The organism is Vibrio neptunius (assembly GCF_000967495.1).
Taxonomy (GTDB): Bacteria; Pseudomonadota; Gammaproteobacteria; order Enterobacterales; family Vibrionaceae; genus Vibrio; species Vibrio neptunius.
The window spans coordinates 1-109,004 of sequence record NZ_JXXU01000056.1 but is presented as its reverse complement, the minus strand read 5'-3'; the positions used below and the strand labels follow the sequence as shown (position 1 = coordinate 109,004).

Genomic DNA, 109,004 nt, shown 5'->3' with positions numbered 1-109,004 from the left:
TATTGATTACAATTTAACCAATTGAAAAAGGTTAATAAAACTAGTGGTTTAGGCGATCTAACAAGAAGATTGGTGAAATGGAAGGTGATTTGGGGTTGAGAAATAGGCGAAAAGCCGATTTTGACCTGCTTTATGATTTTTTCTCTTATCGCTAGCCAGAAAGGGGAGGGATTATAACGTCTTATTTCCTGTTTATTCAATCAGTTATAACAAAAATGACGACTGCTATTAGCGATTGAGATTTGAATGCTATATTTTTACTGTTGATATGGTGGAGTTATTCTATATTTCTGGATAATAATTAGAGTCCTTGCAAATCGGTGCCTGTTCTTCATTTATGTTGACTCTATAATCTTGCTAAGTCCATGATAATGAATATTATGGCAACAGGGTAATAGACCAGGGGTTAAGATAGTGGTAACGTTAATCAGAACACTTTTGATGATGAGCCTGGCGAAGAGACTTATTACCCTACGTAAAGAGAAGGGACTAACCCAACAGCAGATGGCCGATGTGCTGGGCGTACATGTAAACAGCCTGAAGAAGTATGAAGCAGGTCAGGCCCAGCCTTCGCTGGAAGCGATTAAGAAGATAGCGGTCGGACTGCATGTCAGTACCGACTTCTTGCTATTTGAGGAACATGAGCGTGGCCCTGGTGACGATCTTGCCTTACAGCTAGAAGCGATCAGTCAGATGTCAGATGCCTGAAGGTGAGCAGATGGTGATACGGGAAGTGCTGGAGAGTTTGATCATCAAGTACCAATCCAGACGCTGGGATTCAGGAAGGCAACAAGGAGTAATTAAAGGATGAAAGTTTTCTTGGATGATGAACGTACCCCTCCAAAAGGCTGGATCCTTGTTCGGTGGCCTGAAGAAGCTATTAATTACTTAAAGCAAGGCAATGTTGAATGCATTAGCCTTGATCATGATCTTGGGAATGATTCCGTCGGAACCGGTTATGATGTAGTACTTTGGATAGAAAAACAGGTGGCTGAAAATGGATTCAAGCCACCTAAAATAAAAGTTCATTCAGCTAATGTTTCAGCCAAGATTAAAATGACTGCTGGCATCAAAAATATCTACAAATTATCTCAGAAGGCTAATTCCAATAATCCTTAGCATACTCTGACAGAACTTGCTCAATACCTCTTTCTAATAGATCGGTTTCACACCTTATATAGTCTCCATTCATAGGCTTACCTTCAACTATTATCGTATAGACATTAGACTTTCTTTCGCCATCTGACCTGAAGAAGAATGAAACTCCATCCTGCTGCAACTTTTCTATCAAGGGTATTGCATATCCCCAAAAAGTATTCGACTCTGGAGATTGAGACAGCAAATGTTGCTCGAACAATTCAGAAACTGAAGCCATACTAGTTCCCTCCTAATGCTTTGGCTATATCATCAACATTTCTCAAATTACCTTGCCCAACTTGGTCTATGACACCTCTTAAAGTTTTAGAGTCAACTCCTAGATTGAATGATTCCACCAATGCTTGAGCTGTTCTCTTATTACCATTTTGGAACAAGTGGCCCCCGGCAATATCTCTAATAACTGAAGCAGCCTGATTTATACCACCTTCACGATAGGATGCGTTTGCAAGTACTGTTGATACATCTTTCCCTGGAATAGTAAGCCCATTACTAAACTGCTTATTTAGTGCTGTAATTTGGTCTACATCTAGTTGATCAAAGATATCAACATTTCTTAATCCACTCTTTGTAACACCACTCAGCGCTGCATCTGTCGCTTTAGTCGCATCATGGACTTTCGAGCTCGCAGTAAGTAAATCAACGGCTTCATCGGAATGTCTTGCTACCGTAACCGCTACTTTAGTCGTTTTAACCGCTGCTTTTGCAACGGGGCCCAAAAATATACTCGCTGCGGCTAGATTACGATCAAGAGGCTCTAACTCGATGCCACCAAATATCGTCTCACCAGTACTAAACTCATACGCGGCTTTAAGGTTACTCACAACGGGCACAAAGTCCATTGTCAGCTCTAGTGCTTCGATTAAAGTAAAGTCGGTGTCAAGAATACCCCCCAACGCATTTTGAGTATAATCGATGTAAGAGCCGATAAAACCGTGGGCAAAGTTTGCGGCAAATTCTCCACCGTAAATCTCACTGGTAATCATACCTCCCACGACGCCAGAAACAAAGCTCTGAGCAAGAGCATTGAAGCCTTGCATGTACTCGTTAATATAGCCGTTGGAAGTAGTCTGCAAGAAGGAGACTAGGAAGGCATCTGAAAAATCCCGATCATAAATTAGATGGTCGGCGCCAGCCATACCAACGCTTTTCAGGATGTCGTTGACCGAATTGGCTAGCGGTGAAGCATTGCCAAGCAAATCAGTCATAAATTGGGTTTCCATTATGCCATGAGCTATACCAGCGGCTAGGCCTCCAGTTATGGCCCCATGCAAAATGGACTTCTCAATCCCTTTAAGATCTCCTTTATTACTGATTACATGACTGCTCGCGGCAACGGTTGCCCCTGTCGCGGCCCCCGCCAGCGTTGTGGCCATTATGCCCTGACCAAACTGTGCGATCATAAATTCGCCGTAAAACTTCATCGCCGCGGGCCCAACGACCCAGGCCGCGACCGCCATGGCGAGTACCATTTCGGGGTTTTCTTTGATTATCTGACCAACAATCTTCACCCCATGACGCACATCGGTTTCCCAGCGTCCGACTTCATGACGAGCCCGCCTCTCGAAGCGCTTAGCTTCATGACGGATTTGGCTTTCTATGCGTTTAGCTTCATTGCGAACTCGGCTTTCGGCACGCTTAACTTCGTTGCGAACTCGGCTTTCAGCACGTTTCGCTTCGTTACGAATTCGACTTTCAGCGCGTTTGGCTTCTGCTCTAATTTGATTGGCAACTCGACTCGCTTCTTCCTTAATCTTGTTCCAACCTCGCTTGACTGCTTTACGGATTTTTTTGAACAAATAGCCGCTTGGGTCAATATTATTGACGGGATTGTTTAAGTTAAAGCTATAGCGATTGTAGTTCGCGATTGACTCTTTGCCTTTGATAAAGGCATCGGCTTGAATAAATCTTGCCAAATAAGGGTCGTACACTCTGCCTTTCATATGAATCAGGTCAAACCCTGCGACACCGACATGGCCAAACATAGAGCTATAAGTCGGTGAGATGGCAAAGGCATCATCCATCTCAGGCATGAGTACATTGTGCGTAGAACCGAATGGGTCTGTAAATGTCTGCGAGGTAACTGTGCCTTCAGCATTAGTTACCATAATTTGCTGGCCTAAACGATCAGTATGAGAATAGGCAACAGAACATGAAGATTCACTACAGGTTAATGAAAAGCCATTGCCCCCGTAGGTTTCATATTGTTGGTTGTCAGAGCTTTGGCGGTAGGTATAGGTGCCCGTTGAGAAGGACTTTTCTGTTACCCACTCAAGGCTTGCTACATCAAAACGTTTATCAGTACGGACAATCTGCTGACCATCGGGGCCATAGGTAAACCGAGTTTCATCCCGATCAACGACGGTATTGTCTTGGTTGTCTTTGGCTCGACCGACATAGACTAAACGGTTACTTTCATAGCGGAACTGTCTGAGACCATCCGACAGCATGTTACCGTTGCTGTCATAGGTAAAGTTGCGAGTTTCACCGTTTTCTTCTTCAAGGCGAGTTAGCTTAAACGGGTCGGAGGATTCATAGAAATAATCGCCCACCCCAGTTTTATAAGTGATGTTGCCATACGTATCGTATTTGAACTCAGCACTGGCTGAGATGAAGCCATCAGCCTCGATCTCCTGACAAACACCATTAACACAGAACTGCTTAATAGTATGCGCTTTTAGGCGATTTTGCTCATCGTAGCTGTATTCATCTTCAAATGAGGTTTCACTTCGGTTCCGATAGTAAAAATGGCGCTTACGGCTAGCCAGAAGGTCATCGGAGTTATAGCGATAATCAAAACGGTAGACTAACACGCCGCTACGTGTTGCCGACTGTTCTAATAGTTGTCCTGATACGCGATCAAAACGGTAAAACTCTTCTAGGCCATTACCGAAACGTACATGTGTTACGCGTTGCTGAGCATCTTTAGCTAAGATCTCTTTGTAAAGTTCACCGCTTTGGGCGTTGGTCCACTTATAGGGTGAGCCGTTGTTGTAACCAATTTCAAGTGCAAACTCATTGCCTAGACGAGACGGTGTCGTCTCTTTGATCACCTGACCATTACTATCGTATTCATAGTGAGTGGTCTGTGTATAACCGTCTTCTAGGGTAATGTCTTTACGTTTAAGCCAACCATTAGGCCACTCAAAGGTGTTAACTTCTTCGTAAATGGCATCTTGACCAGCACAGGTTTGTTGCTTGCCTGTTACTTTAACAACACGGCTTGGTTCTGCGAGTGGAAGTTCGGTTGGAAACTCGTAACACACGGTTGACTCAGGCGTCGACATACGTGTCATACGGTTAAAGCTATCGTAGCTAAACTCAGTGCGATCGCCATTGGCATCCAGCTGCCATGCAATTTGGCCACTTAAGTTGTAGTGATACTCCCAGCTTCCTCGAGAAGGATCGATGGTTTTGATCCTTTGGCCACGCGAATCATAAATGTAAACAATTTTTGTCGCTGAGTTATTGTTTAGCTCCGATGACGTTAGCTTGCCCATTGCGTTGTAGGTAAAACGAATGGAATTACCGAGATGGTCGTCTACTTGGTACAAAAGCCCTGAGATATCATGATAGCGGCGGGTGACATTGCCCCACTTATCATAAGACTCTGTGATGTTGTCCAATAGATCCGAGTGGTTTTCGCTCTGGCCATTAACGGCGTATTCAATGCTTTGAGATTGCGTATCACCTTTGACCGAGTACGTGACGGCTTCATCACCTTCAAAGTGTGGTAATAGTAATTGCTTTGAGTAATCGTCGTCTTTGAGCTCTGCTGAGATAATGAATCTTTCGTCCATACCCTTGAGGATCTGGTACAGACCTCGACTTGTTTCACAAGTCATTGCCTCAGGCATCGGGCTGTAAATAACAGACATCGTATCGCTAGGACATACAGCTACCCACTCATTTAAGTGAGCTGGTACGGCGTCGATGGTGTAAAACTCGGTTTTTTTGGTGATGCCACGGGCAGTTTTAGCGACTACACGGTTTTTATCGTCGTAATGTGTTTCTTCGTAACGTATGCCGTTAATCGACGATGTTTCTACTCGCCCGGTTTCAGTTGTACGGTACTGATAATCAATACACTGGCCGTTTTCACAACGTTGCGTTAGGTTGTCACCTGTATATTGGTTGGTTTCACGTAGAATGACTTGCCCATTGACTTTTCTTATGCGCGCCGTCACACGGCTTTTATCATCCTGAGTAACCGCGTCACTAATTTCATACTGCCCCTGACGCGTGATTTGTTCAACCAGCTTATCTCCCTGATAAACATACTCGAACTCTTTGACCAGTTGATCGCTGACACCATTTTCGTAGGCAGGGCTTAGGATGCTGCGACGCTCAACCTTGCCAACCGCGTAGTCATCTTGATATCGATATTCGACCTGATCTTCAATTTGCTCACCGTTATTGTTGTCAACAACATTGATGCGTTTTTCCAAACGGTCTTTAGCATCATAATAATTCTCGGTAGTCGTTGTTTGGCTTATGGAGCCATCCATCGCATACACAGATTCGACAACTTTAGCTTTCTGAGCCTGACCATTAGACGCAATTCGCCATTCAATCGCCGTGTTAGATAACAAATATTCGGTGCCATCTAAGGTTCCATGTCGAGCTATTCTACTCGCGAGACCTGCGTACTCACCATGGGTAATGTAAGTTGTGACCTGACGGGTGTTATTGTTAGCATCAGGGACATTTTCTTCACTCAGAGATACGGGTTGGCTTGCACTGTTTAAGGCATAGGAGTACGTAGATTGTGTTGTACCAACAGCGGAAGCAGTCGACGTATCCGTACTCACAATAGCCATAACTCCACCCAGGTTTTGGTAGTTATGTTTTATTGATTGAGTTGAATCTCGCCACCCTGTCAAATGAGGGAATGAATTTAGACTTGCTTTTCGGCCATAGTCTAACTTAACAACAGGTAAACATGTCGGTTCTGCGGCTGTTTTTAGACGTTCACATTGGCCGATAGCGGTAAGGTAATCCGCTTGATAAGGCTGTGTTATCCAACCCGAACCATTAGGATTTTTTACCCCTGAGTTGTGGTCTACCCAGCGTTGTGTTTTTAAATAGTAAGAAACTACTTTATCAGGGTGATCAATGGTAATAGTGGTGAGATCACTTCCATTAGTGACTGATACATTTGCATCAGACTGAAGTGATGCCATACCTTCAACTGTGTAAGCATTTTCAACAAAGGAGAGACGAGCACTACTTTGTGAGTAGGGTATTTGTAAAGAGAGAGCAGCTTGACCTTCATCAGTGATATACGATTCAATGTCTATCGCTTTATCACTTTGCACAAAGGAGGCATACGGATAAATAAGCTGTCCGCCAATAAGTCCAGAAGATACACCGTGCCATGTTTGCGATACAGATGGTGAAGACTTGTAGTTGTTAATACCAAATTTGTATGTGCCAATGTTGAGAGATATCGAGGAAGCACTGCTGGAGTAACTATACGCACTGTTACTTAGTCTATTACTTTGGCTCCACTTCAAGAAATCATTGTATCTAGGTGTATTGGCGCTAGTGAAACGCTCTCCTTTCCATTGGTTGTTTTCTTTCCAAACATGCAGATAGCTCGTCCTTTGATGTTCCGGAGTTTCTGGCCCGATCGCAATAGGAATGGCTACTTCTGCGTGTATAAACACGATTGGTTTATCTGAAGGCTCTACCACTTTCGCATAGAACTGATAGTTGTCATGACTGACATTTTTCATGTATACATCCATACTTACCGCTTGTGCGGTGGATGCAGCCATGGCCAACAAGACAAATATAAATTTAATTATTCTCATATTGTTTTTTCAATATATCCGTTAATTTGCCACTACATTCATTTTTAAAACATCTCTCTTATTGCCTGATTCACCTCCTTCTGAGACAAGTGATTTCGTAAAAGATGCATGCTTTTAAGAATCAAAAAAGGGCAAATCATATCACGATAAAATACAATAATCACAGTGAATGCCTGGTGCTGTGATGATTACTGATGGCTCTGTGAGGACGAATGTGGCGGTGTAGTTTGTTGCTCCTAAGCTTCAACAGCAAAATACGATTGTGGGCTGAAAATAAAGCATAATCCGCAATGGCTTTCTTAGCTTATTGAACCGGCCAAACAAGTGTCGCCAACGTCGAAGTGCTGCTCGTTCTTGAGTGGCTGCTTGGTAACGAGGAAAAGGTTTCTCAGACAACATCACTGCCACCATAGTCGCATCATGGACCTTTCACTAGCCGTGAGCAGAACACCACCTTCCACGCCGGTTTTCTTGCCTATCTATCACTGGTATTAATGTGTTTGGCTCAACATAAAATTAAAGGAAATAATCAATAACCGCAAAGAAAATAATGACATTGAGTTGAGAGGTTTTGATGATGTTATTTTTCTATAAATGGCTTATTTGAGAAAATAATTTCTCCAAAATTGATTATTGATAGGTTTAAAGGCAAAAAAATTCTCTGGTGAACTCCGTATACTGTGCTACGTCATTGATGCTCTACAAGCCGATGATTTACCACAATGATTTAATGAGTAGTAATCACCATGAATTCGAAGTCTCTTACTTTTGTGCTTTTTGTTTCTGTTTGCTTAATATGGGGAACCACTTGGTTTGCTATGGAAGTGGCGTTGCATTCTATTCCGCCGATATTTGCTACCGCATTGCGTTTTTTACTTGCGGCTCCGCTTTTGGCTTTGCTGGCGAAAGTCTTTGGGCAACCATTACGCTTTCCGAAAGGGAAAGGGCAGTGGGTGATCATTGTCGCGCTGATGTACTTTGCCATTCCCTTCACTTTAATGATTTATGGTGAGCAATACATTTCTTCCGGTCTGGCTTCGATCATCTTTGCCAACATGCCTGTGGCTGTGATGTTAATGTCTGGGTTGTTCCTTGGGTTACGACTTGCCAAACATCAGGTATGTGGCCTTATCACGGCAGTGATAAGCCTATGTCTCATATTAGGTAATGAAATGCAGATGGGCGGTTCCGACTACCTGATCGGCACGGCAGCTCTGGGGTTGGCTGTGGCGATTCACGCGGTGATGTATGTGCTTGTGCAAAAACATTGCAAGGACATACAGGTGCTAACCTATAACGCGTTACCCTGTTTGGTGGCATCTATACTGTTATTTTGGGTTTCGTCTATCGGAGAGCGAGTCGATGTTGCCTCATTTACCTGGGACTCGCTCTCTGCGGTGGTTTACCTCGGTTTCGTCGCCAGTGTTGGCGGTATTGTGGCGTACTTTAAGCTCGGACAGGTATCGACCCCGTTTCAGGCGTCAATCTGCTTTCTGATTTTCCCAGTGGTTGCGCTGTTTATTTCCGCGTTTATCAATGGTGAGATGCTGTCTCACCAGTCATTGGCTCTGATGCTGCCTTTGCTGTGTGGCATTTTGTTGACGAAAGCGCCTAAAACCTGGTTTAAGGTGCGTTTTGCTCGCAAAGAGCGTCATCTGAACCTTTAGTCAACCTAAGGTTTGGCTGCGCAATCAATAAAGATGCACGGCATAGGTCGTGCGTCTTTTCAAATCTGAAGTCCCATCCTAGCTGTCGACACAAGCGTTTAACTAACATCAGGCCGAGCCCAAACCCCGAGTTGTCTGGGCCGTTATCATGATTGCTAGAGTTCTCTTTGTTAATGATCTGAATATTTCCTTGTCGCTGAATAATCGTGATCACACCTTCATGGGTGTGCTGGACGGCATTGCGCAATAGGTTGGCCACTATCATCTTAATGGCCGCGTAGGGCAGGCTTGTTTGATAACTGTCGGTGTGGATTTGCACCTCAATGTTTTTGGCTTGGATGAGATAGCTGAGATTTTCTACTTCGGAGTGCAATAGTGATGAGAATGCAACAGATTGAGTGGTAAGCTGAGAGCGTTCTGCCTTGTTCAGCCATAATAATGTGTCGCAGAGTTCAGCCATGCAGAGGCTGGCGTCTTTGATGCGTTGTTTTGCACTGTAGCTTTTTGCTTGCCATTTGTTTTCGACCTTATCCATCAGCTCTACGCTGCTAAGAATCACGGCAATAGGAGTGCGTAGTTCATGGCTGGCGTAGCGGACAAACTCCTGTTCACGTTGGAGTGAGGCTTGGTTTTTACGCAGGCTATCGAGAATAATCATGGCAAGCGTATTTAATTCCTTATATTGGAAGTTTGGTGGTGTACTGCTCATATTGTTGGCATTAAGTTGTCGCGCCCACTGATAAAGGTCTTGGATCGGCTTAGCGGCTGAGTACATAAATATAAACAACATCAACAGGAACAAGCTTAATGCGAATATCCCGAAAAGAATCGCCTGAATTTCGGGAGTTTCGAACCAGTTTGCGTCGGGGACATTGGGCGGCTCTTTGAAATGATGAGCAACATAGTGCAACTTGCCATCAGGCTTGGTTATGGGCATCAGATACAGGGACTCAGTAGGCCTAGAGAATGGGTTGCTGCGATCGGACTTATGATGAAGTTGGTTTGGAGCCAGTTTCTCACGATTGAAGTGACGGCGAATTTCAATCGGCAAGTGATGCCATGTTGTCGCCTTGACGAAACGTGGATTTGACTCAGTATTTTCCTCTCCGCTTTGATAAGCGATATCAAGTAGAGCTCCTTTTATCATATTGTCGTGACTATTAAAAAAGTGCAGCAACCATAGCGTAGACATCAGGGTCACGAGAATCAAAGCGGCGGTAAGAAGCATGGCGATCATATAGTGTTTTAAGCTCGATATTTTAAATTTCATTGGTGGTCACTATCGCTGTCCTGCAACTTAAATCCATGCTTGCTTACCGATACTACGCAGACGTTGCTCTGATGTTGAATCAATGCTTTACGTAGATAATGGATGTGGACTTTAAGGGCGTTACTGTTCGGCAATCGATCTTCCCAGATGGCGAGATTCAGAGATTGACGCGAAATCGGGTGCGGATAAGCGCGCATCAGTTGTTCCAAGATAATCAGGCTGGTCGGCAGCAGTTTGACAGGCTGGTTGTCGATATAGGTCTGATTTTCTTGGGCATCAAATAGGATGTTCCCTGCTTTGAATCGGGTCAGTTGACCACTTTTTCTGTTTGCTAGGGCTTTTGTTCTTGCAACCAATTCTGCCATGGCAAAGGGTTTGACAAGGTAGTCGTCAGTTCCAACCTTGAAACCTTTCAGTTTGTCTTCGAGTTGGCTTCGGGCGGTTAACATGATGACCGGAACCGCGACCCCTTGCGAGCGAAGTTGTTCACATACGCTAAAGCCATCAAGCCGAGGAAGGTTGATGTCCAGTATAATGACTTGATAGTGGTTTTTTTCGATCAGATTGAGTGCCGTGTCGCCAGTACTGGCGTAATCACATGCGATGTTTTCAAGTTCAAGAAAATCAATGATGTTGCCTGCCAAGCCAGCATCGTCTTCAACCAGTATTGTGTTAATCATGCTTGTCCAAATGTAAGAATAATAAATGGGTGAAAGCCAAGCCCTTTATTGGCTTGGCTGTAATTACCTCGATTGAGATATTGCTTTATTTTTGTGTTGAGACATCGACTTGCAGTGACGTGCCTTGATTGAGCCCATCGCCAGCTGCAAGAATGAAATACCAGCCGGGCATGGGTGAATCTATCCTCAGGTACTCATTGCTGTCGGGGCGTCGAGATGAAAATTCAAACTGGTTTGTACTTGGCCAATAAGGGCTAACGTACAAATCGGTGTTGCCTGAACCGTGCCTAGTTCTGACTTCCAGAGTGCTGTTAGGCTCAGTGATCTTGATAAAATAGGAATTTTCGCCTTGTGCCGTGCAGATAGGAGTACCGCTCTGCAATTCGCCAAATGACACAGGAGCAGAGTGCAAACATTGGTCTGAGATAGCTTTTGGATGCTCACCAGGCTCTTTGTCGGCAGGGCGTTCTCCCACAGCGATAGAAACGCCTTGATACCCTTGTTGTGAGATTGCGCTCACATAGTGACGTCCTTGATTCAGTGTGATGTTCAACACTTGTTCTGTGCCTTCACCGACCGATTCCGCTAGCGCATTTTGTTGAGATGCCCAAGTCGTAGGGTGGTAGTAGAGCTTGAGATCGCCTTGACCGTCTCGGCTGCTCAGATAGACGGTGGTGTTATCACTCTGTACATTAAAGTAAAAATGCTCCACTGAGCCAGAAATACACTCGCCCTGATCTTTGGTCAGCTTTTCACCAGAATGTAGGGTGTCACCTTCCGAGCACTTAGAGGGCAGATAAAGGGGAACCCCTTGATAGTTAATAGCGTGCAGTTGAAGCCCGTCAGGATCGGATTCTTCTGGCTGCGGTAGCCAGGCTTGCAAACACTCCGCGCTTTTCACACAAGGGTCGGTGAGGGCTTTCATAAAGTTAACCAGATCGGCTTTCGATTGATCTGATAGGTTGAGTTTTTGCAACACTGGGGCGCCATCGGCAATTTCGTCATCAATGATCTTGGCGGCTTTATCTGTGTTGTCTCTGGTATCTGGAAACAAGCTGTTGCAGTGGTCGACATCTTTAAACTGAGGTTGTTCGCACCAGCCCATCTCGTCAATGTATTGGTCAAGTATCTGATGGTAATCATCATAATGTTCAATGACTTGTTCGAGAGTGTCGTAGCTTCCTGCGTGTCCGAATGGCCCTGTTACTTCAATGTTTAACAGCGTGCCTGATCGAAAGCTATAGATGTCTGCATCACTTGCATTTCGATGGGCTCGACCTAAGTCATTGGTTTCCATACCCGGCTCTCCGGTTCCGGGGCCAATTTGTGGAAAGGCGAGGCGGTGATAGTTTGAATCCTTGGTTTGACTGAAGGTGTCTGTGTTGTGGCAGCCAATACATTGTGTGGGCAGAAAGTCTGGTTCGTTTCCGCCGTCAGATGGAGGGGGTGGCATGTAGAGATACAGGTATGCGCCACGCTTTTGGGATGCCGTCAGTGCCGCTGAATCGCCTTTTACGTATCGGTTCCAGGCGTTGTCGGTAAAGTTCATCGACTCTTGATAAGCAGAGAGCGCACGGGTGATGTTAGCAAAAGTTACCAGATTCTCCGGTGACTTGTCGTCACCATAAACGGCTGCGAATTTTTCCAACCACTGGTTTTGAAATAACTCGCCTTTAGCGTCGCCATAATTGCCGATCCTAGCAGCTAGATGGGCTCTCACGGCCTCATTGGATGCATCCTGCATAAAGTCAAAACCACGCATCTCAGATGCGGTAACAGGTGGAAAGCGAGCTTGAGCAGACAATAGAGTGTCGCCTGAATTCGGGTCCGCTTCACCAAATGCAACGTCAGGGGTACTGATCCCTTTGCTTGGGTCTAGCCAGTCAACAAATTCAACACGAGCATCACGAAATAAACTGCGTTTGTACAATCCTGAATTGAAAATTGTTGGTGTGTTTCGTGCTACATAGAACTGGCCCGTGGTCGTTTTTCTGCCCGGGCCGAGTACATCTTCATTTTCAGCCAGTGTACCCACTGAGAGTGATAATCCGTCACCTCCACCAAGGTAGGGGTGATGACAACTGGCGCAAGCCACGTCTTTATTGCCGCTCAGTGCTTTGGAGAAAAACAACAGTTTGCCTAGTTTGACTTCTTTTGAATCGACACTGGGTATTTCAAAGCCCTTATTTGGCTCTCCGGTCAGGCTATGTTGTTCTATCAGTTTACGAAGTTCCGTGTCCAGATCATCCGGGATAGGGATGGCCATGGTTGGGGATGTTAACCCCAAGATCAGGGCCAGTAGACAAGCATGTTTTCTCATTGGTCTCTTCCTCGTGTGCAGTATTGGCCGAATGCTAGGAATGCGAGGGTTAAAAAGCGGTTAAAATGGCCAAACTCGACCATATTTTTATTAAGTGAGCGTATTAAATGGGATGCATATCAAGATTAAGGGGTCTAATGTTGCCACAGGCATAGAGTAAATTTGCGCGGTTTAGTGCTCGAAATCTCAATCAGTAAAAGGTATAACGTGGTTGCTATTTCTCGGTGTCTTATCAGCCGTAGTCGCGGCTATTTTCATCCATAAGGAAGTTTTTATGTTGATCGTTTATCGTCTGCTGAAACTGGCGGTTATCTGCGCCGTGTTTTTCACTATTTATGATTTGATTGAATTGGGCGAAGTGACTTGGCCGATGCGCTTTTTTGGTTTTTGAGCGATCCACACCAAGGATGGTCTCTAATCATGAATTTGTTATGGAACAAAACTGACCCCATGGAGCGAAATATTGAGCGATAAAACAACCATCGTCATTATTGAAGACGAACTAGCCATTGCGGAGAATTTAATTCATGTTCTCGAAATGGATGGTTATCAGCCTATGTGGTTTTCAACGGCGGGTGAAGGACTGGCGTATATTGAAAGCAATGAGCCTGCGCTACTGGTGCTTGATGTTGGCTTACCTGATGGAAATGGTTTTGAGCTGTGTAAAACCATTCGCGAGTTTTCTGATGTGCCGATTATCTTCCTGACGGCAAGAAATGATGAAATCGATCGTGTTGTCGGGCTGGAAATTGGCGCCGATGACTATGTCACTAAACCTTTTAGCCCAAGGGAAATGCTGGCGCGAATCAAACTTCGTATCAAATCTCGCCCAGTCATCACTCAACCTGTTCCTCCACAATCGTTGGATGATGATCTCAAGGCAGACAACTTTGATTATCGCGTTGCTGGTGAGCCGCTGGGCTTAACCGCGGTTGAGTTTAAGATCTTGAGCAAACTTATCGCAGTATCCTGCCGTGTATTAAATCGTGAACAGTTAATGGTTGCGGCTGACATGGCTCCCCATGCGTCTTACGAGCGAAATATTGATTCCCACATCAAAGCGATACGCAACAAGCTGAAACCCTTCGCTATGGCTGAGCGTATATGCACCAAGCGTGGTTTTGGTTATTACTACGACAAAACGGGTGAGTAATCATGCCATGGCCTAAGATCCCACTCGGATTAAGACTGTTCTTTTTATATTTCGTTCTTGTCGGTATGACAGCTTACACAGTGAGTTCCACTGTGATTCAGGAGCTGAAACCGACCGTGCGCCAAACCACCGAAGAAACGCTGGTGGATATGGCGAATCTCTTGGCTGTGCTGGCAGAAGAAGACGTAGCAAATGGCGAGATCTCACACAGTCGATTTTCGAGGCTTCTTGCCGCGTATGGTTTAAGAGAACCTGAAGCGCGTATCTGGGAAATAGGTAAAAAAGCGATCAACCATCGTATTTACATCACGGACAAGAGTGGCATTGTGATTGCAGACTCATGGCAACAAGATGTCGGGGAAGATTACTCGCAATGGAACGATGTGTATCTGACATTGCGTGGCCAATACGGTGCGCGAAGCACGGCCGAAGACCCTAATGATCCTCTATCAACGGTGATGCACGTTGCCGCTCCCATTTATCACAAGGGCGAAATCATTGGCAGCGTGACGGTGGCAAAGTCCAATCGTTCCGTTCAGCCGTTTATTGACCTCTCGAAGCGCAATGTGTTGTTCTGGATGGTTTGGATGAGTGGCTTGGTATTGCTGGCAGGGGCTTTATTTGCTTGGCGCATCCACTCAGCATTGAACAAGTTGGAAAACTACGCAGTAAAATTGGGGCAGGGTGAGAAAGTTACTAAGCCGACATTTCGCGTGTTCTATGAATACGGTACCTTGAGTGATGCGTTAGAACACATGCGCAATCAACTCGATGGCAAGCAGTATGTTGAAGAGTATGTGCAAACATTGACTCACGAACTCAAAAGCCCCTTATCGGCGATTAAAGGCGCCAGTGAAATATTGCAAATGCCTTTACCTGCGGAAAAAGTAACACGATTTGCAACGAACATTGAGCGCGAAAGTGACCGCATGCAGTCTTTAGTCGATAAGCTATTGGAGTTGGCTAGATTAGAGAAACGACCACATTTAGATAAGCAAGAACCGATCAATATCAACACTATGTTGGACGAAATCGTCGCGGCTTCTTATGTTCGGCTCAATGCCAAAGGCGTGACATGTGAAGTGATGACAAGCTGTGACGTTGTGCTGGTCGGTGACGGTTTTATGCTTCAGCAAGCCTTGTTTAATCTTATGGACAATGCCCTTGATTTTGTTGATGGCAATGGCTCGATTGTTTGGCACTACGTTCAGTCAGATGAACAGCTTGCTGTGTCGATCTTCAATACTGGGCCTGCGATTCCTGATTACGCGATGCCTCGCCTCACGGAACGTTTCTATTCGCTTGCACGCCAAAATGGTGTGAAAAGTACCGGACTGGGGCTAAATTTTGTTGAGCAAGTTGTCAAACTGCATAAAGGTTCATTATTGATTGAGAATGTTAATCAAGGCGTCAAAGTGACCTTACACTTTCCTTCTCCATAAAAACTCCATATAGACTCCATCTATTCTCCAACTGGCGGTTTTATCGTTAAACCATCAGCTAAGGAGAAGAAAAATGAAGAAAATCTTTAATAACCCACTCGGCATGAAGTTTGGCTTTGTGCTGTTTTTGTTTGTTTTGCTGCAAATTCCGATTTCTATGGTCAGTGGCCTAGTTTCTGAACGATCGTATCGTCAGCAAGAAGTGAGAGAAGAGATTGCACGTAGCAGCAGTGGCGAACAACGTATTACCGGCCCGTTTATCGCGATTGATTACACGGAAACGGTTCGTCATGAAGACAAAACTTATCAGGTTGAGCGTCAGGCTTACATTTTACCAACCACTTTTGATATGTCTGCTCATTTGGAAAGCTTTGAAAAATATCGTGGTATCTACAAAGCTCGCCTATATAAAGCGCAAAGTGCGCTCAAGGGATCATTTGATCTGTCGGCGTTGAATGAATTTAAACAAGTTCAAATCGAAAATATTTCCATGGTGGTTGGTGTCAAAGACAGCCGTGGACTGGTGAAACTGGAGCAGATGAAGCTGGGAGGAGAGGCGCTTGATATTGTGCCGGGGACAGATATCAAGCGACTGTCGCAAGGTTTTCATACTCCTCTGACACTGGATCGTTTAGACCCTTCTCAACCCCTCGACTTCGAGCTTAATTTCTTGCTGCAGGGAATGGGCAAGCTTCAGGTCACGCCTATCGGAACGACCTCGACCGTTGAACTTTCTTCTGAGTGGCCGCATCCAAGCTTCATCGGGGATTTCCTACCGATATCATCTTCAGTATCTGAATCTGGATTCAGCGCGCAGTGGTCAAGCAACAATTTTTCATCCAATGTTTCACAACTGTTTAAAAATTGCATGGACGAAGAGTCGTCATGTTATGAGTTGGAGCAGCGTCAAATGGGGGTTGAACTGATTGATCCGGTTGATCATTACCTCAAATCGCATCGTGCCATTAACTATTCATTGCTTGTCATTACGCTTGTGTTTGCCAGTTTCTTTTTGCTCGAATTGTTTCAGGCTCGCCCTGTCCACCCTGTTCAATACGGCTTTGTTGGTCTTGCTTTGGCGCTGTTCTATCTATTACTTATCTCACTCAGTGAGCATACGGGTTTTAACTGGGCTTATGTCATCTCTGTCTTGGCTTCGACCTGTCTTTTGAGTGTCTACGTCGGCGGTATGTTAGACAACACCAAGCAGGGTACAGTATTTGGAGCGAGTCTATTGTGTCTATACGGGTTACTCTTCGGGTTACTTGAGGCAGAAAGTTACGCGCTCCTGATGGGGACACTATTGTGTTTTGTGATTCTTAGCGTCGTTATGGTGATCACCAGAAATGTCGACTGGTATCAACGTAGTCACAAATCAGTGGAGGCAGCGAGCGATGAACACTCAAGCAGCACAGAGGCATAAAACTCAATCCAACGAAATTAGTCAGGGCTGCAATCATACTGCTTCTAGACGTATTGGTGTCCGTTTTTCGACGTACTATGCTGGGAAGAGTTTGATGATGCTTGTGCTCCTGATTGTTATTGCGGGTTATGTTCGCGATAGTTTTATCAGGCCGACCTTTGGTGATGTATTAGTTGTGGTGTGGCTTTACCACACCATAGCGTCCGTGATTCGAATGGATCCTAAGGTATTGGCATTACTGGTGGTCGCAGTGGCTTTCTTGGTTGAGGTTGGTCAGTACTTTCAGATGGCACAATGGTTGGGTATCGAGCCTTCTTCTCCATTACACGTTGCTCTGGGGGCGACGTTTGATTGGAAGGATCTGTTTGCCTACGCAATCGGCGGTGTTGGTTGTGTGGTGTTAGAGAGCAGAACGTCGCGTAGAGATAGCGATCTAGTGTCTAAAGCGGAACGGGAGAAATTGAATGAGTGATCCTAAGCCTCGCCGGATCGTCAAAAAGCGAGTCCGGCGCTGCTTGCTTGAAAAGGTACTTATCTGGTCTCATCAGCAAGCACATCGTAGCGTCAAGCGACAATGACTACCTTGTCAATCCATCTAAGCTTGATAAATCTCGAGAGGTAGTCCGTCTGGGTCTTGGAAAAAAGTAAAGGTTTTACCTGTGAATTCATCAATGCGCACGGGTTCAACGTCAACTCCTTTGCTTTCCAGATACTGTTTGACTTCTGCCACGCTACCGACTTCAAAAGCGAGATGGCGAAGGCCTTGTGCTTCTGGGAAACTCGGCCTTTCTGGCGCGTCGGGAAAGCTGAACAACTCAAGTTGCGAGCCATCTGGCAGGGCCAGATCGAGTTTGTAAGAATGTCTCGCTTGGCGATAGTTTTCCGCTAGGATGTCGAACCCCATTATTTGGGTATAAAATTGCTTAGAAACTGAGTAGTTAGAGCAAATGATCGCCACGTGATGAATTTTATTAAACATAGAAGTTCTCGTTAATGGCTGGCGAGTTTATCGCCTAACACTTGGCTAATGTAGTCGATAAAAACACGCAGACGAGCGGGCATGTATTTGGTTTGCGGGTACTGCATGGCGACGACACCATGGTAATTACTTTTGATCGTCCAATCATGAAGTACAGGTACGACCTGTTGTTTTTCGATGGCTTCGGCGATCACAAAATCATGAAAGATACCTATACCGAGCGCATTTTTCACACCAGTGAGACGCATCTGTGAATGATTGACTGCATAGCGGCCGGATACCGTCATCGAATGGAATTCGTCGTCTTTGAAAAAGTCCCAGATGTTGTCTCGCTCTGTTTCAGCCAAATACAGGCAGTCATGATGTTGTAAATCGGTAGGGTGGGATGGCATCCCACGTTGGTCGATGTAATCTGGGCTTGCACACAAGACCAAGTTAGTTTTTCCGATCTCTTTAAGCACCAAGTTTTCATCGGGTCTATCGGTGAGCTTGAAGGCGACATCGATCCCGTCTCTGAGTAGATCGATCTCGCCATCAGCCACACGCAACTTGAGCTGAATGTCTGGGTATTGTTTTAAAAAAGGCACCACAAAAGGCTGTAAAACAGAGTTGAGAAAGGCCTCTGGCGCCGCAATGGTAAGAGAGCCTGTGGCTTGTTTGTGATCAGTGGTGGATAGCTCCCAAGCTTGTTGGGCGGCGTTGACCATCACTATCGCTTGGTCATAAACCTGCTGCCCAGTAGGCGTGATGACGAGTTTTCGAGTCGTGCGCTCAAACAGCTTGGCGGACAAGGCTGACTCAAGCCGTGTGATCAATTTGCTCAGGGCCGAAGGCGTTACATCGAGCTTTTTAGCTGCGGCCGTAAAGCTGCCTTCATCAACGATCAAAATGAAGGATGCAAGATCTGGGAGCAAAGCAATAAGTTTTGAATTAACCAAATTGAAACCGTGATGTGTCTTTAAATTGAGAATTAAATCGGTTGTTAATGAATTGTTGAGTCGATAAGGTGGCTAAATAGTAAACAGCAGAGGTACTCAAAATGCAAGAACCAGGCTTTCTTCTTGACTTGGGCTCAATGATGCAAGATATCTTGCTGGCTGCGCTCGCTGTCGTATTGCTCACCATTGTCTCCTTAGTGTTAGAAAAGTAACACGCACACCCTTGTATGTCACCAAAACAGGCGTATAGGTTAAACTAACCGACGCCTATTTTGTATTTCTCTCCTGTCGTCATTTCATTTTTACTACCAACCGCACCCTAGACAAACTTAGCCAATGCGCCGATGAATAGGGAATATGTCGTCACACAACGCATAGTTCGTGATATCCATCATAAAAATTGTTTATTTGTGCCTGGAATTCACTAATGTTTTTCCATCTGGTGGGATAATGAAAATAGCGTGCATGAATTACACTTAGGGCAACTTTTGACGCCTTCGAATTTGAAAACGAAGGTGATGAATAAGCAATGTGCTTAACATAATAACTAGGAAGGAATTTGAAATGTCTTCTGCATTCTACCAACAGATCAAACAACAGATTGAAGAAGTAAAGGCTGAAGGTCTTTACAAGTCAGAGCGCGTTATCACTTCTCAGCAGCAAGCGGCTGTAAAAATCTCTACAGGCGAAGAAGTGCTTAACTTCTGTGCAAACAACTACCTTGGCCTAGCTAACCACCCTGAGCTAATTGAAGCGGGTAAAGCAGGCATGGATAAGCACGGGTTTGGTATGGCGTCTGTTCGTTTCATTTGTGGTACTCAAGACATCCACAAAGAGCTGGAGCAAAAGCTTTCTACTTTCCTTGGTAAAGAAGACACAATCCTGTACACCTCTTGTTTTGACGCTAATGCAGGCCTGTTCGAAACGATTCTGGGTAAAGAAGACGCGATCATCTCTGATGCCCTTAACCACGCTTCAATCATCGATGGTGTTCGTTTGTGTAAAGCAATGCGCTTCCGTTACTCAAACAACAACATGGAAGAGCTTGAGCAGCAGCTTATCGCGGCTAAAGAAGCGGGCGCTCGTAACATCCTTATCGTGACAGACGGCGTATTCTCAATGGACGGCGTAGTCGCTAACCTGCCAGCTATCTGTGACCTTGCTGATAAGTACGGCGCACTGACAATGGTGGATGACTCTCACGCGGTGGGTTTCATGGGTAAAACAGGCGCAGGTACTCACGAGTACCACGATGTGGTTGAGCGTATCGACATCATCACAGGCACGCTAGGTAAAGCCATGGGCGGCGCATCAGGCGGTTATACTTCAGGTAAAGCAGAAGTGATTGACTGGCTACGTCAGCGTTCTCGTCCATATCTGTTCTCAAATTCGGTAGCACCAGCCATCGTTAATGCTTCAATCCGAGTTCTCGATCTCCTAGAGCAAAGTGGTGACCTACGTGACCGTCTATGGGAAAACGCAGCGCATTTCCGCACGCGTATGGAAGCTGCTGGTTTCACTATGGGTGGTGCTGACCACGCGATCATTCCAATCATGCTTGGCGATGCTAAAGTGGCGGCTGAGTTTGCAGAACGCGCACTAGAAAAAGGTATTTACGTGATTGGCTTCTCTTTCCCAGTCGTACCAAAAGGTCAAGCACGTATTCGTACACAAATGTCTGCGGCACACTCGCGCGAGCAACTTGATCGCGCCATCGATGCCTTCATCGAAGTGGGTCGTGACATGGAGATCATTAAGTAATGAAAATTAAAGCGCTATCTAAGCTAAAGCCTGAAGAAGGCATCTGGATGACTGAGGTTGAAAAACCGACAGTTGGTCATAACGACATTCTGATCAAAATTAAGAAAACCGCGATTTGTGGTACAGATGTTCATATCTACAACTGGGACGAGTGGTCTCAGAACACGATTCCTGTTCCTATGGTCGTTGGTCATGAATACGTGGGTGAAGTGGTGGCTATTGGCCAGGAAGTTCGTGGATTCGAAATCGGTGACCGCGTCTCAGGTGAAGGCCACATTACTTGTGGTCACTGTCGTAACTGTCGTGGCGGCCGCACTCACCTATGTCGTAATACTATTGGTGTGGGTGTAAACCGTGAAGGGGCATTCGCTGAATACCTAGTGATTCCAGCATTCAATGCATTTAAAATCCCTGAAGGCATCTCAGACGATCTAGCATCAATCTTTGACCCGTTCGGCAATGCTGTACACACGGCACTATCTTTCGATCTTGTCGGTGAAGATGTGCTGATCACAGGTGCTGGCCCAATCGGTATCATGGCTGCAGCAGTGGCTAAGCACGTCGGTGCTCGTCACGTGGTGATTACAGACGTGAACGAATACCGTCTTGAGCTTGCACGTAAAATGGGTGTGACCCGTGCAGTTAACGTTGCGGAACAGAAGCTTGAAGACGTAATGGAAGAGCTGGGCATGACGGAAGGCTTTGATGTGGGCCTTGAAATGTCGGGTGTTCAGGCGGCATTCAGCACCATGCTGAAGACAATGAACCACGGCGGCCGAATTGCACTGCTAGGTATTCCGCCATCAGATATGGGCATCGACTGGAACCAAGTGATCTTCAAAGGTCTGGTGATCAAAGGTATTTACGGCCGTGAGATGTTCGAAACTTGGTACAAGATGGCATCGCTGATTCAGTCGGGCTTAGACTTGACGCCAATCATCACTCACCACTTTAAGGTTGATGACTTCCAGAAAGGCTTTGATGCGATGCGTAGCGGCCAATCAGGTAAAGTGATTCTCGACTGGGAATAATCGAAGCGAGATGCTGAATAATCAAAGGCGACAGGGAAACTGTCGCCTTTTTTGTTATTTGAGTCATCGATGTGCATTGTAGGTTGGCCATTTTCTTGAAAAGAGAGAGTGTGGCCATAGCTAAATATGATCTTCAAACTGATCATTCTAAGTGGTCATAAAACGTTCGCGGTCTCGCTTTTCTTTATTAGCTTGTTCTAAATTGAAGTCTTTGGTCATGTGTCATTCCTGTTTGGTACATTCTACTTAAATGACACAGATTTCTAACACTGGGAATCTAGTAATTCTCACAGTTTTGAAGTATTGCCTTGGAGCTATAAAGATCTACCTCCACCCCGCCAGCCTTAGACCATGAGTACATATTTCTGGTTTCGTCGAAAAAACCAAACCATTCAATTACGTAATCTCTTTCATTTAATTTGTCAATTCTAAACATAGGCATTGTCTTACTTATATTATCCCAGTTAATATTTACGCCAGCAATGCCTATACTGTCAGTATCTTCGAAAAAAAAATTGCTCCCGCCACGGTCCCCGTCAACCCTTTTGGCTATCACGTATATTTGGTTAGTGTTAACCTCAACTCTAACTAGTGATTCTCCAATATAGGTAACAGAAAAAAAATTAACATTTGCGGCGTTATCTATATCACAAGTCGCACTTAATTTTATTTCCTTAACGGAAGTGTGAGCTGTAAAAGAAAAAAACATCAATAATAGAAAAAACTTATTCATAATAAAAACCTATCGATATCACCAATTTTAATTTTTAAATCACTGATTCCAAGCTGCTCTTCTTTTAAGAATTTATCAAACAATTGCATTACTTCTAGTGAAATTGACAAAAAAGTAACTTTCACTTTTTTGTATCCGGTTCCAAAATTCGCAGGTAATCAAAGTTTTCCTACTACTCATGGATTTGGTCATCGACTTATGATAGTGGCCGATCTTCCGTTGGTGACGATAATAAGGAAATAACATGAAAAACACATTGATTGCCGCAAGTTTGATGATTGCGATGGCGGGAACGGCTCAGGCCGCTGAATGGGGTTACAAAGGGGATAAAGGACCTGAACATTGGGGAGACGTTGCCAAAGAGTGTGCCACTGGCAAAAACCAAAGCCCGATTGATATCAAGGATGTGGTTGATGCGGAGCTGATGCCACTCAACATTGAGTATCAGGGTATGGTGACTGGGCTGACGAATAACGGGCATACACTCCAAGCGGTTGTTGAGGGGAATAACGCCGTAACAGTAGATGGAGTTGAGTTTAATCTGGCGCAGTTCCATTTCCATACTCCTTCAGAAAACCACATTCGTGGTCAACACTTTCCCTTGGAAGCGCATTTTGTTAATGCGGATAAAGATGGCAACCTAGCGGTTGTTGCTGTGATGTATAACGCAGCACCGGGGGAAAATAACCAGATCACACAGTTGACGGCGACCATGCCTGAACCCGGTCAAACCGTGAGGTTACAAACGCCGTTTGCAGTAAAAGATATGTTGCCCGCAACGGGGGAGTACTACCGCTTTAATGGCTCTCTGACGACGCCACCTTGTTCTGAAGGCGTACGCTGGTTTGTGCTTAAATCTGCGCAAACTTTAACCACAGAACAGGCAAAACAAATGCAGATGGTGATGGGTAACAACAACCGCCCAATTCAGAAACAGAATGCTCGTGTCGTTCTCACTAACGATTAAATAATCAGGCCGGGTCAGCCCGGCCTTTTTAGTGGTTGTGGAATAACACTGATTGGCCTCAGTTTGGCTTTTGCTTCCCTTTCACACTCAGTATCCTAGTGGCGATTCTCGCAATGTTGTGAGGTTGGGTTATCGCAGTTCTACCGAGTTCGAATTAGCGACTTTGGTTATTGGCCGCGTATTGACGCAGTAAGTCGGTTAAAGTTGTGACCCACTCTAATGCGTTGGTTGGGGCTTGTTTAAGCAGCACTTCCACATGCTGACAATGGACTTCAAGTGGTATTGCCTGTTCAAGGTGAAACGAAACCGAATAAAAATGCCAAAGCAATAAGCGTTGCATGCGTAGCGTGTTTTGCTGTTGATTGTCTGATTCGCTGAAAAGGGCTGGCAGTTCACTAAGAGCGATCGCACTCATCCTCAACATGGCATCAAACTGTGCCTCTTGCAGTTTGTCTTCGGATTCCGTCTCATCGGCATCGAACGTAAACAACTCAGTCATCGATTCTTCTGGGATCAGGCGGTGGATCATTCGCAGACTGAGTTCTTCGAGCTCTTCTCTTGGGGTAGCTTGCAGGGATGAGAGGGTGTAATCGCGTTGCATGGTGATCTCTGGCATCGGTTAAAGAGGCGCTTATTCTATACTGCTAGTGGTATAAATCTAGTTCAAAATAACAGAGTACTTGTTGTGCGCTGCGACGCCAGACCTTTTTGTCCTGCCGATAAACAAAATAGCCCCACCAAAGGTGGGGCAGTGTATTGTTGTGTTTGCGTTGTTAGCTGCTGACGTTGTTAGAGAATCTGTTTTTGTCACTAGTACGTTAGTTGACACTTTTATAAACCTAGATGGCAAATAATAAGTTGCCAAACTTTTTCAGTCATTGAATGGGGTGATAGGTCCAAAAGTGTGATCTTTGTTCATGGTTTTATAGCAAGTAAGTGCATATTTTGTGTTTTTCTACTCCGATTTCATCTGCTCAATTGGGTTCGTTGCCGATTAAGCTGTTTATTGAGTGAACATTTGAACGTTTGCGTTAAAATATGTGATGAATATCTCACTGCGTGCGTTATACTCTCCGCCCGGTTAAGAGTACTGCTCTGCCAATACAAGCCGTCACATGGAATGGTGAATGACCCCACGGACCGGACCAGCTATTTACCAATGCTTGTAGAGGTTATCTTTAATGAATGTCCTATTCGGATTAATCGGTGTTGCGGCACTGTTATTATGTGCTGTGTTGCTGTCAGAGAGTCGTAAAGCGATCAACTGGAAAACAGTCTCTCGCGCCTTGTTACTTCAAGTCGGTTTTGCCGCTTTGGTCTTGTACTTCCCTTGGGGACAAACCGCACTCACCAGTTTAAGTAATGGTGTTTCTAGCCTGTTAGGTTTTGCTGATGAAGGTATCGGATTCTTGTTTGGTGATTTAGCCAATACTGGGTTTATCTTTGCGGTTCGTGTTCTGCCTATCATCATTTTCTTTAGTGCACTAATTTCGGCACTTTATTACCTTGGCATTATGCAAAAGGTGATTGAGTTTATCGGTGGTGGTATCCAAAAGTTCCTCGGGACGAGTAAAGCCGAGTCTCTGGTTGCTACCGGTAATATCTTCCTATCTCAAGGTGAGTCTCCACTTCTTGTTCGACCTTTCCTTTCGCGCATGACTCGCTCTGAATTGTTTGCTGTGATGGCGGGGGGCATGGCCTCTGTGGCTGGCAGTGTACTGGGGGGTTATGCTGGATTAGGCGTTGAGCTCAAGTACTTAATTGCCGCAAGCTTTATGGCTGCGCCGGGCAGTTTGATGATGGCTAAGATCATTGTTCCTGAGCGTGAAACGCCAATTGATCAATCAGATATTGCAATGGACAAAGCGCAAGACAGTAATGTGATTGATGCTTTAGCAAGTGGTGCAATGAACGGCATGAAGGTTGCCGTTGCTGTCGGTACCATGTTGATTGCATTCGTCAGCGTGATTGCCATGGTCAACACGGGTCTTGAAAGTTTGGGCGACGTGGCGGGCTTTAGCGGATTGACGCTGCAAACGCTGTTCGGCTACCTGTTCTCTCCTTTGGCATGGGTGATTGGTGTGCCGGCCAATGAAATGCTGATGGCGGGCTCTTACATTGGCCAGAAAATTGTTATGAATGAGTTTGTGGCTTTCATCGATTTTGTCGAGCACAAAGCCCTGCTTTCTGAACATACCCAAGTGATCGTCACATTTGCACTGTGTGGCTTTGCAAACATAGGTTCGATTGCTATTCAGCTTGGCTCTATCGGTGTGATTGCGCCAGAGCGCCGCTCAGAAGTGGCTAATCTTGGTATCAAAGCTGTGCTTGCTGGTACGTTGGCGAATCTTATGAGTGCTTGTTTGGCGGGTATTTTCATCCTGCTTTAATGCTGCCTTAAGTCGATAATTAAAAGCCCGAATAGCAAACTATTCGGGCTTTTTCGTCGTAATAAACAAAAATACTTAAGGATGCGTTTATGAGCAATGGAAGATCGTCAATGTCAATCATGTTTAAGCTGGGTTATTTGGGGCTAGTGCCTTTCGCGCTGAGCCTCATCTGTATTGTCACAGGTGCGAGGCTCTTCGGGCTTACAGGCGAAGAAATGTTTATTTCGTACAGTGTGGTGATCTTGAGTTTTTTGTCGGGAGTACTGTGGGGCAATGGCATCGATCACTCGGTAGATAAAATCAGCCGTAATGCACTTTTACTCAGTAACTTGTTTGCTGTGATGACATGGGGTGTCTTGCTACTGTCACGCCAGAACGTCGCTTTAGCGCTTGTCTTGTTGGGCTTTGGTTATTTTCTGGTTTGGTTTTCAGAGCGAGCAGTAAGAATAGCGGAAAAAGAGCGCAAACCCGTAGGATATAAGATCCTCAGAGCAAGGCTGACCACCAGTGTCATCGTTATGCACTGTATTGCTCTCATCGCTTAAAAACTGATTTACAGCAAAACCTCTTTGTTGATAAGGCGTAGGATGAACGCCAGCATGCTAACAATCATAATACAAAGAGATACCGCTATGAATGAACTGGTTCAACGTTTTCTGCGCTACGTGACCTTTAACACGCAGTCCAACCCTTCCAACCCCGCCTGCCCAAGTAGTGAAGGGCAGGTCACTTTGGCCCAATTCCTCCAACAAGAACTGTTGGAACTTGGTTTGAGTGATGTGTTACTTGATGATAACGGCTATTTGATGGCGAAGCTGCCCAGCAATGTTGACTACGATGTGCCAGCCATTGGCTTTGTCGCTCATATGGACACCGCGCCTGATGCGTCAGGAAAAAATGTCAAACCTCAGATTGTTGAAGATTATCAGGGTGGCGATATCGCCTTGGGTAAAGGTGATGAAGTGCTGTCGCCAATTCAATACCCTGAGCTGCGTAGGCTATTGGGGCACAACCTGATTACCTCTGATGGCACCACACTTCTCGGTGCGGACAACAAAGCCGGTATTGCAGAAATTATTTCCGCTGTTGCTGAGTTGAAAGCGAATCCAGACATTCCCCACGGCGATATCTGCATCGGTTTTACACCAGATGAAGAAATTGGTCGTGGTGCGGACCGGTTTGATGTGGAGAAGTTTGGAGCACAATGGGCCTATACCATTGATGGAGGTCCGGTGGGTGAACTGGAGTACGAAAACTTTAATGCAGCCAGTGCTGATGTGATTTGCTACGGAGTCAACGTCCACCCAGGAAGCGCAAAAAATAAAATGGTGAATGCCATGAACATTGCCGCCCAGTTCCAATTGATGATGCCCGCTGATGAAACCCCTGAATCGACCGAAGGATATCAAGGCTTCTATCATTTGAAGTCCGCAGAAATGGCAGTGGCACGCTGTGAGCTAGGTTATATCATTCGTGATTTTGAGCGTGACGGGCTAGAGCAACGCAAAGCCTTGATGCAGAGTAAAGTGAAGGAGCTTAACTCGACATTAAGCAAAGGACGTGTAGAGCTGAAATTATCAGACAGCTATTTCAACATGAAACAAATGGTCGAGCCTCATCCGCATATTATTGAACTCGCCAAGCAAGCGATGATTGCTTGCGATGTCGAGCCTAAAATTAAGCCCATTCGTGGTGGCACCGATGGTGCTAGGTTGTCCTTTATGGGTTTACCTTGTCCGAATATCTTCACAGGAGGCTATAATTTTCATGGTATTCATGAATTTATTAGCATTGAAGGTATGGAGCAGGCTGTACAGGTTATTGTGAGCTTGTGTGAGAAAACAGCACTTCACTACAGATAAAATTTCGATATGTCCCTGTTATCTCATTGATTATCGTGTACATTGACTATGTATGCTTGATAAACAGAGGTTTCGGGGATGAAAAGGATTTTTTTACTGTTTACACACCTTATATGTGGGGCAATCGGTTTTGCTGTCGGTATTTATGCCTTACCCATTCTTATCCAGCCAGATTCTCCCTCAATGAGCTCAGTGGAGGCTGTGACCAACAAGGCGGTTTATACTGCAACCTTCCAGCGCGACCGAAAAGACAGTGATTTTCTTCATTGGGGAGAGGGCTCAGTTTCTATTAGTCATGACCAAATTGCTTTTGTCGGTGAGCTTGCCCCTGGTCCGGACTATAAACTTTACCTATCACCTCAGTTTATTGAAACTGAAGCCAACTTCAACCAGAAAAAGCATACCATGGTGAGAGTGGGAGAGGTGAAGACGTTTGATCGTTTTGCCCTTAGCTTGCCAAAAGACGTTGATGTGGCCCAATACAATACCGTGATTGTTTGGTGTGAAACCTTTGGTGAGTTTATTACGTCTGCACGTTTCAAATAGCTTGTCAACGCTACCCAGTCTGCATTAATAGAAATGTAAACTAGATTATTATCAATAATTATGGGAAGTTAATCTCATTCAAAACGGAATTTTTATAGGGGCTTTGGCCCCTTTCTCTATAATAACAATAGGAGCTGAGAATGGAGAAAGTACAAGCCGTAATCGATTTTCTTCTGACTCAAAAATTTATTTTTACCGCGCTTATTATCCTTCTGATAGCGATAATACGCCGTATTGTTTTATCCAAAATTCGTGGTGACGTTGCGTTTGTGTCTGAAGAACAGCGTAACTGGATGTCGCGCACTAAGAATGGTGCATTCGCCATTACCGTTGTGCTGCTTTTCATGCTGTGGAAATCGGAAGTTAATGAATTTGCGCTGTCGGTTACGGCGATTGCCGTTGCTATCGTTGTGGCATCGAAAGAGATCATTCTTTGTTTTACAGGCTCTATCCAGAGAGCGAGCTCACGGTCATTTCGCATTGGCGACTGGATTGAGGTTGGCAAGATTTGTGGCGAGGTGATTGAGCACAATATGATGGCCACTGTGATTCAAGAAATAGATCTTCATCATGGTCAGTACCACTACACAGGGAAAACGGCGACATTACCAAACAGTATGTTTTTCACCTACCCAGTGAAAAACCTCAATTTTATGAAGCGCTACGTCTATCATAACTTTTCTATTATCGTTGGCGAGTTTGTCAACTTATTCCCTTTGGTTCCATTAATGATCGAAAAGATTGAGGGGCATTGCCACTATTTTAGTGATGTTGCCACTCGATACAACACAATGATCGAAAAGCATGCGGGGGTCGATTTGCCCGGTGCGGAACCTCATATCCATATTTCCAGTAGCTCGACAGGCGAGCAGGTCGTGCATTTTATGATTTTCTGCCCAACTGATAAAGCGACGCACTTGGAACAGGAAATCAGGAAAGATTTTATGGAGCTGTACGAACAACACTTCCAGTGTGATAAAGAAGCAAAAGAGAGCTGAGGCTCTCTTTTTTGTTGCCATAATAAGCAAATCTGTATTCCATTCGACAGCGGGATCTTCAAGCACTAGCTTTAAAGTAACAAGGTGAAGATGAAAACAGAAACCATGGATGAACAGGTGCCAATTCCTTGTGTAAGAAATTGCTGTCTCGATGATGATGATATCTGTGTTGGGTGTTTTCGTACGCTCGATGAGATATTGCAGTGGCGTTCCTGCACGGATGAGGAAAAGCAGGCCATATTGATACGCTGTGAGCAACGTAAAAAGGAAAGGGGATAATAGTACCCGCCATGTCTGGCGGGCGAGAAGTAGCTAGGCGTGTCGTGCGCTTAGTTTGTATTTCTGTTTCATTCGTAGAGCGATATTAACTAAAAGAATCAGCACAGGCACTTCAATTAATGGGCCAATCACACCAGCAAAAGCTTGGTCTGAATTAAGACCAAATACCGCGATCGATACCGCAATCGCCAACTCAAAGTTGTTGCCTGTCGCGGTGAAGGCAATCGAGGCATTTTTATCATATTCGATGCCCATTTTCTTACCAATAATGAAGCTAACAAAGAACATCACAACAAAATAGATGGCCAGTGGAATAGCGACACGCACCACATCCATTGGTAGCTCTAGAATCATCTCCCCTTTTAAGCTGAACATCAGCACAATCGTCGCGAGCAGGGCTATCAAGGTGATAGGCGAGATACGAGGAATAAACTCTTGGTTGTACCATTGTTCGCCTTTAGCCGCGACTAACCACTTACGGCTTAAAAAACCGGCTAGAAATGGAATGCCAAGGTAAATCATTACGCTTTGTGCAATATCCAGCATGGAAATATCCACTTCGAAACCCTGATAGCCAAATACCGGCGGAAGCACAGAGATAAACAGCCAAGCCATGAAGCTATAGGTCACGATCTGGAAAGCGCTGTTCAGTGCAACCAGAGCGGCACCATATTCTTTGTTACCACCACCAATATCATTCCAGACTAAAACCATGGCAATACAACGCGCTAAACCAATCAAAATGATGCCAACCATATAGCCTGGGTGATCAGCCAGAAATGTCAGTGCCAGAATGAACATCAGTACAGGGCCAACAACCCAGTTCATCACCAATGACAGCGCAATGGCCTTTTTATCCTGACGTACTTTGCCCAAGAGACTGTAATTTACTTTTGCTAAGGGTGGATACATCATCAGTATCAAGCCGATGGCTAGGGGAACATTAGTACTGCCAACAGACATGGCTTGATTCCATTCTGCAACCTGAGGCAATAGAGCTCCTATGGTGACTCCAACGGCCATGGCAACAAAGATCCACACGGTAAGGTAGCGGTCGAGGAAGCTCATGTTGTTTGCGGCATTATTTACTGCAGTTTCAGTTTTCATTGTGTGTCTCTCTTTCGTTTATCGTCGAAAGGCGATTGATGAAGGTGTAAAAATCTGGGTAGTAGCGTGACATACTCAGATGTCAGTTCAGTTAAAGATGGTATTAAATGCGTGGCTAAATTCGGAAATGGCTTCCCGGTTAACCTTGTAACAAACCTTAGGTGGGTTGGGTTCCGCGATGATGAACTCAGCCTGCTTTAGAATACGCAAGTGCTCAGACACTGTTGATTGAGCGAGACCTAACTGGGACACCAAATCACTGTTGAGACAACCGCCAAGGTTATCCAATGTCACCAAAATCTTAAGGATCCTGACTCGGGCTGGGTGTGAAAGTGCTTTTGCCTTCAACGCAAAGGCCGTTTCTACTGCGATTTCAGCGTCTGTCGTCGAGAATGCTTGCTGGTTTGCAAGGTTGCATTGGTTTACCATGAGGTGTCTATTAATAGTTAATCGTCGAATTGCGATTAACTATACGCTTGCCATGTTCAACCCGCAACCCAAAAGTGTTGTGAAGAGAAAAATAAAGCGAGTTAATCGGAATAACCGTTGTGAGGGGGGAGCCTTATCGGCTGGCGCAAGCAAAACAAGCGTTACGTAGCTTGCTTAAAGCGAACAGCGGCAAGAGCTGGCATAATAATCGAAGCCTGAGCTATCAGGCTTCTTGTGCTTGGTCTTCTTCTAGGTGAACTCGGATTGGATGGTCGTCAATGATTGACTGGAGCTCTCTTAGCCTCTTTACTAAACGGTTGTCGAGAAGCGTTCCGGCTTTTAACAAGCAGCCGCCATTGTTGGCGAAAATATCACCGACCAGAGTCATACCCGCTTGTAGATCATATAAACTCTGTACCGTGGTAAATTTGCCGACTTCTGACACAGGCCCGTCAGGTGTGTCTGATTGGTTGTTACTGTTGAGTTCAGTGTCGATATCACTGTATAAATGTTGCTGGTATAATTCGGTGTGGCCAGTGATGGCTTGTTCTATCTGCTCTCGCGCATCTTTTACAGTGATAGGCTTGGGGAGAAACGCGTCAATCTCAAAGCGCATACAGGTGGAGATAGTCTCTGTATCTGACAGGGCTGTCACCGCAATAATACTGGTTTCCTGTGTCGCTTTGGTTTGCCCCATGCGCACGGACTTAATCAGCTCTAAACCGTTAATGTGCGGCATATTGATGTCTGTAATGATCAGGTCAATATGGTTATGTTCGATTTTTTCTATGGCACTGCGACCGTCCGGTGCACTCAGAATGTTTTCGTAACCACTTTTGAACAACATGCCGATCAATGCCTTGCGGGATAAGTTGTTGTCCTCTACAACCAGAATCGTAAATTTGCTGAGTTCAAATGTTGACATAAATTGCTCCTTCACAACGAGGTTAAGTTGACAATCGTGCTGCTTAACACAAGGGTAGCAAATATCGAACCAACTATTGGATTTGGCGGGTTTCTCAATAATTGTTGTTAATAATCAATATCATACATTGTTTTTTTGCCTAGTTACCTTGGTTGCGGCGTTGTCATCTTGTTCTCAAGATTAGGAATATTTGTCCGTTCTCATTTTGATTCTCAATTTTAGAAAACCATATCATACCGCTATTTGCGTCTTGTCTTCTCGTACAACAATGCTATTTGTATCAATGATCTTACTCAGCTCACATAAGCGCAAAATGAGTTTTTTGTTGAGTTTGGTGCCTGCGCGGAGTAGGCAGCCTCCAGAGACCGCGTTGATATCGTAGACCAGTGTCATGCCTTCTTTGATCTCCGAAAGTTGCGTTAGTTCACGCACGCAACTATTGATCGAACGAATACGTTTTGTCATCTGCTGCGTATTGTCCTGAGGTGACAAATTGATACGGGTATCAACATCCTGATAGAAGTGCTGTTGGTACAAACGTTTTGGCTCAGTGATCGCGCTCTGGATTTTTTCTTTTGCCGATTTGATGCTAATGGGCTTCACAAGAAAAGCATCCACTTCCAATGTCATACAAGCCGAAATCGTCGCTGTATCTGAAAGTGTCGTCACGGCGATGATCCGTGTGTCACAGGCGACTTGGGCTTGATTGGTTCTAATCGCTTTGAGCAGCTCGAGTCCATTGAGATTAGGCATGTTGATGTCAGTGATGATCAAATCAATCTTATTTTCAGCACACTTGGTCATGGCTTCCTTGCCATCTTTGGCACATAGCAAATTTTCGTAGCCTCCTCTCACTAGCATTCCGACCAGTGCTTGGCGAGAAAACTTGTGATCTTCAACGACGAGCACCGTAAAGTCGGTCGGGTCATAGTTACTCATAAATCACTTCCGTATCTTCGATAATTGAATGTTCAATCAGGTAACTCTCTATGCCGCTCAGCTCGGTTTTAGCCATTTGTAACGTACTAGATAGCTCCCGCCAGTTTTGTAGATGTGCTGTATTCTGTAGAATCTCAAATTTATCTGCGAGTTTATTGGCCCCGGCAGAGCGAGCGGCTCCTTTTGCAGCATGGGCAATTTGTTGAAGTTCTGCATGACTCTGTTTGACTAATGCGTGCTCAATGTTGCCAATGTCTTCGTTGACAGATTCCCAATATCCAGCAAGTAAAGGAGCTACAATCGACCATTCTCTTGTGCCCAAAATCTGTTCTAGAGTCGACATGCAGATCGGTTCTTGTCGAGAGTTGACGCTCGGTACTTCAACGTCGTTGGGCTCTAACATTGCTTCTGTTGCTGCCTTCTCTTTTATGGGAATAGGAGAGAGCTGCATCCACTTTTCAATCGATTGATCAAGAGTTTTGAGTTCGACTGGCTTGGTTAAATAATCATCCATCCCTGAAGCGAAACACTGTTCAGAGGCTTCAACCATTGCATTGGCGGTAATGGCTACGATCGGCGTATGTCCCATATTTGGCGACTGCCGCTCTATGCTTCGGATTTGACTTGCCAGTTCATACCCATCCATTACTGGCATGTGACAATCGGTTAAAATCAAATCAAATCGACCATGTTTCCATTTATGAAGCGCTTCTTGTCCATGGACCGCCAATTCACATTGATAACCCAAGTGATGTAACTGCCGCTGAATGACGTCACGGTTGGTGGGTTGATCATCGACCACGAGGATGAGTCCATTTTTGTTTTGACGAATGTGTTGTTCAGATTCGTTTACGATAGACTTGATGTTTTTTTCATCACTAATCAGTTCTCTCATGACGCCTATGGCTGTGGTTAGTTCACTTGGCTTGAAAGGGTTACAAGGCATTACGTAGTAGTTGTGTTTCGCGAGGCCAGGCTTAACACTCGGGTCGCGAGAGAGAAAGATAAATTTTTGCTCTTCAAGCAGTGCTGACTCAAGCAGCGAGAGCGGTTTTTCCTCATAATAGTGATACAAGTCAGGCCCAACAATAATCAAGTCAATGGTTGCACCGGCTTTGTTGGCGTAATCCAGTACTGCAATCGCCCTTTGCATATTGGCGACACAGTTGGTTTTGCAGCGGAAGTTAGCAAGGTTGATGTCGCAGAAAGTGGCAATGTTTTGGTCATTGGTGACAAACAGAATCCTAGAGCCGTTCACGTAGTTTGGTGTCAGGTCTTGCGGGGCTTCTTCCACTTCAATAAAAGGAAGTTCAATCGAGAAGCGGCTGCCCACACCAAATCGACTGTCAACTTGAATATCTCCTCCCATCATTTCGAGAAGTGAGCGAGTAATCGAGAGACCTAAACCTGTCCCGCCATAGAGTCTTGTGGTACTGGTATCAGCTTGGCTGAAGGCTTTGAACAGCTTATCAATTTGTTCTTCCGTCATACCAATGCCATTGTCTTCAATCATGATCTCGACATAAGGTGCGATGTCGTGTTGGTTCAGTGTGGCAGAGACCCATATTTTACCTTTCATCTCATCGGTGCTGTCCGTAAATTTGACGGCGTTGCCAACGAGGTTAAGGAGCACTTGGCTTAGCCTGACACTGTCACTCATTATCACTTTAGGTAGACTGGCATCGTAAGTTAAATAGAGTTCAATACCTTTATTGTTGGCTTGCAGGCAGAGCACATCCAAGGTTCTTTCTATTAGCTTTTGTAGTTCGACTGGGACACTTTCCAGCGACATTTGACCGGCTTCAATTTTTGAAAAGTCTAAGATGTCGTTGATAATGTGCAGAAGGGTTAACGCCGAGTCTTTGATAGTGGTGACCATGCTTCTCTGCTCACCATTGAGCTCTGATTCACTAAGCAGGCTTAACATGCCGACGACGCCATTCATTGGTGTGCGTATCTCATGACTCATGTTGGCCAAGAACATGGATTTGGCTTCACTGGCCGCTAAGGCGATCTCACTTTCATGCCTCAAGTTTGCCTGCGCCGTCTTTTCTTTGGTTACGTCAATGTTGACACCGCCCATGCCAATAGGCGTTGTGCCGTCTTGGTCAAAGAGAACGTCTGCTGCCGCTTTTATCCAACGTATGCCCTGATCAGGCAGTTGTATCCTGAATTCAGCGTTGAACTGAGTGAGGTTTTCTCGCGCTTTGTTAAGGGATTCCTCAGCAGTAAATATATCCTCGTCCAACACTCTTTCTTGCCACATGGCGTAGTTATTGTCGCAGTTATTTGGGTCGACCCCATAAATCTGATACATACGTTCATCCCAAGAGAGCTCGTTGGTTTTGAAATCCCAACTCCAGATACCGATCCCACCGGCTTGAGTCGCTAGGTTCAGGCTTCTTACCACCTCTTCCAGTTCGCTTTGGCTTCTTCTTAACTCATTCTGAGCGATTCGCTCTTGGCTGATGTCGCGCAAGGTCAAGACAATGTAATTTTTTGCCTTCATTGTGATGTATTTAACATAGCCAAGCATGCTTAACACATCGTTGGTCCGGCTGACTTTAATCACTTCGTCCAGTGCGACTTCTTGATACATTTCGACGCTTGAGAGTTTTTCCTCAATCTTGCTCTCGGTAAACTCGTATAGGAGTGATGTCAGCTTCAACCCAAGTAAGTCAGCTTTGCTGTGCTCAAAAAGTGTCCGTGCCGAGTCATTCACGTCGAGTACTTTCAGCTCATCATCGAGAAGCAGCATATTGTCGACCGCTTGCTCAAACATTACCCCCATTTGCAATTCTTGCTCATTGAGCCGCTGGTTCTGGTTAGAGACTAACTGTTGGAGCTTTTGGTTGGATGCCTTTAGTTCCTGGCGAACCTGCCTCATTTGGTTGATGTCGGCCTGAGTGAGGATCAGGTAATGGTTGCCTCCTCCTTGTTTCTTCATCGGTTCTAAATTGACGCGTAGCCAGCCTTTTTGTGCCTCTTGATGTATACAAAGTTCACTGGTGTGAGAAGTGGCCTCATGAACGGCACTATGGAGTTCAGCAATATGATCATCATTAAGATAGTGTGAGAAGAATTCAATGATGTTACGGCCGATCACTTGATTTGAAAGAAGACCGTAGTACTTGAGAAAGGCCGGATTAGCATAAAAAATCGCATTTGATCCAGATTGACCATCGAAGATCACCATACCGTCAGACAATAAGTCTAAGACGCTGGTTTTGATGCTGTCGTCTTGATGAGGTTCGGTTTTCTTTGACTGTTTGTCAGAAAGTAGTGATGCAAATGGGTTTTTCATAGGCGCCAACCTTGATGTTTTTCGTGCTACGGCCTCTCCATTATTGTCTGGAGATGTTTATTATGAAATCACATACATAATAATAGAACTAACTGGCGCTTTTGGTAGGGTTATAGATAAAAACACCCTGTTGGGAAGGCGTTTTCATTGGCAAACAGTAGTTTGCTTAACTGGCTATGTTCAGGTTAAGCCTTAGGTCGAGTGGAAGTTTAGCCAGTTTGCTCTTCAAAATACGTCGAGTCTGTTCGAGATCAGCCACCGCCACCTGTTTTTCCATGGAGTGGACATCTAGGTTAACTCTAAGCTCTCGGCCTACCTTAGTGACAGCGGCTAACCTAATTTTCTGTTTCACTTGTTTATCTAACGCTATGACCTCTTTATCAACGACATCGCAGATCTCATCGCTCGGTGGCATCATTAGTAACTCTCTAATGGCTTCTTTAAGCATATCGAAAGGGACTTTTATAAAGTAAAACGACATTAGAATCATCATCATAGGATCGGCGTAGACAGAGTATTCGACCAGAGGTGATAAGGCGATACCCCATGCCACAATAAAGCCGAGTGTGACTGCAACGCTCAGTAGTGTGTCCATCTGCCATTGTTTGGCTTCCGCTTCAATCAAGCCAGAAGAGTGACGTTTTGATTTGCGAGCGATGTGCCACCACGCGTAGCCGCAGCCTAGTACATTGACCACACCAAATAAAGTGGCGATTGAAGCATCCACTTCACGACCACCGTTGAAGACAGCAATAAGGGCAGAGTAGAGTGAGTAACTGACTACCGCGAGAATAACACTGCCCTTGACGGCAATAACAACCGGCTCAAGCACGGCTTTGCCGAATGGAAAGTGGCTTCTTGAAGGGCTTTGAATGTATTTGGAAGCTGCGAGCGACAATAAAGTTAGCAGCAGACTGACAGATGAATAAACGCCATCAAAGACAATAACCAGTGAACCAACAAGCACCCCGAGTACCAATCCCCCCACTGCAAAGCCTGAAGCTAATAGGGCTGAGAAGATCAGAATCCGTTTTTCATTTGAGCTTGTCCTGTCACACATAGAGTATTCTCTTCGCAATTGATATCTTTATTCTTTGCGTACTCAGCCTATTTGACAAACTTGATCTGTACTTAAAATAACCAGAGATAGTGGTATTACACACTTTGTCTTTAGAATTCAGGGTGTTAACGTTGATTTTTAGTGTCACAAAAACTGACACTGACTGTCGTATTGTTAAGATAAGCGCAGCGCAATGCCGCTATTGTCACAGGTAATGAAAGCCAAACTATCAAAAATCAAACAAATATTCGTTTAATTTATCCGCCAACCATGACATGCCGGGGTGCTCTGCCATGCCTGCTGCGGTAAACATACAGTAGTCTTCTTGCGTTAAACCATAGGTATGCTTAATGACAGCCAGTTCTTGTTTACGCAAATGGTGACGGATAAGAGGTTCTGGTAATACCCCCCAAGCATCTTCGGTGAGAATGGTACTGAGCATATAGTCAAAACTAGAGAAACCAATATGGCGCAATGAGAAAGGCTGCAATTCGGGATTGTCTTTTTCGTTGAGGTAAACCATGACCGCTTGCATTGCATTACGCAGTTCGTTGTCCGAAACACGTCGAAGCTGACTGAGGCGATGATCGGCTTTACATACCGACATCAGTCGGATCTTGCCCAACGGGTGGTAACTTATATGGGGGTCATCGATACGTTCGTAATCGACACCAAAAGCAAAATCGACTTGTTGAGTGACCACTAGGTTTGCCAGATCACCACTAGATGCAAGGACAATATTAAACGAGGTTGCAGGAAATTTATTGTTGAGCTGGTGGGAAAGGCTCTGCCACATATCATCTGGCAACGAATCATCGCGTGCGATCCAGACTTCAGCGTTGAACTCACCGGACACTTGAGCACAGGTCTGACGAATTCGCGAAACGGTAACCAACATATTCTGGCAGTCTTTATAGATGGCTTTGCCTGCTTCTGACAGAGAAACATGGTTGCCCGTGCGGACAAAAAGCTCAATGTTTAGGTCCTTTTCCAGTGCTTTTATCGACATGCTTAATTTTGTTCGGTTGCATTCGAGTTGTCTAGCAGCTTCGGACACTGACCCAGTGTCAGCAATAGTACAGAAGGCTTCAATCTGCGATAGGTTCATCTGGGCAATTCGCGTATTTGGTGCTTATATAGGCTAATGTTATAAGAATACATTACGCTTGTCTGTTTTATGACGCCAAAAGCTATGAATTTCATGCAGTTTTGATACTCTTGTTTAACGCCAAATGAATGAGGTAATAGGGAGATCATGATGGCTACTATTTGGGATGATTATGCAGCAGAGTGGGAAAACGAGCCTTTAGCAGTATTGTATGCACAGAAAGCGTTTGACTCTCTTCAGGAAATTATCGATGTCCAAGGGAAACGAATTCTTGATTTTGGTTGTGGTACCGGACTACTGAGCCAAAAACTGTCTCCTCTCGCCAAAGATATCGTAGCGTTAGATAGTTCAGAGGCGATGATTGAGCAGCTAGATAAGAAAGAACTTGATAATGTAGAGCCAGTCGTTGACCTCCTAACAAGAGGGTTGGTGGCCATGCACCCGGCGTTCCGAAGTCAATTCGACTTAGTGGTTGCGTCTTCAGTTTGTAGCTTTTTGCCAAACTATTCTGACGTCGTTGATATCGTCTATAGCCTGCTCAATAAAGGCAACTATTTTGTTCATTGGGACTGGTTATCGGAGAAAGATGAAGAAGGTGGAATGACCCCCACTCATGTATTGCAAGTGCTAAGTAGTGTCGGTTTTGATGAGGTCGAAGTAACAACACCATTCAGTTTCGATACCCCGAACGGAAAATTGACAGTATTGATGGCCATCGCCAAGAAGTAACCTTGATTTCTCAGATCGTAAAAGCCCGAACTTAATGGTTCGGGCTTTTTGCTTTAGGAAACGGCTTGAGTGGCATACTGAGCGATTTCGTCAAGAACCTGAGGGTTGGCTATAGCGCCTTTGTTCTGCACTGTTTTGCCATGCAATACTTGTTTCACCGCTAACTCAACGAGCTTACCAGATTTTGTTTTTGGTACCTCGCTGATGGGGTAAATTTCTGCGGGAACATGACGCGGAGAGCACTGAGTTTTCAGCTGTTGCTTGATGGTTGCCATTAATTCTTCACTGAGTGTTACATCGTGCGCGAGTTGGACAAACAGTACCACTTTTTCATCGCCATTGAGCAGCCGACCAACGGCAATAGAATCTTCAACCTCAGAGAGTTGATTCACTTGTTGATAAATCTCTGCAGTTCCGATTCTTACACCTCCAGGGTTGAGTGTTGCATCACTCCTTCCGTAAAAAATGACACCGCTAGTGCTCGTCATCTCGACATCATCTCCATGATGCCAAGTGTTCTCATATTTTCCCCAATAGGCATTGTGATAGCGTTCACCATTGTCATGCCAAAAGCCTACAGGTTGATTGGGGAAGCTGTTGAGGCACACAAGCTCACCACGCTGATTCACCACCGGTTGGCCTTTTTCGTTGAATACACGAACATCTAGCCCTAATCCTGGTGCCTGACACTCTCCACGATAGACAGGAGAGATAGGGTTCCCTATCACAAAGCACCCACAGATGTCGGTTCCACCAGAAATAGAAGCAAGATGAATATCAGCTTTGATTCGGCTGTAGACGTAGTCAAATTGTTGAGGGTACAACACGGAACCCGTTGAACAGAGCGTCTTTAAGCTATCAAGGCGATAGTAATGACTTGGGTTGAACTCTGCTTTTTGCAGTGCTTCCAAGTATTTGGCCGACGTACCAAACAAGCTGACGTCTGCCTCTTCAGCCAACTCCCATAACACGCTTGGCATCGGATACATTGGGCTACCATCAAAAATGACTAAGGTTGCTCCGCTAGCGAGTGCTGAGACATGCCAGTTCCACATCATCCAGCCACAGGTAGTATAATAAAATACCCGATCACGAGGTTGGACATCACAGTGAAGCTGATGCTCTTTTAAGTGATTAAGTATGGTACCACCCACCGAATGCACAATGCATTTTGGCTTGCCTGTTGTTCCTGAAGAGTAGAGAACGAACAGAGGATCATTGAATCCGACCCGCTGATATCTCAGCCCGCGAGGGATGTAACTGGCGAGAATGGATTCCCAGTCTGAACATTGTTCATTGCCGAACGAACTCTCTTGTCCAATTTGTAAATAATCAATGTGACAGACGTTTTGGATGCTAGATATAGCGCTAACAATCTGGTTGTTTTTTTCATCCATTTTGAACGTTTTGCCATTGAAACTGTAGCCATTGCAGCAAAACAAAATCTTAGGCTGTACTTGACCAAAACGTTCTTTGACGCTTTCTACGCCAAAGTCTGGTGAGGTGGATGTCCATATCGCACCTAGGCTGGTTGTAGCCAGCATTGCGACGACGGTTTCAGGCATGTGAGGAAGATAACCTGCAACGACATCACCTTTTTCAACTCCGTTTTGTTTTAACCACTGTTGTAGGATGGAGACTTGGTCACACAGTTGTTGCCAAGTCAATTTTCGGCTTTGCCCTCTCTCGTTTTTAAACCAGATAGCCACACCTTCTGGATCCTGAAAGGCATAAGAGAGCAGATTTTCAGCGTAGTTTAACTGCGATTGAGGAAACCATATGGTGTCACGGCTCGGTGAGAATTTGCCCCAACGTGCAATGCCCTCACCATGAATGCAGTCACCTTTGTAACCAATCACATCGCAAAATTGCCATATCGAAAGCCAAAAATGCTTTTTGTTATCAACAGACCACTGGTGCAGGTCGTGGTAGTTTTCGATGGCTTCGCCCTGCATGTTGATATGCTGGATAAACTTATTCAAATTGGATGCGGAGGTTCTTTCTCCGCTAGGTTCCCATAGGGGGACCAGCTCAACTGACTCTTGAGTGGACATCACTTCCTCGTCTTACACATTTTCCCTAACTATGGCTAAGTTTTGTTGCAAAAACAGTCAATGTCAAACAATCAGCCAAGAAACATATTGCTGAAAAATAAGCAAAAAAAAGTAAAATGTAAAATTTATGTTACATCCGTTTGAGCGGGGAAGTACCCTGGTGAATTGTCACCGATTTCATGAGGCGATAGGCTTAAATGTAAAGGAGTTGTTAAAAGGAAAGGTGATGACTCAGTACGTATCTAAACCTATTAATAAACAAGGATTTGTCGACTGGAGTCGCGAGGAAGATCAGATTTGGCACGATTTGGTTTCCCGTCAGTTGGACTTAGTGAATCAACGTGCTTGTAAGGAATATTTGCGCGGCTTGGAACTGCTTGATTTACCGATCGATCGGGTTCCGCAGTTGCCTGAAATTAATCAGGTTTTAAAAAAGGAAACAGGATGGCAAGTTGAACCTGTTCCCGCATTGATAAATTTCGACCGTTTCTTTGCTCTGTTGGCGGATAAAAAATTTCCAGTCGCGACTTTTCTACGCTCTCGTGAAGAGTTTGATTATTTGCAGGAACCAGACTTCTTCCATGAGATTTTTGGTCATTGTGCAATGCTGACTAATCCTGAGTTTGCTGAATTTACTCATATATATGGCCAACTTGGTAAAGAGGCTACGAGTAAGGAAAGGGTCTACCTCGCTAGACTGTACTGGTTTACCGTCGAGTTTGGCTTGGTGAAGGAAGAGCAAGAGTGCAAAATTTATGGAGGCGGAATTTTATCTTCTCCAGGAGAGACACTCTATGCTCTGGATGATGAACGTCCGTTGCGAGAAGGCTTTGATATCCATACGGTGCTGAGAACACCATATCGCATCGATATTATGCAGCCAGCGTACTTTCTTCTCGAAGATATCAAACAGTTGTACGACCTGAGTAAAAAGGACTTGATGTCATATGTACATCAGGCGATGAAAGCGGGTCTGCTACCGCCGTTATTTGAACCTAAGGAAATCACACATGCTTAATGAATTACGATGTGAAGCGTGCAGCAGCGACGCGATTGCATTGACTAAAGAAGAACAAAGATTATTGCTTACTGAGCTCAATGAGTGGCAGTTGATAGAACGTGACGGAATTCCCCAACTTGAAAAAGCGTATAAGTTTAAGAACTTTAAGTTGGCATGGGCTTTTGCAGACCAAATTGCACAACTGGCGGAGGATGAGTTTCACCATCCTTCAATCCTTTTGGAGTGGGGTAAAGTGACGGTCACTTGGTGGAGCCACTCTATCAAAGGTCTTCATCGAAATGATTTCATCTGCGCCGCCAAGTGCGACCAACTGAGCGATTGATTCCAAGAGGCCTGAAGCAATCCCTTCGTCTTTCTTGCTTCAGGCCATTTTTTTCAAGCATTGTCCCTATCCCCCGTTGTTAACGCTAACCTATTCCATTGTTGCCAATTGCAAGTGCGTAGTAATGATAAACTCGCTGCTTTTTTGTGCTAGTTCACTGACCCCAGCTTGTTCAAGGTATGGTGCAAGAAGCGATGATAGCGTTACCTCCAGCAGCTTGTTATGGGCAAAGTCTAGTTATGGTTTGAGGGCTTCTATAGCCTGAATTTCTTGCTGATAGATGCCAATCATAATATTGAGTTTACTTACAAGGCGCTCGGTCTCTTGTTTTAAAGCGAGATTCGTATTGATGTAATACTGGCTGGAAGAGCTATTTATATTGAGAGCCACTTGGGTACAGTGCGTGGATAGGTTTTTCCAGTTATTGTTTGCTCTATCTATGATCGAAGACTGTTGGCGAATTTCATCGATCTCTTTGTGAAGGTTTGCTAAGACAGTAGTTGCAGCCTGCAATTGGTCAAGGATCTTTCTCTGGTGTAGCTCGCTTTGTGAGTTCCACAACGCTGACATCTCTGCTGTACTAAATTCTTGATACAGGAATTCTTGTTGTTTATGGAAAGCTAGAAAATCATTGAATTTACTGGCCTTTTCGTTGTACCAAGACTCCGCTTGCTTTTGAAATTTGAGGGCTTGATTCCACGAATCTTCTCGACAATGCTCACTGACAGCTTTAATTGGTAAAGTGAGCAGCATAAATGCCGTTACAGTGATATATAGCCCGCGCCATTTCATATTAGCTATATTGTTGATGAAAGATGGTTTAAGTATAGATAAGACATTAACTCAATATGAAAAAGATACTTATGGTTGTTCTGCTGCTGCTTGGCATTGCGTGTGCAGGTGGTGGTTACTACATCTTCTACCTTAAGCCACAGCAAGACGCTGCTGCCGCTGCTGCGCTGCTGGAAGAAAATAAACAACCACCGCCTGCGCCGATAAAAGAAGAGGCGCCACCACCACCGAAGCCCGAAGTAACAGACTTTTACGTTAGTCCACCTAAACTCGGAGTTAGAGAATTTCCGAGTTATGAAGCATTTGTTGAAAGCGTGGTTTACCGAGGAGACAAGCTGCATATTCTTGAAAAAAAAGATGGGTGGGGGCGAATTTCTCCTTACTATGTTTACGAAGAGGGTGGGGAAGAGGTGGCTGAATGGGTGCCAATGGAAGCGCTACTAGAGGTTGCACCAACCATCACCAAAGAGGAACGAGTTGAGACAGTCAGCAGTTACATAGAAAAGTCTGACGATTTCAAACAACATTTTGAGATGTTTGTTAAAAAGACCGATCAACTGCTCAAAGAAAAAACGTGTGAGCCGGAAGACTTTGAGGAAACTAGTGGTTGGGTGCGCTCTTTGACGTTTGAAAAGAGAGACGTTTACTTCGTATACTGCGGGGGACTCAAGCAGGCAAACAAGATCTATCTGGATGTGCAAACCGGAGAAATATTTTACCGCTAGCAGTGCTAACTCAGGTGTTTTACTGATTTTGCACTGCGATTAAATATGCAATATTAGGTTTTAGAACATTTTAGTTGTTTATAAATAGACTTGGACTTACCATCCAAATGTCTTCTAGTATTGGTGTCGTGAATGGCTCAACGTTTGATAAATTTTTTCTGGCTTACTTTGCTTACGATGGTATTACCAACGCAAGCAATGGCGTATTTTACGCAAGCTGAAAATGAAGCTAGCGCGCGTTTGGCTCCTCCTACCACGGATGCGGCACCTCAATCCCAAGCGGATTACCAGACTCTGTTCGAAGAGTCTCAACAAGAAGAAACATCGCAAAATCCGGTGTCACAATCTGAAATTGACACCGATGTGTTGGCCATTGTTCATTTTAATCGCTGGAGCTTATCTGATCGTCATTCAGAGGAGGGAGAAGCACCAGGAACCAGTGATGGTCATTATTCCAGTCAGGCATCTCTGCCACTCAATAGCCTTTATACCTACTCACTGTTTGACAATGGAAGCTGGGTCGAAAACTCGTTTACGTCAAATCATCGCATCTCAGGGTGGAAAGAATCCAACGCGCTGTATGTGGCCCTGAACGCTCAATTCATCTAACACCTTCTATCCAATCTGTAATACAGGTGTAGTTAGTTTTATTAGCTAGCTTGAAGCCCCTTGGCACCTTAATTATCACCTCTGCTGTGTTGTCAACCTACGCATTAGTTCAGAGTCGTTACCTTTTTACAGATCTAATCCATTGTATATACGACTGACCAAATCCAAGAGTCAGATAACTTTGTACCTATTTCAGTTAAGACTTTGAATGGGTACTGCATGTAAAGATAAAAATATGAAGAAAAATACGCCAAAAACAAAACATGCGAGAGTGATGAACCGCTACTCGGCTTGGAAATACGCGGTACTGATCGTGACGGTGATTGTACTGGCGCTCAGTGCGATCCCTACGTGGTATGGCGAGCAGCCTTCGATACAGGTTACAACGTCACAAAAGAGTGGTGTCATCGACAATCCAGTCGAACTGAACCGCTACTTGGAACAACGAAACATTCATGCTAAAGAGATTACTCAGCAAGAGAACTCAACCACATTGGTTTTCGATAACGAAACCGATCAAACCCATGCTCGTGAAGCATTGAATGGCTTACTGGGTAAACAAGACGCGATAACTTTCTCATACGTATCTGTAGCCCCTAAATGGTTAACTGATATGGGTTTCAGTCCAATTAAGTTGGGTTTGGATCTACGTGGTGGAGTACAGTTCTTACTGAATGTTGATGTAGATAAAGCATTCGAAGAGCAGCGCAATGCCATCGTTGATGAAATGCGTGACATGCTCCGTCAAGAGCACATTCGAGGCGTTAAGTTTGCTCAAGTCGGCGTGGATGGGTTCGACCTAAAAAGTAATTCAGGTGACGCGTTAACTAAGTCGGCGAACTATATTCGTCAGAACTATCCGGGTTGGGACATTAAACGCCATTCAGGCTACCTAGCGGTCAAGCCAACGGTACAAAACAAGTCTGACTTCCAAACCGTTACTATCAAGCAAAACCTGAAAATCATGCGTGATCGTATTGAAGAGCTTGGGATCACCGAAGCTTTGGTACAGCGTCAGGGTGAGCACAGTATCCGTATAGAATTACCAGGTGTGCAAGACCCTTCTCAGGCGAAGAACGTCATTGGCGCCACAGCGACATTAGCTTTCCATGAAGCGAAATCGCCATCGCAAGGCATTTCCTATGGCGATATTGTGCTTAAGGACAATGATGGCCGTGATGTTGTGCTGTCAAAACGCCCTGTGTTAACGGGTGAACACATCGTTAATGCTCGAGCAGGCGTAGACAACATGGGCTTCTCGGAAGTGAATATTTCACTGGATCACTCGGGTGGTAAAACCATGAGTGACTTCTCCGGTAAGCATATTGGTAAGCCAATGGCGACCGTATACCGTGAGTACACCACCAATGCAAATGGTGACACAGAACGTAGCGAGAAGGTCATCAGTGTCGCAACCATCCAATCTCAGTTGGGTAGTCAGTTCCGAATTACAGGGGCAGGCTCTCTGGATGAAGCACAGAACTTAGCATTGCTTCTTCGTGCAGGTTCATTAACGGCGCCGGTTACGATAGTTGAAGAGCGCACCATTGGTGCATCACTTGGTGCAGAAAACATTGAAAATGGTTTTGCAGCGTTAGCTTTGGGTATGGCGATGACGCTGACCTTTATGGCGCTATGGTACCGACGTTTGGGCTGGGTGGCGAATGTGGCACTTGTCGTCAATATGGTCAGCCTATTGGGTTTGATTGCTTTACTGCCGGGCGCGGTTTTAACCCTACCGGGTATCGCTGGTTTGGTATTAACCGTGGGTATGGCGGTGGATACTAACGTTCTTATTTTCGAGCGGATTAAAGATAAATTAGCGGAGGGGCGAACCTTTGCTCAATCTATCGATTTAGGCTTTGGGAGTGCACTGAGTACTATTCTTGATGCCAATATCACTACCATGATCACTGCGGTCGTTCTTTACTCCATCGGTAATGGTCCAATTCAAGGTTTTGCTTTAACCCTAGGGCTAGGATTGTTAACCAGTATGTTCAGTGGAGTGTTTGCATCTCGTGCAATTATCAATTTGGTTTGGGGACGCGATAGCCGTCGTGATGTAAGGGTTTAATTATGGTTGAATATCTAAAACAAAATATCCGTCGTATCCGTTACATTACTAGCTTTGTTTCGGTTGCATTAATGGTCATCTCTCTAGGCATCTTTGCTTTCAAAGGCTTAAATATGGGGTTGGACTTTACAGGCGGGATGGTGACCGAAGTACAGGTCGATAAAAATCTGAACAACAACGATTTACTTGAAGTACTTCAGCCGACACTTGGTGAGTTCACTGCGGTAACCCATTCGGATCAGGATGGTCGCTGGATCATACGCTATCCAGTTCCAGAAGATGATGCGTCGATGCCAGACATTACATCTGTACTGTCTGCCATCTCTCATCAGGTTGATGTCGTCAGCAACAGTATGGTGGGTTCGCAAGTCGGACAAGACTTGGTAGACCAAGGCGGTCTGGCTCTGCTGATATCGATGATGTGTATTCTGGGTTATTTGTGTTTCCGCTTTGAATGGAGACTGGCAAGCGGTTCATTGCTTGCGCTGATTCATGATGTAGTGCTGGTACTAGGCTTTTTTGCTGCGACACAAATGGAATTCAATTTGACCGTGTTTGCCGCGATTCTGGCGATACTGGGTTATTCTCTCAATGATTCTATTATTATTGCAGACCGAATTCGTGAGTTACTGGTGGCGAAACAGTCTACGCCAACGGACGACATTAACGATCAAGCTGTTATCGCAACGTTTTCTCGAACCATGGTGACTTCAGGCACAACCTTGCTTACCGTGTCTGCTTTGTGGATTATGGGCGGCAATGCACTTGAAGGGTTTGCGATTGCAATGTTTATTGGCATATTGTCGGGAACTTGGTCCTCGATCTCCATCGGTACCGTGCTGCCGGAATGGCTTAAACTAGAGCCAAAACATTACCTGCCGGTTGAGATTGACTCAGCCCCATAACCGCAAACTTATATGCCCTATAACCAAGTTATGGGGCATTTTGGTTTGCTCACTAATCAAACTTAGGTAGGGTATGAACACGGGTTAACAGCGAGCTAGGCGTCTTAAGGTATGGATAGAGACAATGAATTGTCACAAATGGGCAGCGCAAAAGTACGTTTGATAGAAAGGCAAGGGCAGAGGTGTATTCACAAGCAGGGTGCAAATGAGGTAGAGCGAGCTTTCTATCTCACTGCTGCTAAAACCTTGAGTGAACGGGGAGTGCTGTCACCTCGTCTTATCCAAGCTGACGCTGATTCCATCGTTATAGAGTATATCCCTCATTCGGTGACACTCGAGGAGCTAACTCATTCAAGCCAAGTATTTAGTCAGATCGCGGCTATACACCAAACTCCAATTAGTTCGGACTGGACGCTTAAACAGCATCGCTGGAGTGATCATGCTCTGCGTACAGCGTTTCAACTCCTATCTCTCAGCTCTCAAGAACAGAACGTGCTTAAAAAGTTGCAGTCCCAAAGTCATATCATTTTTGATTACCCAACGCTCTTGTCTGGTGACACCAACGATGGTAACTGGGGGCGCAGAGAAAATGGGGAACTGGTATTGTTTGACTGGGAACGCTTCAGCAAGGGTAGCCCTGCGATAGATCTCGTTCCTTTAATCAAAGGGCTCGGGGATGAAGAAGCCATGCTGCGCATTGTAGATAGCTACATGAACGTACATAAAGCGATGCCAAGAGAGGAATTGTTCCGACATGTGATCATTGCTAAAGCGTGGATAGTGGTCGAAGTCACTAATCTGCTGTATGAACGGCAAAAGCCTCAACTTCAAAAGTATCTAGATTGGTTCAATGCGAATCTACCCAGATGGATTCGAGGTGTTGAGGCTATGGTCTAATCGAGACTAGTTGGTGGAAGAGGCAAGAAACTCCGTAAAGCGCTGCCAAGATTTTTCATCTGCTTCTTTTCGATAACGTTCACTGCCAAATACAGTAAAGGCATGAGGAGCACCGCTGTAGGTGATCATCTCATGAGCTGCGTTCTGGGCTTCTAACTCACTTGCCAATGCTGCGAACTGTTCCATTGGGATCGCACTGTCAGCAGTACCATGCAAAACCAGTATCGGAGCTTTTGTCTCTTGGTAAGATTGACCTTGAGGTGTCTTTAGCCCGCCATGAAAAGTGACAAAACCTTTGGCATTCATCCCAGCTCTTGCAGATTCCAATACGGCAGCGCCACCAAAGCAATAACCCATAACAACAGTATTATTGGCATTGCCACCAAGACTGGTGGCGTAATCTAAACTACCTTGCATCAAGGCTCTTAGTTTGTCTCTATCTTTATACAGTTCACCTGTGTGCTGCTTTTTATCCTTTACTTCAGTTGGCCTAATGCCTTTACCAAATAAGTCTGCAGCGAAAACGTTGTAGCCTAAATCATTGAGCATTTTAGCTCGCTTCATCTCATAGTCGGTTAAACCGTCCCAGTCGTGAACGAGTAAGACTAATGGTGCATCGTCACTGACTTTCGCCCAGTAACCTTCATAATCACTACCATTTACATTGTAAATTTTATTTTCGCCCGCTGTAGCAAATACGCTCACGAGTGCGAGAATAACCGTTAACTGTATCTTCATAACCACCTCCGTTAGTTTAGGAAGTGTAGACATAAAATGATGCATTGGTATTTTAAAATAAATTTTTTGTGATCATTTGTCAGCCGGGCTAGTAGAGAAGCTAAAATTTTACTGATTTCACTCAATTGACTTAAAGACTGAATTTCTTGATATTTGACCAGATAAAATATTCCTATAATTATTCTTTTTATATATTAATTTTATATGCATGGTTGACTTTTAATCTGATGTAATGGATTTTTACGAATATTAAAGATATATAAACCTTAATTAGATGATTAACTATCGGATTTTTCTTATTATTTTAGTAGCCTAAGTGCTTGCTGTAGGCATTATCTGTATTGCTATTTTATCGGCATTAATAAATGTTTAAATTACGGAGGAGAGGATAAAAATGATATTTTTACTCCTATCTTGTGTGTAGAACGAGGCATAAATATAAAGTGTTGACTATGAAAGTGGTAAGTAAACGTAGAATTTAAATTGGCAAGGATAATGATTAAAATCAATGGTTCTTTCGAGGTCGATCTTGAAAAAGGAATGGTAAAAAATACAGAAACAAATTACATCGTTGGTTTAGGAGTTAATGAAATTGAATTACTAAACTACTTTGTAGATAACTCTAATATGTTGTTGTCTAAAAGAGACTTGTTGGATCATGTATGGACGCGTAAAGGCGCCTTTGTCGAAGAAAGTAGTTTAATGAATACGCTTTCTTGCTGTAGGAAAGCGTTCGATGATAAGTATGGTAAGGTCATTAAAACTGAACGTGGTAAGGGCTATCGATTTGTCGGAAAAATTGAACAGGCGCAGCCTGAGCAAGTTATCGAGCCGCAATACTTGAAACCTAAAGAGAAACAAATAGCCAGTATTCTCAGTAAATTGAATCTCCGATGGATAATATTTTATATTGCGCTCGCAGGAGTATGCTTCGCCGCTGGTGTTTACGCCAGTTCTGTCTTTAAAGGGTTTACGAGGCCAGGTAGCGCAAAAAATTATTCTTACCAGATATATGACTCATGTGCCTATATTTATGCATCTAGCGGCAATAGAAAAGACTTTGGCCGTTCTGCGGTAATAACAAATGATGGAACCTCAATCATCATCAATGAACAGCTGGAGGCACTGAGTTTTCCATCGAATATTGCTGAGGTGCTCTGTGAATAAGGCGGCGCTGCATTGTTCGTAGCGAAAGTTCGCACTCAGTGAGTACAGTGATGATTAGTCTTATTGTTATAAGTAGAGGGAATGTGACTGCTATATCAATAGAACGAGCCAATGGTGGTTGTATATTATTCACTGAAAGCGCAGCGTCCCCACACAACAGAATGAATTAAAGTCTCAGGCTCCCAGCAACATACTTAGTGTTGGCACGGCTGCTTGAGAACCTTACTTTGCAATGTAATTAAATTAACGCCTGACTGACAAATGAAACTGAGCGTTTTTTAGACTTGTCTCCTTTAAAAATTGAAACGAAATAGGATACGCAATGTTTGCCCGCTATTTACTGATGTTATTGGTTTCAGTTGGTGCGACGTCTGCACAGGCTGTAGACAGTGAAGATAAATGGGAGCTTGGAGATATTAAAAATAGCATTGAAAAGTCACAAGATACAATGCATTACGTACGAACCGTTAATGGTTCTGCGTATGTACCTGAGCCAAAGCACAACCGAGACAAGCCTTCCCATAGCTACTTCAGCTTAGAATCTTACGACATCTATAACAGTCAGGGTGGAAAGCGTATGGTACAAGCGATGGTGACCAATAACTCTGGTGGTGGTATCACTCTAAAACCCAATCAAATCAAGGCTTATTTCGGCAATGACCACTATGTTTCTCCTTCAAAAATTGACCAAGATGGCAGTTTTGCACAAGGCGAGACCAAGTCGGTGACCTTGTATTTTGGTGAAACTGACGCCTCAATACTGGGTCTTATAACCCGCGCATATTAAACTTTTCGCTGAATAAAAAAGCCTCCCGAGGGAGGCTTGAGTTAGGAAAAGAAAATGGTATTACATGGCGGCTTCGAAGATTGAAGAGATTTCTTCGTGGGTCGCCTGTTTCGGGTTAGTAAAGCCACACGCGTCTTTTAGCGCGTTATCTGCAAGTGTTGGGATGTCTTCAGACTTCGCACCCAGTTCCTTGATACCTGCTGGAATGCCCACATCTTTCGCAAGCGCTACGATCGCATCGATTGCCGCTTCAGCGCCTTGTTCTGCCGTCATGCCCTCAACGTCAACACCCATTGCTTTAGCAACATCACGTAAGCGTTCAGGACACACTTGTGCGTTGTAGCGCTGTACATGTGGCAGAAGAATCGCATTACATACACCGTGTGGCAGATCGTAAAAGCCCCCTAGCTGGTGAGCCATCGCGTGCACGTAGCCTAGTGACGCGTTATTAAACGCCATACCTGCCATAAATTGCGCGTAAGCCATTTGTTCGCGAGCTTCGATATCTTCACCATTTTCAACAGCGGTGCGCAGATGAGCCTGAATAAGCTCAATGGCTTTGATGGCGACGGCGTCAGTGATTGGTGTTGCAGCGATAGAAACATACGCTTCAATAGCGTGGGTTAGGGCATCCATACCTGTTGCTGCGGTCAATGAGGCGGGTTTTGCCAGCATCAGCTCTGGATCATTGACTGAAATCAGTGGTGTTGTGTGCTTGTCCACAATAGCCATCTTAATGTGACGCTCTTCGTCAGTAATGATACAGAAGCGAGTCATTTCAGACGCAGTACCGGCAGTTGTGTTGATGGCAATGAGTGGCAGCATTGGTTTTGCAGATTGATCAACACCTTCATAGTCACCGATCTTGCCACCGTTTGAAGCCACTAGTGCAATACCTTTAGCGCAATCGTGCGGTGAACCACCACCTAGAGAGATAACGAAATCACAGTCATTATCTGCCAGCAAAGCCAGACCGTCGTTTACGTTGCTGGTGGTTGGGTTGGGTTGGGTACCGTCAAACACTACCGTTTGGACGTCACGGTCTGTCAGCAGATCTTGAACCTGCTTTACTACACCGATTTGGTTAAGAATCTTATCTGTAACGATCAGACCTTTTTTGAAGCCCTGAGACTGCACGCTGTCTGCTGCATCCTTTAAACAGCCAGCACCCATTAAGTTTACAGTAGGGATAAAAAATGCACTTGTCATCGACTTGCTCCGAATATATTTAGAATAAAAACTGTAGATAGATTGGCATATCCAAGGTCGTAGCAATTTTGATCTCAAACAATTTGCCTACCCAAAAGTGGTCGGTATGCTTTGGATTTGTGAGCTTGGTCAGATGAGTAGCCTGATAATGATAAAAATGTTAAATATTAGTGGGTTACTGCAATCGTTTATTCAACAGGAAGCGTGATTGTTTTAATTTTGTTCAGCGATGGCTTGGTGTGAAAATGAAAAAAGCCCTCTGATTGAGCAAAGGGCTGTCGTGTTGAATGGAGAAATTAAGCAATGTCTACCAATTTTCTTACTAGTTTTTCGATGCCACTGGCTGCCTGAGAGATATTGCCCGCTAACATATATGCAGGTGTTGACAGCACTTTGTGTTCTTCATCGAAGACGATGTCGTCCACCTCGCAGGCGATATGCTCGCCTCCCAATGCATTGAATGCAGATGCTGTGGCTTCATCATTGCCGATGGTACCTTTGACGCCATTGGCGTAAATCATCGGAATGATAGCTGGTGCGATGCACAAATAGCCAGCTGGCTTTCTGGCCTGGGCGAAAGCCCGACAAGCAGATGCGATGTGAGTATTGATGCTGCACTCCGCTCCATTGACTGCAAAATCAGTCAGGTTTTTTGCCGCACCAAACCCACCAGGTAGAAGGAGTGCGTCAAATTCTGCAGCATTGAGTTTCGCCACATCTTCAATGTTGCCCCGTGCGATACGAGCGGCTTCAGTCAAGACATTGCGTGCCTCCGCCATTTCTTCACCAGTAACATGGTTTATCACATGAAGCTGCTCAATGTTTGGCGCGAAGCAATGCCAGCTTGCTCCTTGTTTTTCGATGGCATGTAGCGCAAGCACGGATTCATGAATTTCAGCGCCATCAAATACGCCTGAGCCGCTGAGGATAACTGCAATTTTTTTCATTATTTGTTTCCTTATCGAACTGACGCCAATAGGTTAGATGAAAATAGGCTACTTGGACCGGAAGTGGGTCTCATTCTTTCTCTTCCGATTGGCTGCTTTCGTCAAAGTCATCACTGGGTTCAATATCTGTATCGTCTTGTTCTGGCTGAGAATAATGTTTTACCACGAATGGGGTGAGCATCACACTGGAAGGAAAAAATCGTTTCATAAAGACCTCGGATACAACGGAACAATGAGTCGTTCAATTGTGTGCCTGTATGGTGTTCTCACCTTTGTTTTAGGTCATGAAATCGAGTTAGAGCGAGTAATTCACAGCGATATGAGGACAGAGTCACACCTTGAGTGACTCATTGTTCAAGGTTTATGTGCCGGTGAAGTCAAATCCCAATAGGGGACATCTGACCCAAATTTCTCGGCGATAAAATCCACAAACACGCGGACTTTTAGTGGTAGGTGCTTTCTTTCTGGGAAAACAGCATACACAGAGTGAGAAGGGAGTTTATAAGCCGTCATAATGGGTCTGAGCGTACCAGCAGCAACGTCTTTTGCCACGATGAATGTGGGCAATTGACCAATCCCCAAGCCTTCCAGCAGAGCTCTGCGAATTGCTTCACTGTTGTTTACGACCAGTTTACCTTTCGGAACCACACTAACTGGTCCGGTAGGGCTTTCGAAAGTCCATTCGCTGCCGCCACGAAAATAGGCGTAACGTAGACAATTGTGAAGGCTCAGATCGCTGGGTTTTTCTGGCTCTCCATGCTCGTCTAAGTAAGATTGAGAGGCGCACAGAACACTACGACAAGTCGCTAGCCTTTTCGCAACCAGGTTAGAAAGCGGTAGATGACCTATGCGAATGCCTAAATCAAACCCGTCTTGAACCAAATCGACCATTTGATCTTCCAATTGCAGGTCGATTTCTAAGTCTGGGTACAAAGTTAGAAATTCTGCAACTAAAGGGGCGACATGTAAGACTCCGAAAGACATTGGTGCCGTAATCTTTAGTTTTCCTGTTGGCTTTCCTTGAAGTTCAGTAACCGCATCGATGCCTTGTTGGGCAAGGTTAAATGATTGAGCGACGTAATCGTAATAGCGTTGACCCGCTTCAGTTAGGCTTAATTTGCGAGTAGTGCGATTTAGCAGACGAATACCCAGCTCGTCTTCCAGTTGGTTGATACGCTTACTGACAGCGGATTTGGTAATGTGAAGTTTCTCTGCAGCAATAGAGAAGCTGCCGCTCTCTACGACGGAAACAAAAATAGGAATAGAGGTATAGGCTTGCATTGGTTGAGTATTAGTAAACAATCAGTTTCTTGATTAGTAGATTATCATCTTTAGGAAAACAATCTACACTAGCGGGGAAAATTGAGGAGAGAAAAATGAAATACGATTGGATCTTATTTGATGCTGACGAAACCTTGTTCCATTTTGATGCTTTTAAAGGGATGCAGTTGATGTTCTCTCGCAAAGGAATTGAATTTACTCAACAAGATTACAGCCATTACCAAACGGTGAACAAACCACTTTGGGTGGATTACCAGAATGGCACCATCACTGCACATGAATTAAAGCACACCCGATTTAAAGGCTGGGCTGACAAGCTTGAGACAACGACCTCAGAATTGAACACTGCCTTTCTTGAGGCAATGGCAGACATTTGTACTTTGCTACCCGGAGCGAAAGAGCTCATGGGTGCTTTGCAAGGCAAAGCCAAACTAGGGATCATTACCAATGGCTTTACTGAACTTCAGGCGATTCGATTAGAACGAACAGGAATGACAGATTACTTTGAGCATGTGATTATTTCTGAAGAAGTTGGTATTGCTAAGCCAGATGTGGGGATCTTTTCTCACGCACTAGAAAAGATGGGTAACCCTTGTAAGAGTAAAGTGTTGATGGTTGGAGATAACCCTCATTCTGACATCTTAGGTGGAATTAACTTTGGGATTGAGACCTGCTGGTTAAATACAACTCAAGAAGATGAAGTGGAAGGGATTGAACCAAGCTACACGGTTGAATCACTATTTGAACTGAAGAGTATTCTACGCGCTTAATTACTGTGTGGTCCATTATTCCCTGCAGTGAGTATCTATTGTCAATATAGGCGGCAGATATGCGGCACCAATATGCAGGGAATAATCGTAAAGTATGATGACAAACGTGGCTACGGTTTAATCTCTTTCAAGAGAAGCTCACATCAGACAGTCTTCCACGTCAGAGATATGAGTAGAGATAACGGGCCCCGGTACATAATGGAATACGTTGAATTTGACGTGGTTAATGACTTTAACGGGTGTATGATGGCGGTCAACATTTCCCTGCTCATCTTAAGAGTTGTCTACTAGTCCTTTGGTGAGTAAAGCGTAATAAAGTGCTCTAGAGACTTAGTTTTATTGGTCTCAAACTGCTGGTCTAGGATGCTTAGTTTTTCAATTCGATCCAGTCTGAAGTGACGGTAGTCATCCCTCAACTCGCACCATGCGACTAGCGTCCAGACTTTTCCCCAGAACATTTGTCCGAGAGGTTGCAGAGTACGCTGCGTTCTAGACCCATTTTCTGCGACGTAATCAATGTCTATCTTCAACTTTGCATCAATGGCATGTCTGAGCATTTGTCCGTGGCGAGCCGATGCGGTCTGCGTATAAAAGTCAGGCACCAGTATCGGAAAGCTCTCAACCTGCTGTTTGAGTTTGTCTGGCAATACGGAGAGGATTTTGTTTGAAGCGCTGATGGAAGCATCTGCAAGATCACTGTCTGACCAAGCCCGAACCATTCTCATTCCGAGTTCCAGCGCCATCATTTCTCGTTCTGAGAACATCAATGGCGGTAAGTGCGCGCCCGCCTGTAAGATATAGCCGACACCTGCTTCGCCCTGGATGGGAACCCCGGAATTCACAAGTGATTGAATATCTCGATAGATAGTCCGTTCACTGACTTCCATGGTTTGGGCGAGGTTAGCAGCAGTGACAGCATAACGCTTTGAGCGTAGCAAAGTCAGCAGCTCAAACAGTCGTTCAGATTTACTCATCTCGTTACTTTCTCATTGCAGAAGGGCGCATTATGCACCCTCCTTAAGTCAGCGTTAAGTCAAGCCTATTGGTACTTAGCGGCAAGGTCGCACATACGTAGAACTTGATGTTGCATGTTGACCGATTCTGAATCAATCAATGCCATTAATGGCTGACACTCTGTGCAGTGAACAAATTGCTCGCCCGCCGATTTGGCATCTTCCATTGAATCCCAGTAGACGACATCGGTCCAAGTATCATTTTCTGCATTGTGGCTTAGAGAACGATATTGGAAACCTTTTAATGTCGCAACGAATTTTTGGCTTTGATTGGCTGCTACGATAAAGTCTTCAGATGTTGTTCCTGCCAGTAGCTTAAAGCTAACGATTTCAATAACGTTTTCCATTGTATTACTCCTTTTCTATTGGTGTTGAGTTCGGAACTGAGTTTATGGCAGGGGAGTGTCAGAACCTGTCAGTATTGATTTTTGATGTAAATATTAGGTGTGCTAAACATTTCTGATTCTTTTTGTGCTACCTGTTGACTATGCGGCTAAACTGGAACTTAGAAGTAAAACGAGAATATGTTGTGTTTGGCTAAGGCGTCTTAGGCAGGGAGCTTGAGAGAGTGAGGGACCATAATGGCGATTCAAGGAACCATTAGTGAGTGGCACGATACTAAGGGCTACGGGTACATTTCGGTTGATGACCAAGATGCACAAATCAAATTTCATCTCTGTGACTTAGAAGCGTACGGCCACCCTCCAAGAATCAGCGAACGAGTGCAGTTTCGATTGGCAAAAGATGATCAGGGCGGCATTCGTGCTGTGAATATTGAAAGACAACTGGTGTTTAATTTTTCTTTGGCGATTGCCATTTGGTTTCTCACCACGCTAGTGGCCAGTGTGCTAATTCTCGATTATCCACCACTCTCATTGGTGCTTTATATCGCACTAAGTACGATTGCTTATATAGTTTACGCACTAGATAAACAGGCACTTCATACTGGAGGATGGCGTGTTCCTTCGCTGACTTTTCATGTATTGAATCTTGTCGGAGGCTGGCCGGGTGCTCTGCTTGCACAATCTGTGTTGCACCATAAGTACAATGACATCGGCTTTAAGAGTTTGTTCTGGGTAACGTTATGTGCCAATTTTGGCCTATTTTGCTGGACACTTACTACGCAAGGCTCGTTAGTAATGATCGAATTGTTTGCGGGAATATAAAGCCTTATATCTTTCTAAAATCACAAACCAGTAGGATTGAACTACTGGCTTGTGCGCTAAACACGAGCGATGAGTTTAAGGGCGTTCACCCGCTTCCAGTCGGCGCTCAATATCTCTAACCACTTCTGGTAGCTGAGAAATGGTGTCAATCAGGTAGTGTGGCGTGCTCTTCATTAACTTCACTTTCGCTTTTTCGCGAGCAGTATTTAGTGTCGCTTCATCCGCTGCCTGATATTGTTCATAGGTGAGTCCCGCTTCATTGCCAGACAGCAACAAACCCACCGTCCACATACCTGCATTGTGTCCTTCGTCGATGCCCGGTGCTGCGTCATCCACTTTAATGCATGCCTTTACGTCCGTTACGTTTAGCTCGATGACGTTTTTTAGTGCCATATAAGGTGCAGGGCGGCCTCCTTGAGGAAGGTCGTCAGTCGCCACAACGTAATCAGGCTTATAGCCATAGTCAGCAGCGACAGGGATTAACACATCCATGACTTCACGAGGATAACCAGAGCAAGAACCAATCTTGATCCCTTGATCTTTTAAACCATCGACAACTTCAATCGCGTTCAGGATGGGTTCTGCGTGGTCAGCGACTTTTGCTTTTTGCAGTGGCATAAAAGTCGCGTAAATGCGGTTAATGTCATCACTATTCATGGAGCGACCAAACTGCTCATTCCAACGTTTGTCTACAGCCGGAAGGCGACCTACCGCCTGAATGTGGTCCCATTTGCCAAGCCCCATTGGCTCGCGTGCTTCTGCTAAGTTGATATCAAAGTCGAAACCTTGTTTGAATGCTTCAACGAAGATGCTGGTTGGTGCGAATGAACCAAAATCTACAATGGTGCCAGCCCAGTCAAAGATGACAGCCTGAATCGGTGAGTGAGAGTAAGTCATAATTGATATCCTGTTATCAGTCGTTGTGTTCATTACATACATTGGCAATCGCTTCTTCGAAGATAGCCAGCGCTTCGGTAAGTTGTTGACGTGAAATAATTAATGGTGGGCTGAGTTGAATAACATTGCCTTGAGAAACTTTAAAGCTGAGGCCATTATTTAGACATTGATAAAGCACGGTTTCCGCTTGATCAAACGCTCTTTGTTTGGTTTGCCTATCTGTCACGAGTTCTACGCCCCAAAGTAAACCGATGCCGCGAACGTCTCCGATTACTGGGTATTTCTGTTTCATTTCCAGCAATTTTTCACGTACAAACTCGCTATCGTCTTTTACTTTTTCCAGTAAACCTTGTTGTTCAATGACTTGTATAGTCGCGAGTGCGGCGGCGCAGCCTATTGGACTCTTCTCATGGGTGTAATGACCCATAGAAATCTGCTCTGCAGTGTTGTATTTGTCTTTGGTGACCATCGCTGCAATGGGAACCAATCCACCGCCCAAACCTTTGCCAATACACAATATGTCAGGTTCGATGTCATAGGCTTGATACGTGAACCATTCTCCGCTGCGCCCCATGCCGTTAGGAATATCGTCAATAATGAGCAGGACGTTGTGCTTGTCGCATATCTCACGAATACGTTTCCAGTAGGCTTTGCTTGGCACCTGAACATCGGTATTGCGAACAGCTTCGGCAATAAAAGCGCCAATGCCTCCTTCTTTTTCAATCACATATTCCAGATAATCGGCATAGTGAACATCGCTACCATCAGAAGAGACACTTTGAAAAGCTCCGCGGTAGGATACCGCGGGCGGAATACGTTCAACTCCTGCCATTAAAGGGCCCATACCTTCACGGAAGCAGGCTTCACCGCCAACAGATATTGCGTCCAGAGAGGCACCGTGAAAAGAGTCCCATAAAGAGACGACTTTAAAATTGCCGGTAACATGACGAGCTAACTTGAGTGCCATGCCTATAGCCGATGTGCCCCCAGGGGCGAACAAGACTCTGTTGAGTTCTCCACCACAGATCTGCGTGAGCTTTTCAGCACACTTAATCGCGGTTTCATTGGTGAAACGGCGAGGCGAAAATGGCAGATTTGCAATCTGTTCAGTGATTCGCTTAATCACATGTGGATGACCGTAGCCAAGCTGGTGAACGTTGTTGCCATGAAAATCCATGTACTTTTTGCCTGTGGCATCTTGAATATAGATTCCTTCGGCTGCTTCAAGTGCGTCCAGACAGGGTGTAGACATGGCCTGATGCAGAAAGACGTCGCTATCGCGCTGTAGCAGTTCTTGCGTACGTTCGTCGTTTAGGGATGCGTTCCTAGCCTGTCGAGCAGGAGTGGTATTCACATCTCCTTCACTGCGAAAGTGGGTTGGTTTTATCGACTGAGTCATGATTAGGCTACCGTTTGCACTTCTTTCCAGTACATGGCGTTCTTGATTGCACCGATCAAACGTTCAATATCCTGCGGGTAGACTTCGCCAATATTGCCAATTCGGAAACAATCTGCGTTAGATACCTTGCCCGGGTAAATGACAAACCCTTGCTCTTTGAGGCGGTCATAAAACGCCTTAAATTGGTAGTCCGGATGAGTCGGGGAGTAAAAAGAAGTAATAATTGGTGAGTGAAGCTCATCGCGTAACAACGGTTCGAAGCCTAACGAACGCATGCCTGAGACCAAGCTTGCTTGGTTAGTCTGATAACGCGTATGACGTGCCTGAATCCCGCCTTCTTGTTCAAGTTCTAACAGAGCTTGGTAGAAAGCGCGTACAGTGTGCGTTGGAGAAGTGAAACGCCATTTACCATGGTTCATTTCCATACACTTCCACTGATCGTACAAATCTAGGCTCAATGAACGGGCTTGCCCTTGGCATCTTTCCAGTTCGCTTTGCTTTGCTATGACAAAACCAAACCCTGGTACACCTTGAATACATTTGTTGGCAGAACTGATCATAAAGTCAACGCCCATTTCGCCAATGTCCATTGGAATACCGCCAAAGCTAGACATCGCATCTAGGATGACCACTTTACCGTGTTGCCTTGCTAATTGAGTCATCGCCTCAATTGGGTTGAGCATGCCAGTTGTAGTTTCGCAATGGACAATGGCAACGTGAGTAATACTTGGATCCCTTGCTAGTGCTGTTTCCACCTCGCTCATGTGCGGCTGTGATGTTTCGCCTGGGGAAACGATATGGCAAGGAATATTCAGATACTGTGCAATTTTTGCAATTCGCGCGCCGTAGGCTCCGTTGTCAACAACGAGCAGTTTGCCTTCTTTTGCGATCGCACTGCCAATGGTGGCTTCTACTGACGCTGTGCCACTGCCTTGCATAAGCACACTGGTATAGCCTTGGTGTTGAGTTGCCAGCTTTGTTAATTTAGTGCGAATCACTTCTACGATGTCTTTGTTGTATTCATCATCCCAAGTGCACCAGTCTTTTAACATAGCTTCACGGACCGTTTCTGACGTTGAAAGTGGTCCAGGAGTTAGCAGTAAGTATTCGTTTTTCATTTTCATCCTATTTTGGTATACACCAGAATTTAAGTGCACTCTATCAGGGCAGAAAACGATGAGTAAATAGACAAAAACTCAAATTCATAAAACTTTAATATCATATAGATTGGGCGTTTAACTTAACCAAACTTTTGACGAGGTTTCTAAAAAGTGCCATCGATTGTTCATAGGATCGTCACAATGCCATTTTAGGGTGTATATCACCAATTGGTACAGACCAATTGACTTTTGCGATGAGAGTGCATGTCAATCGGTTTCCAACAAATCGTCTTAATTGGAGAAAATGATGAACAACCGTTTGATGAAAGGATCGCTGGCTGCGCTTGTCTCTATGCTAGCAACGAATGCAATGGCGTCTCAGGAAGTAACGGTTTACACCGCTTTTGAAACGGACATTCTTGCAAAGTACAAGTCTGCGTTTGAGAAACAAAACCCAGACATCAAGATCAAGTGGGTCCGCGACTCTACGGGTATCATGACGGCTAAGTTGCTGGCAGAAAAAAATAATCCACGCGCAGAAGTAGTATGGGGTTTAGCGGGCTCTTCAATGGCATTATTGAAAGAGCAAGGCTTGCTTAAACCATACACGCCTAAAGGTATAGAGTTTCTGCATGCGAACCTTAACGACCCGCAATCGAATCAGGCTTGGTTTGGGAATGATGCGTTTTTCAATGCCGTTTGTTTCAATGAAGTGGTGGCGAAACAGTTTAACCTACCTAAACCTACATCATGGCAAGACCTGACAGATCCGGTTTACAAAGGTCATATTGCGATGCCAAACCCTGCGTCGTCCGGTACAGGTTACATGCAGGTTTCTGCATGGCTACAAAACATGGGTGAAGACAAAGGTTGGAACTACATGAAAGCACTGGATAAAAACATCGCACATTATACCCACTCAGGTTCTAAACCATGTGTACAAGCAGGTATGGGTGAAGTGGCGATTGGTATTTCTATGGCTAGCCGTGGTGCTAAGTTGAAGAGTCAGGGCGCACCTTTGGCTGTGATCACACCTAAAGGCATTGGCTGGGAGTCAGAAGCGGTAGGCTTAGTCAAAGAGTCCGATGCGGCCAAGCGCGTGGTTGATTGGTCTATTTCTAAAGCGGCTAACGAGTTGTACGTAGAAATGTATCCGGTTGTTGCTCATAAAGATGTCAAAGCGACCGTCTCTCACTTCCCTAATGTACAAGAGAACATGGCAGAGATGGACTTTGCTCAAATGGGTAGCAAGCGCGCAGATATCCTTGCAACCTGGTCGGCAAAATTTGACGCTAAATCAGAGCCAAAATCATAAGGCCTAGATAAACTTATTGGTTGTGGCTGAGTATTTTAGGGAGAGCATAGGCTCTCCCTTTTGCATTTTGGCTTGATCACAGGCAAATTTGTTCAAAGGTTATGCGAGGTAGAAGACATCATGGACGTTAGAAAGATCTCAGCAGAAGACACGCTTGCTTTACGGCATCGGGTACTCTGGCCAGATAAGAGTGTCGATTTTTGTCGTTTAGAAGAAGATGACGCGAGCTTACATTTTGGTGCATTTGTCGCGGGGAAGCTTGTTTGTGTCGCTTCTGTATTTGTTACCGATGATGTGGCTCGATTGAGAAAGTTTGCCACTTCTCCTGAGTATCAAGGGCAGGGGATAGGCTCAAACCTACTCAAAGTTATTATTAGTCAATTGCAGAATACGGGCGTTATCGTTTTTTGGTGTGATGCTCGTGAGAGTGCGTTATCTGTGTACAAAAGAATTGGTATGACAGAGCAAGGCGGGCGCTTTTACAAAGGTGATATCCCATATTACAAAATGTCTGTCACTTGGGATTAATCGGAGTCGGTTCTTGTGGTGAAACCATCCTGCCTTTCATGTGTTTGTCATCTTTGGTCTATAAATTTGTCATGCGTCTGAAATAAACCAGAATTAGAGTTGGTATATACCATTTGGAGAGTGTGTTATGCCAACTAACCAACCTTATCTACAGATTGAAAACGTTGTAAAGCAATTCGGACAATTCACCGCGCTTAACAATATCTCACTTGCCATTGAAAAAGGCGAATTTGTTTGTTTCCTAGGCCCGTCTGGCTGTGGTAAAACGACGCTACTGAGAGCCATTGCTGGGCTCGATCTTCCCACTTCAGGTTCAATTTCTCAACACGGTGAAGAGACGACTTTCCTGCCGCCTGAAAAGCGCGATTTTGGCATTGTATTCCAATCATATGCTCTGTTTCCTAATCTGACTGTAGAGGAAAATATTGCTATTGGCCTGAAGAACCAAGGCATGTCGACCCGCGAAGCACTAGAGAAAGTCGATGAGTGGCTGGAGATGATTGGACTTGCTACATCCGGACAGAAGTATCCAAACCAGTTATCTGGCGGTCAGCAGCAGCGTGTCGCACTTGCCCGTGCTTTAGCTCTTTCTCCGGGCTTGCTACTGCTTGATGAACCTTTATCTGCGCTGGACGCCAAAGTACGTGTTCACTTGCGTGATGAGATTTGTAAACTACAACGTAAGCTGGGTATCACCACCATTATGGTGACTCATGATCAGGATGAAGCGCTGTCAATGGCAGATCGCATTGTGGTCATGAATCACGGCGTTATTGAGCAAGTTGGCACGCCACAGGAAATCTATCAACAGCCTGCTACCCGATTTGTTGCTGAGTTTGTTGGCAGCATGAATTTTATTGGTGCTTCAGTCGCAACTGACAGTCAGCTACGTATTGCCGAGTCACTCATTCAAGCTCCTGTGCTGGAGAACCGAAATTTGGTCCGAGGTGACCGTTTTGACTTAGCAATCCGTCCAGAAAATGTTCGCTTTTCCGAACAAGTAAAGGATGCGTTGCCAATCCGTATTCGTACCTATGAGTTTTTAGGGTCGTTCTGCCGATATGAGTGTGAGTTGCAACACGACAAGCTCGCAGCTCCCATCTTTGTTGACGTTTCCGGTGAACAAGCGCAAAACATGAAGCTACGCGTTGGTGATATTCGTTATATTCAGTTTGCCGAGCGAGGAGCAAGAGCATACCCAGTGTTAAGCCCAAATGGCGACAAAGCGATTGCGGCTTAGGATGAATGCAATGGACAGTAATACAATGAATAATTCGACGCTGACTGCTCTTAAGAATCACTCTACTAGCCAGCTAAAGCGTATCAGTTGCGACAACATCGTCTTGTTTGGTTTACTTACACTTCTGTTTTCGTTGCTGGTGATTTTTATCGTCATGCCCTTATGGGCGATGTTGGCGAAAAGCGTGCAGGGCACGGAAGGTGAATTTGTTGGCTTAGCCAATTTTGCCAGCTATTTTTCACAGGCGAGCTTGTGGCAGTCTCTCGGCAATACATTGACGGTTGGCTTGCTGGTAACCGCTGTGGTTGGTGTATTGGCATTTGGTTATGCTTATGCACTGACTCGCTCTTGTATGCCGATGAAAGGCTTGTTCCATGTCTTGGGTACTGCGCCTATTCTTGCTCCTTCGCTGTTACCTGCGATCAGCTTGATTTTTTTATTTGGTAACCAGGGTGTGGCGAAAGAGATCTTGGGTGGAAATTCCGTATATGGCCTAATTGGTATTGCGCTAGGATTAATCTTTTGGACCTTTCCCCACGCGTTGATGATATTGACTACCTCGCTTCGTACATCTGATGCGCGTTTGTATGAAGCGGCTCGCGCGTTGAAAACATCGCCACTTAAAACATTCTTTATCGTAACTTTGCCTGCGGCGAAGTACGGTTTGATCAGTACCTTGATTGTTGTCTTCACTCTGGTTGTGTGTGACTTTGGTGTGCCAAAAGTTATCGGTGGAAGCTACAACGTTCTTGCCACGGATATCTTTAAGCAGGTTGTAGGGCAGCAAAACTTCTCTATGGGTGCAGTGACCAGTATTCTGTTGTTGATTCCCGCTTTGTTAGCATTCGTCGCAGACCGCTGGGTGCAGAAAAAGCAAAAGAGTCTGTTTGATACGCGTTCCGTACCCTATCAACCTGAACCGAACAAACTGCGAGATGGTGCGTGTTTCCTGTATTGCTCATTGATCTCATTAGCCGTTATTACGGTGCTGGGCATGGCGGTTTATGGTTCTCTGGTGACGTTCTGGCCTTGGAATAAAGCATTAACGCTGAACAACTATAACTTTGCCGAAATGAGCACTTATGGTTGGCAACCTTACTTCAACTCATTGTCACTGGCGACATGGACTGCCATTATTGGTACAACATTGATATTGGTCGGAGCATACTGCATCGAGAAAGGGCGCGCCTTTGCTCCTGTAAGGCAGGCTATGCAAATGTTAAGTGTGGTACCCATGGCAGTGCCGGGCATGGTGCTTGGGTTGGGCTATATATTCTACTTTAACGATGCGAACAACCCTCTGAGCTTTCTCTATGGTACGATGGCATTCTTGGTAATCAATACCGTGGTTCACTATTACACCGTCGGCCATATGACTGCCGTGACAGCGCTGAAGCAGATCCCAGCAGAAATCGAGGCGACAGCAGCTTCCGTCAAGCTACCTCAATATAAGTTGTTCTTTAAAGTCACATTACCCGTCTGCGTCCCTGCGACATTGGATATCGCTACGTATTTGTTTATTAATGCATTAACCACCACTTCTGCGGTAGTATTCATCTATTCAACTGAAACCATTCCGGCTTCTGTCTCTGTATTAAATATGGACGATGCAGGCCAAACGGGCGCGGCAGCCGCAATGGCGGTGATGATCATGATTTCAGCCTCTGTTGCCAAGCTAGTACATATGACGCTGGGGAAATGGTTAGAAAACAGAACACAGGCATGGCGCAAAAGGTAAGGACAACGAGTGCAATACGTAAAAATAAAAGATTCTATTGTTGAGCAGATTGAATCAGGGTTACTTTCACCGCGGCAAAAACTACCCGCGGAGCGTAAATTGGCAGAATCGTTTGATACCACTCGTGTGACACTACGTGAGGCGCTGTCGTTACTGGAATCAGAAGGCCGTATCTATCGCGAAGACCGACGTGGCTGGTTTATTTCCCCGCAGCCACTTAAGTATGATCCCACTCAAACGCTCAATTTTAGTAACATGGCGTTGGCACAACACCGTGTACCAAAGACCGAACTGGTTGCCGCGAAAGGTATTCTGGCAAATAAGCAGGCGGCTAGCTTGCTTGGGCTGCAACCATTCTCGGATGTGTATCAAGTCGATAGGGTCAGGTACCTAGAAGATCGCCCAGTCGTCTTTGTGACTAACTATATTCGCCCTGAGTTGTTTCCTAACCTTTTGGACTTCGATTTATCTAAATCGTTGACTGATATCTATCGTGACCATTTCGGCATGGTGTATCAGAAAATTCGCTATCGCATCAGTACCAGCAGTTTGTTGGGAGATACTGCTCAGGCGTTGAGAGCTACGTCGGGCACACCCGCTATGGTGGTCGAACGTATCAACTACAATCAGCATGGTGAACTTATTGATTGTGATATTGAATATTGGCGCCATGATGCGATCAGTATTGAATCTATCGCGGTACTCAACCACTAATCTCAATTTACTGGGCTTCTGTTTGGAAGCCCTTTTTACAAAGGTTCGCTATGTCTGTTTGGGCTATTTTTCTAGTCGTTATTTCTGCTTTTCTCCATGCAGGATGGAATTTGCTCAGTAAAAATAATAAGGCTTCTGGGCCCGCTTTCTTTCTCGCCAGCAGTTCAGCGGTAGCATTGCTGCTTACGCCCTATGTGATTTGGTACATTCATCAAGTCGGTTTAACGTCGTTTCCCAACGTCTTTTGGCAGATTTTGTTGTTCAGTGGTATTGCGCAGATGATTTACCTGTTGGGTCTGGGCTTTGCTTATAAGCATGCCGATATTGGGGTCATTTATCCGATAGCGCGGGCGCTACCTGTGCTTATGGTTGGTGCGGGTACGGTTGCTCTGGGTTATGAATTGTCAACGCTCAGTTGGATTGGCTTTTCGCTTATCACGCTTGGTTGTTTATTTGTGCCTTTAGAATCATTTAGGCAGTTTCATGTCAATGGCTACTTCAACGCGGGCGTGTGTTACGCACTGCTTGCTGCGCTAGGGACCACAGGCTATTCCATTCTAGATAAAGAGGCATTGTTGGTTTTGGAGAGTACATTTAGCCATGCGTTAAGTGACAGGAGCTCGGCGATTTTTTATCTTGGCATCCAATTTTGGTCTATTGCTGTGTGTCTCGTCGTTTACTTGTTAGTGACCAGACGATTAGAAGACTTTCAGCAAGCATGGATGATTAAAAAGCCATCCGCGTTGGCGGGTACTATGATGGCGACGACTTATGGTCTCGTTCTGTATGCGATGACAATGACAGACAACGTCAGTTATGTCGTTGCGTTAAGGCAGCTCAGTATAGTGTTTGGCATGGTGTTTGGGATTATTTGGTTATCGGAAAAGTTCTTGGTTACGCGTTTTACCGGAACCACATTGATCTTGACTGGGTTGGTTTTGACAGTTCTTTAGTTTTATTCACTGCCTAGTGGATAACACCACCTCGGACAACAATTTCCTCTTTGTACTATGATAATTATTGTTTGTTTTATTCCCAATCAGTATATAGGCCAAAAGAGTTTTTTGGTCTCTGAATAAGAATCGGAACCATAAGCCATTGAAGCAAAGTTATATTTGCCATATGCATATTACAAGCCACTAAGGCCCTGATTTTTTGGCGACAAAAAGACGTTTTCTTTTTCAAATTTATTGAACAACAAGTGCAATATTTTCTAAGCCCTTTTGGTCTTCTGCTACGTACCATTTAGGTATTCGAGTCAAGTGAAGAGCTCGAGTTTAAGGTAACTAAGGAGTCAGTTATGAAAAAATTAGTAAGTATTGCCACCATCCTAATGATCACCTCTACTGCCGCGGTCGCTGGTGGATACCGCATGTACTCTGATACAAAAACAGTAAACGGTGAGTCTGCAACCTCGAAAGAGGCAGCCTACGCTCAAGGTCAAGATATCATCAATGACATTGACTCGATGTCTTCTAGAGAGCTGACCCGTCACTTGAGCTTAAAGTTGTGGCACCCAGAAGTGACACGTTCGCTAGAAATTAAAGATTCGACAGTAACTCTGACTGAGAAGATGGGGCCTGACGGTCAGATTACCTACCAACCTGTTGTACATGTAGACTACAACTACCGAGCGTTCGATAGAGATTAATTGCCTAAAATTATTTCGCTAGCAACTAACCCAAAGCCCCGGATTTTAACCGGGGCTTTCTGTTTCTTGTATCGGTTAGTTTTCTGCTTCAACCAACTCAGGTTGCTCATCTGCACGAGCCGCGTCTAGCATCTTGCGAATGATAACCGATGCAACTAGAGCAATGGCTACCATTGCAACGGCGAGTACGGTCAGCAATTGGAAGTAATCGCCGTAAACATTCTGTACGATCTCTTGCGTGATTTGTTGGCCTTTTTCAAGCGCGATTGAGGTTGAGAATACCGCGCCCACGATACCACTCAGTGCTATCGCCACTGAGAAGAGTGACACAGAGAAACCTTCAATGTGTTTTGGCGCTACTGAAAGGATAAAGGCTACGACTAAGCTACCAACAATAACTTCGGCAAATGCTTGGAAGAAGTGAATCGCTAAGAAGACTTCAGGACGAATCACAACGTCTTCACCCACATTCATTACTGCTATTGTCAGAATACCAAAAGCGATAGCGGTGAAAATAAACGCAAAGCCTATCTTTGTCGCCGTGGAAAAGTTGATGCCTTTTCTCTCTAGAGAAGAAAACGTCATGGCAATCACGGGTCCAGCAACAATACACCAAAGTGGGTTCATTGCCATCGAAGCTTCTGGAGCTATAGGGATTATGTTGAACAGGTCACCACGCATGGTGTTGATGGTCACTATGGTCATTGAAGTCATCATTTGACCGTAGTACACGAAGAAGCAAGTCGTGAGTACAGTCATGATAAGGATTGTGCCCATTTTCAATGCATCTGACTTGCCTGACTTGATCATCAATGTGAAGAAATACAAGATAGCCGCAGCACCGATGGCATAGACAATGTTCTGGCCAATATCCATATTGGAGAACATGAAGAACACTAAGCCAACCATCGCTGCTGAAAGGGCAAAGAAGGATAACCAGTTTTTCAGGCTCACTGAGTTCTTGTCGATATCTTCACCAACGTTAACCAAGGGTTTGCTGAAGATCACCAGAGTGACAAAAGCGAGACCAGCCATTACCGCAGATACCATAAAACTGCCATGGAAGCCGATGGCAAGAACCAACATTGGGAATAGGTATTGACCGAGAAGTGCACCGACGTTATTCACTGAGTAGTTAACGGGATAGCCGTTTTCAAAGTCCTCTTCAGTGGAGAAAGTACGTTTGTAAAGGCTTGGGTAAGAGGGAGACATCAAACCACGAGCGTAACTCGCCAGTGCGATACCGACAAGGCTCATTGGTATATTTGTTGTTGATGCGCCGAGTACAAGTAGCGCGTAGCCAGTACTAAAAGTGCCGTAAGCAATGGTGAGTGAGCGGTAGGCACCAAGGAATTTATCTGCTATGAATCCACCCGCGATAGCGAACAGTGGGCCTATAGAAGAAAAAGCTCCGACAACCATCATAGTGTCTGCCTCACTATATCCCAGATCTTCTAAAAAGAAACGGGTCAGGATCACCATGACACCATAGAATGATAAACCAAACATTGCTTGGCAGAACATCATTGATTTATTGAGATTATTCCACATAATAGCCTCATATTTAGAGTTTGATATAGAATTAAAATCTGATAATAGTATTAATTGCCGAGTGTTATAAACTGATGCCATTATCTCAGATCAGATTACGGATGTACGAGTTTTTGCAAAAAACGCAGAACTATTTACATATAAATTGATCCAAATCGTTTGCGTTGTAACACATCGTCTAGTGAGGCTTTTAAGCAGGTGTATGGATTGTCATTTTTGTGCCCAAGCCAGTGTGTTAGTCTCTAGGTAAAGTCGTTGTTATTGATAAGGAAAGTAGTTCAATGAAGATCTTCAGCAATTTCGAAAGTGGTAATATTGAAGTCGTTAATGCCGATAATAAAGAGGCAATTCAACTAAAGATCCCGAATGACAATCAGTCTGAGTTTTATCAGTGGTTCCACTTTCGACTGGAGACAGAAGCGGAGCAATCACACTCAATCCAGATCGTTGACCTCAAAAATTCTGCATATCCAGAGGGTTGGAAGGATTATGACGTGGTAGCGTCTTATGACCGAGAAGAGTGGTTTCGAGTCCCTGCCGAATTTGACGGAGATACACTGAGTTTTACTGTGATCCCAGAACATGGCTCAATCTATTTTGCGTATTTTGCGCCATACAGCTATGACCGACACCAAGATCTATTGCATGCAGCGCAAAGCGTTCATCACTGTACACTAGAAACTCTTGGGCATACCCTTGATGGCAATGACATGAGCTTGCTGACTTTTGGTGAACCTGAAGAAGGTAAGAAGAAAATCTGGGTCATCGCGAGACAGCACCCCGGTGAAACCATGGCTGAATGGTTTATGGAAGGGCTGATTCAGCGTTTGATGGATGATGAAGACACTGGTGCACGTGCTTTGCTCGACAAAGCGGTACTTTATGTTGTGCCGAACATGAACCCAGATGGCAGTATCCGCGGGCACCTGCGTTGCAACTCGGTGGGGGTGAACCTCAATCGTGAATGGCAATCTCCAAGCATGGAGAAAAGTCCAGAAGTCTCCTTGGTAAGAGAGAAGATGCTTGAAACTGGTGTGGACATGTTTCTTGATATTCACGGTGATGAAGCCATTCCTTACAACTTTGTTGCCGGTTCAGAAGGCATTCCTTCTTATGATCAGCGCTTGGCTTCACTTGAAACTGCATTCAAACAGGCACTGCATACCGTGACGCCAGAATTCCAAGATGAGTTTGGCTATGACAAAGATGAACCGGGCAAAGCTAACCTGACAGTCGGTTCAAATTGGGTCGCGGAGCAATTCAAGTGCTTGTCTTACACCATCGAAATGCCGTTTAAAGATAATAACGATTATCCTGACCCACTTTATGGTTGGTCGCCAGAAAGAAGTCTTAAATTTGGTGCAGACACCTTATCCGCTGCACTGGCAGTCGCAGATAAGATCTAGCCTTACTTGAACTGAGAAAAAGCGCAGAAACAGTTGCGCTTTTTTTTTGTGTTGGTTTTGCTATTGGTAGCCGCTTGTACTATTCGCAGGGCGGTGCCATGTGAATGACCGCTAAACCACCAAGGGATGTTTCGCGGTATTTTTTGTTCATATCTTTGCCTGTTTGATACATGGTCGCGATTACTTTATCCAAAGAAATTAGACACTTGCTGGTTCTTTTCAGCGCCATGCGCGAAGCATTGATCGCTTTCATCGCCCCCATGGCATTGCGCTCGATACATGGGACTTGGACTAGGCCACCAATTGGGTCACACGTCATACCCAACGAATGTTCCATAGCAATCTCTGCGGCAATACAGATCTGTTCATTACTGCCACCTCTCAGTGCGGTCAAACCTGCTGCAGCCATGGATGATGAAACGCCAACTTCTCCCTGACAGCCGACTTCAGCGCCTGAAATTGAGGCATTCGTCTTGTATAAGATGCCAATAGCGCCAGCCACCGCTAAGAAATCTTTGATTTGTTTGAGGTCTAACTCTTTAATAAATCGATGATAGTACATCAGTACAGCGGGTATAACGCCTGCTGCGCCATTGGTGGGAGAGGTAACAACTTGACCTCCTGCTGCATTTTCTTCACTGACCGCAAATGCAAATAAGTTAATCCAGTCCATGATCTCCATTGGATCGTTTTCAATCGCTTCGTTTGCTTCCAGCTTTTTCAGCAAATTGGGAGCACGTCGCGTGACATTTAAGCCTCCTTCCAACACGCCTTCTTTTTCGAAGCCACGTTGCATACAAAGGGACATCACTTTCCAGATCTGTTCGGCCTTACTGTCAATCTCATCACTGTCAAAGAAACACACTTCGTTTTGCAGAATCATGCCACCAAGACTAAACCCGTGCTCTTCTGCCATACTGAGCATTTCGTCTGCAGAGGTGAACGGATATGGGACTTTGACTGGTTGATCACTGCTTCCATTTTCTAGCTCAGCCGCCGTGGCGATGAAACCACCGCCGATAGAGTAGTAGGTTTCAAATGCGAGCTGTGCGCCAAAGGAGTCGTACGCAGTGATGGTCATGCCATTTTCATGCAAAGGCAGGTTGTCGCTATGGAATATAATGTCGTTTTCATAGTGAAACGTTAGGGTATGGGCACCTGCTAGTAACAGAGACCCATGGTCTAACGTATGCTGTAAAGCTTGCTTGGCACTGGTAATTTTAATCGTATCAGGCCGATTGCCCATCAGCCCGAGAATGACAGCGCGATCCGTATGATGTCCTATACCTGTTAAGGATAAAGAGCCATACAGATCAACCTGTATCCGATGTACCTTGGATATCGACTCGTTTAGTAGACGTGTAAAATGGTGGCCAGCCAGCATTGGCCCGTTGGTGTGGGAACTGGATGGTCCAACCCCAACTTTAAAAATATCAAAAATCGACAGCATAGACTTACTTCCTGTTGATGTGGCCTGTTAGTCAGACTCTATTTAAATATAGTTAACAAAACATTAACCTGGCTAAAGCTATCTGCAAAGGTGATATTTGTACAGAACTTAAGCAAATCAGTATGAGTAATTGAGAGGTGAGTAAATAGTGGGCGTTCGTAATGTGATTATTGTTCTTGGTAAACGACTGGTTGGCAATGCTCTGACCGCTGAAGGGAAATCGCGTGTTGAAGCTTTGCCAAAGTTACTCAGTTCTTATGATCTGAATGAAACGGTGTTGTTGTTTTGTGGTGGCGTGACACCAGGTCAAACCAAGTCTGAAGCAATGGCAATGAGAGACTACTTTAAACAATTACCGTCAGCGAAGAAGTTGCATGACTCAAATATTATCCTAGAAAGCGAATCACAGAATACGGTACAAAACATCCACAATGCCGCTTTGAAGTTAAAGCAACTCGGCTTAGCAGATCAACGTGTTGATGTGACACTCGTGTCCAATGATTACCATCTCAAGCGTATTTTTGAAATCCAGTCACTGATGAATGAACAGGGCTTGTTGCGTACCCTTACACAGCATTGTGCAAATTCTGGATTAAATCTGCATATTGACCAAGACATAGATCAGCATTGCAGTGTTATGTATCCGCATCAAGGTTTGTATGCTCAAGCGTTCTTATTGGTAGATGAGTTGACAACGTATCGAGTTTATTTAGAAGGGGTGGTGAACAGAGCATTTGACAGGCCGTTAGATGATGTCAGGTGTTTACTCGAAAAGTTGGCTCTGCATGCTTTGTCATTACTGGAAGTGTTAAATCTTCCTGTAGAAATACAGGATAAGTTACAGTCCATGAAAGAGGTTGTTCTCACAACAACCTCAGAATTCGACTGTCACGCAATAGAATCGCGGTTGAGGTACTTCCACCAAACGTTGACGTGGCTAAATAGGCAGCTTGATCCAGAAAATCAGCCAAACTGTAGCGTTAACCAACTCTCATGCTAATGCGAGTTTTCACAGCGGCGAGCGCAATGAGGCAGTAACAAAGTAGCTCCATACTTTCCTCGGACACGTTCTTAACTTCTCGAATATAGTGCTCGCCCATGACTGAGTGCCAGAAATGTCCCATGCCGTACAGACGAGAAAAGACGATCAGTAAAACGACGCTGCCAATCAAGAAATTCATGTCACGAGCGTTTAAAATCGTTGCCATTTCGTTGACAGTATTCTTACCTCCTCGATAAGCATAAATACACGCAACAGCAGTGACAGCTGATGCTGGAAGTACCCAAGCACCGTGGAAAATCATGTCAAACCAGCTATCCATTTCGCGTATCGCTAATACAGTGAAAAAGCCACTAATTAAGGCAGCAGCATGAGTTATGTCTTTTCGCTCTCGCATCAGGCTGTAAAAGGCCCAGACTGAAATCACCAGCATCAGCAGTTGTAATGACTCCGTAATGGAGGCTTCACCAAGTCCGGCGTTTAGGTAGCTGAAATCAGCGCGAATCGATAAGTTAACCAAAATGCTGATTGCTATGATAATGAGCGCATTCAGTGCTGATTTATAGATGATTTTTTTGGATTGAAGCGAAATAGATTCGGAGGTAGTTGCTCGTTCCTCGTGCAGTGAGGGAGTTTTGTGCTTCATAATGACATCCAGTGTAGAACGGTATAAATGTGATGTGCGACACATTCTATTGCTCACTTTTACGGTTTTGTCAGGGAAATGTCATAAATAAAACACTGTTCATTAGTTGCATATTGTTACAGATTGAATCGATTGGTAAAGGAATTATGGGCTGAATTGTCCCGAGACCACTCGAGTAGATGCTTCAAGTGGCTGGGGTGATTAATCACGGTATGTCTGAGTATTAGCTATCTGAAGATTTTTGGTGTTGGCGATAGTATTCCCACTCCTCGATTCGGTTGTCCGAAGAAAGGACACAGTAGGTAACACGTTTTTCATTTTCGCTCACGGTTTCTAGTTTCCCACCTTGCTTGGCGCAGAAGACTGATGCTGGATTGGCAATCGATGTATAGCCTTTTACCTCATATTCATCAGGTTCATTGGCGCAGCCTGCAAGCAGTAGGGCAGATGCTGATATCAAAGCCCAGATTGTTGTCTTCATTCTTGTCCTCTCTTTAGTTAAATCAATTGCATATGAAGTATAGAAGAGTAGGTAAAAAGCATTGCCTTAAGTTTGTTAAAAGATCGAAGCTGTCTAAAATTAAACATAGACCAATGGCACTTATCGATAAAAAGGAGTGAAACATAAGTGCGGTTGATTGTGATGAAGTGCATTGTGCTGTTAAAGATAAGGATTTTAAGATGTCGGAACAGAAACATCGTTTAGTGACACGAAGTGATTTTGACGGCTTGGTATGTGCCGTGCTTCTTAAGCAACTTGATCTCATTGATGACATCAAGTTTGTCCATCCCAAAGATATGCAAGATGGTATTATAGAAATTACGGCGCGCGATATTGTTACCAATCTTCCGTATGTTAAACAGGCTCATCTTGTGTTTGACCACCACCTATCAGAAATGATTCGAAATTCTGGGGAGAGGCCAAATCATATTATCGATCCCAATGCGCCTTCTGCCGCGAGAGTGGTATGGGAGTATTATGGCGGCGAAAAAACGTTCCCTGTTGATTGGCTCGGCATGATGGAAGCGGTTGATAAAGGCGATTCAGCGCAGTTTTCCAGAGACGAGGTGTTAGATTCCACGGGGTGGAATTTACTTAACTTCCTGATGGACGCCCGAACAGGGCTTGGACGTTTTAGAGATTTCAGAATTTCCAACTACAACTTAATGATGGACCTGATTGAATATTGCACTTCTCATTCAATCGACCAAATACTAGAACATCCCGACGTCAAAGAACGGATTGACCTGTACAAAGAGCATGAAAATTTGTTCAAAGAACAGATCCAACGCTGCGCTACTGTGCACGACAATTTGGTATTTCTGGACCTCACCGAAGAGGAAACCATCTTCGCTGGTAATCGTTTTATGATTTATGCTTTGTACCCTCAGTGCAATATTTCGATTCATAAAATGTGGGGGTTCCAGAAGCAAAATACGGTATTCGCCACCGGCAAATCGATATTTGATCGCAGTTCAAAAACCAATGTAGGAGAGTTAATGCTCAAATACGGAGGCGGTGGCCACAAGGCCGCAGGAACATGTCAAATTGACAATGACAAAGTGCAGCATGTAGAAAAAGAGCTGATTGAGGCGATAACCTCAGACGGCTAAATGGTATGAGACTAAAAGAGCCCCTCATTATGGGGCTCTATTTATTGGCGGTAAACGTATAGCAATGCGCTTACAACGGCATAACGCGGTTTCGACCCAATTGTTTCGCTTCGTAAAGGAGCTTATCGGCGCGCTCAATGATTGAGTTAGGCGTCTCACCCGCTTGCAGTTCTGCTACACCAAATGAGGCGGTAATATTCCCTACTGGCTTGCCCGAACGTCTGTCTTTAATCGACAGTTTTTCTACTGAACGGCGTAAACTCTCAGCAAATTGACGTGCAATTCTCAATGACTTGTTTGGCATAATCAATGCGAATTCTTCACCACCAAAGCGGTAGGCATGAGTACCGTCTCGGCTATTAGTCTGAAGACGTTTTGCGATACCTTTAATTACGGCATCGCCAAACAGATGGCCATAGGTGTCGTTGTAATTCTTGAAATGGTCAATATCGGCGAGGATCAGACAAATTTTCTGCTCGGATCGACACAAGGTGTCTAGGTCATTGTCGAATGAGCGACGATTATAGAGGCTTGTGAGCCCGTCAAACAAAGCATCTTGCTGGACTTCTGCCAGTTGTGTTTTGAGTCGTTGAATCTCTTCTGTTGCTGTCTCAAGCTGATTATTCAGAAAGTTGGTTGAGTGTCGTATCTCTTTAGATTCGTTGACCAATTGACGAATCACTTTCATCACCTCGTCGATAGACATGGATTGATCGTCTACTTTTTCAAGGTTTTGAAAACTTTTGTCAATGACTTGGGAAAAGTGTGACGTATCGGCGAGGGTGTCTGTCATTGATGAGGCGACTTGCCCCACTAACACTTCGATGTTTGCTCGCAGATCTCTAATGTCGGTCTCCGCTCTAGCCGCGACATAATTGTTATAGAGCTGTTCGCCCGCTGCTGGTGGACATATACCGTAATTCTCCAGAATAGTCTCAAGCTCACGGTTCATTTGAGGAATGGCATTTTCCACATAGGTATACCATAACGCATAATTGGCTGGCGTTGCGGCTACGTGGTTTTGCATCATAAGTGGGACAGCTTTCTTTAAGTTAGCGGTCGATTTTTTAAAATCGTCTTCTGTCATCTGATTATAAGAATTCTACGTTAACTATCGATTACGTTAAGATTAGCGGATTTACTCCTGAGATGCTTGAGTTAATGGCAATAAAATTGATTTATTTAATAAATTTGATGAACTTAGCTTAGCTAAGTTCATCAAATCATAGGTTCTAGTTACAGTTAAACCGCTACCTCAACACGCTCTGGTTTGGTTCCTGCTTCGAGCATAGCTGCGCCACGAAGCATCGCCTGTACTAAGTCACCCGCATTAAACTTCTCTAAGGCCTCATGGGCACCAACCTGACGAGCCCGGTCAACGCATATCTCACTTGATAGTGACGTGTGAAGAATAATGTAGGCGTTACTGAGCTGTTGGTCACTCTGGGTTTCAAACGCTAATTCATAGCCGTCCAACCCAGGCATTTCAATATCGCTGACGAGTAACTGAATCGGTTGGCCCCGTTCCGCTTCTTCTCTCATCAGTTCCAGGGCTTCAATGCCATTGTTTCGGATCTGATAGGCAATATTAATGCTATCGAGCGCATCGGCGAGCTGTTTTCTTGCTATCGAGGAATCATCGACAAGTAAAATGTTCAGTGCCTTGAGCCTTTCTCTTTCAATATCGGTCAGCATTGGAATCTTAGTCGACTCATATTGGGGGTAGATTTTTGATAGCAGGAGTTCGACATCTAGCATCTGAATAATCTGCTCATCGTATCTGGTGATGCCTGTAACGAAAACGTTTTTACCTGCTGACTGAGGAGAAGGCTCAATAGAGCGCCAGTCACATTCGATTATCTTTTCAATCGAACGTACCATGAAGGCGACAACGGTTCTTAAACAATCGGTGACGATTAGATAGCAAGAATCGTATTCTTCTGGCTGGATTGGCCTAAAGCCAATAGCGGCAGGCATATTAATCACTGGGATAGTTTTATCGCGAATAGTGACAGTGCCAATGACATGATGATGCGAATAGGGGATTTGAGTTGTCGGCTGATAAGGGACAATCTCACGAACCTTTAATGTACCAATCGCAAAGAGCTGTTCACTATGGGTCAGTGTGAACATCAACATGCCTTGAGACTGATTTGCTTTACTGATTGTTTTTGCCATGACGAGAGTTTCTCAAATTTGATACTTTTATAAACCGAGATGGTAACTGATCTGTAGATCTATTCAATTAAGATAGGTCAATTAAGCAAGATTATTTGGCAATTAGTATAGATATTTAGCAAATGGGATGGTGATCGTGTCGTAAATCGTTAAAATACGCGCCACTAGCTATGTCCTACACTTTGAGATTTTCATATGGCAAATACCGCAGCGGCTTTACACATTTTGGTCAAGCACAAAGAACAAGCTGAAGACATTATTAAACAGCTGAAGAAAGGGGCTAAGTTCCAAACATTGGCGAAAAAGTATTCGACTTGCCCTTCGGGAAAGAAAGGCGGTGATTTGGGAGAGTTTCGTCGAGGACAAATGGTTCCTGCATTCGACAAGGTTTGCTTTAGTGGCGAAACATTGGTCCCTCACTTGGTCAAGACAAAATTTGGCTGGCATGTTGTTAAGGTACTGTACCGCACTTAACCAAACACCCCGCAATAGCGGGGTGTTTGCTGTCTGGGTTAGAGTTTAGTCCAGGCGTCACCCCAAGCTGACCCAGTTCCCGGTGCATAGGCCCAAGCCACGCCCGAGCACCAACCAGAATATGGGAAAGGTTTACACTCGTAGTTACTTCCTGCATTAGTGACGCGGTCACCTGCTTGATATGGAGTACCTTCAACATATTGAGGGTATTGATCTGGATTACCCCCATCGTCCTTGGCTTTGACAAGAATTGATAGACGAGCTGTGTCTGAAGCTGTGCCATCAGAAACAGTCACCGAGACTGAAACATTGGTATCTTGCGCAAACTCAGGAGCAACAAAGCTTGCGCTTTGACCATTGTCAGTCAGTGCCACGTCTGAGGAAGACCAGCTATAGGTGAGAGTGTCACCGTCTGGATCAGAACTGCCAGAAGCATCTAACACAACTTGGTCACCAGCTTCCGCTTGAATCGGGCCATTAAGGTCAGCGGTAGGAGGGGTGTTATCGGGAACACTACCGAATAGCGCCTTTACGTTAACCATGTCGGTGGATGTGGCATTTTGATTGTCAGTGACCGTTAGTTTAAAGCTGTATGTTTCATTCGTGCCTGTGTCGGGAATGGCAACGCTAGCAACCGCTTTGTCTGCATCGCTGATGTTGAGGCGATTGCCAGCAATCTGTTCCCATTGATAGGAAATAAGGTTGCCGTCGTTGTCGTAAGATCCAGAACCATCAAGTTGTACGGTATGAGCGGAGTCGACGGTGATATCATCACCCGCATTAGCAACGGGGGCTTGATTGCCCGGCTCTCCACCTGCAAGTAGTCCACTTTGCATAGCATTGAGGATGTCGCCGTTATCTCCATCGATCTCCCATGAGAACAAGCCCGCAAATCCTTGAGTGCGCACATAGGCCGCTTTTTCCTCAACAGAGCGAGCATCGTCATAGGTGATGACTTCACCCGTGGACTCTTTGTATAGGTAAGGGGCCTTTGCAGTGGCATCGTAGAATGCTTCGACACCGGATTGACCAAGGTAATCGCTGACAATATCTTTATAGTCAATGACTCCTGGTTCCCAACTACCTGCAATCGGTCCGTTGCCTGTACCTGTGATTGGATTGGTAGGATCGGTCATGCTATCACGAGTGACTCCGCTCCAGCCTCGCCCATACATAGCGGCGCCGAGAACGATCTTGCTTGGCGACACACCTTGTTTAAGCAGTTCCTTGACACCGTTATCCGTGGTGTATTCTGGGCCGTCGTCAGGCGTCAAAGTTCCCTCACACTGAGCAGCAGAAATGTGTGACCCACAGTAAACCGCTGCCTGATGACCGAGATTGTTATCCCATGCGCCGTAGAAATCGTAAGTCATGACAAAGAGATAATCCATGTACTGCGTTGCGTCTGGGTAGTGGACGTCTTCAACTTTGTCCCAGCCTGCGCCAATGGCCGAAGTCAACTCGTATGTTCGGCCCGTTTCTGCGGATAGTTCATCCAGCATTTGGCGAAGCTCTCTCATTAAAGCAACGTAAGCTTTACCATCGTTATCTGGGTCGCCTAGATCTGGGTTAGCGCCAGTGCCGCCGGGGTACTCCCAGTCGATATCAACGCCGTCGTAGAATTTCCAAGTAAGCAGAAACTCTTTGACTGAGGCAACAAACGTGTCGCGATTCTTTTTGTCGGTGAAACCGAAGAAAGGATCGGAAAGTGTCCAACCACCGATAGAAGGAAGGATCTTCAAATCCGGATAACGCTGTTTGAGCGCCATCATCTGACCATATGTGCCTTTTATCGAGGAATCCCCAGTTCCAGGTAGGGAAGAGCCCAACGCCCCCCACTGGTCATGAACGACCACTTCATAGTCTTGTGAATCACCGCAGGCGAGTTGAAGTGCCCGTTGCGAGTTTGGATCGGTTAAAGACTGGTTGGGACCACAGATCGGTACGAAACCATAGATGATGTGTGTCAGATTATCGGCTGGGATGTTGTCAACGGTGAACTTGCGGTCATATTGGCTCCATTCGACAAAATAGCTACCGACAACTGTACCATTGGGCTGAGGAGGAAATGACTGATTATTGCTATCGATATTCATAACTAGTGGCGCCATGCCTGCACCATCGGTATCGATGACTGAAATTTTGTGTACTGGTGAAGTTGAACAGTCTCCGCTTGCATCACATATATTGACGGTCATGTCATATTGGCCAGCTTTATCTATTTGGACTTGAGTCTCGCCTGAGAACGCAGAATCTGTAGGGCCATTGATCGCTTCAGAAAAAATGACATCATTATTTAAACGCACTTGCCATTCCGTCGCGGGTGTTCCGCTGTTGTACCAAACATCCCACTCAACTGGGAAAGTAACCTGATCATGCCTAACCACGGTTTTTTTGTAAGACTGTTGGCCTGCCTCGCCGTTAATCTCAACAAAAGACTGGCTCTTAACACTGGTCATATTCCAGTCCAAAGCAGGCGCGGACGGGGCCGCTAATACGCTCGCGCTGATTGTACCTAGGCTGAGTGCTATTACTACAGACAAAGGTTTCACTATACCTATCTTGTTACACTGACGATGTTTATTTTTATCCATTATTTTTTCCTTTTATTAAACCCTATGTTTAAGCCTGAAATAATTCCAATAGAAATTTATTTAGCAGACTAATTTAATCTAGAAGGGGTTTTTAAATTGGGAAAAAGGAAGTTTTTCAATATGGAACGAAAGGTGGCGATTAATATTAATTCATAAATAATTGTTGGACAAAAAGATATTTACATGGCAATCAGGATTAGAATTAAAGCTCTATTAATAACGGCAATATTGTTAAAACTGGAGTATTTTTATTTTGACGTTTTTGTCGGAGTAGATATTCTAATGTGATCAACATAAATCCGTTTGTCTCATCATAATTTGCATGATGTGAATTGCTTTGAGCACTAGCATGGCGAGCTTAAACTGCGGACAGTATGATTTGATTAACGTTTGCTGACGATGAGCGACATAGTAAATGTTCATCGTCAGCAGGTAACATCACTCTAAAGTGACGTGATAAGGCTTACTATTTTGTCAAACTGACCTGAGATTCAGCAAGAAGGCTGCGCAATTCTCGCTGATTGGATAGGTAAGTAGTGGCAACACTCTCAGAGCCTCAATAAGCTTTATTGAAGCCGCCATCCAGAATGATGTTTTGACCAGTCATATGGTTAGAGATTGGACCAAGCAACGCCACGATACCATCAACCACATCTTTGATTGAAGCATACTTTTTGAGTGGAATGTTGGACACTTCATTCTCCATCAATGCTTCAAACGATAAATTTTGATCAAGCGCTTTTTGCTCCATCTTTTGCGTATAACTTTGAGTCATGACGCCCCCGAGAGAGAGTGTGTTCACCGATATGCCTTGTTCTGCTAATGACAACGCCATTGTTTTGGCTTGTCCTATCCAAGCGCTGCGCAAGCAATTATTGATCGAATAATGTGGCAGAGCCGCTTTGGAGCTGATGCCAGAAACGAAAACAATCGAAGCTCCTTGCTTCAACTTATCTTGCTCTACAATCTGACGGAGTAAACGTAGAGGCAAAATAAAATACTTATTGAAGTAGTCTTGCCATTTCTCATCGTCAGGAAACACTTCTCTGGAAGGTGGGATCCTTGGGATAAAAAACACCACACCATCAAACTTGTCTGCGCCTTTGATTGTTGAGGCGCATTCGTCGATGGAGTCGGCGCTGAAGAAATCAAGTGAGCTTGTCTGAACCGAATGTCGAAAATGAGTACTAGCGACGATGTCACTGAGTTTGCTTACGTTTCTAGCGGCCAAAAAAAGTTGATGTTCTTGGGCAAGTTCTGTGACCAAGTTAGAGGCGATGCCACCTGTCGCACAAGTGATAAGATAATTTTTCATACTAGGCGTTCTCTGTCGTAATTATATTGTTTACACAAGACTTCGATATGGGCAAACGATGCGTCTGACTTTTAATTGAAAATTCAATGTAATGCTCTCCGCCATCAATTTTAATAGATGCATTATTTTTAATTATACTTTCTCGCAATATTATAGAGCGGCTTAGACGAATAAAATCATCACTGAATGAATTTTCTAATTCAGTCAACGTACATCGTATTTTGTGTTTTATTCCATTGGTCATCAACACTTCACTATAGGGATGAGTATACTTAGCAAAGGCTATTTCATCACTGTATGCAAATAGCTTTCTATTACGTGAGATGATCTTATTAATATTGGTTATTCTATTCTTGAGAACTGAATTTTCTCGCTTGTATTCGTCAATATCGTCTTCATGTGATTGTATACCATCTTGTTCCTTGACGTAATGGTTTGCCCGATAGATATATAGGATGAGCAATATCGGCAGAGTAGACGATGCGATGAATAAAATAACATTCAGGCCGAGTTGCTGATATTCATTTTTGGAAAAGAAATACCAGTTAATGTGCCCAAGGTTTTTTTTGCCTATCATAAGTTCAGATACGCCAGCGTCGAGCTTATATTGTTGTTGGGTTAGCGACAGCAAAGTGTTGCCTCCAGAACAAACCGTTTTTTGCACTTCATCCTTGGTTGAGAAACTTTGTAAGTCCAGCTCAAGACAGACTCTAAACCAGTCAATCGATTCATAGGAATCGATAAGCAGTGACATTCTGTTTGTCAGAGCTTGATAATTGAATGTATATACATCGTCAATCACTGTTGGGGACTGGACCCAAGACTCTAACACCGAGACAAAACCAAATAATACTGAGTCAACCGCTTCATTGTGTGAAGGTTTAGACCAATAGAAAACTGAATTACATAAGATGACGACTAGACAGCATAGTGCTGCTTTTAACTTAATGCTCATTGTTATTTAATCTGTCAACTTTGATAAATATCGAACTCGATTATCCTGAACGGAGAAAAGATACAGTGGCTTTTTGCTGTAACCTGCGGCGTCAAAAGTCAAAGGCTCTCCATCCATTACTGTCTCAAACTTCAATTGTTTGAGTGATTCAATGAGATCTTGAGGGCTAGGCTGCGGTTTTGAATCGTACCCAGCGATTAAAAAATTAAATAGATCGTAGGTATATGTAGTCAAAAAAGTGGCTTGGTTTTGTGAGCAAAAAGTATTGGAAATACTGTTTAGAGCGCTTCGATTATCTGATTTAGGGATACCATCCCAGTTTTTAACGAAATACAAGTTAATGTTAGGGCTTGTGGTTCCAATGGTTTGGAAAAACTCTTTTCTTGCCCCTACTGAGTCAGTGCCCAATATCGTGAATGATTTACCACTGTCTTTCATTGCATTGTATAGAACGGCAATATTAGGGTTGTATAACGGTGCAAAGACGACGGCGTTGTTAGGTAATGCACCCACAATGTCATCCGCATTACTCATGCTGTAATCGTACTTCTTAAATTTGATTGGTTCACTATGGGCAGTGAGTTGTTTGATGAACGCGAGAGCGCTTTGTTTAGAATACTGTCTTGAGTTATCAATCAACACATGAGCAGTCTTAGTGGGATAATGGCTAAGGTAATAGTCACTAAGCAGCTTAATCTGATGTTTATTACTTGGCATTATTGATAAACCCATAGAAGGGTCCTTGATAACACTCTTCGCTGTTGCTGATGTCACGAATGCAATGTCATGTTGATTGAGTATACGGGCTGCGATTTCCGCTTCATGCGACACTAATGGCAGCAAGGCGACATCGATACCTTGGTCGACTAAGCTATGTGCAGCTAAAGCACTGCCGTGAGCAGTCCTATCGTTCGAGACAAACGTAAATTCAACATTTCTTCTAGAGGCAGACACTTCGTCTGTAAGGGCATTCAGTACACACAGTTTCTCTTTATTTGAGGTACTGGTGGTGTTCGTCAACTTGCCGACCATGATACCTACCTTAAGCGTTTCAGATGCTTGAACTCTGTCTGAGCTCAACATGCCAATAGTGAACAACAAGAGGGCAAGTGCAAAAGCCTGTGAAATGAGGTTGTGGTTAACCAAAAGTAACTCCTAGGTGCCTTGTTTTCATTAACAAATATTCAAAGGTATGAATAATATAACGTTATGAAAACAATGGTTTTTTATATTTTTTATTGTAAATTTACGCACTTTTCATTAACAAAAGCGACGGACTAATATTGTTTTATGCATTGGAAAAAGACAAGGTATATATAGACATATATGAGTTGTGGTTGTGATGTTGGTTCCACATTCTATCTATGGCTTTCGATGATGGATAAATTAGATACAAATTATCAATCTGTTACCGCCTTATGTTTAGCTAGATAGATATTAACTATAAATGTTTTCTGGGGTTTACCTTTGGTTGAAAGGTGAACTTGTTCTCGGTGGAGTACGCAATACACTCTCTAACAACGGCTACTTGTGCAGGACTAACTTTTGATGAATTAATCAGAGTAAAAAACCTTGTAGAATCAGGTTAATTGCTAGGTAAAAAAACATGATGTTTACCCGAAACGCATCATAAAATGCGCCCAAACTAAACGAAAATAACGACAATATAGGGTGTTGGTATGCCTAACCAACTTAAAGCAGAATAGGCTCATGCAATGGACAAATAAGGAGGGAGCCTTATCTCAGAAAACAACTGAACTGATGGTATTATGCGGCAAGCACATCGAGAGTATGAGTACTCTTCGATGCTGAGAAAAGCCAGTCGCTATAGTGACTGGCTTCTAAACTGGGAGAGACAAAAAATTACAGATACATTCTGAGTTTTTCGACCAGCAACTTGATGTCAGATTCAGAGATATCTTTGTGAGTGACGAAGCGTATTGGATTGCCCGGAGAAATGATAATGCCGTCTTCGCTTAACTTAGTGGCAATGGCATGGATATCTACATTGTCGTCTAGCTTAGCAAAGACAATATTAGTCTCAACGAAATCTGGGTTGATCTGGAAACCTTCAAGTTGACTCAATTTGACCGCTAATAGCTTAGCGTTAGCATGGTCTACTTTTAATTGTTCGACTTGTTCGGTTAACGCAAGCTTACCTGCGGCGGCAAGAATGCCAGCCTGACGCATACCACCGCCGAGCATTTTGCGTAAGCGGCGTGCTTTAGCGATATACGCTTTACTGCCAAGTAGCAAAGAACCGATGGGAGCAGAAAGGCCTTTTGACAAACAGATTGTCATTGAGTCAAAGTGCTTGGCTATTTTTCGAATATCCACATCAAGCGCGACCGCTGCATTATATGCGCGGGCTCCGTCTAGGTGGAGTGCGAGGCCGTGTTGATCAACAAATTCGCGGGCTTGCGCGAGGTAAGACAAGGGCAGCACTTTGCCATTAATGGTGTTTTCCAAACTCAGTAACTTAGTGCGAGCAAAATGGCTATCATCCGGTTTGATGGCCGCCTTTAGTTTGTTGAAATCAAGGGTACCATCAGGATTGTTTTCAATAGGTTGTGGTTGAATGGAGCCCAACACCGCAGCGCCACCAGCCTCGTATTTGTAGTTGTGAGCTTGCTGTCCACACAAGTACTCGTCGCCTCGCTCACAATGTGCCATCAAACCAAGTAGGTTTGCCTGAGTTCCTGATGTGGTAAAAAGAGCTGCTTCAAACCCATGGCGTTCTGCTGCCCATGCTTCTAGCTCATTGACGGTCGGGTCATCACCATAGACGTCATCGCCAACTGGCGCATCAGCCATGGCTTGTCTCATTGCAGGGGTCGGTTTGGTGACGGTATCCGAGCGGAAATCCATGTGCTTTTCTCCTATATGTATCCGCATAACTTTGCTTTACTTAAACATGCGATCGTTTTGGCATCAGTGATCTCACCTTCGACAATCTTTTGTTCGATATCGTGTAATGATAGCGATACAACTTCAATCACTTCATCATCGTCACATGCAAACTTAGACACGTTTGTCAGCCCTTTTGCAACGAACAAGTATTGAATTTCATCGCAGAATCCAGCCAAAGGTGTGACTTGCCCAAGAGATATCATGGTTTCAGCACTGTATCCAGTTTCTTCTGCGAGTTCCCTTACTGCGCAAAGCTCAATCGGCTCGTTGCTTTCTAATGTACCTGCAGGCAGTTCAAGTAACCATTTTTTCAGAGAAGGGCGGTATTGGTTGATAAGAACGATATCTCCATTATTTGCGATTGGCAGAATAACGGCAGCGCCTGGATGAGAGATCGTCGTGTGAGTGATGGTTTTACCATTCGGCAATGTGGTTTGCTCTTCCTGAAGGTAGATGCCTTTCCATGTATGTAGAATATTCAAAGGAGTGTCCATAATAGTCTTTTTTTAATGACTCATTTCTTAGATGCAGGCTTACATTACAGTCTACATATAGTGAATAAAAGGTTAATAAATTATTTGACTCAAATATGAGACACTATCCCAGTGACTCAGGTCTCAAATTTGCAAACATTGATTTCAATCAGTTACGTCAAAATGGCTTCTGGTATAAAGATGGCCCCAAACTAAAGAAAACGCACTTGTAACAAAGTGATAACAAATGTATAAAAATATATATATTACATTTCTGGTTGAAGTCAGAGGAGCTCAGAATGATCAGCCCTACCAGAGTCTCCCATTCGCAACAAGCGTTGCTCTCTGAACGAATAAATAAATTAGCTCGCGCCTTGTCTGACGGTGTTTACGAGCGTGAAGATACCATCAAAATGTGCTTACTCGCTGCTTTAGCGGGTGAAAGTGTTTTTCTATTAGGTCCACCAGGTATCGCAAAAAGCCTTATCGCAAAGCGACTTATACAAGCTTTCGACAACTCCTCCTATTTTGAATACTTGATGACTCGTTTTTCAACACCTGAAGAAGTGTTCGGACCTCTGAGCATTCAAGAACTTAAGGACAATGGTCGCTACTTACGCTTGACAGAAGGGTATTTGCCGACGGCGCAAGTTGTGTTTTTAGATGAGATTTGGAAAGCGGGTCCTGCAATCCTTAATACCTTATTGACGGTTGTTAATGAAAAGACCTTCAAGAATGGCAGTGATGTAGAACGTGTTCCCATGCGTCTACTGGTCTCTGCTTCAAATGAGCTGCCGGATGAAGACAGTGGTCTGGAGGCGCTCTATGATCGAATGCTAGTGCGTATTTTTGTCAATCGAATTCAGAACAAGCAAAACTTTAAGTCGATGCTGACCGTAGGCACACCGCAGGAAGCACAGATCCCAGAAGGATTAGCCATAACCGATGAGGAGTATCACTTATGGCAATCGGAGCTTGAAAAACTCGAACTCAGTGATCAGGTATTCGAAAAGCTTTATCAACTTAAACAAATGTTAGAAGAATCGGCAGCCCAAGGGGCAGGCGTCCATGCTCCTGATACCGATATGTATGTTTCCGACCGTCGTTGGAAAAAGGCAGTTAAACTGCTCAAAGCCAGTGCCTATTTTAACGGCCGTGATAGTGTCAACCCACTTGATCTACTGCTTTTGCAAGATTGTTTATGGAACAGTCCGGAATCTCGAGAAGTCGTCCACCAAGTGATTAAGGAGTTTGCACTCAAGCACGCCTTTGATCAGCAAGACGTTGAACAGCAAATCCGTTTATGTCGAGAAGAACTGGACGAAGTTCAGGAAGAGCTAGAGTCTGAGTTTGGTATCATGCTATCAATGGAATCGACAACGGGGCTACTCAAAAAACAAATTCATAGCTATGACGTCTCAGATGCAAAGCGTTACGAAGTCGGTAGTGCCTTTGATCTAGTTAAGCTGGTACTGCTGCAAAGTAACATGTCAGTATCAGAATCCGAGAAAGGCGACAGTCGCTGGGTTTATGTACCGAAGAACGAATTAGAGCGGATTATAAAAGAAGGCCATGGAGATGTTTACGGATACGTCAATCAGAACACCAATCTGTGCCGACTGCGCTTTGATATCGATGCCGCGAACAATTTAGTCATTAAGGATATTGCCAATCGTGCTGTGTTAGTTTCGGTTGTAACCGAGAAAGGTTTGGATGAGGGCCTCTATCAAAACTGGCTGACCAAATCTGAGCAAGCGATGGCGCAGCTCGAACACGCTGAACATCATATGCTCAAAGTGCGTTCAAACTTTCATGGTGCCTTACCCCACAGCTTTATTGATCAGGACCTACCTCGTGCAATGGAGGCAAGCCTGCAGCACATTCAGCAGGTTCTTGAATCAACCAAAACAGAGTGTGAGCGCACAGTGTTCCGTTTCAAAAACCTCAATCAATTCTTCTCGTAAAGGGGGACTGGATGTTAGGCGCTGATGGACTCAACCTCGCATTAATGATTGCTGATTCCGGCATTATTGACACAGCAGTCAACGATCTGATGGCACGCTCTCAGGTAATGGCCATCACTGAAAACAGAGGAATGAAAACGAAAGTTAAAAACCATCTGTTGAAGTGGCGTGGTGGCGTCAAGAAACGCATTACCAAGGTATGCGAAACGGAGCGTTTCCAACAGGAGTTAGCGCTGTATCAGGAAGTCATCCATTGGGATGAAGCCACGTTCTTTGAAAAGATCCCCGATGTGATCAAGAAGCTTGAATGGCATTCCGCATTTTATCTTCAAGCTCGTCGGCTTATGGATAAAAACAAAGGGTTAAACAACCCAATGTTTCCTCATTACTTTTGTGATCAGTGGTATCAAAGTCTTTCTGATGCCATTCGTCAGGCACAGGTCAGTGAGCTCGAAGCGAGTAAAGAAAAAGTCCTAAAAGACCTTTACCAGCGCATGGAAACCATGAAGAACATGGCCAAAGTAACGGAAGAGGGAGATGAGAGCAGCGTTGGCCGTTTGTGGGATATGGCTTCAGCAAAACTCAGTCGAACCGACTTGTCCGTGATGAAACGCCATGCTGAGTTTTTGAAAAAGAATCAGGGCCTTCAGGAAATCGCTGAAAAATTAGGCCGAATGGCGAGTCAGGTAGATGATCCCGAGTTAAATCGAGCGCCTACTGAAGAGCTGCAAATGGTCGAGGAAAAATCGGATGAAGCAACCGATGATATCGTTGGTATTCATGAAAGTGATGATCTGAACAAGCTGCTACCCAACGAAACCTTGTTTCTGGCTTACCCTGAACTGGAAGTTGTGTTTTACAAACACCTCGTCGACAAGCGGTTAATGAATTATCGGATGCAGGGTAAATCACGAACGCTGCGTAAAGTGAAAGCACATAAGCCAGATAACAAGCAGGTCGATGTCGAAAAAGGCCCGTTTATTGTGTGTGTTGATGCTTCTGGTTCCATGAGTGGTTTTCCTGAGCAATGTGCCAAAGCGATGGCTTACGCATTAATGCAAATCGCCTTGGCAGAAGATCGTGATTGCTTTGTGATTTTATTCTCCACCGAGCAAATCACCTACGAGCTGACGCGACAAGACGGTTTACGAGAAGCCAGTGATTTCCTTACTTACAGCTTCCATGGTGGTACGGATTTGGAGCCAGTATTGATAAAGTCAATCGATTTGATGCGTGGTGACAGATACAAAAATGCGGACATGGTTGTGATCTCTGATTTCATTGCGCCTAAACAATCCGATGAGATGCAAGAGAAAGTCGCTGAGCTGAAAAAGAACAAGAATCGCTTTCACGCAATTAGCCTTTCTAAATACGGCAATCCTCAACTGATGTCTATGTTCGATCATAGCTGGGCTTATCACCCCAATCTGGTCGGTCGGATCATGAAAAAATGGTAAGGTTAGGCTTGACCAAGTCAGAGCAAATAAAAAGGAGCGGTGAAGCTCCTTTTTTACACTGGTTAGACGGCTAAAGGCATTTCATTGGAAGGATCGTGCTTGTGATAGACACGAATCAGTCCGAGCAAAGCGAGCAAAGACATGAGCAACATGAGCCCACCCACAGGCATCTGATCATGCGAAGGGATGATCGAAGCTGCCAGTGTGGCTAAACCTGCACCTAAATTTTGCATGCCACCCAGAACGGCTCCTCCGGTTCCAGCATGGTATGGGAAAGGTGACAAAGCCCCTGTGGTTGCGGCGGGGAATAAAACGCCGGCCCCCAAAAAGTAGATCGTTGCCCCGCCAACTAAGGTTAACGCAGAGGTTTGTCCCATTAGCCCGGGCACAAGCACAATCAGTGAACCCAGAACGGCAGCCAGCAAACCAAACATCATCGCGACTTTCTCACTTCTCTTAGAGGCAATCACGCTAGATAGGCCAGCGCCGACCAGATACCCAGGAATAGGTAAGACAAACAACATACTGACAGTTGTTGCGGGTAGCTTTAATACGCCCCCAAGTAAAACGCCTGCAGCGGCTTCAAAAATGGCCACACCGGAAAATGTGGCTACCAGACACACTAAGTAACCTTGAAATCTTTTGTTAGAGAGTACAAAACCATAGCGACTTAAAGCCGATTCATGGCGTCGACTCGCTTTAGGCAAGGTTTCTTCGAATCGGGTCATCATAGTGATCGCCACAGCGATGCTAAACAACGCCAAGAACATATAGCTAGAGCGCCAGCCCATGGTTTCGGTGAAGTAGCCCCCCAAGACTGGAGCGAGTAAAGGTGAAAAAATCACACACATACTAATTAGGCTGTTCACTTTGTGCAGTTCGCTGCCACTAAACACATCACGGGTTAAGGTTCTGCACATCGCGCCGCCGCTACCAATGCCCAACCCTTGAATGAAGCTACCAGCGAGGAACCATTCAAACTGATGAGCAAATAGGGCAACGATGGTACCGATAATATAGATAAGCAAACCGGCAATGATAATAGGTTTTCGTCCAAATCGATCTGAAAGCGGTCCATAGGCAAACTGAGAGATACCATAAGGTATCAGGTAGCACGCCATTACCGCTTGAAGTGCCGCAGGAGACACCAAAAATTCATCAGCCATATGGCCGATAGAGGGGACATACATCGTTTGCGTCATTTGCCCTACTGCGGTCAGAATCGCAATTAAGAATATCAGTTTAATAACTTGAGATGATGCAGACATTTCCTGAAATACCTAAATTCAAAGTGCAAAAAGCCACAGGTATTGCTTAAAGCAATCCTAATAAAATAAAGAGAACGACTAGTTTAGGCGGAGAATCTTAGTGCTTGGCAGGAAAGGGTGCAATAAAAAAGTGTGATCTGGAACAAGATTAATTTCTATGATTTGGATTAGTAAAACTAATCCAAATCTAGTATTCATTGGAGTGATGGTTTATGCGATTGGCAAGTGGTTGAGACACTTTCGGCACAGACAAGCATCACTGGAAACAGCGCAAGACATATCCCGTTTTTCTAGGGAAAAACACCAACAAGTGTCTTTGCCGGCGCTGATGTCGCACTGGGCTGGCTCACCACAAGAAGGGCAGCGATGGCTTGCGACGCTTCCTTGAAGGGCCTCCATAATGGTGTCTCTTTCATCATCTGAAAGATGGCGCCAGTTGACGATTTCATCAATGGTTCGATGGCAACCGCTACATATTCCACCATTATTTTTGCATGCAGCGATACAGGGCGTTTTCAAAATGGTCATCCACGCAAATAAATTTCGCTGCAGACTATACCGGACTCTGGGTACAACAACAAAAAATCAGTTGTATTTGATAATGATTCCTATTATTGTTTATTAAAAATCATAATTAATATTAAAAAGTAGTCTTGCTGATGATTTCTTCACTTGCAGCTTCACTCTTCATCGTCGGGTTAGGCATTAAAATTCGAGTTTCTCGCTTACAAATTGGAGTCTGGTTGCTGTTTACACTCATACTGGAACAATTTGTGAGTAATATGGCACTGCATGTACTAGTTTCCATGTTCATCGCTTCTCCTTTTCTGATCAAAATGGAGAACAAAGCCCTTGCACGACAGATCTACGTTCTGTGTGTTCTTGTTCCCAGCTTAACGCTTATCCCTAGGCTCATTTAAATTTAGGTGGCTGATAAAGCAAAGAGGTATCTTTTCTCATAAAGATATTGCTGGCCACCAAACTTCCAATACAAACCAACCCGAGAGCAAACCATCCAAGTTGTGTCGGCTGCTCGTTAAATACTGGTATCGCCAGCAAAGTCGCAATGGCAGGCGTGGCTGCGCCGAACGCTGCCGTGCGCTCTGCGCCGAGTACTGATATCGCATGTAAGTAGGTGAATGCGGCGACAAGACCAGCGCCTACACCTTGTAGGGTAATGTGACCCATGAGCTCTTTCCATGGCCATTCAGCGGCACGGGTAGTGAGTAAGTGACTGTCGAGTGTGCCAGTTATAATCAGCACCAACAGTGCCAGTGTTGAAAGTAATGAGATTATTCCCGCAGCAACAAGTGGGTTAAGGTTAGAAACACGCGCACAAATGGTGAACGTCGCCCACATCAGACTGCCCAATAAAAACAGCATGTAACCACTGAGTAAGTCACTATCAGACTGGCCAAACCCTTGGTAGAGAAAGACCGCTATCCCACTGATGACGAGCGCTAATCCCAATAGGCGATGTGAACTCAAAGGTTGCTTGAAAAGCAGTATTGCAATACCAGAGACGAACAAGGGCAGCGTCCCTGGGATCAGCGCACTTCCGTCTGAGACAGGGGCAAGCCGCATACCTGTGCCTGCGACCAGCAAGTAGGGCAAACCACATCCGACAAACATACCAATGAGGTAACGCTTAGGGACTTTTTTAATGAGCTCCTTTGACTTAAACACCAGAGGGAGTAGCACGATACAAGGGATGAGAAATCGTGCTAAGGCGATATCTGCGGTAGTCAGTTCCGAATGTGCACCACCACGGAGTGAAAGAAAAAAGCCAGACCAAAGAAGCAGTGTGGCAGCCATTGCCAAGTAACCTGAGATCATAACGTTATTCGTCTATTCATTGAGTGTCAGTAATTATGAGTCGTTTCTGGAGACCAAATATGGCAAAGTTAACCAATGAAAATGGAAATGTTGGCTGAATAAGCTAATTATTTTATAAAAATTGCTATATAGAGGCTCAATCCATGGATAGAATCGATCAACACATCTTGATGTTGCTACAAAAAGATGCCCGTCAGTCGACCGCCGATATCGCCGACAAAGTCGGTTTGTCACCTTCCCCTTGCGCTAGAAGAATTAAACGACTTGAAGAAGAGGGCGTGATCGCCAGTTATCGCGCAAGTTTAAGTAAAGATAAGGTTGGGGTCGGGATGACGGTGTTTGTTGAGGTCAGTCTAAGTAACCATCAAGCCTCCTCTATTGATGATTTTGAGCAAGCCGTTCAGGAAATGGAAGAAGTGGTGAGTTGCCACGTTGTGTCTGGGGCTTATGATTATCTTCTAGAAGTTGTCAGCCATGATCTGGCTGGGTATGAAGCGTTCACACGTAGCATTCAGCGCTTAGAGAATGTTAAGGACATCCATACGCATTTAGCAATTCGACAGGTCAAAGAATCCAGACAACTCCCTATCTTCAACTAATTCAGCGTATGGCGCGCTGATAGCGACTCTGACTCTGATTGTCGACAAGGTCTGGCTGGGAATACAGTGAAACCCGATCGCGCCCGAGACTTTTTGATTGGTACAGCGCAATGTCGGCGCGTTTGACCCAGTCTTCGATCGTTTCCAACGGTTTGGACTCAGCCACACCAACACTGAGGGTCACTTTGGCATGTTGCGGATAAGCGTGTTCTTTGACGGCGCGGTTGATTGCTTGCATTGAAGACTCAACAGCATATTGATCGGCTTGAGGGAACAACAAAAGGAATTCATCGCCTCCCAAACGAAACAATAGGGTAGAGTGCTCGGTCTGGCTGTCAATAATGCCGACTACCTCAGTGATGACTTGGTCACCCACATCGTGCCCATAGAGATCATTAGTCGCTTTAAATTTGTCGATATCAATCAGGGCGATTGACGAGGTGTTATAGAGCTGGTGAATGTTCTCAAGTGAGCTCTGCAGTTGGTGTCGGTTGTAAGCGCCCGTCATAGGATCTCTTACCGACAAGTAGCGAAGCTCTTTTTGTAGCTGTCTGACCGCTTTGACAACCACATGGACAATGACTGCTGTCGCGAGAAGCGAGAACGCATAGCGAGAGGTTTCGGACAATTCCTGATGAGGCAATACGGCGATAGTGGAACCTAGGCACACCACAATATTCGCAATCATGGCAATGCGAGCAGGCAAGAGAAACACAATGCTAATGATGATGGGGAACACCCAATAGGTGGCCAAGGTGCCAAAAATGTTGACCGCCATAATGGTTGAAGTTACCAGAAGAGCCAGAGGGATAAGATGGCCGAACAGACCGGCCTTGTTGTAAATGATGGCAGCGATCTCGAGAAGCAAGGTGATCTCAAACGCCAAAAGCACAGCACCGAGTAGAACCTCGCCAATAAGAAGGTTCTTAATGCCGAGTGGGACGAAGAAAACTAAAGTGATCAAGGCGATAAATTTCAGAACCTGCTGCTGCTGTCTGAAATCGAGGATCGTGTCCCCATGTCGGCTTTGAAGCGTCCTTTTTTTCACCATGCAACACCTTTGACCTTTTCTGCAATATAAAAAATAGGCTCAAAGTGTTGCTAAATCAATCCAGCTTAGGGTGGTTATTCTGGTTTAGTAATGCTTCCAAGCTCAAGTACAGGTGCAACATCAATGTCTTCCGCATTCATCATCGAGGAAATACGTTGTACCGAAGAGAGAAGCAGTGACTGTTCCCATTCTTCCAGGCGTTGAAACTTATTGATGAAGTTCTGCTGCAAAGGCATTGGGGCCTGTTCGAGTACAGCGATGCCCTTATCGGTGAGGTGTGCATGCACTTTACGCTTATCTTGAACACTGCGAACACGCTTGACTAACTCCTGGCGCTCCAAACGATCAAGGATAGTGGTTGCGGTTGCCTGACTCATGTTGGTGTGGTTAGAAAGCTCACGAATCGTCACTTCACCGAGCTCACGTATCGAGCGCATGAGAATCAGTTGTGGGCCTGTTAAGCCAGACTCTTTACTTAGCCTTTTCGAGTGCAGATCGATGGCGCGGATAATCTGTCGAATAGAGATAAGAACTTCTTCGTGCTTTTCCAATGTTAATCCTTAGTGAGCGAAGCGTTTGGAGGCGAGAAAATACATGAAAATTCCCGCAAAATGAAGCCTGAAAACCCATAAATATCATACTTATTTCTCATAATAGTGAGGGAAAGAATAGTTATGAGATTTTGAAAGAAATTTTTTGGTGTAAATGTGATGTTGTCAAATGTTTAGAAGTCAAAATGAATAGGAGGGAAGGATTGTTGATTATTGTGTGAATAATAGGCTTTTGAACAGGTCTATGCCTAAAAAATGGACAAATAATAGTGATTTACTGGAATGATCTGTATCTGGGCGTACAATGGTGTTGAGTCGATCAAGTCTTGATATAGATTAAATTGTTTCTATCACTAATGATTTTTCTATCTGAAGGCTTGATCAGGGAAGAATAATCATTAAGAGAGGAAAGATGACGAAAGGTATAGACAAGTACAGTATCGACAGTACCGATTACACCATCGGCCAAGATAATGTACAAAAGTGGGGGTTTGATGTTCATAACCCCGTGTTTGGCGTGAGTGCCGGATTCATCGGATTGTTCCTGTTTGCTGTGTTGGTGATGGATGCACAGTCAGCAAAATCCTTGCTCGATGGGTTGAAGTTTCAAATTATCGGCAGCTTTGACTGGCTATTTATTTGGTCAGGCAACATTTTTGTCGTGTTCTGCCTTGCGTTAATCGTAAGCCCATTGGGTAAAATCCGCCTTGGTGGTCAAGATGCGACAGCGGATTATTCATTTATCTCGTGGCTATCGATGCTTTTCGCTGCGGGTATGGGTATCGGCCTGATGTTCTGGAGTGTGGCCGAGCCAGTTGCTTACTATACGGGTTGGTTCGAAACACCGTTAGGGGTTGAAGCCAATACCCCTGAAGCGGCAAAACTGGCAATGGGCGCAACCATGTACCATTGGGGTCTTCACCCTTGGGCTATTTACGGTGTTGTTGCTCTGTCTTTGGCGTTCTTTGCTTATAACAAAGGCTTACCGCTTTCCATTCGCTCTATTTTTTACCCTATTCTTGGTGATCGTGCATGGGGCTGGGCTGGCCACATCGTTGATATTTTAGCGGTATTGGCGACGCTGTTTGGTCTTGCTACATCCCTTGGTTTAGGTGCGCAACAAGCGGCGAGCGGTATCCACCATGTATTCGGTTTAGATGCAGGGATGGGGTTACAGATCGTCGTGATTACGGTTGTGACTTTACTCGCAGTGGTCTCCGTTGTGCGTGGTATTGATGGCGGCGTAAAGGTGATCAGTAACATCAACATGATCGTCGCCTTCTTGTTACTGATTCTGGTTGCTCTGATTGGTTATGCGGTGGCGTTTGGCAACATTGGCACCACGCTGATGGCCTATGTTGAGAATATCATTCCGCTAAGTAACCCTCATGGCCGTCAAGACGAAGCCTGGTTCCAAGGCTGGACAGTATTCTACTGGGCATGGTGGATTTCATGGTCGCCATTCGTTGGTATGTTCATTGCGCGTGTGTCTAAAGGCCGCACGGTACGTGAATTTATGACAGCGGTTCTATTGGTGCCTACCGCGGTAACACTTCTTTGGATGTCTGTATTCGGTGGTCTAGCGATTGACCAAGTGGTGAACAACATCGGTGAGCTCGGTGCAAATGGTCTAACGGATGTTTCTCTGGCCATGTTCCAGATGTTTGATGTACTGCCGTTCGGGACGGTATTGTCGATTATTGCAGTGATTCTGGTGTTGGTGTTCTTTATCACCTCGTCTGACTCAGGCTCATTGGTGATTGATAGCATTACCGCTGGTGGTAAAGTCGATGCACCCGTTCTTCAGCGTGTGTTCTGGGCATTTATGGAAGGGGCGATTGCGGTAGCACTACTTTGGGTAGGTGGTACAGAAGCCGTTCAGGCACTGCAAGCCGGCGCAATTTCTACTGCCTTGCCGTTCACCTTTGTATTGCTGATGATGTGTGTCAGCTTGCTCATGGGCATGCGTACTGAAAAATACGATCGCTAGTCGACGTAGTTGAATAGAAAAAGGGACGAATTTTCGTCCCTTTTTTATTTCTGACTGCGCGACTCGCTGGGTATCAGAGCCAAATCTGACCCAGTGTCGTTGAGCGCTGATAATGATAGGCTATTTGCGCCTGTAGCAACTCAGCGGTTGCCACCGCATCCGTTAAGGCATGATGTGGCGTGTAAGGAGGAAGGCCATATCGCGTTCGGCTAGCCCCTAGTCTGACGGAGTCTGGTTTCTTGCCCAACACTTTATTCAGTATGCCACCGTGCAGACGTTGTTGGTGCAGGGTCTCAAGATGCATGGTATCCACGACCGGAAACTCAATCCCTTCATTAATCCGGTCCTTGAGTGCTTGATCAAAAAACTCACGCTCAATTCTTTGATAATGCACCACCATGATCTTGCCCGCCATCTGTTGTAAAACCTGCTCATAAACTTCAGACAAGTCCGGCGCATCGAGTATATCACTATGGGTAATGCCATGAATGATGACCGATTCTTCGGCCAGTTGCTGACGCGGGCGCACTGTCCAATGATGCGCTTGATTGATAAAGATTCTGTTGAGGTTAAACGGCACGGTTCCAATGGTGATGATGTCGTCCTGGCTGGAATCTAGGCCCGTGGTTTCAAAATCCATCGCCAGAAACGTCACGTCTTCCAAGTGAGTATCCGCAGTAGGGAGGCCACTATGATAGTAACGCTGGAGTGAATCATTTCGGCTCGTTTTCTGTTTTGCCTCAAACTTTTTTTCCCAGTCTATCGTCGGCTTACGCATCATATTTTTAATCATGGTTCACCTACTTAAAATTATTGCTGGCTTGGTAGCGGAACTTGAGAAAATTCTGTGCATTACTGAGGATCTGGAACGCATCTTTTAGATTGCGGCGTTCAAAATCAGATAGATTTTCTGGTTCAATATTGTTGTCTGGTTCGATTTCATTCTCTACATCCAGCGCTTGGTGACGAATTCGTACCATAGAAATAAACTCTAATGCATCGCGAAGATCGCGCGCCTTTCCTTTGGGTAAAATGCCAGCTTCATGAATATCATCTAGGCGTTCAAAGGAGTTGGTCGAGCGGGACCCAACCGCTAGCGCGTGGACACGAATTAAGTCAGCCAATGGAGCAGTACCACGGCGCTTGAGGTTGATGGAGTTTTTATGCTGGCCGTCTTTCTCCATCACAAAATCTTTGAAGAAACCGAGCGGCGGCGTTCGGTTCATCGCATTGCGCGCTAGGCAGGCTAGGAAGCGGTTGTTTTTTCGAGAGCGCCTAACAATAAAACCGTTGAGCTGTTCGGCCCATTTCAGGCGACCATAAACACCGACTAAGTCAAAGAAAATAGAGGCATTCAATAGTGCTTTCGGGTTCGGGTCGTCAATCCAGTCGGCAAAGCACTCTTCCCACTCGGTACGGGTCATGCGCCACTCCGGATTAGTCGCCATAATGTCACCGGTACAATAGGTGTAACCGCACTCATTTAATCCATCACAGATTTTCTTGGCCAGAGCAGAGAAATACGCATCGTGTTGTTCCTTGACATACGAATTATCAAGGATGATGGCGTTGTCTTGATCGGTGACGAGAATCTGCTCGTCTCGGCCCATAGATCCTAAAGCCAGAAAGCAATAGGGAATCGGCGGTTCGCCTAACTCTTCTTCCGCCAGCTCAATAATTCGCTGTTTGAAGCTTTTACCAATCACCGACATGGCACTGCCGACCATATGAGAGTTCGCATCTTCGTTGACCAATCTCACAAAGCTATCTTTTACCTGTTCAGATAAAGCCGCGAGCTCTTCTATCGACTGTTGTTGGAAGATGCTGCTGACCAAGAGTAGAGAGTTTTGCGATTCGTAGCGGACAATGTCTGTCGCTTCAATAATACCAATCGGCTTTTTATCTTTTAAAACAGGAAGATGATGCACGTTGTAGCGCAACATGGTCAGCATTGCTTCATACACGTACGCATTGTGATCAAGGGAAATGACTTCGGTTGTCATCACGCTAGCCACTTCATCGTTCGCATCGAGACCTTCAGCCAATACACGGGTACATAGATCCCGGTCGGTGATGATGCCCACCAGTGGGGAATTATCTTCCTCGTTGTCTTCGAGGATGTCGGGGTCGATGATCAACAGTGAAGAGACATTCTCTTCAGCCATTTTGATCGCAGCATTCTGGATGGTTTCTGTTTTTTCCAAAAAGGGCGCATCTCCGGTGAGAAGCGTGCGCACTTTAGACGTTGTTAGGTCGTTTTGTTCATTGGTACTTGAAACCGCTTGACGAAGTCGGGCGGTATCTTCGACTTCAACAAAATCGGCAAAGGTTTCGTGATTGTCGTAGAGCTCTTGGAAAATGGCTTCGGGAATGCAGTACACCAACGTATCTTTGGTCGCTTTGGCTGGAAAGCGCACTTTATTATTGGTGAGTAGGCCCATTTGACCAAACAGAGCACCTTCATCGAGGCGGTTATAAAGTTCACCTTTACGTCGATAAACTTCAACAACCCCACTGCGAACCATGTACAAATCATGGATCTCATCGCCAAAGTGGATGACGGGTGTATCCTCACGAAAATAAGAAATTTCAACATGCTTGGTGACTAAGTTGAGCACGTCGTCTTCGAGCTCATCAAAGGGAGGGTGTTGAGAGAGAAAATTCTTAATTTCCAGTAATTCTGCTTCCATGAAGACATCCGATGTATCTGAGTTGTCTTTCAATGTTACATGATCTGTGGACGTACTTCATGGTGAGCAGTTGAAAAGAGTAATAAAATTAAGAGAATGGGCAACGCTTCACTTGGTGAGATCTTCAATAATAGGGCAATCACTGCCTTCATCGCCGGGACACGCGTTTACCCAACTCTTGAGTTGCTTTTCGATTTCTTTCAGTTGACGAATCTTAACCTCAACTTCTTTGAGCTTTTCTTGAGCCTTCGCTTTAACTTCACGACTTTTACGCTCGGGGTTATGAGCCAGTTCGACAAACTCCTTGCATTCTGCCAGAGAAAAGCCCGCATTTTTCGCTCGTGAAACGAGATTGAGCTCCTGAATATGTTGTTCACTATACTCTCGATAACCTGCTTCACTGCGATTAGGGGAAGAGATCACGCCTTTATCTTCGTACAAACGTATCGATTTACTCGATAAACCGGTGAGTTTTGCTACTGAGCCTATATTCATGGATACCCTCTGCCTATGAGTGGTTGCACGCATTAATGGTGAGTTTTACCGTTTTACTACTTTCTGGCGTTGAGGCCAATGCTTTTATGGGGTCAAACTTGAGAAACCAAGTGAACCGCAGGGGACGACGATCTGCATCGCTGGTATCTTTTGGGATTGTTAGGTTTGCTCAGCCAGTTCAATAATTTGGGGTGGGTTGTGGTTGTGAGTCCAACGGATCGCGTCGTCAATCTTTAACGCAGGGCTGTAGAGAAACCCCTGAATATAGTCGCAACCATAGTTTTTTAGCATTTCGAGTACATTGTTGTCTTCAACACCCTCGGCGACCACGGTGTAGCCCAGCCCATGAGCCAGTGCAACCGCATTAGAGACAATCGAACCATTGCGTTGGTTCGTCTCTAATTGATAGAGAAAGGAGCGATCAATTTTTATTTGGTCAACCGGCAGATCTCTTAGCAATGACAGCGAAGAATAGCCAGTACCGAAGTCATCTAGACTGATCTTAAAGCCGAGTTCTTTAAGGCTTTCCAATAAAACTTCGGGGCTTCTCAAGCGATTAATGGCGGTACTTTCAGTGATTTCAAGGATAAGGTTTTCAGTGATATCCGGGTAGATCTGAATCAGCTTTTCAAGCTGTCTCTTAAGGTAATTACCCATCAGATCTTTGGCTGATAAGTTGACATGAACCGGGCAGCGGATGTTTTCAGATTTGAATTTTTCGATGTCTTTTGAGACTTGCTCAAGCACCCAATTGGTAATCGAGGTCACCTTATTGCTTTGTTCAGCGATGGGGATGAACTCAACGGGGCTAACGATAGAGCCGTCTTCTTTTTGCCAGCGGATCAGCGCTTCGTAGCCACTGACAATGGCACTTTTGCTGCTAACAATAGGTTGATAGTAGACACAGAACTCATCATTAAGCAGCGCGGCATCGATTTCGCGAGCGATACGCAGCTTTTTCTTCGCCCCTTGGCTCATTTGATCGTCATAACAGGCGATCAACCGACCGGACTTTTTGGCCCAGTACATGGCCACATCTGCGGTGTTGATCACTTGCTCCGCGGTATCGCCGTGCCTTGGAAACTCACTCAAACCGATCACCGCACAAGTACTTAACTCAAAGCCATCAATAGCGAAGGGCTTACGCAACTCGTTATCAATCCGTTTAGCCAAGGCTTTTGACGCCACTTCATTACCGTTTGGACAAAGGATAACAAATTCATCACCACCAATACGGGCGATAAAGTCTTCGTGTTCCAACAGAGATGACATTCGTTGTCCAATCTGAATCAGTAATTGGTCGCCGCAAAAATGGCCCATTCCGTCGTTGATTTGTTTGAAATTCACAATATCAACCAGCAGGAGATCAAAGGGCCTATCGGACTCAATCAGCAGCTCGATGGCTTCAATACAATGTTTTCGATTAGGAAGGTTAGTGAGAGAGTCGTGAAGCGCGTTATGCTTTTCTTCATCAGCAAGCGAATGGAGTTGCTGAATACTTTGCAAACTGTAGGTGGTGACCATATAAACAAAAATGCTGCCGCAGAAGAGAATAACGCATAGCCCCAGCAAAACTGGCGTAACAACTGGCTCAGATATAATGGCAATTAAAACAAATAGATAGCCTAAAACAAAGCCGATAATTAAATAGCTCAACACCTGCCAGCCTAGATGCTTTGTCTTGCGACAAACCTGGTTAGCAGGCACGTATCCCGCGACCATGATAATGATGCCTGAGATGACTAAAAAAATAGATAAGGTTGCCACTACTTAGACCATTTGGACCGACTTTGGGTTAATTATCGAAAGTATCACACTGAATAGAGTTTAGGCCCGTATCTCGTATTTATAAAACTGACATTAAATTTTTGGATCAAAATAATCTTCAGATTGCGTTAGATCAACAAACATTCGCTTCAAATGCGCTCTCAATTAAAATAAAGTTGAATAATTAAAAAAATATTGAATAATGTAAGCCACACTAAGAAGCGCTTTGCTTCCAAAATTCGGTCTGAAACAGGATACCTATTCCATGTCTAACTCGTTTGTGCTGGTTATTAACTCTGGTAGTTCATCTCTCAAATTCGCGGTGATCGACTCCGTAACAGGAGACGCTGTCGTCACTGGGTTAGGAGAGTGCTTTGGGCTCCCTGAAGCGGTAATCGGTTGGAAATACAAGGGTGAGAAAACTGAAGAAGCCATCACTGCTGCAGACAATCATCATCAACATGCCATCAACCGAATCGTTAGCCTGATGGAATCATTGGGTTTTACCAACGATCTAGTTGCCGTGGGTCACCGTATCGTGCATGGCGGAGAAAAATTCACATCAACAGTTCGCATTAATGACGACGTCCTAGCAGAAATTGAAAGCTTGTCTGATCTGGCACCGCTCCACAACCCAGCAGGCGCGAAAGGGATTCAAGCTGCGATGCAAGCTTTCCCAAGCCTTCCTCAATTTGCTGTCTTCGACACCGCGTTTCACCAAACCATGCCGCAAAAGGCATTCACTGGTGCGATCTCCAATGAACTGTATAAAGAATATGGTATCCGCCGATACGGTTTCCACGGCACTAGTCATTACTTCGTTAGCCGTGAAGCGGCGAAAATGCTGGGTAAACCTGTCGAAGCGTCGAGCTTTATTTCTGTCCACTTGGGCAACGGCGCATCGGTTTGTGCGATCAGCAACGGTCAATCTGTCGATACATCGATGGGCTTTACCCCTCTAGCGGGCCTGATGATGGGGACACGTTCCGGAGACCTAGACCCTGGTATTATCGAGTTCCTAATGAAAAAAGGCTGGAGCCAAGAGAAAGTCTTCGAGACCTTGAACAAGAAGTCAGGCTTCCTTGGTGTTTCTGGTTTGACTTCTGATGCACGAGGTATTTTGGAAGCGATGGAAAACGGCCATGAGGGGGCGAAGCTCGCATTTGAGGTGTTCACTTACCGTGTGGCTAAGTACATCGGCTCTTACCTGATCCCCCTTAGTGGATTAGATGCGATTATTTTTACTGGTGGTATCGGTGAAAACTCACTGCCAATTCGTCGAGAGATTTTAAACAACCTCAAACTATTAGGTTTTATTGAAGACGAAAAAGGCAACGAAGACGCCCGCTTTGGCAGTGCGGGTATTATTGCTAAGTCTGAGGTGTTGGGCGCTGTCGCGATGGTGATTCCAACCAACGAAGAGTTTGTGATTGCTCAGCAGTCAGTAGAACTACTGTAAAGATTCATAACTTTAAAATTGGAAAGCGAGCCCAAGTGGCTCGCTTTTGTGTTTTTATATGTTGGAGAGGCTTATAGCCAAATACCTAAACCCAAAGCAAACATCGTTAGATGCTTTGTTGTCTGGCATTCACTTTCAGACTCCTTAAGACACTAGCCAATCGAGACATGGTTTTGCCCCAAAATGAGTTGAGTATTCATTTCAGCCACACTCAGTTCACAGTTTTTACCATACAAGAACTAATGTGATAAGTGAGAGCTAAACTACCCTTCTTACTCTTAAGCAATTAAAGCGAGTAGTCTAATGTCTTAGCTGATGACTAGCCACGATTGTACGTACTAATCACTAATGTTTAATCTTGGGTTATCATATGTAACTTGTTGAAATAAAAACTATTAGATGATTAATGTTTGGGATAAACTTTGAACGATAATATTTATACCAATAGAGGTTTGCATGGCTGACTTGCGATTGATGTCTGGCGATTCTTTAGCTAGAAAACATGTTGTGTTTATTCATGGATTAGGTGGCAATGCTGAAACCACATGGCAATCGAATAATTCAGAAAAAGTATTTTGGCCTAAGTGGTTACATGAAGATATAGAAGACACATTTATCTGGTCTATTGGTTACGAGGCACCTAAGTTCACTGTGCGAGATTCGGGAATGGGTCTCCTAGATAGAGCGCAAAACGTACTAGAGACACTCTTAACCGAACAGCAACTAAGTAAGGGCGAGCTAATACTAGTAGGTCATAGCCTAGGCGGACTAATTATTAAACAATTACTTAGATTGGCAAGCGATCAGAGCGGGCGTAAGGGTGCGGTTGAACTTGTAAATAGAGTCACTGGTGTAGCGTTTTTAGGCTCACCTCACACTGGTGCAGATCTAGCGCAAACAGGCAACTCTCTTTTGGGGCGAATATTTCTCAAGCTGTTCTTGCATCAACCTTCAGCTGCAACTGCTTCATTAGAGCGTAATGATGCCACTCTTCGGGAGTTGAATACTTGGTATCGGGGTTGGTGTCACGATAAAGGAATTCGGCATTTAGTTTTGGTTGAAACCAAGCCATATCTGATATTTGGAAGGATTGTTAAGGCAGATAGCTCAGACCCAGGTTTAAAAGAGCGGGCAATTCCAATAGATGCTCATCATATTAATATAAGTAAGCCACTTTCAAAACAAGACGATATATATAAACATATTAAGAAGTTTGTGGCAGAAGATACTTTATCCAAACAGGCCAGTTGGTTACGGTCTAATTTTGGGAGGGATTATAGTGGCTGGGAGGAATATGGCAATTGGGCTAAGTGCCCAAAGGGAATTGAGGAAGAATACATATTAGATCAAGCTGTGCGCCTTCACCGTTCTTACTCTAATGACTCAGAAGGTTTAGCTACAATTGATGCATTGAATTTGCTTCGAAAACGCTTACTCAAAGCTGGCGCGTCGATTCGTTTAGTCGGGCTGTCAGGTGTAGGTAAAACACGCTTCGTACAAGCACTATTTGATGAGAGAATCGGGGAAAATGCTCTTGATAAGGAGAGCGTGTTCTATTCAGACATTAGCCTATCTCCTTCACCCACTCCACGAGTTTTAGTCGAGCGACTTCTTAGAGACAATATTGAGTCCATTATTGTAGTGGATAACTGTGCCCCCGATTTACATCGCGAACTTACTAATTTATGTAAAAGTAACAGCACAGCTAGAATCCTAACTGTTGAATACGACGTTAGGGAAGATCAGCCAGAGCAAACTGAAGTTTATACCTTAGAACCAAGTTCTAGTGAGCTTATCGAAGCAATGATTTCATCAAGGTTCCCACACTTAAGCAAACAAACTGCTGGGAAAATCGCTGATTTCTCAGGAGGTAATGCAAGAGTAGCCAATGCGCTTGCCTCTACTATTGGAAAAGATGAAAACATATCCAGATTAAAAGATGAAGGGTTGTTTAAAAGGCTGTTTCATCAGCGCCATGATTCTGATATTGGCTTAGAAAAAGCTGCCGAGGGGCTATCGTTAGCTTATTCATTTCAGTTGGAATCTGAAGATGACTTCAGTGAAGAGTTAAAGTTGCTCGGTGGAATAGTAATGCTTCCTCCTCATGAAATGTACAAGTTTGCTAAAGAGCTGAAACGACGAAACTTAGCGCAACAACGTAGCATTTGGATGGCAATATTACCTCACCCCATTGCGAATAGACTAGCCCGTTTAGCTTTGCAGAACGTCCCAAATTCAAATGTTGAGAAGTTCATAAACAGCAATACACAACCAAGACTGCTCAAGTCATTTTCACGTCGTATTGGGTATCTTAATGATAGCGAAGAAGCTGTTAAGCTAGCATCATTGTGGCTAAAAGCTGATGGAGTAATAGATTTACTTTTTAAAAAAGGTAATGACGACTTATCGATCTCATTGGTGGCCAATATTGCCCCAATTATTCCAAATGAAGTGCTCACCTATCTGGAGCAAAGAGCAAAATTTGATTCAACTTTCTTAAGTAGGGACAACCCTCATTACATATCAATTACAAGGCTTCTTCGATCTCTAGCATATGAAGATGACTTGTTCAGTCAATGTTTTGAGCTGCTCTGTCATTTCGCATTATCTGAAAAAAAAGGGGAAAATAACAACTCTGTTAGAAGCTTACTTCGTAGTTTGTTTCAGCTTTATCTATCAGGTACACACGCCACATTGGAACGTCGAATTAAATGCATTGGCAAACTCATAGATAGCACGAATGAAAGCGAGAGAGAGCTGGGGTATGAGTTGCTCGATAGCTCGCTTAATACTTCCCACTTTTCATCAAGTTATGGTTTTGATTTTGGTGCTAAATCAAGAGACTTTGGTTACGAGCCTCAAAGTCGAAATGATGTGCTTTCTTGGTATCGTGAATACTTATTGCTCATTCGTAATCTTGCTTCGTCAGCTAATGTTATTGATGAGCGTGTCAAAGAAGTTTTTGCTAGTAATATTAGAGGGTTATGGAAAATAGCTGAACTACATGATGATCTCGAATCCATATCCAAAAGCTTCTGTAGCAATGGGGGATGGCCACGAGGTTGGCTGGCTTTAGGGGCAACATTGCGGTTTGATGCAACATCAATGACGAAAGAGCACAAAAACCGACTTGAAATGTTAAGGGCAAATATTGCGGCTCAAGATCTAGACGGTCAAATGGAGCTATATGTATTTGCTGATAACCATAATTACTTCGGTCTTGATGAGCTAGATGAAGAAGGTGAAACGGTAAAATGGGGGTATGAAAAAGCTCAAGAACTCGCAGAAGAATTAGGCACACATGTTGCTCAAGAGCACTATGACTATCTTATAAACAAGTTAGCTAAGATTCTTACAACTATGAATACTAACAACCACCTATTTAGGTTTGGTCATGGAGTTGCGAGCGGAGTAAATGATATAGAAAAGGTATGGGGTGATATAGCCGCCTGCCTAGAAAAACTAGATATCAAAAAAGTAAACTCGAGCTTTGTCGGAGGTTTTGTCAGATACGTTTACGACAATGACTCAGATAAAGCACAACTGATTTTAGATTGCTTATTAAACAGCGATAAACTAAATCAGATATACCCATTGGTGCAGTTTAATTGCCCCCTAGATGAAGTTGCTGTAAGTAGGCTTATAGCATCATTAAAAAATAATACCTCTCCGAGCTGGATGTACCGAAATATGGCATCAGGTAGACGGCATGAATCAATATCTGACTCTGATTTAATTAGTATCTTGGATTTGCTCTGGTTGCAACCAAATGGGCACAGCGCAGTTATTGAAATACTAACCATGCGGTTTCATGGATTGGAGAAACAAGCCAATTATGTTCCTAGTGTTGATTTGATTAAAAAATGCAGAGAGTTCTTACTGAAGCATGATTATAGCCGAGATCAACGAGACTATGGTGGCCGAGATTATTCTTTGACACAGATAGCTAAAGTATGCTTTTTGGAAGATAAGGCTGGGGAAGATGCTAACACTCTGTTCAAAAAATTGTATGAAGGCATAGCTACTTATAAAGTTTATGCTTTCGACTATGGGAAGTTTCTATCAACTTTAATCGAACTACAGCCGACCCAAGCCTTAGATGTATTACTCAAGGATAACAATGTATCAGATGAAATCGCAAGAAGTCATTTATCTAGAGAAACAAGCCCATTCTCTAAGCTCCCTATTGATAAAGCTATAGCTTGGTGCAAGGAATCACCAATACACAGATTTAAAACTCTAGCATCGTCGATCACTCCATATGAGAAGAATGGGGAACATCTTAAACTAACCAACTTGGCAAAAGCTCTAATTAACAAAAGTCCTGAGCCGTGGCTAGTGATTGAAGCTTTCGAAAGAGCTGCAATCCCAATGTCTGGGAGTGGTTCACGTGCATCCATAATTGAACAGAGAGCTGAAATGTTTGAGGAGCTTCTTTCCCATGAAAACCCTGATGTTGTAGAAAGTACCAAAACGATACTTGGCAAGCTAGAAAAGACGGTAGGACGGGAAAGGGCCGACGAAGAGTTAAGGTCAAGACGATCAGAAGAACGGTTTGAATGGTGAGTTTAGAGGAATACTGGCTGACTTTTGCCTAGAAAGTTAGCCATATATTTCATAATCCAAACCTAAAAAATAGATCAAATATTCTAGCTTGCTTTTGTCCAAAAACGCCCTAAATCGTTCGTCATATCTTGGTAAGCTTTGCTTTCTTGGTGGGGTATCTCTTCACAGCCTTAAACTATAGCAGCCGTTTTCTGTGACGGCCTTTTCTAAACCTCATCCTTTACTCGACACATTGTTAACACACCTCTTTACAAGGTACTGATTTTTGACCACTTAATCGGCCTACACGCTGAAACCGTTGACTCTTCTGAACCCCAGCGATATCCTGCAAAAGCACTGGCAAAATCCAGTGTCGGGATTCGTACCCCGCACCTTACACATGGCGCATAGATGCCGGCTGAACCTTAGCCTTCATCATGTGCGGCCTAGGCACATCTGTAGAAATCTAAATCGCATCAATAAATGCGCATTTCGATTCGGTATTACGGTGGGCTGGGCGAGGCAGCTTAGGCTGGCCGTTTCCATGTGTGCGGTAGTACGAACCTTGTTCAGTTCACCACCCTTTGTTATGGGGTCTCTGTGTGGTGATGGAAATGTTTTCCTGTTGGAGGTTACCATGCCAAAGCTCACGGCCGACCATGTTCTGAAAGTCCTCAATTCTATTTGTTACCGTAT

The 109,004-nt window shown here is 44.6% G+C and carries 95 protein-coding genes; 46 read left to right on the top strand and 49 right to left on the bottom strand.

The window, feature by feature from the left end; all coding sequences use genetic code 11:
• Positions 1-414: 414 nt before the first annotated feature.
• Both TW84_RS19640 and TW84_RS19635 read left to right on the top strand, forming a co-directional pair.
• Positions 415-708, top strand: a complete 294-nt coding sequence (locus TW84_RS19640; protein WP_205622501.1) for a helix-turn-helix domain-containing protein — start codon at positions 415-417, stop codon at positions 706-708.
• Between the two features lie 99 nt (positions 709-807).
• Complete coding sequence (locus TW84_RS19635) at positions 808-1,119, top strand: cyclic-phosphate processing receiver domain-containing protein (protein ID WP_045977322.1); 312 nt, start codon at positions 808-810, stop codon at positions 1,117-1,119.
• On the opposite strand, the gene TW84_RS19630 is transcribed toward TW84_RS19635, so the two are convergent.
• On the bottom strand, positions 1,100-1,375 hold the full coding sequence (locus TW84_RS19630; RefSeq protein WP_045977321.1) for a hypothetical protein: 276 nt from the start codon (positions 1,373-1,375) through the stop codon (positions 1,100-1,102). The two genes, TW84_RS19635 and TW84_RS19630, sit on opposite strands and share 20 nt — an antisense overlap.
• 1 nt (position 1,376) lies before the next feature.
• Complete coding sequence (locus TW84_RS19625) at positions 1,377-6,971, bottom strand: RHS repeat-associated core domain-containing protein (RefSeq protein ID WP_084720271.1); 5,595 nt, start codon at positions 6,969-6,971, stop codon at positions 1,377-1,379.
• Between the two features lie 746 nt (positions 6,972-7,717).
• Here TW84_RS19625 and TW84_RS19620 point away from each other — a divergent pair.
• The gene (locus TW84_RS19620; protein ID WP_045977319.1) at positions 7,718-8,638 is read left to right on the top strand and encodes a DMT family transporter; all 921 of its coding nucleotides are present in this window, start codon (positions 7,718-7,720) and stop codon (positions 8,636-8,638) included.
• On the opposite strand, the gene TW84_RS23785 is transcribed toward TW84_RS19620, so the two are convergent.
• The 3 genes from TW84_RS23785 to TW84_RS19605 all read right to left on the bottom strand — a co-directional run bounded on the left by TW84_RS23785 (position 8,595) and on the right by TW84_RS19605 (position 12,908).
• Positions 8,595-9,908 carry a sensor histidine kinase gene (locus TW84_RS23785; protein WP_052707943.1) on the bottom strand — a complete coding sequence of 438 codons (1,314 nt, stop codon included), beginning with the start codon at positions 9,906-9,908 and terminating at the stop codon, positions 8,595-8,597. The genes TW84_RS19620 and TW84_RS23785 overlap by 44 nt on opposite strands.
• Positions 9,905-10,588 carry a response regulator transcription factor gene (locus tag TW84_RS19610; protein WP_045977318.1) on the bottom strand — a complete coding sequence of 228 codons (684 nt, stop codon included), beginning with the start codon at positions 10,586-10,588 and terminating at the stop codon, positions 9,905-9,907. Before TW84_RS19610 ends, TW84_RS23785 begins: the two co-directional genes overlap by 4 nt.
• A gap of 85 nt (positions 10,589-10,673) precedes the next feature.
• Entirely contained in the window at positions 10,674-12,908 is a 2,235-nt protein-coding gene (locus tag TW84_RS19605) for a cytochrome c peroxidase (RefSeq protein ID WP_045977317.1), read from the bottom strand.
• A 463-nt stretch (positions 12,909-13,371) separates the two neighbouring features.
• On the opposite strand from TW84_RS19605, the gene TW84_RS19595 reads away from it, so the two are divergent.
• From TW84_RS19595 to TW84_RS19580, 4 genes are all read left to right on the top strand, one after another.
• Complete coding sequence (locus TW84_RS19595) at positions 13,372-14,061, top strand: response regulator (RefSeq protein ID WP_045977315.1); 690 nt, start codon at positions 13,372-13,374, stop codon at positions 14,059-14,061.
• Positions 14,061-15,503: a two-component system sensor histidine kinase CreC gene (gene creC, locus TW84_RS19590; protein WP_157634072.1), complete on the top strand. Its 1,443-nt coding sequence runs from the start codon at positions 14,061-14,063 to the stop codon at positions 15,501-15,503. The genes TW84_RS19595 and creC overlap by 1 nt, the downstream gene beginning before the upstream one ends.
• 73 nt (positions 15,504-15,576) lie before the next feature.
• Positions 15,577-16,926: a cell envelope integrity protein CreD gene (gene creD / locus TW84_RS19585; RefSeq protein WP_045977313.1), complete on the top strand. Its 1,350-nt coding sequence runs from the start codon at positions 15,577-15,579 to the stop codon at positions 16,924-16,926.
• Positions 16,898-17,398, top strand: coding sequence for a ribosomal maturation YjgA family protein (locus tag TW84_RS19580; protein ID WP_240478206.1), 501 nt, complete (start codon positions 16,898-16,900; stop codon positions 17,396-17,398). Before creD ends, TW84_RS19580 begins: the two co-directional genes overlap by 29 nt.
• 123 nt (positions 17,399-17,521) lie before the next feature.
• Here the strand turns inward: TW84_RS19580 and gloA2 are convergent, their stop codons facing one another.
• A complete protein-coding gene (gene gloA2, locus TW84_RS19575) occupies positions 17,522-17,905 on the bottom strand; it encodes an SMU1112c/YaeR family gloxylase I-like metalloprotein (protein ID WP_045977311.1) in 384 nt (127 codons plus the stop codon).
• An 11-nt stretch (positions 17,906-17,916) separates the two neighbouring features.
• Entirely contained in the window at positions 17,917-18,843 is a 927-nt protein-coding gene (locus tag TW84_RS19570; RefSeq protein WP_045977310.1) for a LysR family transcriptional regulator, read from the bottom strand.
• 564 nt (positions 18,844-19,407) lie between these two features.
• Between TW84_RS19570 and TW84_RS19565 the strand changes: the two genes are divergently transcribed.
• Together TW84_RS19565 and tdh are read left to right on the top strand one after the other, a co-directional pair.
• Positions 19,408-20,604 carry a glycine C-acetyltransferase gene (locus tag TW84_RS19565; RefSeq protein ID WP_045977309.1) on the top strand — a complete coding sequence of 399 codons (1,197 nt, stop codon included), beginning with the start codon at positions 19,408-19,410 and terminating at the stop codon, positions 20,602-20,604.
• Complete coding sequence (gene tdh / locus TW84_RS19560) at positions 20,604-21,635, top strand: L-threonine 3-dehydrogenase (RefSeq protein WP_045977308.1); 1,032 nt, start codon at positions 20,604-20,606, stop codon at positions 21,633-21,635. The genes TW84_RS19565 and tdh overlap by 1 nt, the downstream gene beginning before the upstream one ends.
• A gap of 277 nt (positions 21,636-21,912) precedes the next feature.
• On the opposite strand, the gene TW84_RS19555 is transcribed toward tdh, so the two are convergent.
• On the bottom strand, positions 21,913-22,368 hold the full coding sequence (locus TW84_RS19555; protein WP_045977307.1) for a hypothetical protein: 456 nt from the start codon (positions 22,366-22,368) through the stop codon (positions 21,913-21,915).
• Positions 22,369-22,612: 244 nt separating this feature from the next.
• Here TW84_RS19555 and TW84_RS19550 point away from each other — a divergent pair, with 244 nt between their 5' ends.
• Complete coding sequence (locus TW84_RS19550) at positions 22,613-23,335, top strand: carbonic anhydrase (RefSeq protein WP_045977306.1); 723 nt, start codon at positions 22,613-22,615, stop codon at positions 23,333-23,335.
• A 154-nt stretch (positions 23,336-23,489) separates the two neighbouring features.
• On the opposite strand, the gene TW84_RS19545 is transcribed toward TW84_RS19550, so the two are convergent.
• Positions 23,490-23,936, bottom strand: a complete 447-nt coding sequence (locus TW84_RS19545) for a hypothetical protein (RefSeq protein ID WP_045977328.1) — start codon at positions 23,934-23,936, stop codon at positions 23,490-23,492.
• 580 nt (positions 23,937-24,516) lie between these two features.
• On the opposite strand from TW84_RS19545, the gene TW84_RS19540 reads away from it, so the two are divergent.
• The 6 genes from TW84_RS19540 to TW84_RS24205 all read left to right on the top strand — a co-directional run bounded on the left by TW84_RS19540 (position 24,517) and on the right by TW84_RS24205 (position 29,410).
• The gene (locus TW84_RS19540) at positions 24,517-25,725 is read left to right on the top strand and encodes a NupC/NupG family nucleoside CNT transporter (protein WP_045977305.1); all 1,209 of its coding nucleotides are present in this window, start codon (positions 24,517-24,519) and stop codon (positions 25,723-25,725) included.
• A gap of 89 nt (positions 25,726-25,814) precedes the next feature.
• Positions 25,815-26,270: a DUF3429 domain-containing protein gene (locus TW84_RS19535; RefSeq protein WP_045977304.1), complete on the top strand. Its 456-nt coding sequence runs from the start codon at positions 25,815-25,817 to the stop codon at positions 26,268-26,270.
• An 87-nt stretch (positions 26,271-26,357) separates the two neighbouring features.
• Complete coding sequence (gene pepT, locus TW84_RS19530) at positions 26,358-27,587, top strand: peptidase T (protein ID WP_045977303.1); 1,230 nt, start codon at positions 26,358-26,360, stop codon at positions 27,585-27,587.
• Positions 27,588-27,665: 78 nt separating this feature from the next.
• Positions 27,666-28,133, top strand: a complete 468-nt coding sequence (locus TW84_RS19525) for a DM13 domain-containing protein (protein ID WP_045977302.1) — start codon at positions 27,666-27,668, stop codon at positions 28,131-28,133.
• A 140-nt stretch (positions 28,134-28,273) separates the two neighbouring features.
• Entirely contained in the window at positions 28,274-29,131 is an 858-nt protein-coding gene (locus tag TW84_RS19520; RefSeq protein WP_045977301.1) for a mechanosensitive ion channel family protein, read from the top strand.
• 90 nt (positions 29,132-29,221) lie between these two features.
• Positions 29,222-29,410 (top strand): DUF1289 domain-containing protein, encoded by a 189-nt coding sequence (locus TW84_RS24205; protein WP_084720270.1) that lies wholly within the window; start codon positions 29,222-29,224, stop codon positions 29,408-29,410.
• Positions 29,411-29,443: 33 nt separating this feature from the next.
• Here the strand turns inward: TW84_RS24205 and arsB are convergent, their stop codons facing one another.
• The 7 genes from arsB to TW84_RS19485 all read right to left on the bottom strand — a co-directional run bounded on the left by arsB (position 29,444) and on the right by TW84_RS19485 (position 38,282).
• Positions 29,444-30,517, bottom strand: coding sequence for an ACR3 family arsenite efflux transporter (arsB, locus tag TW84_RS19515; RefSeq protein WP_045977300.1), 1,074 nt, complete (start codon positions 30,515-30,517; stop codon positions 29,444-29,446).
• Between the two features lie 87 nt (positions 30,518-30,604).
• Positions 30,605-30,946 (bottom strand): ArsR/SmtB family transcription factor, encoded by a 342-nt coding sequence (locus tag TW84_RS19510; RefSeq protein ID WP_045977299.1) that lies wholly within the window; start codon positions 30,944-30,946, stop codon positions 30,605-30,607.
• 223 nt (positions 30,947-31,169) lie between these two features.
• A complete protein-coding gene (locus TW84_RS19505; protein WP_045977298.1) occupies positions 31,170-31,871 on the bottom strand; it encodes a response regulator in 702 nt (233 codons plus the stop codon).
• Positions 31,872-32,102: 231 nt separating this feature from the next.
• A complete protein-coding gene (locus tag TW84_RS19500; protein WP_045977297.1) occupies positions 32,103-32,810 on the bottom strand; it encodes a response regulator in 708 nt (235 codons plus the stop codon).
• The gene (locus TW84_RS19495; protein ID WP_045977296.1) at positions 32,803-36,114 is read right to left on the bottom strand and encodes an ATP-binding protein; all 3,312 of its coding nucleotides are present in this window, start codon (positions 36,112-36,114) and stop codon (positions 32,803-32,805) included. Before TW84_RS19495 ends, TW84_RS19500 begins: the two co-directional genes overlap by 8 nt.
• A 166-nt stretch (positions 36,115-36,280) precedes the next feature.
• On the bottom strand, positions 36,281-37,174 hold the full coding sequence (locus TW84_RS19490; protein WP_045977295.1) for a cation diffusion facilitator family transporter: 894 nt from the start codon (positions 37,172-37,174) through the stop codon (positions 36,281-36,283).
• Positions 37,175-37,403: 229 nt separating this feature from the next.
• Entirely contained in the window at positions 37,404-38,282 is an 879-nt protein-coding gene (locus tag TW84_RS19485; protein WP_045977294.1) for a LysR family transcriptional regulator, read from the bottom strand.
• 150 nt (positions 38,283-38,432) lie between these two features.
• On the opposite strand from TW84_RS19485, the gene TW84_RS19480 reads away from it, so the two are divergent.
• On the top strand, positions 38,433-39,011 hold the full coding sequence (locus tag TW84_RS19480; RefSeq protein WP_045977293.1) for a class I SAM-dependent DNA methyltransferase: 579 nt from the start codon (positions 38,433-38,435) through the stop codon (positions 39,009-39,011).
• Positions 39,012-39,064: 53 nt separating this feature from the next.
• Here TW84_RS19480 and TW84_RS19475 read toward each other — a convergent pair whose 3' ends face one another.
• Positions 39,065-41,065, bottom strand: a complete 2,001-nt coding sequence (locus TW84_RS19475; RefSeq protein ID WP_045977292.1) for an acetoacetate--CoA ligase — start codon at positions 41,063-41,065, stop codon at positions 39,065-39,067.
• A 226-nt stretch (positions 41,066-41,291) separates the two neighbouring features.
• On the opposite strand from TW84_RS19475, the gene phhA reads away from it, so the two are divergent.
• Together phhA and TW84_RS19465 are read left to right on the top strand one after the other, a co-directional pair.
• The gene (gene phhA, locus TW84_RS19470) at positions 41,292-42,083 is read left to right on the top strand and encodes a phenylalanine 4-monooxygenase (RefSeq protein ID WP_045977291.1); all 792 of its coding nucleotides are present in this window, start codon (positions 41,292-41,294) and stop codon (positions 42,081-42,083) included.
• The gene (locus TW84_RS19465) at positions 42,076-42,408 is read left to right on the top strand and encodes a 4a-hydroxytetrahydrobiopterin dehydratase (RefSeq protein WP_045977290.1); all 333 of its coding nucleotides are present in this window, start codon (positions 42,076-42,078) and stop codon (positions 42,406-42,408) included. Before phhA ends, TW84_RS19465 begins: the two co-directional genes overlap by 8 nt.
• 237 nt (positions 42,409-42,645) lie before the next feature.
• On the opposite strand, the gene TW84_RS19460 is transcribed toward TW84_RS19465, so the two are convergent.
• A complete protein-coding gene (locus TW84_RS19460; protein ID WP_045977289.1) occupies positions 42,646-43,200 on the bottom strand; it encodes a hypothetical protein in 555 nt (184 codons plus the stop codon).
• A gap of 56 nt (positions 43,201-43,256) precedes the next feature.
• Here TW84_RS19460 and TW84_RS19455 point away from each other — a divergent pair, with 56 nt between their 5' ends.
• From TW84_RS19455 to TW84_RS19435, 5 genes are all read left to right on the top strand, one after another.
• Complete coding sequence (locus TW84_RS19455; protein WP_205622500.1) at positions 43,257-43,925, top strand: flagellar basal body-associated FliL family protein; 669 nt, start codon at positions 43,257-43,259, stop codon at positions 43,923-43,925.
• A 132-nt stretch (positions 43,926-44,057) separates the two neighbouring features.
• Positions 44,058-44,534 carry a hypothetical protein gene (locus TW84_RS19450; protein ID WP_045977287.1) on the top strand — a complete coding sequence of 159 codons (477 nt, stop codon included), beginning with the start codon at positions 44,058-44,060 and terminating at the stop codon, positions 44,532-44,534.
• A 235-nt stretch (positions 44,535-44,769) separates the two neighbouring features.
• Positions 44,770-46,608, top strand: coding sequence for a protein translocase subunit SecD (gene secD, locus TW84_RS19445; RefSeq protein ID WP_045977327.1), 1,839 nt, complete (start codon positions 44,770-44,772; stop codon positions 46,606-46,608).
• A 2-nt stretch (positions 46,609-46,610) separates the two neighbouring features.
• Positions 46,611-47,513, top strand: a complete 903-nt coding sequence (secF, locus tag TW84_RS19440) for a protein translocase subunit SecF (RefSeq protein WP_045977286.1) — start codon at positions 46,611-46,613, stop codon at positions 47,511-47,513.
• 111 nt (positions 47,514-47,624) lie between these two features.
• On the top strand, positions 47,625-48,410 hold the full coding sequence (locus tag TW84_RS19435; RefSeq protein ID WP_045977285.1) for a phosphotransferase family protein: 786 nt from the start codon (positions 47,625-47,627) through the stop codon (positions 48,408-48,410).
• A gap of 6 nt (positions 48,411-48,416) precedes the next feature.
• Here the strand turns inward: TW84_RS19435 and TW84_RS19430 are convergent, their stop codons facing one another.
• On the bottom strand, positions 48,417-49,148 hold the full coding sequence (locus TW84_RS19430) for a dienelactone hydrolase family protein (RefSeq protein WP_045977284.1): 732 nt from the start codon (positions 49,146-49,148) through the stop codon (positions 48,417-48,419).
• 495 nt (positions 49,149-49,643) lie between these two features.
• On the opposite strand from TW84_RS19430, the gene TW84_RS19425 reads away from it, so the two are divergent.
• On the top strand, positions 49,644-50,315 hold the full coding sequence (locus tag TW84_RS19425) for a winged helix-turn-helix domain-containing protein (protein WP_045977283.1): 672 nt from the start codon (positions 49,644-49,646) through the stop codon (positions 50,313-50,315).
• A gap of 322 nt (positions 50,316-50,637) precedes the next feature.
• Positions 50,638-51,102, top strand: a complete 465-nt coding sequence (locus TW84_RS19420; RefSeq protein WP_045977282.1) for a hypothetical protein — start codon at positions 50,638-50,640, stop codon at positions 51,100-51,102.
• A gap of 60 nt (positions 51,103-51,162) precedes the next feature.
• Here the strand turns inward: TW84_RS19420 and yiaY are convergent, their stop codons facing one another.
• The 4 genes from yiaY to TW84_RS19405 form a co-directional block, all read right to left on the bottom strand.
• Positions 51,163-52,311: an L-threonine dehydrogenase gene (gene yiaY, locus TW84_RS19415; RefSeq protein ID WP_045977281.1), complete on the bottom strand. Its 1,149-nt coding sequence runs from the start codon at positions 52,309-52,311 to the stop codon at positions 51,163-51,165.
• A gap of 296 nt (positions 52,312-52,607) precedes the next feature.
• A complete protein-coding gene (elbB, locus tag TW84_RS19410; protein WP_045977280.1) occupies positions 52,608-53,258 on the bottom strand; it encodes an isoprenoid biosynthesis glyoxalase ElbB in 651 nt (216 codons plus the stop codon).
• A gap of 70 nt (positions 53,259-53,328) precedes the next feature.
• On the bottom strand, positions 53,329-53,466 hold the full coding sequence (locus tag TW84_RS24930; RefSeq protein ID WP_167336334.1) for a hypothetical protein: 138 nt from the start codon (positions 53,464-53,466) through the stop codon (positions 53,329-53,331).
• 146 nt (positions 53,467-53,612) lie between these two features.
• A complete protein-coding gene (locus TW84_RS19405) occupies positions 53,613-54,539 on the bottom strand; it encodes a LysR family transcriptional regulator (RefSeq protein ID WP_045977279.1) in 927 nt (308 codons plus the stop codon).
• Between the two features lie 95 nt (positions 54,540-54,634).
• Between TW84_RS19405 and yjjG the strand changes: the two genes are divergently transcribed.
• Complete coding sequence (yjjG, locus tag TW84_RS19400; RefSeq protein WP_045977278.1) at positions 54,635-55,309, top strand: pyrimidine 5'-nucleotidase; 675 nt, start codon at positions 54,635-54,637, stop codon at positions 55,307-55,309.
• Between the two features lie 287 nt (positions 55,310-55,596).
• Here yjjG and TW84_RS19390 read toward each other — a convergent pair whose 3' ends face one another.
• Entirely contained in the window at positions 55,597-56,283 is a 687-nt protein-coding gene (locus TW84_RS19390; RefSeq protein WP_045977276.1) for a helix-turn-helix transcriptional regulator, read from the bottom strand.
• 65 nt (positions 56,284-56,348) lie between these two features.
• Entirely contained in the window at positions 56,349-56,669 is a 321-nt protein-coding gene (locus TW84_RS19385) for a hypothetical protein (protein WP_045977275.1), read from the bottom strand.
• Between the two features lie 234 nt (positions 56,670-56,903).
• Here TW84_RS19385 and TW84_RS19380 point away from each other — a divergent pair, with 234 nt between their 5' ends.
• Entirely contained in the window at positions 56,904-57,488 is a 585-nt protein-coding gene (locus TW84_RS19380) for a DUF1294 domain-containing protein (RefSeq protein ID WP_045977274.1), read from the top strand.
• 75 nt (positions 57,489-57,563) lie between these two features.
• Here the strand turns inward: TW84_RS19380 and phnX are convergent, their stop codons facing one another.
• The 3 genes from phnX to phnW are packed head-to-tail and all read right to left on the bottom strand — an operon-like array spanning position 57,564 to position 60,902.
• Positions 57,564-58,385, bottom strand: a complete 822-nt coding sequence (gene phnX / locus TW84_RS19375; RefSeq protein WP_045977273.1) for a phosphonoacetaldehyde hydrolase — start codon at positions 58,383-58,385, stop codon at positions 57,564-57,566.
• A 16-nt stretch (positions 58,386-58,401) separates the two neighbouring features.
• Positions 58,402-59,784 carry an aspartate aminotransferase family protein gene (locus TW84_RS19370; RefSeq protein WP_045977272.1) on the bottom strand — a complete coding sequence of 461 codons (1,383 nt, stop codon included), beginning with the start codon at positions 59,782-59,784 and terminating at the stop codon, positions 58,402-58,404.
• 2 nt (positions 59,785-59,786) lie between these two features.
• Positions 59,787-60,902, bottom strand: coding sequence for a 2-aminoethylphosphonate--pyruvate transaminase (phnW, locus tag TW84_RS19365; protein WP_045977271.1), 1,116 nt, complete (start codon positions 60,900-60,902; stop codon positions 59,787-59,789).
• 286 nt (positions 60,903-61,188) lie between these two features.
• Here phnW and TW84_RS19360 point away from each other — a divergent pair, with 286 nt between their 5' ends.
• The 7 genes from TW84_RS19360 (at position 61,189) to TW84_RS19330 (ending at position 68,070) form a co-directional block, all read left to right on the top strand.
• Positions 61,189-62,199: a putative 2-aminoethylphosphonate ABC transporter substrate-binding protein gene (locus TW84_RS19360; protein WP_157634071.1), complete on the top strand. Its 1,011-nt coding sequence runs from the start codon at positions 61,189-61,191 to the stop codon at positions 62,197-62,199.
• Between the two features lie 120 nt (positions 62,200-62,319).
• Positions 62,320-62,727 carry a GNAT family N-acetyltransferase gene (locus TW84_RS19355; protein ID WP_045977326.1) on the top strand — a complete coding sequence of 136 codons (408 nt, stop codon included), beginning with the start codon at positions 62,320-62,322 and terminating at the stop codon, positions 62,725-62,727.
• A 127-nt stretch (positions 62,728-62,854) separates the two neighbouring features.
• Positions 62,855-63,967: a putative 2-aminoethylphosphonate ABC transporter ATP-binding protein gene (locus TW84_RS19350; RefSeq protein ID WP_045977269.1), complete on the top strand. Its 1,113-nt coding sequence runs from the start codon at positions 62,855-62,857 to the stop codon at positions 63,965-63,967.
• A gap of 25 nt (positions 63,968-63,992) precedes the next feature.
• Complete coding sequence (locus TW84_RS19345; RefSeq protein ID WP_420806558.1) at positions 63,993-65,705, top strand: putative 2-aminoethylphosphonate ABC transporter permease subunit; 1,713 nt, start codon at positions 63,993-63,995, stop codon at positions 65,703-65,705.
• Between the two features lie 9 nt (positions 65,706-65,714).
• Positions 65,715-66,419: a phosphonate utilization transcriptional regulator PhnR gene (gene phnR / locus TW84_RS19340; RefSeq protein WP_045977267.1), complete on the top strand. Its 705-nt coding sequence runs from the start codon at positions 65,715-65,717 to the stop codon at positions 66,417-66,419.
• A gap of 50 nt (positions 66,420-66,469) precedes the next feature.
• Positions 66,470-67,372: an EamA family transporter gene (locus tag TW84_RS19335; RefSeq protein WP_045977266.1), complete on the top strand. Its 903-nt coding sequence runs from the start codon at positions 66,470-66,472 to the stop codon at positions 67,370-67,372.
• Between the two features lie 347 nt (positions 67,373-67,719).
• Entirely contained in the window at positions 67,720-68,070 is a 351-nt protein-coding gene (locus TW84_RS19330) for a DUF3316 domain-containing protein (protein ID WP_045977265.1), read from the top strand.
• Positions 68,071-68,145: 75 nt separating this feature from the next.
• Here the strand turns inward: TW84_RS19330 and TW84_RS19325 are convergent, their stop codons facing one another.
• Complete coding sequence (locus TW84_RS19325; RefSeq protein ID WP_045977264.1) at positions 68,146-69,621, bottom strand: peptide MFS transporter; 1,476 nt, start codon at positions 69,619-69,621, stop codon at positions 68,146-68,148.
• A gap of 281 nt (positions 69,622-69,902) precedes the next feature.
• Between TW84_RS19325 and TW84_RS19320 the strand changes: the two genes are divergently transcribed.
• On the top strand, positions 69,903-71,027 hold the full coding sequence (locus TW84_RS19320) for a M14 family metallopeptidase (RefSeq protein ID WP_045977263.1): 1,125 nt from the start codon (positions 69,903-69,905) through the stop codon (positions 71,025-71,027).
• 79 nt (positions 71,028-71,106) lie between these two features.
• On the opposite strand, the gene TW84_RS19315 is transcribed toward TW84_RS19320, so the two are convergent.
• Positions 71,107-72,477: an L-serine ammonia-lyase gene (locus TW84_RS19315; RefSeq protein WP_045977262.1), complete on the bottom strand. Its 1,371-nt coding sequence runs from the start codon at positions 72,475-72,477 to the stop codon at positions 71,107-71,109.
• A 148-nt stretch (positions 72,478-72,625) separates the two neighbouring features.
• Between TW84_RS19315 and TW84_RS19310 the strand changes: the two genes are divergently transcribed.
• Positions 72,626-73,477, top strand: coding sequence for a YdcF family protein (locus TW84_RS19310; RefSeq protein WP_045977261.1), 852 nt, complete (start codon positions 72,626-72,628; stop codon positions 73,475-73,477).
• Here the strand turns inward: TW84_RS19310 and TW84_RS19305 are convergent.
• Positions 73,458-74,123 carry a hypothetical protein gene (locus TW84_RS19305; RefSeq protein ID WP_045977260.1) on the bottom strand — a complete coding sequence of 222 codons (666 nt, stop codon included), beginning with the start codon at positions 74,121-74,123 and terminating at the stop codon, positions 73,458-73,460. The genes TW84_RS19310 and TW84_RS19305 overlap by 20 nt on opposite strands.
• 223 nt (positions 74,124-74,346) lie before the next feature.
• Positions 74,347-74,604, bottom strand: a complete 258-nt coding sequence (locus tag TW84_RS19300; RefSeq protein WP_045977259.1) for a putative hemolysin — start codon at positions 74,602-74,604, stop codon at positions 74,347-74,349.
• A 200-nt stretch (positions 74,605-74,804) separates the two neighbouring features.
• Here TW84_RS19300 and TW84_RS19295 point away from each other — a divergent pair, with 200 nt between their 5' ends.
• Positions 74,805-75,737, top strand: coding sequence for a DHH family phosphoesterase (locus TW84_RS19295; RefSeq protein WP_045977258.1), 933 nt, complete (start codon positions 74,805-74,807; stop codon positions 75,735-75,737).
• Positions 75,738-75,807: 70 nt separating this feature from the next.
• Here the strand turns inward: TW84_RS19295 and TW84_RS19290 are convergent, their stop codons facing one another.
• Together TW84_RS19290 and TW84_RS19285 are read right to left on the bottom strand one after the other, a co-directional pair.
• Entirely contained in the window at positions 75,808-76,824 is a 1,017-nt protein-coding gene (locus tag TW84_RS19290) for a GGDEF domain-containing protein (protein WP_045977257.1), read from the bottom strand.
• Between the two features lie 155 nt (positions 76,825-76,979).
• On the bottom strand, positions 76,980-77,915 hold the full coding sequence (locus TW84_RS19285; protein WP_045977256.1) for a chemotaxis protein: 936 nt from the start codon (positions 77,913-77,915) through the stop codon (positions 76,980-76,982).
• Positions 77,916-78,110: 195 nt separating this feature from the next.
• Between TW84_RS19285 and ppiC the strand changes: the two genes are divergently transcribed.
• Positions 78,111-78,389 (top strand): peptidylprolyl isomerase PpiC, encoded by a 279-nt coding sequence (gene ppiC, locus TW84_RS19280; protein ID WP_045977255.1) that lies wholly within the window; start codon positions 78,111-78,113, stop codon positions 78,387-78,389.
• A gap of 38 nt (positions 78,390-78,427) precedes the next feature.
• On the opposite strand, the gene TW84_RS19275 is transcribed toward ppiC, so the two are convergent.
• From TW84_RS19275 to TW84_RS19250, 6 genes are all read right to left on the bottom strand, one after another.
• On the bottom strand, positions 78,428-80,983 hold the full coding sequence (locus TW84_RS19275) for a glycosyl hydrolase family 18 protein (protein WP_045977254.1): 2,556 nt from the start codon (positions 80,981-80,983) through the stop codon (positions 78,428-78,430).
• Positions 80,984-81,539: 556 nt separating this feature from the next.
• Positions 81,540-82,298 carry an SDR family oxidoreductase gene (locus TW84_RS19270; RefSeq protein WP_045977253.1) on the bottom strand — a complete coding sequence of 253 codons (759 nt, stop codon included), beginning with the start codon at positions 82,296-82,298 and terminating at the stop codon, positions 81,540-81,542.
• A 1-nt stretch (position 82,299) separates the two neighbouring features.
• Positions 82,300-83,253 (bottom strand): hypothetical protein, encoded by a 954-nt coding sequence (locus tag TW84_RS19265; RefSeq protein WP_045977252.1) that lies wholly within the window; start codon positions 83,251-83,253, stop codon positions 82,300-82,302.
• Between the two features lie 6 nt (positions 83,254-83,259).
• Positions 83,260-84,399, bottom strand: coding sequence for an ABC transporter substrate-binding protein (locus tag TW84_RS19260; RefSeq protein ID WP_045977251.1), 1,140 nt, complete (start codon positions 84,397-84,399; stop codon positions 83,260-83,262).
• Positions 84,400-85,116: 717 nt separating this feature from the next.
• Positions 85,117-86,121 carry a low-specificity L-threonine aldolase gene (ltaE, locus tag TW84_RS19255; RefSeq protein ID WP_045977250.1) on the bottom strand — a complete coding sequence of 335 codons (1,005 nt, stop codon included), beginning with the start codon at positions 86,119-86,121 and terminating at the stop codon, positions 85,117-85,119.
• 11 nt (positions 86,122-86,132) lie between these two features.
• Positions 86,133-86,657, bottom strand: a complete 525-nt coding sequence (locus tag TW84_RS19250) for an NUDIX hydrolase (RefSeq protein WP_045977249.1) — start codon at positions 86,655-86,657, stop codon at positions 86,133-86,135.
• Between the two features lie 278 nt (positions 86,658-86,935).
• On the opposite strand from TW84_RS19250, the gene TW84_RS19245 reads away from it, so the two are divergent.
• Both TW84_RS19245 and viaA read left to right on the top strand, forming a co-directional pair.
• Positions 86,936-88,600: an ATPase RavA domain-containing protein gene (locus TW84_RS19245; RefSeq protein ID WP_045977248.1), complete on the top strand. Its 1,665-nt coding sequence runs from the start codon at positions 86,936-86,938 to the stop codon at positions 88,598-88,600.
• An 11-nt stretch (positions 88,601-88,611) separates the two neighbouring features.
• Positions 88,612-90,057 (top strand): ATPase RavA stimulator ViaA, encoded by a 1,446-nt coding sequence (viaA, locus tag TW84_RS19240; RefSeq protein ID WP_045977247.1) that lies wholly within the window; start codon positions 88,612-88,614, stop codon positions 90,055-90,057.
• Between the two features lie 62 nt (positions 90,058-90,119).
• Here viaA and emrD read toward each other — a convergent pair whose 3' ends face one another.
• A complete protein-coding gene (emrD, locus tag TW84_RS19235; protein WP_045977246.1) occupies positions 90,120-91,325 on the bottom strand; it encodes a multidrug efflux MFS transporter EmrD in 1,206 nt (401 codons plus the stop codon).
• Between the two features lie 210 nt (positions 91,326-91,535).
• Positions 91,536-91,844, bottom strand: a complete 309-nt coding sequence (locus tag TW84_RS19230) for a cysteine-rich CWC family protein (RefSeq protein ID WP_045977325.1) — start codon at positions 91,842-91,844, stop codon at positions 91,536-91,538.
• Positions 91,845-91,984: 140 nt separating this feature from the next.
• Here TW84_RS19230 and TW84_RS19225 point away from each other — a divergent pair, with 140 nt between their 5' ends.
• Positions 91,985-92,245: a hypothetical protein gene (locus TW84_RS19225; protein ID WP_045977245.1), complete on the top strand. Its 261-nt coding sequence runs from the start codon at positions 91,985-91,987 to the stop codon at positions 92,243-92,245.
• Here the strand turns inward: TW84_RS19225 and TW84_RS19220 are convergent.
• Complete coding sequence (locus TW84_RS19220; RefSeq protein ID WP_205622499.1) at positions 92,238-93,161, bottom strand: DMT family transporter; 924 nt, start codon at positions 93,159-93,161, stop codon at positions 92,238-92,240. The genes TW84_RS19225 and TW84_RS19220 overlap by 8 nt on opposite strands.
• A gap of 143 nt (positions 93,162-93,304) precedes the next feature.
• Here TW84_RS19220 and TW84_RS19215 point away from each other — a divergent pair, with 143 nt between their 5' ends.
• Positions 93,305-93,760: an Lrp/AsnC family transcriptional regulator gene (locus TW84_RS19215; RefSeq protein ID WP_045977244.1), complete on the top strand. Its 456-nt coding sequence runs from the start codon at positions 93,305-93,307 to the stop codon at positions 93,758-93,760.
• A gap of 1 nt (position 93,761) precedes the next feature.
• Here the strand turns inward: TW84_RS19215 and TW84_RS19210 are convergent, their stop codons facing one another.
• Complete coding sequence (locus TW84_RS19210) at positions 93,762-94,811, bottom strand: GGDEF domain-containing protein (protein WP_045977243.1); 1,050 nt, start codon at positions 94,809-94,811, stop codon at positions 93,762-93,764.
• 74 nt (positions 94,812-94,885) lie between these two features.
• Entirely contained in the window at positions 94,886-95,362 is a 477-nt protein-coding gene (locus TW84_RS19205) for a MarR family winged helix-turn-helix transcriptional regulator (protein WP_045977242.1), read from the bottom strand.
• 412 nt (positions 95,363-95,774) lie between these two features.
• Here TW84_RS19205 and TW84_RS19200 point away from each other — a divergent pair, with 412 nt between their 5' ends.
• Positions 95,775-97,352: a BCCT family transporter gene (locus TW84_RS19200; protein ID WP_045977241.1), complete on the top strand. Its 1,578-nt coding sequence runs from the start codon at positions 95,775-95,777 to the stop codon at positions 97,350-97,352.
• Between the two features lie 73 nt (positions 97,353-97,425).
• Here TW84_RS19200 and TW84_RS19195 read toward each other — a convergent pair whose 3' ends face one another.
• From TW84_RS19195 to TW84_RS19180, 4 genes are all read right to left on the bottom strand, one after another.
• Entirely contained in the window at positions 97,426-98,145 is a 720-nt protein-coding gene (locus tag TW84_RS19195) for a 3'-5' exonuclease (protein ID WP_045977240.1), read from the bottom strand.
• A gap of 7 nt (positions 98,146-98,152) precedes the next feature.
• The gene (locus TW84_RS19190) at positions 98,153-100,042 is read right to left on the bottom strand and encodes a DUF294 nucleotidyltransferase-like domain-containing protein (RefSeq protein ID WP_045977239.1); all 1,890 of its coding nucleotides are present in this window, start codon (positions 100,040-100,042) and stop codon (positions 98,153-98,155) included.
• A gap of 108 nt (positions 100,043-100,150) precedes the next feature.
• Positions 100,151-100,537, bottom strand: a complete 387-nt coding sequence (gene cueR / locus TW84_RS19185; RefSeq protein WP_045977238.1) for a Cu(I)-responsive transcriptional regulator — start codon at positions 100,535-100,537, stop codon at positions 100,151-100,153.
• Between the two features lie 159 nt (positions 100,538-100,696).
• Complete coding sequence (locus TW84_RS19180; protein ID WP_045977237.1) at positions 100,697-102,304, bottom strand: putative bifunctional diguanylate cyclase/phosphodiesterase; 1,608 nt, start codon at positions 102,302-102,304, stop codon at positions 100,697-100,699.
• A 265-nt stretch (positions 102,305-102,569) separates the two neighbouring features.
• On the opposite strand from TW84_RS19180, the gene TW84_RS19175 reads away from it, so the two are divergent.
• Together TW84_RS19175 and TW84_RS19170 are read left to right on the top strand one after the other, a co-directional pair.
• Entirely contained in the window at positions 102,570-103,763 is a 1,194-nt protein-coding gene (locus tag TW84_RS19175) for an acetate/propionate family kinase (RefSeq protein WP_045977236.1), read from the top strand.
• Positions 103,764-104,219: 456 nt separating this feature from the next.
• On the top strand, positions 104,220-108,329 hold the full coding sequence (locus TW84_RS19170; RefSeq protein WP_052707942.1) for an esterase/lipase family protein: 4,110 nt from the start codon (positions 104,220-104,222) through the stop codon (positions 108,327-108,329).
• Positions 108,330-109,004: the final 675 nt, after the last annotated feature.

Coding starts and splice junctions, on each gene's coding strand:
- TW84_RS19635 (WP_045977322.1), top strand. CDS start 808: ATGAAAGTTTTCTTGGATGATGAACGTACCCCTCCAAAAGGCTGGATC.
- TW84_RS19630 (WP_045977321.1), bottom strand. CDS start 1,375: ATGGCTTCAGTTTCTGAATTGTTCGAGCAACATTTGCTGTCTCAATCT.
- TW84_RS19625 (WP_084720271.1), bottom strand. CDS start 6,971: ATGAGAATAATTAAATTTATATTTGTCTTGTTGGCCATGGCTGCATCC.
- TW84_RS19620 (WP_045977319.1), top strand. CDS start 7,718: ATGAATTCGAAGTCTCTTACTTTTGTGCTTTTTGTTTCTGTTTGCTTA.
- TW84_RS23785 (WP_052707943.1), bottom strand. CDS start 9,908: ATGAAATTTAAAATATCGAGCTTAAAACACTATATGATCGCCATGCTT.
- TW84_RS19610 (WP_045977318.1), bottom strand. CDS start 10,588: ATGATTAACACAATACTGGTTGAAGACGATGCTGGCTTGGCAGGCAAC.
- TW84_RS19605 (WP_045977317.1), bottom strand. CDS start 12,908: ATGAGAAAACATGCTTGTCTACTGGCCCTGATCTTGGGGTTAACATCC.
- creD (WP_045977313.1), top strand. CDS start 15,577: ATGAAGAAAATCTTTAATAACCCACTCGGCATGAAGTTTGGCTTTGTG.
- TW84_RS19580 (WP_240478206.1), top strand. CDS start 16,898: ATGAACACTCAAGCAGCACAGAGGCATAAAACTCAATCCAACGAAATT.
- gloA2 (WP_045977311.1), bottom strand. CDS start 17,905: ATGTTTAATAAAATTCATCACGTGGCGATCATTTGCTCTAACTACTCA.
- TW84_RS19565 (WP_045977309.1), top strand. CDS start 19,408: ATGTCTTCTGCATTCTACCAACAGATCAAACAACAGATTGAAGAAGTA.
- tdh (WP_045977308.1), top strand. CDS start 20,604: ATGAAAATTAAAGCGCTATCTAAGCTAAAGCCTGAAGAAGGCATCTGG.
- TW84_RS19555 (WP_045977307.1), bottom strand. CDS start 22,368: ATGAATAAGTTTTTTCTATTATTGATGTTTTTTTCTTTTACAGCTCAC.
- TW84_RS19550 (WP_045977306.1), top strand. CDS start 22,613: ATGAAAAACACATTGATTGCCGCAAGTTTGATGATTGCGATGGCGGGA.
- TW84_RS19545 (WP_045977328.1), bottom strand. CDS start 23,936: ATGCAACGCGATTACACCCTCTCATCCCTGCAAGCTACCCCAAGAGAA.
- TW84_RS19540 (WP_045977305.1), top strand. CDS start 24,517: ATGAATGTCCTATTCGGATTAATCGGTGTTGCGGCACTGTTATTATGT.
- TW84_RS19535 (WP_045977304.1), top strand. CDS start 25,815: ATGAGCAATGGAAGATCGTCAATGTCAATCATGTTTAAGCTGGGTTAT.
- pepT (WP_045977303.1), top strand. CDS start 26,358: ATGAATGAACTGGTTCAACGTTTTCTGCGCTACGTGACCTTTAACACG.
- TW84_RS19525 (WP_045977302.1), top strand. CDS start 27,666: ATGAAAAGGATTTTTTTACTGTTTACACACCTTATATGTGGGGCAATC.
- TW84_RS19520 (WP_045977301.1), top strand. CDS start 28,274: ATGGAGAAAGTACAAGCCGTAATCGATTTTCTTCTGACTCAAAAATTT.
- TW84_RS24205 (WP_084720270.1), top strand. CDS start 29,222: ATGAAAACAGAAACCATGGATGAACAGGTGCCAATTCCTTGTGTAAGA.
- arsB (WP_045977300.1), bottom strand. CDS start 30,517: ATGAAAACTGAAACTGCAGTAAATAATGCCGCAAACAACATGAGCTTC.
- TW84_RS19510 (WP_045977299.1), bottom strand. CDS start 30,946: ATGGTAAACCAATGCAACCTTGCAAACCAGCAAGCATTCTCGACGACA.
- TW84_RS19505 (WP_045977298.1), bottom strand. CDS start 31,871: ATGTCAACATTTGAACTCAGCAAATTTACGATTCTGGTTGTAGAGGAC.
- TW84_RS19500 (WP_045977297.1), bottom strand. CDS start 32,810: ATGAGTAACTATGACCCGACCGACTTTACGGTGCTCGTCGTTGAAGAT.
- TW84_RS19495 (WP_045977296.1), bottom strand. CDS start 36,114: ATGAAAAACCCATTTGCATCACTACTTTCTGACAAACAGTCAAAGAAA.
- TW84_RS19490 (WP_045977295.1), bottom strand. CDS start 37,174: ATGTGTGACAGGACAAGCTCAAATGAAAAACGGATTCTGATCTTCTCA.
- TW84_RS19485 (WP_045977294.1), bottom strand. CDS start 38,282: ATGAACCTATCGCAGATTGAAGCCTTCTGTACTATTGCTGACACTGGG.
- TW84_RS19480 (WP_045977293.1), top strand. CDS start 38,433: ATGGCTACTATTTGGGATGATTATGCAGCAGAGTGGGAAAACGAGCCT.
- TW84_RS19475 (WP_045977292.1), bottom strand. CDS start 41,065: ATGTCCACTCAAGAGTCAGTTGAGCTGGTCCCCCTATGGGAACCTAGC.
- phhA (WP_045977291.1), top strand. CDS start 41,292: ATGACTCAGTACGTATCTAAACCTATTAATAAACAAGGATTTGTCGAC.
- TW84_RS19465 (WP_045977290.1), top strand. CDS start 42,076: ATGCTTAATGAATTACGATGTGAAGCGTGCAGCAGCGACGCGATTGCA.
- TW84_RS19460 (WP_045977289.1), bottom strand. CDS start 43,200: ATGAAATGGCGCGGGCTATATATCACTGTAACGGCATTTATGCTGCTC.
- TW84_RS19455 (WP_205622500.1), top strand. CDS start 43,257: ATGAAAAAGATACTTATGGTTGTTCTGCTGCTGCTTGGCATTGCGTGT.
- TW84_RS19450 (WP_045977287.1), top strand. CDS start 44,058: ATGGCTCAACGTTTGATAAATTTTTTCTGGCTTACTTTGCTTACGATG.
- secD (WP_045977327.1), top strand. CDS start 44,770: ATGAAGAAAAATACGCCAAAAACAAAACATGCGAGAGTGATGAACCGC.
- secF (WP_045977286.1), top strand. CDS start 46,611: ATGGTTGAATATCTAAAACAAAATATCCGTCGTATCCGTTACATTACT.
- TW84_RS19435 (WP_045977285.1), top strand. CDS start 47,625: ATGGATAGAGACAATGAATTGTCACAAATGGGCAGCGCAAAAGTACGT.
- TW84_RS19430 (WP_045977284.1), bottom strand. CDS start 49,148: ATGAAGATACAGTTAACGGTTATTCTCGCACTCGTGAGCGTATTTGCT.
- TW84_RS19425 (WP_045977283.1), top strand. CDS start 49,644: ATGATTAAAATCAATGGTTCTTTCGAGGTCGATCTTGAAAAAGGAATG.
- TW84_RS19420 (WP_045977282.1), top strand. CDS start 50,638: ATGTTTGCCCGCTATTTACTGATGTTATTGGTTTCAGTTGGTGCGACG.
- yiaY (WP_045977281.1), bottom strand. CDS start 52,311: ATGACAAGTGCATTTTTTATCCCTACTGTAAACTTAATGGGTGCTGGC.
- elbB (WP_045977280.1), bottom strand. CDS start 53,258: ATGAAAAAAATTGCAGTTATCCTCAGCGGCTCAGGCGTATTTGATGGC.
- TW84_RS24930 (WP_167336334.1), bottom strand. CDS start 53,466: ATGAAACGATTTTTTCCTTCCAGTGTGATGCTCACCCCATTCGTGGTA.
- TW84_RS19405 (WP_045977279.1), bottom strand. CDS start 54,539: ATGCAAGCCTATACCTCTATTCCTATTTTTGTTTCCGTCGTAGAGAGC.
- yjjG (WP_045977278.1), top strand. CDS start 54,635: ATGAAATACGATTGGATCTTATTTGATGCTGACGAAACCTTGTTCCAT.
- TW84_RS19390 (WP_045977276.1), bottom strand. CDS start 56,283: ATGAGTAAATCTGAACGACTGTTTGAGCTGCTGACTTTGCTACGCTCA.
- TW84_RS19385 (WP_045977275.1), bottom strand. CDS start 56,669: ATGGAAAACGTTATTGAAATCGTTAGCTTTAAGCTACTGGCAGGAACA.
- TW84_RS19380 (WP_045977274.1), top strand. CDS start 56,904: ATGGCGATTCAAGGAACCATTAGTGAGTGGCACGATACTAAGGGCTAC.
- phnX (WP_045977273.1), bottom strand. CDS start 58,385: ATGACTTACTCTCACTCACCGATTCAGGCTGTCATCTTTGACTGGGCT.
- TW84_RS19370 (WP_045977272.1), bottom strand. CDS start 59,784: ATGACTCAGTCGATAAAACCAACCCACTTTCGCAGTGAAGGAGATGTG.
- phnW (WP_045977271.1), bottom strand. CDS start 60,902: ATGAAAAACGAATACTTACTGCTAACTCCTGGACCACTTTCAACGTCA.
- TW84_RS19360 (WP_157634071.1), top strand. CDS start 61,189: ATGATGAACAACCGTTTGATGAAAGGATCGCTGGCTGCGCTTGTCTCT.
- TW84_RS19355 (WP_045977326.1), top strand. CDS start 62,320: ATGGACGTTAGAAAGATCTCAGCAGAAGACACGCTTGCTTTACGGCAT.
- TW84_RS19350 (WP_045977269.1), top strand. CDS start 62,855: ATGCCAACTAACCAACCTTATCTACAGATTGAAAACGTTGTAAAGCAA.
- TW84_RS19345 (WP_420806558.1), top strand. CDS start 63,993: ATGAATAATTCGACGCTGACTGCTCTTAAGAATCACTCTACTAGCCAG.
- TW84_RS19335 (WP_045977266.1), top strand. CDS start 66,470: ATGTCTGTTTGGGCTATTTTTCTAGTCGTTATTTCTGCTTTTCTCCAT.
- TW84_RS19330 (WP_045977265.1), top strand. CDS start 67,720: ATGAAAAAATTAGTAAGTATTGCCACCATCCTAATGATCACCTCTACT.
- TW84_RS19325 (WP_045977264.1), bottom strand. CDS start 69,621: ATGTGGAATAATCTCAATAAATCAATGATGTTCTGCCAAGCAATGTTT.
- TW84_RS19320 (WP_045977263.1), top strand. CDS start 69,903: ATGAAGATCTTCAGCAATTTCGAAAGTGGTAATATTGAAGTCGTTAAT.
- TW84_RS19315 (WP_045977262.1), bottom strand. CDS start 72,477: ATGCTGTCGATTTTTGATATTTTTAAAGTTGGGGTTGGACCATCCAGT.
- TW84_RS19305 (WP_045977260.1), bottom strand. CDS start 74,123: ATGAAGCACAAAACTCCCTCACTGCACGAGGAACGAGCAACTACCTCC.
- TW84_RS19300 (WP_045977259.1), bottom strand. CDS start 74,604: ATGAAGACAACAATCTGGGCTTTGATATCAGCATCTGCCCTACTGCTT.
- TW84_RS19295 (WP_045977258.1), top strand. CDS start 74,805: ATGTCGGAACAGAAACATCGTTTAGTGACACGAAGTGATTTTGACGGC.
- TW84_RS19290 (WP_045977257.1), bottom strand. CDS start 76,824: ATGACAGAAGACGATTTTAAAAAATCGACCGCTAACTTAAAGAAAGCT.
- TW84_RS19285 (WP_045977256.1), bottom strand. CDS start 77,915: ATGGCAAAAACAATCAGTAAAGCAAATCAGTCTCAAGGCATGTTGATG.
- ppiC (WP_045977255.1), top strand. CDS start 78,111: ATGGCAAATACCGCAGCGGCTTTACACATTTTGGTCAAGCACAAAGAA.
- TW84_RS19275 (WP_045977254.1), bottom strand. CDS start 80,983: ATGGATAAAAATAAACATCGTCAGTGTAACAAGATAGGTATAGTGAAA.
- TW84_RS19270 (WP_045977253.1), bottom strand. CDS start 82,298: ATGAAAAATTATCTTATCACTTGTGCGACAGGTGGCATCGCCTCTAAC.
- TW84_RS19265 (WP_045977252.1), bottom strand. CDS start 83,253: ATGAGCATTAAGTTAAAAGCAGCACTATGCTGTCTAGTCGTCATCTTA.
- ltaE (WP_045977250.1), bottom strand. CDS start 86,121: ATGGATTTCCGCTCGGATACCGTCACCAAACCGACCCCTGCAATGAGA.
- TW84_RS19250 (WP_045977249.1), bottom strand. CDS start 86,657: ATGGACACTCCTTTGAATATTCTACATACATGGAAAGGCATCTACCTT.
- TW84_RS19245 (WP_045977248.1), top strand. CDS start 86,936: ATGATCAGCCCTACCAGAGTCTCCCATTCGCAACAAGCGTTGCTCTCT.
- viaA (WP_045977247.1), top strand. CDS start 88,612: ATGTTAGGCGCTGATGGACTCAACCTCGCATTAATGATTGCTGATTCC.
- emrD (WP_045977246.1), bottom strand. CDS start 91,325: ATGTCTGCATCATCTCAAGTTATTAAACTGATATTCTTAATTGCGATT.
- TW84_RS19225 (WP_045977245.1), top strand. CDS start 91,985: ATGATTTCTTCACTTGCAGCTTCACTCTTCATCGTCGGGTTAGGCATT.
- TW84_RS19220 (WP_205622499.1), bottom strand. CDS start 93,161: ATGATCTCAGGTTACTTGGCAATGGCTGCCACACTGCTTCTTTGGTCT.
- TW84_RS19215 (WP_045977244.1), top strand. CDS start 93,305: ATGGATAGAATCGATCAACACATCTTGATGTTGCTACAAAAAGATGCC.
- TW84_RS19210 (WP_045977243.1), bottom strand. CDS start 94,811: ATGGTGAAAAAAAGGACGCTTCAAAGCCGACATGGGGACACGATCCTC.
- TW84_RS19200 (WP_045977241.1), top strand. CDS start 95,775: ATGACGAAAGGTATAGACAAGTACAGTATCGACAGTACCGATTACACC.
- TW84_RS19195 (WP_045977240.1), bottom strand. CDS start 98,145: ATGATTAAAAATATGATGCGTAAGCCGACGATAGACTGGGAAAAAAAG.
- TW84_RS19190 (WP_045977239.1), bottom strand. CDS start 100,042: ATGGAAGCAGAATTACTGGAAATTAAGAATTTTCTCTCTCAACACCCT.
- cueR (WP_045977238.1), bottom strand. CDS start 100,537: ATGAATATAGGCTCAGTAGCAAAACTCACCGGTTTATCGAGTAAATCG.
- TW84_RS19175 (WP_045977236.1), top strand. CDS start 102,570: ATGTCTAACTCGTTTGTGCTGGTTATTAACTCTGGTAGTTCATCTCTC.
- TW84_RS19170 (WP_052707942.1), top strand. CDS start 104,220: ATGGCTGACTTGCGATTGATGTCTGGCGATTCTTTAGCTAGAAAACAT.